This window comes from Brevibacillus sp. WF146 (assembly GCF_001673705.2).
Lineage (GTDB): Bacteria > Bacillota > Bacilli > Brevibacillales > Brevibacillaceae > Brevibacillus > Brevibacillus thermoruber.
Genome location: NZ_CP109943.1, coordinates 1,069,012 through 1,182,802, shown reverse-complemented (window position 1 = coordinate 1,182,802; position 113,791 = coordinate 1,069,012). Strand labels below are relative to the sequence as shown.

112 protein-coding genes, 1 pseudogene and 2 riboswitches (1 of these 115 cut by a window edge) are annotated in these 113,791 nt (G+C 60.5%); of the genes and pseudogenes, 31 read left to right on the top strand and 82 right to left on the bottom strand.

Features of this window, described 5'->3' with window-relative positions:
• The 3 genes from A6764_RS05760 to A6764_RS05750 form a co-directional block, all read left to right on the top strand.
• Positions 1-138 carry the 3' end of a copper amine oxidase N-terminal domain-containing protein gene (locus A6764_RS05760; protein ID WP_065067094.1) on the top strand. 1,371 nt of this gene lie to the left of the window's left edge, so only the last 138 of its 1,509 coding nucleotides appear in the window; its start codon lies off the left edge, out of view; it ends in the stop codon at positions 136-138.
• 85 nt (positions 139-223) lie between these two features.
• A complete protein-coding gene (locus A6764_RS05755; protein WP_029098549.1) occupies positions 224-1,153 on the top strand; it encodes an FTR1 family iron permease in 930 nt (309 codons plus the stop codon).
• Positions 1,154-1,273: 120 nt separating this feature from the next.
• Positions 1,274-2,857, top strand: coding sequence for a DUF2723 domain-containing protein (locus tag A6764_RS05750; protein WP_264622443.1), 1,584 nt, complete (start codon positions 1,274-1,276; stop codon positions 2,855-2,857).
• Here the strand turns inward: A6764_RS05750 and A6764_RS05745 are convergent.
• A complete protein-coding gene (locus A6764_RS05745; RefSeq protein WP_029098547.1) occupies positions 2,779-3,264 on the bottom strand; it encodes a hypothetical protein in 486 nt (161 codons plus the stop codon). The genes A6764_RS05750 and A6764_RS05745 overlap by 79 nt on opposite strands.
• 132 nt (positions 3,265-3,396) lie before the next feature.
• Between A6764_RS05745 and A6764_RS05740 the strand changes: the two genes are divergently transcribed.
• Entirely contained in the window at positions 3,397-3,621 is a 225-nt protein-coding gene (locus A6764_RS05740) for a hypothetical protein (protein ID WP_065067095.1), read from the top strand.
• A gap of 179 nt (positions 3,622-3,800) precedes the next feature.
• On the opposite strand, the gene A6764_RS05735 is transcribed toward A6764_RS05740, so the two are convergent.
• From A6764_RS05735 to A6764_RS05685, 11 genes and pseudogenes are all read right to left on the bottom strand, one after another.
• Positions 3,801-4,229 (bottom strand): VOC family protein, encoded by a 429-nt coding sequence (locus A6764_RS05735; RefSeq protein ID WP_065067096.1) that lies wholly within the window; start codon positions 4,227-4,229, stop codon positions 3,801-3,803.
• A 205-nt stretch (positions 4,230-4,434) separates the two neighbouring features.
• Positions 4,435-5,379: a 3-hydroxyacyl-CoA dehydrogenase family protein gene (locus A6764_RS05730; protein WP_065067097.1), complete on the bottom strand. Its 945-nt coding sequence runs from the start codon at positions 5,377-5,379 to the stop codon at positions 4,435-4,437.
• Positions 5,376-6,137, bottom strand: coding sequence for an SDR family NAD(P)-dependent oxidoreductase (locus A6764_RS05725; RefSeq protein WP_065067098.1), 762 nt, complete (start codon positions 6,135-6,137; stop codon positions 5,376-5,378). Before A6764_RS05725 ends, A6764_RS05730 begins: the two co-directional genes overlap by 4 nt.
• A gap of 49 nt (positions 6,138-6,186) precedes the next feature.
• The gene (locus A6764_RS05720; protein WP_065067099.1) at positions 6,187-7,362 is read right to left on the bottom strand and encodes an iron-containing alcohol dehydrogenase; all 1,176 of its coding nucleotides are present in this window, start codon (positions 7,360-7,362) and stop codon (positions 6,187-6,189) included.
• A 36-nt stretch (positions 7,363-7,398) separates the two neighbouring features.
• Entirely contained in the window at positions 7,399-8,853 is a 1,455-nt protein-coding gene (locus A6764_RS05715) for an aldehyde dehydrogenase family protein (RefSeq protein ID WP_083989803.1), read from the bottom strand.
• A gap of 217 nt (positions 8,854-9,070) precedes the next feature.
• The gene (locus A6764_RS05710) at positions 9,071-10,069 is read right to left on the bottom strand and encodes a LacI family DNA-binding transcriptional regulator (protein ID WP_065067100.1); all 999 of its coding nucleotides are present in this window, start codon (positions 10,067-10,069) and stop codon (positions 9,071-9,073) included.
• Between the two features lie 416 nt (positions 10,070-10,485).
• Complete coding sequence (locus A6764_RS05705; protein WP_065067101.1) at positions 10,486-11,796, bottom strand: nucleobase:cation symporter-2 family protein; 1,311 nt, start codon at positions 11,794-11,796, stop codon at positions 10,486-10,488.
• A gap of 42 nt (positions 11,797-11,838) precedes the next feature.
• Positions 11,839-12,429 (bottom strand): xanthine phosphoribosyltransferase, encoded by a 591-nt coding sequence (locus A6764_RS05700; protein ID WP_035299709.1) that lies wholly within the window; start codon positions 12,427-12,429, stop codon positions 11,839-11,841.
• Between the two features lie 208 nt (positions 12,430-12,637).
• Positions 12,638-12,739: riboswitch (purine riboswitch) on the bottom strand.
• A 121-nt stretch (positions 12,740-12,860) separates the two neighbouring features.
• Positions 12,861-13,931 carry a ribosome small subunit-dependent GTPase A gene (rsgA, locus tag A6764_RS05695; protein ID WP_065067102.1) on the bottom strand — a complete coding sequence of 357 codons (1,071 nt, stop codon included), beginning with the start codon at positions 13,929-13,931 and terminating at the stop codon, positions 12,861-12,863.
• Between the two features lie 298 nt (positions 13,932-14,229).
• A complete protein-coding gene (locus A6764_RS05690; protein ID WP_035299706.1) occupies positions 14,230-14,475 on the bottom strand; it encodes a hypothetical protein in 246 nt (81 codons plus the stop codon).
• Between the two features lie 72 nt (positions 14,476-14,547).
• Positions 14,548-14,667: pseudogene (locus tag A6764_RS05685) on the bottom strand (VOC family protein); the annotation flags it as partial.
• 102 nt (positions 14,668-14,769) lie between these two features.
• Here A6764_RS05685 and A6764_RS05680 point away from each other — a divergent pair.
• Complete coding sequence (locus A6764_RS05680; protein ID WP_065067103.1) at positions 14,770-15,633, top strand: metal-dependent hydrolase; 864 nt, start codon at positions 14,770-14,772, stop codon at positions 15,631-15,633.
• 123 nt (positions 15,634-15,756) lie between these two features.
• Here the strand turns inward: A6764_RS05680 and A6764_RS05675 are convergent, their stop codons facing one another.
• The 6 genes from A6764_RS05675 to A6764_RS05650 all read right to left on the bottom strand — a co-directional run bounded on the left by A6764_RS05675 (position 15,757) and on the right by A6764_RS05650 (position 21,301).
• A complete protein-coding gene (locus tag A6764_RS05675; protein ID WP_065067104.1) occupies positions 15,757-16,458 on the bottom strand; it encodes a hypothetical protein in 702 nt (233 codons plus the stop codon).
• Positions 16,459-16,548: 90 nt separating this feature from the next.
• On the bottom strand, positions 16,549-17,367 hold the full coding sequence (locus A6764_RS05670; protein WP_065067105.1) for an alpha/beta fold hydrolase: 819 nt from the start codon (positions 17,365-17,367) through the stop codon (positions 16,549-16,551).
• A 213-nt stretch (positions 17,368-17,580) separates the two neighbouring features.
• On the bottom strand, positions 17,581-18,636 hold the full coding sequence (locus tag A6764_RS05665) for an ABC transporter substrate-binding protein (protein WP_065067106.1): 1,056 nt from the start codon (positions 18,634-18,636) through the stop codon (positions 17,581-17,583).
• Positions 18,637-18,678: 42 nt separating this feature from the next.
• Entirely contained in the window at positions 18,679-19,470 is a 792-nt protein-coding gene (locus tag A6764_RS05660; RefSeq protein ID WP_065067107.1) for an ABC transporter permease, read from the bottom strand.
• The gene (locus A6764_RS05655; protein WP_255309675.1) at positions 19,467-20,276 is read right to left on the bottom strand and encodes an ABC transporter permease; all 810 of its coding nucleotides are present in this window, start codon (positions 20,274-20,276) and stop codon (positions 19,467-19,469) included. The genes A6764_RS05660 and A6764_RS05655 overlap by 4 nt, the downstream gene beginning before the upstream one ends.
• Before the next feature lie 38 nt (positions 20,277-20,314).
• Positions 20,315-21,301, bottom strand: coding sequence for an ABC transporter ATP-binding protein (locus A6764_RS05650; protein ID WP_029098530.1), 987 nt, complete (start codon positions 21,299-21,301; stop codon positions 20,315-20,317).
• A 284-nt stretch (positions 21,302-21,585) separates the two neighbouring features.
• Between A6764_RS05650 and A6764_RS05645 the strand changes: the two genes are divergently transcribed.
• Entirely contained in the window at positions 21,586-22,461 is an 876-nt protein-coding gene (locus A6764_RS05645; protein WP_065067108.1) for a LysR family transcriptional regulator, read from the top strand.
• A 7-nt stretch (positions 22,462-22,468) separates the two neighbouring features.
• Here A6764_RS05645 and A6764_RS05640 read toward each other — a convergent pair whose 3' ends face one another.
• The gene (locus A6764_RS05640) at positions 22,469-23,461 is read right to left on the bottom strand and encodes a YeiH family protein (RefSeq protein ID WP_065067109.1); all 993 of its coding nucleotides are present in this window, start codon (positions 23,459-23,461) and stop codon (positions 22,469-22,471) included.
• A 187-nt stretch (positions 23,462-23,648) separates the two neighbouring features.
• Between A6764_RS05640 and A6764_RS05635 the strand changes: the two genes are divergently transcribed.
• Complete coding sequence (locus A6764_RS05635; RefSeq protein WP_029098527.1) at positions 23,649-24,194, top strand: PadR family transcriptional regulator; 546 nt, start codon at positions 23,649-23,651, stop codon at positions 24,192-24,194.
• A 56-nt stretch (positions 24,195-24,250) separates the two neighbouring features.
• Here the strand turns inward: A6764_RS05635 and rbsB are convergent, their stop codons facing one another.
• From rbsB to A6764_RS05585, 10 genes are all read right to left on the bottom strand, one after another.
• Positions 24,251-25,204 (bottom strand): ribose ABC transporter substrate-binding protein RbsB, encoded by a 954-nt coding sequence (gene rbsB / locus A6764_RS05630; RefSeq protein ID WP_065067110.1) that lies wholly within the window; start codon positions 25,202-25,204, stop codon positions 24,251-24,253.
• Positions 25,205-25,228: 24 nt separating this feature from the next.
• Positions 25,229-26,155 (bottom strand): ABC transporter permease, encoded by a 927-nt coding sequence (locus tag A6764_RS05625; RefSeq protein ID WP_029098525.1) that lies wholly within the window; start codon positions 26,153-26,155, stop codon positions 25,229-25,231.
• Entirely contained in the window at positions 26,145-27,653 is a 1,509-nt protein-coding gene (locus A6764_RS05620; protein ID WP_065067112.1) for a sugar ABC transporter ATP-binding protein, read from the bottom strand. The genes A6764_RS05625 and A6764_RS05620 overlap by 11 nt, the downstream gene beginning before the upstream one ends.
• 27 nt (positions 27,654-27,680) lie before the next feature.
• Positions 27,681-28,076 (bottom strand): D-ribose pyranase, encoded by a 396-nt coding sequence (gene rbsD / locus A6764_RS05615; RefSeq protein ID WP_044897317.1) that lies wholly within the window; start codon positions 28,074-28,076, stop codon positions 27,681-27,683.
• A 9-nt stretch (positions 28,077-28,085) separates the two neighbouring features.
• Positions 28,086-29,003 (bottom strand): ribokinase, encoded by a 918-nt coding sequence (gene rbsK / locus A6764_RS05610; protein WP_065067113.1) that lies wholly within the window; start codon positions 29,001-29,003, stop codon positions 28,086-28,088.
• Positions 29,000-30,004: a LacI family DNA-binding transcriptional regulator gene (locus tag A6764_RS05605; RefSeq protein ID WP_029098521.1), complete on the bottom strand. Its 1,005-nt coding sequence runs from the start codon at positions 30,002-30,004 to the stop codon at positions 29,000-29,002. The genes rbsK and A6764_RS05605 overlap by 4 nt, the downstream gene beginning before the upstream one ends.
• A 134-nt stretch (positions 30,005-30,138) precedes the next feature.
• Positions 30,139-30,291, bottom strand: coding sequence for a hypothetical protein (locus tag A6764_RS05600; RefSeq protein WP_264622442.1), 153 nt, complete (start codon positions 30,289-30,291; stop codon positions 30,139-30,141).
• A gap of 13 nt (positions 30,292-30,304) precedes the next feature.
• Positions 30,305-31,066, bottom strand: a complete 762-nt coding sequence (locus A6764_RS05595) for a LutC/YkgG family protein (protein ID WP_065067114.1) — start codon at positions 31,064-31,066, stop codon at positions 30,305-30,307.
• On the bottom strand, positions 31,035-32,561 hold the full coding sequence (locus A6764_RS05590; protein ID WP_065067115.1) for a LutB/LldF family L-lactate oxidation iron-sulfur protein: 1,527 nt from the start codon (positions 32,559-32,561) through the stop codon (positions 31,035-31,037). The genes A6764_RS05595 and A6764_RS05590 overlap by 32 nt, the downstream gene beginning before the upstream one ends.
• Positions 32,558-33,292, bottom strand: a complete 735-nt coding sequence (locus A6764_RS05585; RefSeq protein ID WP_065067116.1) for a (Fe-S)-binding protein — start codon at positions 33,290-33,292, stop codon at positions 32,558-32,560. Before A6764_RS05585 ends, A6764_RS05590 begins: the two co-directional genes overlap by 4 nt.
• Before the next feature lie 138 nt (positions 33,293-33,430).
• Here A6764_RS05585 and A6764_RS05580 point away from each other — a divergent pair, with 138 nt between their 5' ends.
• Both A6764_RS05580 and A6764_RS05575 read left to right on the top strand, forming a co-directional pair.
• Positions 33,431-34,117, top strand: coding sequence for a FadR/GntR family transcriptional regulator (locus tag A6764_RS05580; protein WP_065067117.1), 687 nt, complete (start codon positions 33,431-33,433; stop codon positions 34,115-34,117).
• Between the two features lie 372 nt (positions 34,118-34,489).
• Positions 34,490-36,184, top strand: coding sequence for an L-lactate permease (locus A6764_RS05575; protein ID WP_065067118.1), 1,695 nt, complete (start codon positions 34,490-34,492; stop codon positions 36,182-36,184).
• Between the two features lie 111 nt (positions 36,185-36,295).
• Here A6764_RS05575 and A6764_RS05570 read toward each other — a convergent pair whose 3' ends face one another.
• From A6764_RS05570 to A6764_RS05495, 16 genes are all read right to left on the bottom strand, one after another.
• Positions 36,296-36,565, bottom strand: a complete 270-nt coding sequence (locus A6764_RS05570) for a DUF5316 domain-containing protein (RefSeq protein ID WP_029098519.1) — start codon at positions 36,563-36,565, stop codon at positions 36,296-36,298.
• A gap of 151 nt (positions 36,566-36,716) precedes the next feature.
• The gene (gene nagA / locus A6764_RS05565) at positions 36,717-37,886 is read right to left on the bottom strand and encodes an N-acetylglucosamine-6-phosphate deacetylase (RefSeq protein WP_029098518.1); all 1,170 of its coding nucleotides are present in this window, start codon (positions 37,884-37,886) and stop codon (positions 36,717-36,719) included.
• A gap of 108 nt (positions 37,887-37,994) precedes the next feature.
• Positions 37,995-38,408: an acetyltransferase gene (locus tag A6764_RS05560; protein WP_065067120.1), complete on the bottom strand. Its 414-nt coding sequence runs from the start codon at positions 38,406-38,408 to the stop codon at positions 37,995-37,997.
• 124 nt (positions 38,409-38,532) lie between these two features.
• On the bottom strand, positions 38,533-39,153 hold the full coding sequence (locus A6764_RS05555) for a hypothetical protein (RefSeq protein ID WP_029098516.1): 621 nt from the start codon (positions 39,151-39,153) through the stop codon (positions 38,533-38,535).
• Positions 39,154-39,275: 122 nt separating this feature from the next.
• Positions 39,276-40,355 (bottom strand): NAD(P)H-dependent flavin oxidoreductase, encoded by a 1,080-nt coding sequence (locus A6764_RS05550; protein WP_264622441.1) that lies wholly within the window; start codon positions 40,353-40,355, stop codon positions 39,276-39,278.
• A 27-nt stretch (positions 40,356-40,382) separates the two neighbouring features.
• On the bottom strand, positions 40,383-41,060 hold the full coding sequence (locus A6764_RS05545; RefSeq protein ID WP_255309676.1) for an NUDIX hydrolase: 678 nt from the start codon (positions 41,058-41,060) through the stop codon (positions 40,383-40,385).
• A gap of 145 nt (positions 41,061-41,205) precedes the next feature.
• Positions 41,206-41,592 carry a VOC family protein gene (locus A6764_RS05540; protein WP_253264281.1) on the bottom strand — a complete coding sequence of 129 codons (387 nt, stop codon included), beginning with the start codon at positions 41,590-41,592 and terminating at the stop codon, positions 41,206-41,208.
• A 144-nt stretch (positions 41,593-41,736) separates the two neighbouring features.
• The gene (locus A6764_RS05535) at positions 41,737-42,072 is read right to left on the bottom strand and encodes an antibiotic biosynthesis monooxygenase family protein (protein ID WP_065067126.1); all 336 of its coding nucleotides are present in this window, start codon (positions 42,070-42,072) and stop codon (positions 41,737-41,739) included.
• A 305-nt stretch (positions 42,073-42,377) separates the two neighbouring features.
• Positions 42,378-43,115, bottom strand: a complete 738-nt coding sequence (locus A6764_RS05530; RefSeq protein WP_065067123.1) for a PIG-L deacetylase family protein — start codon at positions 43,113-43,115, stop codon at positions 42,378-42,380.
• A 3-nt stretch (positions 43,116-43,118) separates the two neighbouring features.
• The gene (locus A6764_RS05525; protein WP_264622440.1) at positions 43,119-44,132 is read right to left on the bottom strand and encodes an N-acetylglucosamine kinase; all 1,014 of its coding nucleotides are present in this window, start codon (positions 44,130-44,132) and stop codon (positions 43,119-43,121) included.
• Positions 44,129-45,640: an argininosuccinate lyase gene (argH, locus tag A6764_RS05520; protein WP_065067127.1), complete on the bottom strand. Its 1,512-nt coding sequence runs from the start codon at positions 45,638-45,640 to the stop codon at positions 44,129-44,131. The genes A6764_RS05525 and argH overlap by 4 nt, the downstream gene beginning before the upstream one ends.
• Before the next feature lie 127 nt (positions 45,641-45,767).
• Entirely contained in the window at positions 45,768-48,299 is a 2,532-nt protein-coding gene (locus A6764_RS05515; RefSeq protein WP_065067131.1) for an NEW3 domain-containing protein, read from the bottom strand.
• 159 nt (positions 48,300-48,458) lie between these two features.
• Positions 48,459-50,186, bottom strand: coding sequence for an ABC transporter permease (locus A6764_RS05510; RefSeq protein ID WP_065067128.1), 1,728 nt, complete (start codon positions 50,184-50,186; stop codon positions 48,459-48,461).
• Positions 50,187-50,199: 13 nt separating this feature from the next.
• Positions 50,200-51,276 (bottom strand): ABC transporter ATP-binding protein, encoded by a 1,077-nt coding sequence (locus A6764_RS05505; RefSeq protein ID WP_065067129.1) that lies wholly within the window; start codon positions 51,274-51,276, stop codon positions 50,200-50,202.
• Between the two features lie 129 nt (positions 51,277-51,405).
• On the bottom strand, positions 51,406-52,515 hold the full coding sequence (locus tag A6764_RS05500) for an extracellular solute-binding protein (protein ID WP_264622439.1): 1,110 nt from the start codon (positions 52,513-52,515) through the stop codon (positions 51,406-51,408).
• 24 nt (positions 52,516-52,539) lie between these two features.
• The gene (locus tag A6764_RS05495) at positions 52,540-53,718 is read right to left on the bottom strand and encodes an ROK family transcriptional regulator (RefSeq protein ID WP_035299665.1); all 1,179 of its coding nucleotides are present in this window, start codon (positions 53,716-53,718) and stop codon (positions 52,540-52,542) included.
• Between the two features lie 316 nt (positions 53,719-54,034).
• Here A6764_RS05495 and A6764_RS05490 point away from each other — a divergent pair, with 316 nt between their 5' ends.
• Positions 54,035-54,742, top strand: coding sequence for a glycosyltransferase family 2 protein (locus A6764_RS05490; RefSeq protein WP_083989805.1), 708 nt, complete (start codon positions 54,035-54,037; stop codon positions 54,740-54,742).
• 193 nt (positions 54,743-54,935) lie between these two features.
• Here A6764_RS05490 and A6764_RS05485 read toward each other — a convergent pair whose 3' ends face one another.
• The 11 genes from A6764_RS05485 to A6764_RS05435 all read right to left on the bottom strand — a co-directional run bounded on the left by A6764_RS05485 (position 54,936) and on the right by A6764_RS05435 (position 67,995).
• Complete coding sequence (locus A6764_RS05485) at positions 54,936-56,348, bottom strand: YfcC family protein (protein ID WP_141669662.1); 1,413 nt, start codon at positions 56,346-56,348, stop codon at positions 54,936-54,938.
• 98 nt (positions 56,349-56,446) lie between these two features.
• Positions 56,447-57,247 (bottom strand): aminotransferase class I/II-fold pyridoxal phosphate-dependent enzyme, encoded by an 801-nt coding sequence (locus tag A6764_RS05480; protein ID WP_264622503.1) that lies wholly within the window; start codon positions 57,245-57,247, stop codon positions 56,447-56,449.
• 144 nt (positions 57,248-57,391) lie between these two features.
• Entirely contained in the window at positions 57,392-59,380 is a 1,989-nt protein-coding gene (locus A6764_RS05475) for a methyl-accepting chemotaxis protein (RefSeq protein ID WP_029098502.1), read from the bottom strand.
• Positions 59,381-59,485: 105 nt separating this feature from the next.
• A complete protein-coding gene (locus A6764_RS05470; RefSeq protein WP_413541972.1) occupies positions 59,486-60,478 on the bottom strand; it encodes an aromatic acid exporter family protein in 993 nt (330 codons plus the stop codon).
• Positions 60,479-60,711: 233 nt separating this feature from the next.
• Positions 60,712-62,958: an S-layer homology domain-containing protein gene (locus A6764_RS05465; protein ID WP_065067134.1), complete on the bottom strand. Its 2,247-nt coding sequence runs from the start codon at positions 62,956-62,958 to the stop codon at positions 60,712-60,714.
• 175 nt (positions 62,959-63,133) lie between these two features.
• The gene (gene hemQ / locus A6764_RS05460) at positions 63,134-63,886 is read right to left on the bottom strand and encodes a hydrogen peroxide-dependent heme synthase (protein WP_029098499.1); all 753 of its coding nucleotides are present in this window, start codon (positions 63,884-63,886) and stop codon (positions 63,134-63,136) included.
• A 116-nt stretch (positions 63,887-64,002) separates the two neighbouring features.
• Positions 64,003-64,761: a glucosamine-6-phosphate deaminase gene (gene nagB, locus A6764_RS05455; protein WP_065067135.1), complete on the bottom strand. Its 759-nt coding sequence runs from the start codon at positions 64,759-64,761 to the stop codon at positions 64,003-64,005.
• A 23-nt stretch (positions 64,762-64,784) separates the two neighbouring features.
• Entirely contained in the window at positions 64,785-65,681 is an 897-nt protein-coding gene (locus tag A6764_RS05450; RefSeq protein WP_029098497.1) for a MurR/RpiR family transcriptional regulator, read from the bottom strand.
• A 279-nt stretch (positions 65,682-65,960) separates the two neighbouring features.
• Positions 65,961-66,314, bottom strand: a complete 354-nt coding sequence (locus tag A6764_RS05445; RefSeq protein ID WP_413541971.1) for a YisL family protein — start codon at positions 66,312-66,314, stop codon at positions 65,961-65,963.
• Between the two features lie 189 nt (positions 66,315-66,503).
• Positions 66,504-67,436: a hypothetical protein gene (locus A6764_RS05440; RefSeq protein ID WP_083989807.1), complete on the bottom strand. Its 933-nt coding sequence runs from the start codon at positions 67,434-67,436 to the stop codon at positions 66,504-66,506.
• Positions 67,411-67,995: an RNA polymerase sigma factor gene (locus A6764_RS05435; protein ID WP_029098494.1), complete on the bottom strand. Its 585-nt coding sequence runs from the start codon at positions 67,993-67,995 to the stop codon at positions 67,411-67,413. The genes A6764_RS05440 and A6764_RS05435 overlap by 26 nt, the downstream gene beginning before the upstream one ends.
• 144 nt (positions 67,996-68,139) lie before the next feature.
• On the opposite strand from A6764_RS05435, the gene A6764_RS05430 reads away from it, so the two are divergent.
• The gene (locus A6764_RS05430) at positions 68,140-68,394 is read left to right on the top strand and encodes a hypothetical protein (protein ID WP_141669664.1); all 255 of its coding nucleotides are present in this window, start codon (positions 68,140-68,142) and stop codon (positions 68,392-68,394) included.
• 12 nt (positions 68,395-68,406) lie between these two features.
• Positions 68,407-70,248 (top strand): DUF2325 domain-containing protein, encoded by a 1,842-nt coding sequence (locus A6764_RS05425; protein WP_065067137.1) that lies wholly within the window; start codon positions 68,407-68,409, stop codon positions 70,246-70,248.
• A 54-nt stretch (positions 70,249-70,302) separates the two neighbouring features.
• Here A6764_RS05425 and A6764_RS05420 read toward each other — a convergent pair whose 3' ends face one another.
• Positions 70,303-71,172 (bottom strand): YitT family protein, encoded by an 870-nt coding sequence (locus A6764_RS05420; RefSeq protein WP_029098491.1) that lies wholly within the window; start codon positions 71,170-71,172, stop codon positions 70,303-70,305.
• Positions 71,173-71,714: 542 nt separating this feature from the next.
• Between A6764_RS05420 and A6764_RS05415 the strand changes: the two genes are divergently transcribed.
• From A6764_RS05415 to A6764_RS05405, 3 genes are all read left to right on the top strand, one after another.
• Positions 71,715-72,902 (top strand): CaiB/BaiF CoA transferase family protein, encoded by a 1,188-nt coding sequence (locus A6764_RS05415; RefSeq protein ID WP_065067138.1) that lies wholly within the window; start codon positions 71,715-71,717, stop codon positions 72,900-72,902.
• Positions 72,903-72,941: 39 nt separating this feature from the next.
• On the top strand, positions 72,942-74,153 hold the full coding sequence (locus A6764_RS05410; protein WP_029098488.1) for an acyl-CoA dehydrogenase family protein: 1,212 nt from the start codon (positions 72,942-72,944) through the stop codon (positions 74,151-74,153).
• A 161-nt stretch (positions 74,154-74,314) separates the two neighbouring features.
• Positions 74,315-74,647 (top strand): DUF3870 domain-containing protein, encoded by a 333-nt coding sequence (locus A6764_RS05405; protein ID WP_029098487.1) that lies wholly within the window; start codon positions 74,315-74,317, stop codon positions 74,645-74,647.
• A gap of 22 nt (positions 74,648-74,669) precedes the next feature.
• Here the strand turns inward: A6764_RS05405 and A6764_RS05400 are convergent, their stop codons facing one another.
• Together A6764_RS05400 and A6764_RS05395 are read right to left on the bottom strand one after the other, a co-directional pair.
• Complete coding sequence (locus A6764_RS05400; RefSeq protein ID WP_255309678.1) at positions 74,670-74,912, bottom strand: biotin/lipoyl-containing protein; 243 nt, start codon at positions 74,910-74,912, stop codon at positions 74,670-74,672.
• A gap of 256 nt (positions 74,913-75,168) precedes the next feature.
• Positions 75,169-76,797, bottom strand: coding sequence for a long-chain fatty acid--CoA ligase (locus tag A6764_RS05395; protein WP_029098481.1), 1,629 nt, complete (start codon positions 76,795-76,797; stop codon positions 75,169-75,171).
• 285 nt (positions 76,798-77,082) lie between these two features.
• Between A6764_RS05395 and A6764_RS05390 the strand changes: the two genes are divergently transcribed.
• Complete coding sequence (locus A6764_RS05390; RefSeq protein ID WP_065067139.1) at positions 77,083-78,399, top strand: MFS transporter; 1,317 nt, start codon at positions 77,083-77,085, stop codon at positions 78,397-78,399.
• Between the two features lie 138 nt (positions 78,400-78,537).
• On the opposite strand, the gene A6764_RS05385 is transcribed toward A6764_RS05390, so the two are convergent.
• The 7 genes from A6764_RS05385 to A6764_RS05355 form a co-directional block, all read right to left on the bottom strand.
• Positions 78,538-79,764: an ROK family transcriptional regulator gene (locus A6764_RS05385; RefSeq protein ID WP_065067140.1), complete on the bottom strand. Its 1,227-nt coding sequence runs from the start codon at positions 79,762-79,764 to the stop codon at positions 78,538-78,540.
• 110 nt (positions 79,765-79,874) lie between these two features.
• Positions 79,875-80,972: a M24 family metallopeptidase gene (locus tag A6764_RS05380; RefSeq protein WP_218059929.1), complete on the bottom strand. Its 1,098-nt coding sequence runs from the start codon at positions 80,970-80,972 to the stop codon at positions 79,875-79,877.
• Positions 80,950-82,665 (bottom strand): phospho-sugar mutase, encoded by a 1,716-nt coding sequence (locus A6764_RS05375; RefSeq protein WP_264622438.1) that lies wholly within the window; start codon positions 82,663-82,665, stop codon positions 80,950-80,952. The genes A6764_RS05380 and A6764_RS05375 overlap by 23 nt, the downstream gene beginning before the upstream one ends.
• 29 nt (positions 82,666-82,694) lie before the next feature.
• On the bottom strand, positions 82,695-83,690 hold the full coding sequence (gene galE, locus A6764_RS05370) for a UDP-glucose 4-epimerase GalE (protein ID WP_065067144.1): 996 nt from the start codon (positions 83,688-83,690) through the stop codon (positions 82,695-82,697).
• On the bottom strand, positions 83,690-84,688 hold the full coding sequence (galT, locus tag A6764_RS05365; protein WP_065067145.1) for a galactose-1-phosphate uridylyltransferase: 999 nt from the start codon (positions 84,686-84,688) through the stop codon (positions 83,690-83,692). Before galT ends, galE begins: the two co-directional genes overlap by 1 nt.
• Positions 84,689-84,739: 51 nt before the next feature.
• Positions 84,740-85,939 carry a galactokinase gene (locus tag A6764_RS05360; RefSeq protein WP_319800803.1) on the bottom strand — a complete coding sequence of 400 codons (1,200 nt, stop codon included), beginning with the start codon at positions 85,937-85,939 and terminating at the stop codon, positions 84,740-84,742.
• Between the two features lie 781 nt (positions 85,940-86,720).
• Entirely contained in the window at positions 86,721-87,431 is a 711-nt protein-coding gene (locus A6764_RS05355; protein WP_065067146.1) for a copper homeostasis protein CutC, read from the bottom strand.
• 172 nt (positions 87,432-87,603) lie between these two features.
• Positions 87,604-87,647, top strand: a riboswitch (PreQ1 riboswitch).
• An 82-nt stretch (positions 87,648-87,729) separates the two neighbouring features.
• Here A6764_RS05355 and queC point away from each other — a divergent pair.
• The 4 genes from queC to queF are packed head-to-tail and all read left to right on the top strand — an operon-like array spanning position 87,730 to position 90,152.
• The gene (gene queC, locus A6764_RS05350) at positions 87,730-88,401 is read left to right on the top strand and encodes a 7-cyano-7-deazaguanine synthase QueC (protein ID WP_255309680.1); all 672 of its coding nucleotides are present in this window, start codon (positions 87,730-87,732) and stop codon (positions 88,399-88,401) included.
• A complete protein-coding gene (gene queD / locus A6764_RS05345; RefSeq protein WP_029098471.1) occupies positions 88,401-88,889 on the top strand; it encodes a 6-carboxytetrahydropterin synthase QueD in 489 nt (162 codons plus the stop codon). The genes queC and queD overlap by 1 nt, the downstream gene beginning before the upstream one ends.
• On the top strand, positions 88,886-89,614 hold the full coding sequence (queE, locus tag A6764_RS05340) for a 7-carboxy-7-deazaguanine synthase QueE (RefSeq protein WP_264622437.1): 729 nt from the start codon (positions 88,886-88,888) through the stop codon (positions 89,612-89,614). Before queD ends, queE begins: the two co-directional genes overlap by 4 nt.
• 40 nt (positions 89,615-89,654) lie before the next feature.
• A complete protein-coding gene (gene queF / locus A6764_RS05335) occupies positions 89,655-90,152 on the top strand; it encodes a preQ(1) synthase (RefSeq protein ID WP_044897399.1) in 498 nt (165 codons plus the stop codon).
• Positions 90,153-90,344: 192 nt separating this feature from the next.
• On the opposite strand, the gene A6764_RS05330 is transcribed toward queF, so the two are convergent.
• Positions 90,345-91,286 (bottom strand): NAD(P)-dependent oxidoreductase, encoded by a 942-nt coding sequence (locus tag A6764_RS05330; protein WP_255309682.1) that lies wholly within the window; start codon positions 91,284-91,286, stop codon positions 90,345-90,347.
• 202 nt (positions 91,287-91,488) lie between these two features.
• Between A6764_RS05330 and A6764_RS05325 the strand changes: the two genes are divergently transcribed.
• Positions 91,489-91,758, top strand: coding sequence for a hypothetical protein (locus A6764_RS05325; protein WP_065067147.1), 270 nt, complete (start codon positions 91,489-91,491; stop codon positions 91,756-91,758).
• Between the two features lie 171 nt (positions 91,759-91,929).
• On the opposite strand, the gene A6764_RS05320 is transcribed toward A6764_RS05325, so the two are convergent.
• The gene (locus A6764_RS05320) at positions 91,930-93,132 is read right to left on the bottom strand and encodes a M20 metallopeptidase family protein (protein ID WP_065067148.1); all 1,203 of its coding nucleotides are present in this window, start codon (positions 93,130-93,132) and stop codon (positions 91,930-91,932) included.
• On the opposite strand from A6764_RS05320, the gene A6764_RS05315 reads away from it, so the two are divergent.
• Positions 93,131-93,352 carry a hypothetical protein gene (locus A6764_RS05315; protein ID WP_029098465.1) on the top strand — a complete coding sequence of 74 codons (222 nt, stop codon included), beginning with the start codon at positions 93,131-93,133 and terminating at the stop codon, positions 93,350-93,352. The two genes, A6764_RS05320 and A6764_RS05315, sit on opposite strands and share 2 nt — an antisense overlap.
• A 68-nt stretch (positions 93,353-93,420) precedes the next feature.
• The gene (locus A6764_RS05310) at positions 93,421-94,722 is read left to right on the top strand and encodes an amidohydrolase (protein WP_065067149.1); all 1,302 of its coding nucleotides are present in this window, start codon (positions 93,421-93,423) and stop codon (positions 94,720-94,722) included.
• Between the two features lie 323 nt (positions 94,723-95,045).
• On the opposite strand, the gene A6764_RS05305 is transcribed toward A6764_RS05310, so the two are convergent.
• Positions 95,046-95,306, bottom strand: a complete 261-nt coding sequence (locus A6764_RS05305) for a metal-sensitive transcriptional regulator (RefSeq protein WP_029098462.1) — start codon at positions 95,304-95,306, stop codon at positions 95,046-95,048.
• 97 nt (positions 95,307-95,403) lie between these two features.
• Complete coding sequence (locus A6764_RS05300; protein WP_065067151.1) at positions 95,404-97,191, bottom strand: sigma-54-dependent Fis family transcriptional regulator; 1,788 nt, start codon at positions 97,189-97,191, stop codon at positions 95,404-95,406.
• 223 nt (positions 97,192-97,414) lie between these two features.
• Between A6764_RS05300 and adh the strand changes: the two genes are divergently transcribed.
• Positions 97,415-98,935 (top strand): aldehyde dehydrogenase, encoded by a 1,521-nt coding sequence (adh, locus tag A6764_RS05295; protein ID WP_065067152.1) that lies wholly within the window; start codon positions 97,415-97,417, stop codon positions 98,933-98,935.
• 7 nt (positions 98,936-98,942) lie between these two features.
• Positions 98,943-99,317: a DUF779 domain-containing protein gene (locus A6764_RS05290; RefSeq protein ID WP_029098460.1), complete on the top strand. Its 375-nt coding sequence runs from the start codon at positions 98,943-98,945 to the stop codon at positions 99,315-99,317.
• A 112-nt stretch (positions 99,318-99,429) separates the two neighbouring features.
• On the opposite strand, the gene A6764_RS05285 is transcribed toward A6764_RS05290, so the two are convergent.
• Together A6764_RS05285 and A6764_RS05280 are read right to left on the bottom strand one after the other, a co-directional pair.
• Positions 99,430-100,632, bottom strand: a complete 1,203-nt coding sequence (locus A6764_RS05285; RefSeq protein ID WP_044897432.1) for a branched-chain amino acid ABC transporter substrate-binding protein — start codon at positions 100,630-100,632, stop codon at positions 99,430-99,432.
• 262 nt (positions 100,633-100,894) lie between these two features.
• Positions 100,895-101,380 carry a glutathione peroxidase gene (locus A6764_RS05280; RefSeq protein ID WP_065067153.1) on the bottom strand — a complete coding sequence of 162 codons (486 nt, stop codon included), beginning with the start codon at positions 101,378-101,380 and terminating at the stop codon, positions 100,895-100,897.
• Positions 101,381-101,541: 161 nt separating this feature from the next.
• On the opposite strand from A6764_RS05280, the gene A6764_RS05275 reads away from it, so the two are divergent.
• The 3 genes from A6764_RS05275 to A6764_RS05265 all read left to right on the top strand — a co-directional run bounded on the left by A6764_RS05275 (position 101,542) and on the right by A6764_RS05265 (position 103,018).
• Positions 101,542-102,141, top strand: a complete 600-nt coding sequence (locus A6764_RS05275) for a hypothetical protein (protein ID WP_065067154.1) — start codon at positions 101,542-101,544, stop codon at positions 102,139-102,141.
• A gap of 150 nt (positions 102,142-102,291) precedes the next feature.
• A complete protein-coding gene (locus A6764_RS05270; protein WP_065067159.1) occupies positions 102,292-102,648 on the top strand; it encodes a L,D-transpeptidase in 357 nt (118 codons plus the stop codon).
• 256 nt (positions 102,649-102,904) lie between these two features.
• Positions 102,905-103,018 (top strand): putative holin-like toxin, encoded by a 114-nt coding sequence (locus A6764_RS05265; protein WP_176703274.1) that lies wholly within the window; start codon positions 102,905-102,907, stop codon positions 103,016-103,018.
• 253 nt (positions 103,019-103,271) lie between these two features.
• On the opposite strand, the gene A6764_RS05260 is transcribed toward A6764_RS05265, so the two are convergent.
• Genes A6764_RS05260 through A6764_RS05245 form a run of 4 tightly spaced genes read right to left on the bottom strand, consistent with a single transcriptional unit; the run spans position 103,272 to position 107,070 of the window.
• Positions 103,272-104,045, bottom strand: a complete 774-nt coding sequence (locus A6764_RS05260; RefSeq protein WP_065067155.1) for an ATP-binding cassette domain-containing protein — start codon at positions 104,043-104,045, stop codon at positions 103,272-103,274.
• Between the two features lie 20 nt (positions 104,046-104,065).
• On the bottom strand, positions 104,066-104,848 hold the full coding sequence (ssuC, locus tag A6764_RS05255; protein ID WP_044897413.1) for an aliphatic sulfonate ABC transporter permease SsuC: 783 nt from the start codon (positions 104,846-104,848) through the stop codon (positions 104,066-104,068).
• 30 nt (positions 104,849-104,878) lie between these two features.
• The gene (gene ssuD, locus A6764_RS05250) at positions 104,879-106,030 is read right to left on the bottom strand and encodes an FMNH2-dependent alkanesulfonate monooxygenase (RefSeq protein ID WP_065067156.1); all 1,152 of its coding nucleotides are present in this window, start codon (positions 106,028-106,030) and stop codon (positions 104,879-104,881) included.
• A gap of 17 nt (positions 106,031-106,047) precedes the next feature.
• Entirely contained in the window at positions 106,048-107,070 is a 1,023-nt protein-coding gene (locus A6764_RS05245) for a sulfonate ABC transporter substrate-binding protein (RefSeq protein WP_255309681.1), read from the bottom strand.
• Positions 107,071-107,239: 169 nt separating this feature from the next.
• Here A6764_RS05245 and A6764_RS05240 point away from each other — a divergent pair, with 169 nt between their 5' ends.
• Positions 107,240-107,416 (top strand): GNAT family N-acetyltransferase, encoded by a 177-nt coding sequence (locus A6764_RS05240; RefSeq protein WP_255309684.1) that lies wholly within the window; start codon positions 107,240-107,242, stop codon positions 107,414-107,416.
• Positions 107,417-107,486: 70 nt separating this feature from the next.
• Here A6764_RS05240 and A6764_RS05235 read toward each other — a convergent pair whose 3' ends face one another.
• The 6 genes from A6764_RS05235 to A6764_RS05210 form a co-directional block, all read right to left on the bottom strand.
• Complete coding sequence (locus A6764_RS05235) at positions 107,487-108,527, bottom strand: tripartite tricarboxylate transporter substrate binding protein (protein ID WP_264622436.1); 1,041 nt, start codon at positions 108,525-108,527, stop codon at positions 107,487-107,489.
• Between the two features lie 35 nt (positions 108,528-108,562).
• Positions 108,563-110,080 (bottom strand): tripartite tricarboxylate transporter permease, encoded by a 1,518-nt coding sequence (locus A6764_RS05230; RefSeq protein ID WP_065067161.1) that lies wholly within the window; start codon positions 110,078-110,080, stop codon positions 108,563-108,565.
• Between the two features lie 15 nt (positions 110,081-110,095).
• A complete protein-coding gene (locus tag A6764_RS05225) occupies positions 110,096-110,554 on the bottom strand; it encodes a tripartite tricarboxylate transporter TctB family protein (RefSeq protein WP_065067162.1) in 459 nt (152 codons plus the stop codon).
• Positions 110,555-110,757: 203 nt separating this feature from the next.
• A complete protein-coding gene (locus A6764_RS05220) occupies positions 110,758-111,012 on the bottom strand; it encodes an HPr family phosphocarrier protein (RefSeq protein WP_065067163.1) in 255 nt (84 codons plus the stop codon).
• A 27-nt stretch (positions 111,013-111,039) separates the two neighbouring features.
• Positions 111,040-111,729: an LrgB family protein gene (locus A6764_RS05215; protein ID WP_065067164.1), complete on the bottom strand. Its 690-nt coding sequence runs from the start codon at positions 111,727-111,729 to the stop codon at positions 111,040-111,042.
• Positions 111,716-112,096, bottom strand: coding sequence for a CidA/LrgA family protein (locus A6764_RS05210; protein ID WP_065067165.1), 381 nt, complete (start codon positions 112,094-112,096; stop codon positions 111,716-111,718). Before A6764_RS05210 ends, A6764_RS05215 begins: the two co-directional genes overlap by 14 nt.
• Positions 112,097-112,380: 284 nt before the next feature.
• On the opposite strand from A6764_RS05210, the gene A6764_RS05205 reads away from it, so the two are divergent.
• Positions 112,381-113,457, top strand: a complete 1,077-nt coding sequence (locus A6764_RS05205; RefSeq protein WP_065067166.1) for a YeeE/YedE family protein — start codon at positions 112,381-112,383, stop codon at positions 113,455-113,457.
• Positions 113,458-113,481: 24 nt separating this feature from the next.
• Complete coding sequence (locus tag A6764_RS05200; RefSeq protein ID WP_029098434.1) at positions 113,482-113,715, top strand: sulfurtransferase TusA family protein; 234 nt, start codon at positions 113,482-113,484, stop codon at positions 113,713-113,715.
• Positions 113,716-113,791 lie beyond the last annotated feature (76 nt).

The window sequence follows — 113,791 nt, the reverse complement described above, 5'->3', positions numbered from 1 at the left end:
AAAACGCTGGAGTACACGTTCGATCAACCGGCGTTGATCAAGAACGGCCGGACGTTCATTCCGCTCCGCGCCGTCTCTCAGGCACTGGGACAGCATGTGTTCTACGACGCCTCCAGCCGAACGGTCATCGTGCTGTAAACAGCCAACCGTCCATATCGAAAAAACGGGAGCGACCTCTTCCGCGCGGAGAGGTCTCTCTCCGTCGTAGAAGGGGGAGGTACCCATGGACATACAGGCGTTTCTCATCACCCTGCGGGAAGCTTTCGAAGCCCTGCTGATCATCGGCATTATCGTCACCTATCTCACCCGCGTCGGCGCCCGCCAGTGGAACAAATGGGTGTGGGCCGGCGCCGGTTTGGCTCTTTTCGCCAGTTTTCTCGTCGCTCTCCTGTTTCAAATCGTGCTCACCGACTTCCGCATGATGGCGAGCGAAAACTACATGCGGATCGGCATGCTGTTCGCTTCCTCCCTGCTGTTGACGCACATGGCGGTGTGGATGTCCGGCCAGCAAAAAGACATGCGAAGCGACATGCACAGCAGGCTGGACAAGATTTTGACGGCGGGCAGCGTAGCCAACCTGATCGTCCACTCCTTTCTCGTGACGCTGAGGGAAGGCGTGGAGACCGTCTTCTTCTTTGCGGCAATCAGCGGCGGGGACATCCAAAAGGCGCTGACAAGCTGGGGAGCGCTGGCCGGATTGGGGCTGGCCTGTGTGCTGTCGTATCTCTTTTTCAACAGCAGCAAAAAATTGCCGCTGCGCACCTTTTTTACCGTCACTAAGGTGATCATCCTGATCATCGCCGCCGGCCTGTTCGCCCAGGGCGTCGGCGTCATGCAGGACCTGGGGCTGATCGGCAGCGTCTACCGCACGCCGGCCGGAGACATCGGGGAAGTGTACAACATCGTCTCCATCCTGCCGGAGCATCCAGTCGACGAACAGCACTACATCCGCGATTACGGAACCGCTCCGCTGCTGAGCGGTCAGGTAGGCATTTTCCTCAAAGCGCTGCTCGGCTATACGCACAATCCGTCGGTGGAGGAGTTCGCCGCGTACTGGCTGTACTACCTCGTCATCGTTTTCCTCATCCGCTGGCGGTCGGTCCGGCAGCAGCGGCAAAAGGAGGACGCAGCCCATCAGCCGCCGGCGGCGTGAGTGGCGGCAGCGATCCGTCGGGACAGCACCCGGCAGCATGCCGCGGATCAAAGCCGCGGCATGTGGCGTTCCGCCACTGAGCAGTACCGAGACCCCAGGCAGAAGGAGGGGGTGTCCGACATGCCGTTTTTTCGAAATGCCATCATCCTGATTTTCTTGACAGCGGCCGTCTGGGCCCTCCGCCTCCCGTTTGCCGGGGTGTACGCGGAAAGCTGGGACGCCGTCGATTTTGCCCTCGCGCTCCAGCGGTACGACATCTTCAACATGCAGCCCCACTTTCCCGGCTATCCGCTGTACATCCTCGCCGGCCATCTGTTCCTGCCGTTCGCGGAAGAGCCGGTTCGCGCGCTGACGCTCTTGTCCGTCTGGTGCGGAGCGCTCTCCCTGATTCCGTTTTACCTGTTGGCCCAAAAGCTGCTGCCCGACGCCCGATCCAGATGGACAGCAATGCTCCTGTTCGCGGCCAGTCCGCTGCTGGGGCTCACCGCCGTGCAGCCCATGTCGGACGCGTTTGGCCTGCTGGCGGTCCTGGTGCTGTTGGCCGTCATCGCCGCTACCCTGTACCTGAGCGGACGGCCGCTGTTTCTGCTCACCTGCCTTGCCGCTGTCTGGTTTGCGCTGCTGTTGGGCATTCGCCTGTCTTCTTTTCCGTTCGGCTTTTTGCTCCTTCACCCGCTGTTCCGGCTGTTTCGGGAACGCCGCAGTCTCGGGGGCTTTATCGCCCGTACGGCCGTGGTCGTGCTGCTGTTCTTGGCTGCACTGGCCGGCTGGCTGCTTCCCACCGCCGCGACCGAAGGCGGGCTTGTCCCGTTTTGGCAGTTGGGGCAGGCGTTTACCGTCGGTCACTTCACCGATTGGGGCGGCACGTCCTTTTCCTCCAGCGCCTCCTGGGGGGAGCGCCTGTACGGTTTTCTCTGGGAACGCTTAACGCTGAACGGCCTGATTGGCACATCGGAGGAGGCATTTGCTCAAGGGCTGACGGGATGGCTCAACGTCCCGGTTCTCGCCGTCTTGATCGGCGGCGCGGCGGCAGGGGCCGCCGACCTGCTGCGCCGGCGCCCCCAACCCGCCGTGGTCTGGTTCCTGGCGCTGGCCGTCGGACCTTACGCGCTGTGGGCGTTTTTCGGCCAAAACAGCGAAAAGGCCCGGCACATCCTGCCGCTGCTGCCGCTGCTCCTGCTGCTCGTCGCGCACGGTTTTTCCGTGCTGGGAAACCGGCCCCGCCGGTTTGCGGGAAAAGCGGCGGTCTGTATGTTGTTTGCGGGCGTCCTGGCCGTCCTGACCGTCCGCCAGGCAGCCGTGCTTCAGCGTCATCTGGATCCTCCGCCCGCGCTGCAGTTGGTGCGGTTCGTGGAATCCCGGTATCCCCCGGAGGGCACCCTGCTGTACACCTGGGAGGAAGAGCGTCTGTTTGACTATTACGCCCCCGCCTACGAGACGGAACGCGTCAGACGGTTCGCCTATTTCGCCCAGTCCCTTACGCTTCACGCCTCCACCGTCTCCCGGGTGCTGGTCACCAACGCGGTCCTGGACGGATTTCCGCCGGAGCTGCGGCCGGCGGCGAAGGAAGTGGCGCGCTTTTCAGCCGATCCCTTCCTCTACCCCACGTACCATACGGTGATCCTCTACGAACTGCCGACGCAGGGCGCACAGCAGCCGACAGACGGTTCGCGCCGACGGCCGCCGGCCCTGCCGAACGGATAGTCCAGCGGGTGACGTCCAAAGACAATCCAGCGGCCGTCTGCCTTCCGCCGCAGTTGGTAGACGCGGAAAAACCGGTCGTCCCTGTCAAAGGCAAACCAGACGGCGACGGTCGCGGTCCGCCCGGCTGCCGCCAGCACCCGCGCCTTGACGATCGGCGGCGCGCCGATTCCGTCTCCGACCGGGATCGCCAGACGACCGCGGATGCGCCGCAAATCCAGGCTGCCGATTACCCGTTTGGCCAGACAGGGCGTCATGGTTTTCCGCAGGAACCGTTCGATTTTCGCTTTGCTGGCAAACCGCTTCGGCAGCAGGACGCCCCGCTCGCCCGCCTGTTTCCGTGCGGAAAACACGATCGTCCAGAACGCCTGCTCGACCCGTTCGACCGTCCGAGTCAGCCGTGTTTTCATCCGGCACACCTCCCTCCTGTATGGTATGCCGGTGATCCGGCGAGGGATGGGCTGCCCTGCATACATAATTGCCGCTGCTGCGAGAGATGCTACGAGGTGTGAACCCGATCTTGACGCAGAGGAGGAAGGCACATGCCGGCACAAGTCAACACCGACCAGTTAAAAAAGGCGGAAGCGTGCACAACTCTTGCGAAGAACATGATTACGCAGGCGATCGAACAGTCCGCAGCCAACCCGCAATTGGCGGAAGAAGCGCTGAAGCAGGCGTCCCAGGAGATCGCCCAGGCGCAAACCATGATCTCGCAAGTCCAATCGGCCCTGCACATGCAGTCCCAACAGCAGCAGGGGCAGGCGTAATCGCCAAGGAAAAAGGCGGACCCCATGATTCGGGTCCGCCTTTTTGCGTGTCCATCAGCCGGCCCGGCAGCGCCGCCGGTTCCCGTCCCGCTCGACGACGGGGAAGCCGGTGAGGCAAGTGACGGCATGGACTGCGGAAAACGGCTCTGTCGCAAGCGACGCGAACAGAGCCGTTTTCGTTAATGTTGTTTACCCTCCGTGTTAATTTTGAAGGTCACGCCAAACTTGTCCGTTACAATCCCGTACGCCGGGCTGAAAAACGTCTCTTGCAGCGGCATGTTCACTTGACCGCCCTGCTTTAAGGCTTCATAGATTCGTTTCGATTTTTCCTTGTCGTTTGTTGAGATACAGATGGTGACCTGACTGCCGCTCTGATGGGGTTGGCCTGGAAACGTATCGGAAAACATGAGGTCCGATTCGCCGACCCTTACCAAGGCGTGCGACACGCGGTCCTTCGCCTCTTCCGGCAGGGGAAATTCGGGGTTTTCCGGCATCTCGCCGAACGTTTGGTAAAACAGGATTTTGGCATCCAGTGCTTTTTCGTAAAATTGAATGGCTTCCTTGGCATTTCCGTCCATGACCAGATAGGGGATCAATCGCAGTGTCATCACGAATCAGCTCCTTGGGTCCTCGTTATTTTTTCGTTTTTCCAGTCTCAAAACTCGTACGGGCCACAGTTTGACACGTATCAAAACCAACCACACTCTCCATTATGACCCATCATCCGATTAGAAAACAATTCCGGTATGTAAATAATCGTGTGGTTCCCAGGAAGGAAAAATGAAGCATGGCTTGAAAACAAGATGGATTCTGCTAGATCCCCCAATCTTTTTTCAGCCAATGAATCAGTTCCGTTTCCCGCTCGTCGTTCATCTTTTGTGAAAATTCCGGTGTCCATTGATAAAAACCGTGGCCGTTTTTCTGGCCGTATTTGCCTTCGTCCACCAAACGCCGCATCGTTTCGAGAGAGGCCTGGTCGGTACTCAGGTCGGGAAACAAATAGGCAGAGATGGCATCAAACACATCCAAGCCGCCCATGTCCGCACTCATGAACGGGCCGGTTACCGTGAGACGGCGTCCGATGCTGTAGCGAACGGCATCGTCAATCTCTTCGATGCTCGCAACCCCCTGCTCCAACAGATACTGAGCTTCGCGAAACAGGGCGTACTGCAGGCGATTGCCGATAAACCCGAGCGTTTCCTTCTGCACCAGAATCGGCTTTTTTCTCAACGTCCGCAGCAATTCCAGGGAACGGCGCACCGTGTCGTCCGACGTTTTTTCTCCTCGCACCACTTCCACCAAGGGAATCAGGTGGGCGGGATTCCAGAAATGAGTCACGACCGTCCGCTCCGGATGCGTCGTGAGCGCCGCGATCGCCGTCGGCCTCAGCCCCGAGGTGTTGCTGGCAAACACAACGTCCGGCCCGCAGAGCGTTTCCAATTTATGGAACATCTCCTGTTTCAGCGCGAGGATTTCCGGAATCGCCTCGATGATGAACGTTGCTTCCGACACACATGTCTCCAACGAACCGTCAAACGAAATCCGGGACCGAATGTCGGCTGCCCCCTGCGTGTCAATCACTTCATGGCGTTGCAGCACACGCAGCTTTTCCTCGATGCCGGTTTGTCCGCGGCGGATATCCGCTTCATCGGTTCCCCACACGTTTACCGGACATCCCGCCAACGCCGCCGCCAGCGCGATGGAATGTCCCATGGTGCCTGTTCCCAGAACAACCAATCGTTCTCTCGTTACGGTCATATCGCAGTCCAGCCTCCATCTACCCGAATGGTCTCCCCGGTGACAAATCGCGCCAAGTCAGACGCCAGGAAAAGTACCGCGCCCGTCACATCCCGTGGGGAAGCCAATCTGCCCAATGGAATGCGCCGGATGACATCCTCATAAAACTGCCGGTCCTCGAACATTTTGGACGTGAGTTCGGTTTCGATAAACGTGGGAGCGACCGCGTTCACCTTGATATTGTATTCCGCCCACTCCACCGCCAATGCCTTGGTGAGCTGGACCATTCCCCCCTTGCTGGAACAATAGGCCGCCCGTTTGTAATACCCGACGAACGCCATCTGGGAAGCGATATTGATGATTCTTCCTCCCTTCCCTTCCGCCATGTATTTCGCAGCCCGCTGCGAACAGAAAAACGCTCCTTTCAGATTGGTATCCAGCACCCGGTCCCAATCGTCTTCCGTTACATCCCATGCCGGTTTGGCAATGTTGGTTCCCGCATTGTTCACCAAAATGTCAATGCCCCCCATTTTATCCGCAGCGTCCTCCACCATGGCCAGAACCTCTTTGGTTTGCTGCATGTCCGCTTGGGCAATGAAACACTCGGGTTGATACGTTTGCAATGCCTGTAACGTCTCGCGGAGTGCCTCTTCTCCTCTTCCTGTAATCGTCACGACAGAACCGGCTTGTGCAAATGCCAGCGCGATGTCTTTCCCGATGCCTTTGCTTCCGCCCGTGACCAACACTCGTTTTCCCTTGAGATCCGCAAACTCGTTCAAACGGTCCCCCTCCTCCCCTAATGAAGCCAGTATGGCTGGATGTTCGCAATTATTCCTGAAACAGTTTGCCGCCGAACGATTCACGGTAAATGGTTTCGATGTCAGCAACCGTCAACCAGCGTGGATTATTGTTCAGCAGTCTGTCGATTTTGCTTGCTTCCTCTGCCAAGGCCGGAATGTCTTCTTCTTTCACGCCAACGTCCCTGATGCTGGCGGGAATCCCCACGTCTTGAGAGAGTTTGGCGATGGCGTGGACCGCCCGATATGCTGCATCGCGAAGCGACAACCCGTCTACGTTTTCTCCCATCGCCCTGGCCACTTCCGCAAATTTGGGAATATTCGAAACCACGTTGTACTTCATGACGTAGGGGAGCAGCAAGGAGTTTGCCACCCCGTGGGGCACTTTGAATTTGCCTCCCAGCGGATAGGCCAGCGCATGGACGGCTCCTACCCCGGCGTTGCCCAGCGAAATGCCGGCGAGCAGACTTCCCATCGCCATGTCTTCGCGCGCTTTGAGATGATGTCCCTGATACACAGCTTGGCGAAGGGAACGGGAAACCAGTTTGATCGCGTGCAGGGCAATGGCGTCCGTCAGTTCATTCGCCCGAATCGCCGTATAGGACTCCACCGCATGTACAAACGCGTCCATCCCCGTCGCAGCCGTGACGGATGGAGGCACCGTCACCGTTAGTTCCGGATCGACAATGGCCACATCCGGGAGCAGGAACGGCGAGACGATTCCCTTTTTTACCTGGTCGCGCGTGTCCGTAAAAATGGCGTTGCAGGTAACTTCCGACCCGGTTCCGGAAGTGGTCGGCACGAGGATGAAAGGCACGCCCTTGTTCGCCACCTTGTCAATGCCCACCAGGTCGCGCACATCGTCCGTGTTGGTCATCATGATGGACAAGGCCTTGGTCACATCCAGCACGCTCCCGCCACCGATCCCGACGAACACGTCATAACCCTGATCCCTGACCTGGGAGGCAAGATGCTCCAGATTTTCAAACGGTGGCTCCGGTATTACTTCATCAATCACATGGACCGGCAGGCCTGCTTGCGCCAGCGGGGTTACGACCTTGTCGACCAGACCCGTTTGATTCAACACCTTGTCGGTCACCACCAAAACCTTTGTTGCCCCCAGCTTCCTGGCCTTCTCCCCAATGTGTGCAATCGAGCCGATTCCCGTCACGAGTTCATTCGGTGTTCGAAACACGCTAATGCTCATCTTTCATTCCTCTCCCATCCCGCACGTATTTTTCGTCTACAGCAGCTTCACACCGATAAATTTCACTTCGGTCATGTCCTCAACGGCATATTTCACGCCTTCTTTTCCGATCCCGCTACGTTTTACGCCACCGTATGGATAGTTGTCCTGGCGAACGGTTGACACGTCGTTAATCCAGACCCCGCCTGTTTCCAGCTTGTCGGCCAGGCGAAACGCGCGATTGATATCCGACGTGAAAACGCCCGCCTGCAGGCCATAATCGGAAGCGTTCGCGAGTGATACCGCTTCTTCTTCCGTGTCAAACGGGATGACGACAACGAGAGGGCCAAATACTTCCTGACAAACGACTTTCATGTCCGGCTTGACATCCACAAGAACCGTGGGATGGTAAATGGCTCCTTCCCGCTTGCCGCCGGTGAGCACTTTCGCACCGTTTTCTACCGCTTCCTGCACCCATTGTTCCACGCGTACGGCCGCCTCCTCCGTAATCAGCGGACCTACATCCGTTGTTTCCTCGGCCGGATTCCCTACCCGCAGGCTCGCCACCCGCGGCACAAACCGATCGAGGAACGTCTGGTACAGCGTCTTTTGCACATAGATGCGCTGCACCGAGATGCACGCTTGACCGGCATAGGCAAAACCGCCCGTCACGATGCTGGAAATCGCTGCGTCCAGGTTGGCATCCTCGAAGATAAGATTGGGCGCATTCGAGCCCAGCTCCAGGGTTACTTTTTTGCTGCCCGCCAGTTGCTTGATTTTGTAGCCGACCGGCCCGCTTCCCGTGAAGGTCACCTTCTTTACCAGCGGGTGGGTGACAAGCGGTTCCCCCAGATCCGGACCGGTGCCCATCACGACATGCAAAGCCCCTTTCGGCAGCCCTGCCTGAAGCAGCAGCTTGGCGAGTTTCAACGCGGACAGCGGCGTTTTTTCGGCCGGCTTGACGACCACTGTGCAGCCTGCCGCAATGGCCGGGGCCACCTTGTGCAAAACGAGATTCAGCGGGAAATTGAACGGCGTTATGGCGGCGACCACCCCAACCGGATAACGGCGGGCAAATCCGATTCGGTTTTCTCCGCCGACCGCACTGTCCATTTTGATGAGTTCGCCGTCGTTGGCCTTCGCCACGTCGGCAGCGAAACGCAAAACCTGCACCGCACGTCCCACTTCTCCCCGCGCATCGCGGATCGGCTTGCCCGCTTCACGAGACAGGAGGTGAGCAAAGTCCTCCCTTTGAGCCTCGAGGGCATCGGCTGCTTTCCGCAAAATCTCGGACCGCTGGTACGCGGGCATTTTTTTCATGGTTTGCTGAAAGACCCGGTGGGCGGTTTGGATGGCATGTTCCAGATCTTCTTTCGTCGCAAAGTCCACAAGACCGACCAGTTCGCCATTGTACGGACTGCGAACCTCGTGTCGAATCCGGCCGCCCCCGGTAACCTCGTTTCCGTCGATGAGGGAGCCGACGTGCATGACGGTGATCTCACTTTGATTCATCTCCACCACTCCTCCTATGGGTTGTTACATCCCGAAAAACGCTTTTTTGACATGTGCGTTGGCAAGCAGTTCCTTCCCCGTTCCTTCCAGTGCGATTGCTCCATTCTCCAGAACTTCAAGCGCATGTAAAAACCTCTTGATCAGATGCTTATTCTTGAATGCGCTTCCAAATGAATACGTATTCAAAAACATCCAAAAGCAGGTGTCCTGGCCATGGCTACTTGCGGCGGGCAGTCGTCTTTCGAACAATCAGCTCGGGCTGCAGCACAATCTGTCGTGGCTGTTTCGGGCGGCCCCCTTGCTGAATCATCTCCATCAGGTTTTCGGCTGCAATCTCCCCCATCTTGAACTTGTGATGACCGATACTTGTCAATTGGATGGCGCGATGGGAGGAAATCTTGATGTCATCAATCCCGACCAGACTTACGTCATCCGGGATGGACAGGCCCATCGACATGATGGTATCCATGCAGGCCAACGCCATGGTGTCAGTCGCGCAGATGATCGCCGTGGGCGGTTCATCCAGGTTCATCAGCTTCCAGGTGATTTTTTCCACCTCGGCCGATGTCGTGTTTGTAACAAACACCAGGTGCGGATCGATTTCGATGCCGGCTTCTCTCATCGCTTTTTCAAACCCCGTTTTCCGTTCAAGAAAGGTGGAGATAGTGGGTTCGCCCGTAATGTAGGCAATCCGTTCATGTCCCAGGTCCAACAGATGTTTGGTAATCATTTCGCCTGCCATCGTGTTGTCCAGAACAACGTAATTCCCTCCGTTCCTCGGGCGGCGGTTGAAAAACATGTACGGGATGCCGGACTGCTCGATTTCGTGAAACAGGGGATCGTCCAGCAGGATGGATGACATCAGGATGCCGTCAACCTTGTTTCCCATTACGGTGTCAACAATGTCTTTCAGCTTTGCCTCGCCCTCAAAGTACACCATGGTTTTGTAGCCGTGTTTGGTAGCCAGGTTGATAATGGAGTCGGTGGTTTCCACGAAGAATCCGTTTTTGAGCGTACCGGAAATCAAGGCGATGGTTTTCGTGCTGTTCGTCACCAGGCTCCTGGCAATGAGATTGGGCTGATAGCGCAGGATTTCCATCGCCTGAAGCACCTTTTTTCGCGTCTCGGGCTTCACGCTTTTCGCGTTGTTCAGTACGCGGGAAACGGTGGCTTGGGACACACCCGCCAATTTTGCAACATCTTTGGAGGAGATCATGGAACGTTACCTCGAATGTATACGTATTCATTGGCAGAAATCAGTATACTGGCTGTTTTGTAATTTGTCTATATTTTTTTATATTTAAGAATTTTGGTCTTGCTTTCTCGGCCACTTCCTGCGGAAACGACGAATCATAAAAGAACGGTTATACAGTGAAGGTAAATTCGCACCTAAGGCACATCAAAACGCGATCAGCCAAAAAATTAGAGACACTCTGACGGAAAAGACTGGAGACAGGCACAGATTTTAGTCCGTACCTGTCTCTAAAATAAGGTGTCCGACAGCATTTCTGCTGTTAAAGTAAGGTTACCTCTAACCTATACCAAGGCGTTGACTAGAGTCAACGGGTTATTGCAACTACGAATACGCTGGTAAAAGGTCCATGGACAGGCGGAGGAAGATTCCTTTTTTCCCTACGCCTCTGTAACGGTGCCCGTATGGACCGGCGTAGAGCGTTTTTGTGTTTGCCTGCCGTGCACGAGCAGCATGTTCAGCACGACGGCGGTGATGGAACCGGTGACGATGCCGTTTTGCAGGATCATTTTCGCCATCGTCGGCAGTTGATCAAACATCTGCGGGACGGCAGCGGACCCAAGCCCGACGGCGATGCTGCAGGCGGCAATCAGCAGGTTCTCGTTTTGGCGCAGATCGACTTGCGACAAAATGTTGATCCCGGATGCCACCACCATGCCGAACATGGCGATCATCGCGCCTCCCAGCACCGGATTGGGGATGACGGTGGTCAGCGCGGCCAGCTTCGGGAGCAGGCCGAGCACCACGAGAATGCCACCGGCGGCAACCATTACGTCACGGGTCTTGATTTGCGTCAGGGACACCAGGCCGACGTTCTGCGAAAAGGCGGTGTAGGGGAAGGCGTTGAAAATCCCGCCAAGCATGATCGCGATCCCTTCGCCGCGCAATCCTTTGACGACGTCCTGGCTGCTGACGTCCTTGTCCGTCACTCTGCCGAGAGCAAAATAGACGCCGGTCGACTCCACCATGCTGATGATGTTCACGAGGATCATGGTGAGAATCGCGACGATGTGAAACTCGGGCACCCCGAAATAGAACGGCTGCACGATGCTGACCCAGGATGCCTCTGTCACGGCGTCAAAATGGACCATGCCCATCGCGTACGCCGCTGCCGTTCCGATCACCAGGCCGAGCAGCACCGAGATGGCGCGAATAAACCCGGTAAAAAGGCGATTGATAAGCAAAATGATGACCAATGTTCCGAATGCCAGCAGCAGGTTGCGGGGTTGGCCGAAGTCCGGGCTGCCTGCACCGCCGGCGGCGTTGTTCATGGCGACGGGAATCAGCGACAGCCCGATGATCGTAACCACGGAGCCCTGGACGACGGTCGGGAAAAAGCGCAGCAGTTTGCCGAAGAGCGGCGCGGCCAGCACGACAAACAGACCGGAGACGATGATCGCTCCGTAGGCGGTGGCCAGGTTGCTGCCGGAGGCGATGGCGATAATCGGCCCCACCGCGGTAAACGTACAGCCGAGCACGACCGGCAGTCTGATCCCGGTGTAGCGCGTGCCGATCACCTGCAGCAGGGTGGCCAGTCCGCAGGTGAACAGGTCGGCCGCGATCAGGTAGGCGATCTGAGTGGGCGCCAGTTTCAGCGCGCCGCCGATAATCAGCGGCACGATTACCGCCCCCGCGTACATGGCCAATACGTGCTGCATGCCCAGCGTCAGCAGTTTTTGTTTGGACAGCATGAGTGTTCTCCTCTCTGTGAATGGGATTCCCCGCGTACCCGACTAGACGCGAGCGGACACAGGCTCGATAAACTGGATGGCGCCCGGCTGCATCGATTGGATGCGGGCCAGCGACTCGACGCGGACACCCATCTGCTCCAACAGACCGCGCCCTTCCTGGAAGCTTTTTTCGATCACCGCGCCGACGCCGACGAGGTGCGCCCCCGCTTCCTTTACGATTGTAGCCAACCCCACCAGCGCCGCCCCGGTGGCGAGAAAGTCGTCGACGATCAGGACCCGGTCATGGGACGACAGGTACGGTTTGGCGATGCTGATTTGGTACGTCTCCTGGCGGGTGAAGGAGTGGACGGGTACCGAATACACCTCATCGCTCAAGGTGACGGCTTTTTTCTTTTTCGCGTAGACAAACGGCACGCCCAGCGCGTACGCTGTCGCCATCGCAAAGTGAATGCCGCTCGCTTCCACCGTCAGCACCCTGCTGACCCGCTCTCCGCGGAAGATCTCGGCGAACGCTTGGCCGATCTTCATCGTCAACTGCGGGTCTACCTGATGATTCAAAAACGCGTCCACCTTCAACACCGTGTCGGACAGCACCTTGCCGTCCCGGACGATTCGCTCCTTCAATTCTTTCACGTTGTTCTCCTCCTCCTATCGGCTGCACGGCCACAAAACAAGAAAACCCAGAGCGGACAGTTCACCGGCTGGCAGGCAGACCAACTCCAAGTGAAACCTGTCCCTCTGGGCTTTTTTCCCTCAGGTGTAGCACGAATGACGTGCCAGCGCCGCTCGGACCGGACTTTTGCCGGACGGCCGCAACACGGACCGGCGGGCAAAACGGAACCCTAGGCACTCTTTCACTCGTAGTCAGGCGATTTACGGTCACCTGGTAGAAACTTATGGGCCATATTCCCAAAATTATACGAGCTTGCGTCGATGTTCGGTTGATACTGACAAATCTACCACACTACCTGTCGGCGGGGCAAGCGTAATTTTGCGGCAGCCGGCTGAAAAAGCGCGAACCCTCGCACTGCGCGAGGGTTCGTCAGGCTGGGATGGCGGGCCGCCTACCGCTTGGGCTTGGCGTGGCGCATCGCCATCGAGATTTTCTTCCACTTGTTTTTTTCGGCCGCCTGCAGTCTGGCGTCATCCTTGCGGGCCAGATGGGCCAGTTCCCGCTGCAGCTTCCGATAGCTGTCAAAGCGGGCCCGCTCCAGCGAACCGTCGGCCAGCGCCGCCTGAACCGCACAGCCGGGCTCCCGTCCGTGGCGGCAGTCGCGAAAGCGGCAGGCTTCCGCCAGTGTTTCAATGTCGTCAAAGGCGTCGCGGAACCCGTCGTCCGCCTCCCACAACTGCAGTTCCCGCATGCCCGGCGTGTCGATCATCAGGCCCCCGGCGGGCAGCCGGAACAGCTCGCGGTGCGTCGTGGTGTGTCGGCCGCGGTCGTCTTTCCTGCGCACGTCGTTGACCCGTTGAAGGTCCATACCGGCCAGCCGGTTGATCAGCGTGGATTTGCCCACCCCGGAGGAGCCCAGCAGCGCGACGGTCTGCCCCTCCCGCAGGTACGAGGCCAGGCTGTCCAGCCCCTCGCCCCGTTCGGCGCTGATCACGTGGATCGGCACCCCGACGGCGACCGACTCCACTTCGGCCACCTTGCGCTCCACATCCTCGCACAAATCGGCCTTGCTCAACACGATGACCGGGTTGGCCCCGCTTTCCCACGCCAAGATTAGATAGCGCTCCATCCGGCGCAGGTTAAAATCGTTGTTCAACGCGTTGACAAGAAACACGGTATCCACGTTGGCGGCGACGATCTGCTCCTCCACCGTCTCGCCCGCCGCCCTGCGGGAAAACTTGCTCATGCGCGGGAGCACGGCGTGGATGGACGCCCGTTTCTCCTCGACGCGGGGGCTGATGACCACCCAATCCCCCACCGCCGGATAGTCCTCCCGTCCGGTGGCCGCATAGCGGAACCTGCCCGTCACTTCCCCCAAGAGCTCGCCGTGTTCCGTCACCACGCGGTACAATCGTTTGTGTTCCAGGACAATGCGCCCCACACTTACATCCTGCTCCGCAAACGGAGCGAAGTGGGCTGCGAAATGGTCGTTCCAGCCCCATGCCTGCAAATCGTTGTTCACGTACGGATTCCTCCTGCAAAAGGTTTTGTCTGGTCCAAACAAACAGGCCCACAACCCGTCACAGGGAATCCTCTGGCAAGAAGAACGGTTACCGTCCGGCTGAAAGGAGGATTCCCGTGACCCCAACAGCTTGAACAATCTCAACAATCGGCGTTTTTACCATATGGACATCTCTCCTTTCAGACCGGCGAACCGGGTCTGGTGATGTGATTACCGCTTATTGTACCACGGTTGAACGGGGAGCAACAGTACGGGATGCCCGTTTTTTGAGCCGGGCTTTCCGCCGCACGCGACGGCGTCAATCGCCGCCACCGCCGCCTCCACCGCCGTCGCCTCCACCGTCGCTTCCTCCTCCGCTGTCTCCGTCTCCCCAGATGCCGTCGGAATCGCGGTCTTTGCCGTCGCTATCGACGTAGAACGGCCCGGGCGACGCACCGTCACCGCCGGACGCGGAGGATCGTCGGATGCCCGCCTTTTTGGCGGTCGACGCGAGCACCAACAGCAGGAAAATCAACAATACGGCAACTACGATGATTGCTTCCATCTTTCTCCACTCCAGGATATGCAATTTTTGTCTGCCGTTTCATTATACCATGCATCGGCGGCCGGACGGACAGGCCTGCGGCGTCATCTGCTCCTGGCGATGCACGACGAATCCCACTTGTTCCGTCCAGAACTTCAGGGCGGCCTGCTGGTCTTCCACGTAAACGGCTACGGTTGCAATGCGAGTGATCATCGGTATGTACCTCCTTCAGGGGCTGTCCCCGCTGTTTGCCGGAATGATTCTATGGTACGCTTACCTTACCACGCTGTGCAGCAGGAGGGGGTTCTCTCATACATGGATACGGTCACACATGCACTCATCGGCGCGGTTCTCTACAGGTCCATTCGCACCGAGCACCTGTCCAAAGCGGAAAAACGGGCGCTCTTGTTTACCTCGCTGGCCGGCAGCGAGCTGCCCGACATCGACGTCGTCTCCCAATTGTGGGACACAGGCGGTCAATACCTGATGTGGCATCGCGGCATTACCCACTCCGTCTTTCTCGTGCCGGTGTGGGCGGCGCTCTTGACCGCCGCCGCCCGATTGTGGTGGCGGGTCGCAGACAAGCGCATCTTCCCGCTCGCCATGCTCGCCGTCTTTGTCCACATCACCACCGACATTTTCAACCCGTGGGGCACCGGCTACTGGGAGCCGTTTTTCCGGGAGCGCGTCGCCATCGGCACCGTCCCGATCATCGACCTGGTCATGTGGGCGATCATTCTCGCCGGCTATCTCCTCAGCCGGTTCGGCAGATGGCCGCGCCATCTCGTCTTCCGCGCCGCCGCCTGCCTGCTGGTGCTGGAAATCGCCAGCCAGACGGTGCAGGGACTGATCGTCAAGCATTCGTTCGCGGACCGGTACGATCAGGTCGTGCTGGCCGCCGACTTTTTGCCCGGTTCGTACAAGGTGATCGGCAAACAGGGAACCACCGTGGACATTCACCGCGCCTCCGTCTGGTCCCAGCCGGTGCTGCTTCAGCGCCTCACCTCCGCCGAACAGGCCGACCTGACGCCGCTGTTTGCGCAAAATCCGGCCGCCCGCACGCTCTATCAGTGGGCGCCGATGGTGGTCGTCGTCGACACGCCCGAGCGGCTGGCCGTCTACGATCCGCGCTTTTGGGACCGGGGCGGGTCGTTTTTGTACGAGTCCATCGACAAGTAGCTGGGACACGATCACGGCTATCAGCCCGCCGCGTCAGCGGAACGGCGGCCGGAATGTTGGCTGTCTGAAACAACCGAAACGTGCGGCGGGCGAAGCAGTACGCCTGATCTGCATCCCTTTCCCCTATTCCCGTCCGGTGTCGTGAAGAGGGATAAAGATCGACTTCTCTTCGTCATAGTGATAGACGTGGGTGAGCTGTTTGGTCGAACTTGTTCGAGAGAAGTCCTCGTTATATGTGTAGGCAGTCAGTTGGTGATAAAGCTTTCCTGTATGTTCCTCGGTATAAATTGTGCCGATCGTCTGATGAAACGGAGGAGGGCCGTTCGCCAACAGATCATATGCCAAGCCGCTCCACACTTCCTTGTACCCCTGCTGCGTGTATGAGAGCAGATGGAAATTGTTCTTCTGCACACCCGAACCGCCAACGCCGGATAGAAACGAAATCATTTGATCACCGGCACCGTGAACCTGTACCCCATACACAGGCTCTTGTTTGGCATACACTTCCTTGTACACACCGTTTTCTTCGGCGTACAGCACAAACCAGCCTTCCAAATGGCTCGTAGTCAGAAAGGCGGCGATTTCGGGGGACTTTCTCGTTCGATTCATGCGCAGCGTAACGAGCGTAACATCCTCTTTGTCGATAAGATCCGGTTGACTAAACTTCTGTTTAAATGAATCGAACGGCCATTCGGGGATGGCGGATGAACGCTCGGCCGCTGCATCGGATGGCTGCTGTTCCGCCTGCTGGCCGGACGTTTGTACACAGCCCACCGCCATCCCCGCGATCACGGCGATGATCAGCCATTTTCCTGCTCGCATCATTGCTTTTCGTTCCTTTCTCGCTTTGCAATGATTGGTGCACTCCATGTTGGGCGGTTTGCCTTCCCCCCGTGTCTTCGCTGCGGTTTCCCTTTACTTCCGCCCCAGGAAGTCGAGCACCAGCCGGTTGAACGCCTCCGGCTGATCCATCGGCGGAATGTGGGCCGACGCCTCCAGCACCGCTTTTTCCGCGCCGGGTATGCGTGCCGCCAGCTCGTCGGCGATCTGCAAAAAGTCCTCGTAGTCTCTGCCGCCGGCAATCACCAGCGTCGGTGCCTGGATCTCTTCCAGCCGGTCTTTCGGCAGCGGTGACAGCCACGCGGGCATTTGCGTCACCGGCGGCAGCGAGTAGGCATGCGCGGTCATCAGCCGGAAGCTCTCCCTCGCTTCCCCCGCCTCCGTGTTGACCGGCTGATCCGGCCCGTCAAACCACATCCGCGCCGTCAACTCCACCGCCTCTTCCCGGGTGCCTGATTCGAACTGCTCCGCCAAGCGGCCGGCATCCCGCTGCCGCCGTTCCGATCGCGGATGGCCGAGCAGACCGAAAGAGACGAGTACGAGCCGCTTCACCATCTCCGGCCAGGCCAGGGCAAACTCCTGGGCCACCGTCCCGCCGAATGACAGGCCGACGACATGGGCCCGTTTCACGCCCAATCCCTCCAGCACGGCGCGGGCATCCCCGTACAGCGTATAGGGGCCCTCCCCGATGGGCGTCCGGCCCATGCCGCGCAGATCAAAGCGGATGACGCGATAGGTTTGGGCAAACACCGCCGCCTGTCTCTCCCACATGCGCGTGTCCAGATTACGTCCGTGAATCAGCAGCAGCGGCTCTCCCGTTCCCTGTGCTTCGTAGTAGAAGCGGGTGCCGTTCGCTTCGATCCATCCGGATTGCGTTACGAGATCGATTTCCATTTTTTATCACCCCGCCACCACTATTACACACATCACCCGGATGTGTCCAGACAATTCACACAACACGCGCACCTCCCCGGAGATTCCGGACGTCACGAGCGGATTGCGATGTGCGCCGAAAAAAAACGGCCCGGCACACGGGAGATGTCCCCGCTGCCGGGCCGGATGCACGCGTCCCGCCGCCGCCATGCGTGCGGTGGAACGGGACTGCGCTTATTCACGGCCGCTCTTCAGTTCGGTCCAGTATCGGTCGTACTCCTGCAGCGTGTCGCCCACGTCGACGAGCCATTCGGCCCGGTCGATGTCCGCTTTGTCCAGGAAGATCATCTTGTTGGAGCGGTACGCTTCGCTGTGCAGCGGGTACGCCTTTTCGTTCGGGTTGCTGTAGCCGATGAACTCGTAGTTTTTCACGCTGACTTCCGGGTCCATCAGGTAGTTGATGAACTTCTCCGCCAGGTCCTTGTGCTTGGCTCCTTTGGGAATGGCCAGCGTGTCCGCCCAGATCGTGGCGCCCTCTTTCGGGATGACGTACGCGACGTCCTTGTTTTGGGCGTTGATAAACGACGCGTCGCCGGACCAGACGGTGCCGATCCACGCTTCTTCGGCGATCATCTTCTGCTTGATGTTGTCCGTGTCAAACGCGATCACGCTGGGCAAAAGGCCCTTCAGATCCTTGAACGCCTTTTCCAGTTCGCCCTTGTCCTTGGTGCTGTTGGAGAAGCCGTTTTTGATCAGCGCCATGCCCAGGACTTCGCGCGGGTCGTTCAGCAGGATCACGCGCCCCTTGTACGCGGGGTTCCACAGGTCCTGCCAGCTCGTGATCGGCTCTTTCACGTACTTCTTGTTGTAGGCGATCCCCGTGATGCCCCAGGTGTACACGATGGAATACTTGCTGCCCGGGTCAAACGGCGGCGTCTGGAACGTGGAGACGATGTTCTTCAGGTTGGGAATGTTCTCCTTGTTCAGCTCTTCCAGCAGGCCGAGCTGGATCATCGTTCCCACCATGTAGTCGGACGGCTGGATCAGGTCGTAGCCGGAAGCGCCCGCCTGGATCTTGGCCAGCATCTCCTCGTTGCTGCCGTACACGTCGTAGTTTACCTTGACGTTGTACTTCTGCTCAAACTCTTTGATCACATCCGGGTTAAAATTGTCGGCCCAACTGTAGATGTTCAGCACCTGCTCCTCCTGCTGCGAAGAGGAGCAGCCGACGGCGGAAAAGGCGAGGGCGGCGGACATTGCGCCGATCAACAGGGACTTCAGCACTTTCATGTGACGATTTCAACCTCCCGTAAACGGATGTTTGGGTCCTGGTTACAACGTAATGGATTTGGAGTCCTTGCGCCGAAGCAGCTCGGCGACGACCACCAGCAGCACCGTGCAGGCGATCAGCAGCGTGGAGAGCGCGTTTACCTCCGGCGACACGCCCCGTTTGACCAGGCCGTAGATGTACAGCGGCAGCGTCGTCGAGTTGGGGCCCGCAACAAAGAACGAGATGATAAAGTCGTCCAGCGAAAGCGTAAAGGACATGAGAAACCCGGCGAGAATGCTGGGCGAGATCAGCGGCAGGGTCACATGGCGCAGCGTCTCCCAGGGCGTAGCGCCCAGATCCTGCGCCGCCTCTTCCAGTTCGCTGCCCATGTCGGCCAGCCGCGCCGCGATGATCACCATCACAAACGGCATGCTGAAGGTGACATGCGCCATCACCAGCGTCGCTTTGCCCAGCTCGATGTGCAGTTGGCTGAACAGCACCAGCAGCGACAGCCCCATCATGATTTCCGGGATGACGATCGGCAGGTAGATCAGGGCATGGACGATGCTGCGCCAGCGGAGCGAGAAGTGCTTCATCGCCAGCGCCGCCGCCGTGCCCAGGAGCGTTGCCAGCACGCTGCTGATCAGCGCGATGGTCACGCTGTTGCCCAGCGCCTCCATCACCTGCCGGTTTTCAAACAAAGAGACGTACCATTTCCACGTGAACCCGCTCCAGACGGCGTTGATGCGCGACTGGTTGAACGAATACAGCATCAGGATGGCGATCGGCAGGTACAAAAAGACCAGCATCGCCCAGGAATAACCGGAAAGCGCTCGGCGCCGCCAGGTGTTCATGCCGCTCCCTCCTTCGCCCCGGCCGCGTTGGCGGCCCGGTAGTAGAGGAAGATCAAAAGCATCGACAAAAGCATCAGGACGATCGAGAGCGCCGAGCCAAACGGCCAGTCGCGGGCGGAGAGGAACTGGTTCTGGATGACGTTGCCGATCAGGGCCGATTTCGCTCCGCCCATCACGTCAGGCACGACGAACATCCCGATGGACGACACGAAGACCAGAATGGAACCGGTGACCACGCCCGACTTGGTCATCGGCAGGGTGACGTGCCAAAAGGCTTTCCACGGCGTCGCGCCCAGGTCGTACGCCGCCTCCAGCTTGCGCCGGTCCATCTGCTCCAGCGAGACGTAGATCGGCAGCACCATGAACGGCAGCAGGGTGTAGACCATCCCCAGCAGCACCGAGCCGGAGTTGTACAAGAGCGGCAGCGGTTCGTCGATCAGGCCGAGCGACTGCAGCACAGTGTTGACCACGCCCTGCGAGCGCAGGATGATCACCCAGGCGTACGAGCGAACGAGAAAATTGATCCAAAACGGAATCATGACCAAGAGCAGCCAGACCTGCTGGGCCGACCGCCGCAAGCGCGAGATGTGGTACGCCAGCGGGTAGCCGCAGACGAGCGAGATGAACGTCGTCAGCACGGAAACGGCCAGCGTGTCCAGGAAGATGTCTCCGTACAGCGGATCGATGATGCGCGCGTAGTTGTCCAGCGTCCCCTGATACACGATCTGGCCGTAAGTGCCGCGCTTCAAAAAGGAAAGGGCGGCGATCATCAGCAGCGGCAGGACGAAGAGCGCCCCCAGCCACATGAGGGCCGGCAGCGCCAAGAGCTTGAGCCGTTTGGTGGTCAGCACCGGAGCGTCACCTCGTCCTCGGGCGCCCATCCGATCGCCACTTGATCGCCCGCTCGCCAGCCGCGGCTGTCGCCGGCGTATTCGTGGGCCAGCACGGTCATGTCCTCATCGTACAGCCGAATGTACAGCTTGCGCAGGTTGCCGAGAAACACCATGTCCGTGATCTGGCCGGTCATGCGGTGCTTATCCGGCTCCACTTCAAGCGGATACAGCCTGATTTTCTCCGGCCGGACGGCAATGCTGGCGTCGCCGCTGCGGAAGATGTTGTTTTCGCCGATAAACGTGGCGACAAACAGGGTGCGCGGATGGTTGTAAATCTCAGCCGGCGAGGCGATCTGCTCGATCCGCCCCTTGTTCATGACCGCGATCCGGTCGGACATGGCCATCGCCTCTTCCTGGTCGTGCGTCACGTAGACAAAGGTAATGCCTAAATTTTTCTGCAAATTTTTCAATTCCAACTGCAGGCTTTTGCGCAGTTGATAGTCCAGCGCCCCCAACGGCTCGTCCAAAAGCAGCACCTTCGGGTTGTTGACGATCGCCCGGGCGATGGCCACCCGCTGCTGCTGCCCGCCGGACAACTGCTTCGGCGTCCGCTTGCGCAGCTCGGCGAGATGCGTGTACTGCAGGACTTCTTCCAGCCGCCGCTGCTGTTCGGCCGCAGGCACTTTCTTCATTTTCAAGCCGAACAGGATGTTCTCTTCCACCGTCATGTGCGGAAACAGGGCGTACTGCTGGAACACCATGTTCATGTCGCGCCTGTAGGGGGGAACGTTGGTCAACGGCTTCCCGTCCAGAAAGATCTCCCCGGCCGTCGGCTCCTCAAAACCGGCGATCATGCGCAGCAGTGTCGTTTTGCCGCAGCCGCTCGGCCCCAGCAGCGTCAGAAATTCCCCTTCAGCGATGGAAAGGGACAGGGGAGGAATCACCACGGAACCGGAAAAGTGCTTTTCAATTGACTCCAGGGCAATGATCGTTTTCATCTGGTCATCTTCTCACCATATGTCAAAATACTCATAACCAATCTAGGTAAATATATCGTGGATGACACGTTTTGTAAACAGGTGGAGACTCCTGTCGATCAAATTTTTCCGAGCGGGTTATGCGGGTTTCGGCGCGATGGTGGCTGGGGCCGGGCGAGGAGCTGTGCGATGCGCGTCCGGTCGCTTTTTCCGCCGCTGTCGACCAAACAGGCTTGGACAACCGTGCGGCGCTGCCTGTATGCTACAAGGAGAATACAGACCGATGATCAGGGGGGCTTTTATACATGTTGGAAGCGTTCAAGCTGTTCGTCACCGTCTACGAACAAAAAAGCTTTTCCCGCGCAGCCGCGCTGCTTCACCTCTCCCAGCCCGGGGTCAGCGTGCACGTGCGGCACATCGAAGCGGAGCTGGGCGCGAAGCTGTTTCACCGCACCCCCAAACAGGTAAAGCCCACCCAGGCGGGTGAGCTGTTTTACCGCAAGGCCAAGCAGATTCTCTCGCTCTACCAGGAGGCGCAGCAGGAGATCCAGCAGCTTCAGGGGACCGTCAGCGGCCTGTTGAAGATCGGCGCCAGCTTTACCATCGGTGAATACCTGCTGCCCAAGCTGCTGGCGGAATACGCCGCCCGCTATCCGTCGGTGGCGGCGGAAGTGACCATCGCCAACACGGAGCAGATCAACCAGGCGGTCCGCGCCAACGAACTGGACGTGGGGCTGGTGGAAGGGGACGTGCCGCCATCCGATCTGCACGTGGAGCCGTTTTACAAGGACGAACTGGTGCTGGTCGCCGCCGTCGATCACCCGCTGACCCGGCTGAGAAGCGTGTCCGTCGACCACCTGCACGATCAGGTGTGGATCTTCCGGGAGAGCGGTTCCGGGACGCGCGCCTACAGCGACAGGCTGATCCGGCAGTGGGAGCTGCGGGTCGCCCATTCGTACGTGTTCAGCAGCAGCCAGGGTGTAAAGGAGGCGGTGGCGGCCGGACTGGGGATCGCCCTGCTCTCCCGGCTGATCGTCGACAAGGAGCTGGCCAGCGACGAACTGGCCGTGATTCCCATGGCCAAACAGCGTTTTTCTCGTGACTTCTGCGTGCTGAAGCCAGCCGGCGAACCGGCCAGCAGGGCGCTGCAGGTGTTTCTCGACAGGGTAAAAACGCTGTAGCCCGATTCTACTGAATGTATGCCAACAGCCGGACCAGCCCGTAACCGAACAGGGAGAGCAGCACGGAGCCGGCCAGTCCGGCGGTCAGGGCCCTGGTCCCGTGACGGCGGAAGGCACCCGGATCCGCATTCAGTCCCAGTCCGGCCATGGCCATTGCCATCAACAGGTACGCCAGCCGCACGAGCCGATCCGCCCAGTCGGCGGGCACGATGCCCAGCGAATGGACGCCGCTTGCCGCCAGGAACCCAAAGAGAAACCAGGGCAGCGTCACCTTTTTCCACCCTTCGCCCTGTTCCTCCCACTCCTGCCGGGCGGCCCACCAGCCGATCAACAGCGCGACGGGAACGAGCAGCGCCACCCGCGTCAGCTTGGCGACCACGGCCACATCGAGCGCAGCGCTGCCCGCCGGGGCTGCCGCCGCCAGCACGTGCGCGATTTCATGCAGCGTCGCCCCGGAAAACAGCCCGTACAATTCGCTGCTCAAGCCCAAAAACGGGTAGACCAGCGTGTAGACGACCGTAAAGCCCGTTCCCAGCAGGGCGACAATCCCCGTACTGACGGCCACTTCTTCCTGCCTGGCGTTGATCTGCGAACCGACTGCCCCGACAGCGGCCGCCCCGCAGATGGCCGTGCCGCAGGCGGTCAGCATGCCGATCCGCGTCTCCACTCCCAACCAGCGGCACAAGCCGTAGACGACCAGCAGTCCGAAGACGATGTCGGCCAGCGCAATGGCCACACTGCCGGCGCCCGCCTGGACGACGTCCCCCAGGTGGAGGCGCATCCCCAAGAGCACAATCCCCGTCCGCAGCAGGATCCTGCCGGAAAAATCGATGCCCGGGACGGCGCCCGCTGTTACTCCCCGCGCCGCGCGCCACGCCATGCCCAACAGGATGGCGATCACCAGCGGGCCGACGATGGAGAGAACGGGCACGCGGGCCAGCACCTGCGCCGTCAGGGCAAGCCCCAGCGTGAGCAGCAGCCCGTGTACGTACTTCCTCATGATGATCGGTCCTCTCTCGGTATGATCTCCTTCTCTACTCTACCGTCGGATGCCGGAAAGGAAAAATACGAATGGTTGATGGCCGCGATTACGTTCGGTTATGGCGGCGGGCGACCGGGTCGAGTTGAAACCGCTTCCATCTCTACCTATAATAGTCTCAAGCTCAACGATGACAGGAGGCAACGACGTGAATACGCTTGCGTACGGACTGCTCGGGCTGGTGGCGCGCACGCCCAGCTCCGGTTATGACTTGATGCTGCAGCTTCAACCGTTTTGGCAGGCCAAGCACAGCCAGATCTACCCCCTGCTGGCCAAAATGGAGCAGGAGGGGTATGTGGAATTTACCCGCGTGCACCAGACGGACCGGCCGGACAAAAAAGTGTATTCGATTACCGAAAAGGGACGCACGGCTCTGCGGGAGTGGCTGGCGGAACCGACTTCGGAGCCGGTGTTTCGCGACGAGCTGTTTCTCAAGTCGTACTGCCTGTGGCTGACAGACGCGGAGTCGGCCCGGCACCTGTTTGCCGAGCGGGAAGCGCACTGCCGGGAGCAGCTGCAAATGTTTGAGACCTTTTTACGAGAGCTGGAGAAGGCCTGCGACGGCCTGCCGCAAGACCCCCGCACTCCCTCCTTTGGCGAATACATTTTGATCCGCCGCGGCATCAGCAGCATGCGCGAGGAAATGGAGTGGTGCCGCTGGGTGATGGACCTTTTGGACAAACCCCGGACCTAACCCACATATGCGCAAAAAACCTCCCGCCGCACAGGCAGGAGGCTCATTCTTGGGTGTTACTTTTTCGTCACCAGTTCCAGATCGACCGGGATGAAGCTGTCCACGTTTTCCCCTTTGGCCACTTTGATCGCCGTTTGCACGGCCGTCTCCCCGATGGCAGCCGGTTTTTGCGCCACGGTTGCCGCCATTTTGCCCTCGTTGACCGCTTTGACAGCATCGTCGGTAGCGTCAAAGCCGACCACCAGGATCTGTTTGCCCGCCGCTTCAATCGCCTGCAGCGCGCCCAGCGCCATCTCGTCGTTGTGGGCGAAGACGGCCTGGATGTCCTTGTTGCCCTGCAGAATGTTTTCCATGACGCTCAACCCTTTGGCGCGGTCAAAGTCAGCCGGCTGCTGGGCCACTACCTTTACGCCGTCCTTGTTGTCGACGGCTTCGTGGAACCCTTTGCCGCGGTCGCGGGCCGCGGAGGTGCCGGCGATGCCCTGCAGCTCGACGATGTTGCCCTTGCCGCCCAGCTTCTCCAGAATGAACTCGCCCGCCATTCTGCCCCCTTTTTCGTTGTCGGAGGCGATGTGGGACACGACCTGTCCGCCTTCCGCCGCGCGGTCGACGGTGATCACCGGAATGTTGGCCTTGTTGGCCGCTTCCACTGCGGTGGTGATGGCGGCGCTGTCCGTCGGGTTGATCAAGATGACGTCCACTTTTTTCTGGATCAGGTCTTCCACGCCGCTGATCTGCTTGGCGGTGTCATCCTGCGCGTCGACGACGATCAGCTTTGCGCCTGCCTCGTCTGCCGCCTTTTCCGCTCCTTCCTTGAGCGTGACAAAGAACGGGTTGTTCAGCGTGGACACGGCCAGACCGATGGTGACCTTGCCGTCTGCCGCAGCGCCGGAGCCGCCTTGGGACGACTGTTCCGGCGCCTTGTTTTCCAGACTGGACGACGTGGAGCAGCCGGCCAGCGCCGCCAGCACGAGGGACGAAGCCAACGCCATCTTCAGAAACGTTTTCATGGGTACCTTCCTCCTAAACGGTAGTTATTTATGGGATTTAGACCGGTCGAGCAATACCGCCACGAGAATGACCGCCCCTTTGACCACCGACTGGTAGAAAGAGGAGACATTGAGCAGATTGAGACCGTTGTCCAACACACCGATGATCATCGCCCCGATCAGGGTGCCGACGATCCAGCCGCGGCCGCCGGCCAGACTGGTTCCGCCCAGCACAACGGCGGCAATCGCATCCAGTTCGTACGCGGTCCCCGCCGTCGGCTGCGCCGAGTTGAGGCGGGAGGCCAGGATGATTCCGCTCAGGGCGGCAAACAGGCCGCTGATCGTGTAGACCCATACCTTCACCCGGGTCGTGCTGATGCCGGACAGCCTGGTCGCTTCCTCGTTGCTGCCGAGCGCGTAGACGTGACGCCCGAACGTCGTGTGGCGCAGGATGAAGTACAGCACGGCAAAGGAGATCAGCATCCAGATGACCGGCATCGGAATCTCCAGGAAAAAGCCTTTCCCCAGCATGGCAAAATCGGGATGCAGGCCGGTGATCGGCTTTCCTTCCGTATAGACCAGCGTCAGCCCGCGAAACACGGTCATCGTCGCCAGCGTGGCGATAAACGGGGCGACTCTTCCCTTGGCGATGATGAGGCCGTTGACGGCTCCCATCGCCATGCCGGCCAGCAGGCCGATCAGGACCGCCAGCGTCGTGTCCATCCCGCCGGCCATCAAGCCGGCCGTAATGGCGCTGGAGAGCGCCAGAATGGAGCCAACGGACAGGTCGATGCCGCCCGTCAGGATGACAAAGGTCATCCCGAACGCGATCAGGGCGTTGATGGAGATCTGCCGCAGCACGTTGAAGATGTTGCTGACGGTCAAAAAGTCGTCGCTGATCACGGACAGTACGATGACAATCAAGGCCAGCCCGAGGAGCGGGCCCATTCGCTGCAATAGGTTAAACCGCATGGGTGTTCGTCCCTCCCGTCGCCGCATGCATGATCAATTCCTGTGTCGCTTCCGCCCGCGAAAACGATCCGGTGATGCGCCCCTCGTGCATGACCAGCACCCGGTCGCTCATCCCCAGCACCTCCGGCAGTTCGGAGGAAATCATCAGGATGGCCACGCCTTCCTGAGCCAGGCGGTTCATGATGTCGTAAATCTCTTTTTTCGCCCCGATGTCGACGCCACGGGTCGGTTCGTCCAGGATCAAAATCTTCGGCTGGGTGGCCAGCCATTTGCCGATCACCACTTTTTGCTGATTGCCGCCGGAGAGCGAGCCGGCCGCCTGTTCCCCGCCGGCTGTCTTGATCAGCAGCCGCCGAATCGTCTCGTCGCTCAACGCCTGCTCCGCCCGCCGGTTCATCACGCCCAGCGACGAGAGCTTCGCCAGATTGGGCAGCGCGATGTTTTCCCGCACCGAGAGCGGCAGTACCAGCCCCTCTTCTTTGCGGTCCTCCGTCACCAGCGCGATCCCCGCCCGGATGGCGTCGATCGGCTGGCTGATGCGGACCGGCTTGCCGTCGACGAAAATTGCGCCGCCGTCGATCCGTTCCGCGCCGAACAGCGCCTTGGCCATCTCGGTGCGCCCTGCGCCCATCAAGCCGGCCACGCCGACAATCTCGCCGCTTCGCACGGAAAAGGAGATGCCGGACAGCTTGCCGCGAACGGTGAGATTCTCCACGCGGAGCCGTTCCTCGCCCGGCTTCACTTCCACCTTTGGGAAGCGATCCGTGATTTCCCGGCCGACCATCATTTTTACCAGTTCATCCAGGCTGGTCTCAGCCGTCCTCACCGTTCCCACGTACCTGCCGTCCCGCAGCACCGTGATCCGGTCGCTGATCTGGAAAATCTCCTCCATGCGGTGGGAAATGTAGATCATGCCCACACCTTTCCGTTTGAGGGCGGCAATCACGTCAAAGAGGGCGTCGATCTCCCGGTTGGTCAGCGCCGCCGTCGGTTCGTCCAGCACCAGGATGTCCGCCTGCATCGACAGCGCTTTGGCAATTTCGATCATCTGCTGCTGCCCGACGGACAGTTCGCTCACCGGCGTCGCCGGGTCCAGGTCGATCGCCAGCTGCTCCAGCCAGCGCTTCGCTTCCGTCCGCATCCGGGACCAGTTGACGAACCCGCTTTTGCCGTAGGTAAACTCGCGGCCGAGAAAGATGTTTTCCATGACGGACAGGTGCGGGATCAGGTTCAGCTCCTGGTGGATGATGGCGATGCCCCGTTTGGCGGCGATGTCGGGGGTCATGTTCTCCTGCGTCTGCCCCTTGACGACAATCGTGCCGCCGTCCCGCTGGTAGATGCCGCCGAGAATTTTCATCAGGGTGGATTTGCCCGCCCCGTTTTCGCCCATCAGCGCCAGCACTTCGCCGTGTTTCAGGTTGAGCTGAACGCCGTCCAGCACCTTTACCCCGGGGAACGACTTGCTGATCTCCTTCATCTCCAACAAGTAGTCACTCATGCGCTCTCCCTCCCTTCGCCTCGCGCTTTAGAAGATGACGCCTGCCTGCAGGATCACGTTGGCGTACGGCGTGCACTCGCCCGTACGGATCACCGCCCTGGCTTCCCTGGTCAACTGCTTGAACGCTTCGTGGCTGACGATGTCCCGTTCGGCGCCGGGCAGTTCCGCTTCCAGCCGCTGGACGGCCTGCGGGTTGACCCGCTGCCATTCCTCCGCGTAGATCACCCGCTCCACCTGCATTTCGAGCAGGACCGCCTTCAGCACGTCAAAGAACGACGGCAGTCCCGGCACCACGGCCAGATCAATGCGCGGAACGAATTCCGGGATCGGCAGGCCGGCGTCGCAGATGACGATCCGGTCCGTGTGTCCCAGCCTGCTGATCAGCGCCGATAGTTCACTGTTGAGAATCCCCTGTTTTTTCATCGCGTCCTCCTACTCTGCGGCAAATTCCCGCACCTGCGCGAGCGTCGGCATGCCTGCGTGCGCCCCCAGCCTGGTGACGGCCAACGCCCCCACCTTGACGGCAAACACCACCGCCGCGGGCACCGTCTCTCCCGCTGCCAGCGCATAGGCAAAACCGGCGTTGAACGCGTCTCCCGCTCCTGTCGTATCGACCACGTCCACCTTGTGGCCGGCAACGCGGCCGAACGTCCCGTCTTCCATCAGATACGCGGCTCCCCGGGCGCCGAGCGTGGTGACGATGGTCCGCACCCCTTTGTCCTGCAGGCGGCGCATCGCATCGGCAAGCTCGGTGCGTTCGTCCGCTTCGGCCAAGAGGTACAGCTCCGTCTCGTTCGGAATCATCACGTCCACATGCCGGAGCAGGTCGTCGGGCAGCGGCCGGGCCGGAGCCGGGTTGAGCACGACCGTCTTGCCGAGCCGTTTGGCCGTCTGCGCCGCGTACTGGACCGTCTCCAGCGGAATTTCCAACTGCAGGAGAACCGCGTCCGCCTGCCCGATCCGTTCCAGGTGCCGGTCGATGTCGGCCGGGGTGCAGTGTCCGTTTGCCCCGGCGACGACGATGATCTGGTTGTCTCCCTGGGACAGCAGGATCGAGGCGACACCGGTGTGGGAGCCGCTCACGGTTTTGACCGCGCTTGTCTCGATGCCTTCCCGCCGCAGGGATTGCAGCAGTTCCGCGCCAAACGGATCGCCGCCGACGGCCCCGATCATCGCCGTCCGCGCTCCCAGCCGGGCAGCGGCCACCGCCTGGTTGGACCCTTTGCCGCCGGGGATGAAATGCACCTGGCTGCCGGACACCGTTTCGCCCATCTGGGGCGGTCGGTCCGCTTCCACCACGATGTCGATGTTCAAACTGCCGATCACGACAATCGAAGGGGTCTTGTTCATGCTTCCGCTCTCCTTTTCGTGGATTCCCGCGCGACGAGGGTGACCTCCAGCTCGTACAGCTTTGCCTCCATCACGCCGGTCTCAATGGTTTCCATCAGGACTTTGGCCGCAAGCGATCCCATCTCGTAAATGGGCTGGGCCACCGTGGACAGCTCCGGCTGGGTCAGCTCGGTCAGGCCGATGCCGTCAAAGCCGATCAGCGCCACGTCCTCCGGCACTCGTACGCCCAGTTGGTACAGCGCTTTCAACGCGCCGACCGCCATCAGGTCGTTGCCGCAGAAAATGCCGTCCACGTCCGGATGCCGCTTCCACAGCTCCTTGACGGCGGCAAATCCGCCATCCACGCGGAAGTGGCCGGGCACCATCAGGCTGGGCGTGTACCAGGGAAAGTGCATCACCGTTTCTTCGTAGCCGAGCAGCCGTTTTTTCGCCGTGATCAGCTCCTGCGGGCCGTAGATGTGGGCGATTTTCCGGCACCCCACGTCCAGCAGGTGGCGGACCGCCAGTTTGGCCCCCTCGTAGTTTTGCGAACGGATTACGCTGCACAACTGCCGAGTGGGCGCCCGGTCGAGCACGACCAGCGGAATGTTGCTGCTCCGCATCTGCTCCACGTCTTCCTGCCCCAGGGTGTTGGAGGCGAAAATGATGCCGTCGACGTACTTTTTGCGGAGCATCTCGATGTAAGACTTTTCCTTCTGCCCCTGGTCGTCGGAGTTGCACAGAATCACCGTGTACCCCTGCGCCTGTGCCGCGTCCTCCACGCCGCGGGCCATCTCGGGAAAAAACGGGTTGGTGATGTCGGGCAGAATCAGGGCGATCGTGCCCGTCTGTTTGCCGGCCAATCCCCGCGCCACCGCATTCGGCTCGTACCTGAGCTGCTCGATGGCTTTGCGCACTTTTTGTTCCGTTTCCTTGTTCACGTAGCCGTTTTGGTTGAGCACCCGGGACACCGTCGCCACGGAGACGCCCGCCAGTCTGGCTACATCGCGAATCGTCGCCATCCATGCTTCACCGTCGTCCTTCGGTATGTAACCGGTTACACATGTTTGGAAAAAAATGAATGATCGGAATCTCCAATCATATGTAACCGGTTTCATGTATTCGCTTACACTATACGCCCGTGCATCGGCGGATGTCAATACTTTTCTGCCGCGCCCGAAACGGACTGGACGACGCGGCCGTCGTTCAAGCAGGGCGACGACGCGGGCCGCAGCTTGTCCGCTCCCTGCCGCGCGAAAAAACGGGAAGCGGGCGTCCGCCGAGACACCCGCTTCCGTTTGCTGTCCACACATACACCTTGCCTATTCGTCGTCGAGAACCAGCGCGAAGACGATCCCCGGTCCGTGCACGCCGATCGTCAAGTCGTTCTCGATGTCGGCCGAACGGCTGGGGCCCGTGATAAAGTGAATGCCCGCCGGCAGCCCGTTCCCGTTCCATGCGGCGATCTCGAGCAGGACCTCGCCCATTCTCGTCTTGATCGCGGATGCCTTCACAATGCCCATGAACGCGGTGGGCAGCAGGCTGATCGAGCGGCCCTGGGACGCCCCGGAGGCGATCACCACCGTCCCGGTATGGGCGATGGCAAAGTCAACGACGGCGATCCCCAGGTCGGTGCCGGCCGCTTTTTCCAACAGGCGCGAGTACCCGCCGCTTTCGCCGGTTTCCTTTTGCCAGACGTGAACCTCGGCCTGCTTCAGGCGGACGTCCACCCGCATCTCCTCCAACAGCGGATGATCGGATCGGATCACCTGCTTCACGTTCGTCTCGGCCGCAAACGCCTCGAGAAATTCCCCGAGGGCAGCAGCGTCCGGGAAACGCTTGGCAATCCCGCCCAGGCTCTCCCAGTTTTTCATGAACAGCGCCATGTTTTCCTCCCTGTCCAGGGCATAGCCGTTCCAAAAATCGGGCGCTCCCTTCACCGTGCGCTGCGGCGGCGCGGTGAGCCGCGGCCGTCCCAGGCGTCCTGCGATCCGCTCGAAGAACACCTGTTCCTTTTCCAGGGACTCGCGGTGCAGCCGATCGATTTCCTCCTCACGGCCGTTTGGGGAAAGGTTGCGGTTCATGGGCGTTCCTCCTTTGCTCGAGCTGATCCTGCAGCCGTTTGCGGATCTCTTCGCTCATCTCCGTCCTTTCGTCATGCAGCTCCTGTTCCAGGGCGGACCAGCGCTCGCGGAAAGACTGCTCGGCCAAACCCGGCAGCACCCGCCCCGCGTTCCATCCCTTGAACGGGCCCCACTTGGCGCGGATCACGCCGTTTCGCAGAAGCGCCGCCTGTCCGATCCGCCCCAGCTTGATCGTTCGCCGAAACGCGTGGTGACTGGAGGCTGCCAATCGAAACGCCTTCATCCCCAGCCTTTCCGCGGGGGCGGTCAGGCCGCTCTCCACATTTCTTCTCCGGATGTAGACCAGCATGTCGTGCAGGGGAATTTTGACCGGACACGCTTCATAGCAGGCGCCGCAGAGACTGGAGGCGTTCGCCACCTCTCCCCACTTTGCCCGGTCTTCGTTCAGCACAGGCGTAAGCACGGCGCCGATCGGCCCGCTGTACACCCAGCCGTAGGCGTGGCCGCCCACGTGCCGGTAGACCGGGCAGGCGTTGAGGCAGGCGCCGCAGCGGATGCAGTTGAGCACTTCCTGAAACTCCGGGTCGCCCAGTTGGCGGGACCTCCCGTTGTCGATGATGATGACGTGCAGCTCTTCCGGCCCGTCGCCGTCTTCGCTGCGCCGCGGACCGGTAATGGCGGACATGTACACGGTCAGTTTCTGTCCGGTGGCGGAGCGGGGCAAAAGCGTCGCCATCACTTCGAGATCCTCCCAGGAGGGGATGATTCGCTCCATCCCCATGAAGGTGATTTGCGTCTTGGGCACGGTGCTGACCATTCTGCCGTTCCCTTCGTTGGAAAACAGCACGATGGAACCGCTTTCAGCAATGGCGAAGTTGCAGCCGGTCATGCCGATGTCGGCCGCGAGGAACTTTTCCCTCAACTTGGCGCGGGCAAATCCGGCCAGAAACGCCGTTTCCGCCGGCAGGGAGGTTCCCGCCACCTGGGAAAAGAGCTGCGCCACCTGGCTCTTGTTCTTGTGGATCGCCGGAATGATGATGTGGGACGGCGTTTCCCCGGCAAGCTGGATGATGTACTCCCCCAGATCGGTCTCCACCGCTTCGATCCCGTTCTCCTCCAGCGCCTGGTTGATGTGCAGTTCTTCGGACACCATCGACTTGGACTTCACCACCGATTTCGCCTGTTTCGCCCTGGCGATGCGCATGGTGATGTCGACCGCTTCCCTGGCGTCCGCCGCGAAGTGAACGTACCCGCCCGCCGCCCTGAGGTTTGCGACAAATTGGCTCAGGTAGTAATCCAGATGGGCGATCGTGTGCAGCCTGATCTCCCGCCCGCGTTCGCGCCAGGCTTCCCAGTTGCCCAGTTCCTCCGCCGCCGTCTGCTTGCCTGTGCGCAGCTTCTCGGTGGTAAACTTGACGGCATTTCGCAGAAACTGGTCGCGCAGCGCGATTTTCGCCCGTTCCTTCAAGGTATCGGCCGTATGATATCCGCTCATCGTCTGCTGCTCACCCCTTCGTACAAGAGTTCCGCCAGATGCATCACCCGCACGTGTTTGCCTTCGTGCGTCAATCGTCCCCCGATGTTCATCAGGCAGCCCATGTCCGTTCCGACCAGGACCTCGGCCTCCGTCTCCAGCACGTGCTCCGCCTTTTCCGCCGCCATCGCAAGCGAAATGTCGGGGAGCTTGACCGAAAACGTCCCGCCGAATCCGCAGCAGTCTTCGGCATAGGGCAGCGGAACGAGCCGAAGCCCCACCACCTTGGACAGCAGGGAAATCGGTTCGTCCTTGACGCCGAGCAGACGGCTTCCGTGACAGGACGGATGATACGTGACCGTGTGCGGAAACGACGCCCCCAGATCGGTCACCCCCAGGACGTTGACAAAAAACTGCGAAAATTCATGTGTCTTTTCGATCAGCGCTTCCGCCTTTTGCAAATAGACCGGGTCGTCTTGAAACAGCGCGGGATAGTGATGGTGAATCATCCCCACACAGGAGCCGGACGGGGCGATCACGAAGTCGCTGTCTTCGAACGCGTCGATGATGGTCTTGGCCGCATCTCGGGCCGCGTCCCAGTACCCGCTGTTGAACGCGGGCTGGCCGCAGCAGGTCTGCACGTCGGGAAAGCGGAGCCGGATGCCGTACCTGGCGCACAGGCGGGCCACCGCTTCTCCCACGCGGGGATAGACGGCATCAGACAAACAGGTGACAAAGAGCGAGACGTTCATCCATGCTTCTCCTCCAGTTCGTCGGTTGGGTTTGCCTGACCGTTAAATACGTCAGGTTATCTGATGAATTTACACCAGACTATCATAATTCAGGAAAAAAGTGTAGAGTGGAATTATCACTGCCATGGAGGTACCCGGATGTTTCTGCATAAAAAAAACTATGAAATCATCGCCGAGGAATTGCAGCGGATCATTGAATCCGGCCTGCTCAAGCCCGGTGACAAACTGGATACGATAGAAAATCTGGCCAAGCAGTACCACGTCAGCCGCTCCACCATCCGCGAGGCGTTGAGCCACCTCAAGGCGCTGGGGCTGATCGAGTCGCGGCAGGGCGGCGGGACGTTTGTCAAAAGCCCCCCGTTCCAATCGGCGGAGACGATGCTGCACCTGAATAACCCGCAGGTGGAACTGCTGCAGATCATGCAGGTGCGCAAGATTCTGGAGATCGGGTGCGTGGAACTGGCCGCCGCCAACCGCACGGACGAGAACATCGAAGAGCTGGAGCGGATTCTCAAGCAGATGAAAGAAGCGCTGGGAAACGAAGAGATCAGCCACCTCTACGACGTCAACTTCCACCTGGCCATCGCCCGCAGCACGCAGAACCCGATCCTGCAGTCGCTGATGGAGAACTTTGCGTCTTCCCTGTTTCGCACGATGCAGGACATACGAAAGCTGTGGCTGCATACCGAGTCGGCCATGAAACTGTACGAGGAACACAAACTGCTGGTGGAAGCGATCAAAAATCGCGACGCCAAACGGGGGATGGAGCTGATGACCAAACACCTGCAGCGGTCCGAACTGCCCCTGACCAAGGAAAGCAAATGAACAGCGAGCCCTCAGCTCCGCCCCTTTTCCGGACGGGCGGGGGCTCGTGCCGCATTCTGCAGCGATCGACCAATCAAAAGATTCAAAAAATTGTCTTGAATCTTTTCTTCCAGCTTTTTATAATCGAGGTAATCCGCTGACAAAATTCATCAGATGACCTTACCATATGATGAATTTTGTCACTCGCGTTCATGTCCACCGGAAAGGAGGGCGCTGCCGGTCATTCGCCTTGACGTTATTGCAAACGCTTTCTTTGGTTCGTATGCTGTTCGCTCGTGACGGAACGGACTGCTCTACCGCCCATTCATCAGGTGACCTTATCACATGATCCGTTCCCTGCGCTGAACTCATGTTGAAACGGGGGTTTTTTCCATGACGTGGACACAAGCAGTCGCTCCCCTCGGAGGGAGTATGGCTCTCTCGGCCCTGGCGGCACTCGTCCCGATTCTGTACTTCTTTTGGGCCTTGGCGATCAAACGCATGAAAGGGCACGTGGCCGGCATCACCACGCTGTTCCTGGCCGTGCTCGTCGCTGTTTTGGCCTACGGCATGCCGGTCCGGATGGCTGTCATGTCGTCGGTTCAGGGAGCCGTTTACGGCCTCCTGCCGATCGGCTGGATCATCATTTCCGCCGTGTTTTTGTACAAGCTGACCGTGAAGACGGGCCAGTTTGATTTGATCCGCGCCTCTGTCGTGTCGATTACGGAAGACCGTCGTCTGCAGGTGCTCCTGATCGCCTTTTCGTTCGGCGCGTTTCTGGAGGGGGCGGCCGGCTTTGGCGCGCCGGTGGCCATCACGGCCGCACTGCTGGTCGGTCTGGGCTTTCATCCGCTCTACGCGGCCGGCCTCTGTCTGATTGCCAACACCGCTCCGGTCGCATTTGGCGCGATCGGCATTCCCATCCTCGCCGTGGAGGGGCCGACCGGCGTGCCCGCGATGGAGATTTCCAAGATGGTCGGGCGGCAGCTTCCGTTCCTCTCCGCCTTTGTGCCGTTTTACCTGATCGTCATCATGGCGGGGGTCAAAAAAGCGGTGGAGATCCTGCCGGCGATTCTGGTCTCCGGCGTCTCGTTTGCGCTTACCCAGTACCTCACCTCCAACTTCATGGGACCGGAGCTTCCGGACATCCTGTCCGCGCTCGTCTCCATCGTCGCGCTGGCGCTCTTTTTGAAAGTCTGGAAGCCCAAGCAGGTGTTTCGCTTTTCCGCCGAGCAGGCCTCCTTCGAGCTGGCCGCCGCTGCCGCTTCATCCGGCCATGTCGGCCCGAGGCATTCCTCTTTCCAGGTATTCAGGGCGTGGTCGCCGTTTGTCGTGCTCACCGTCTTCATCTTTCTCTGGGGGCTTCCCCCTGTCAAAAAGGCCCTGCTCGGCGCTTACGAGGGGAGCAATCCCCTGCTGAACCTGCTCAATCCGCTCGGGAAGTGGCTTACCTTTGCCCCGGAGGTCCCCGGCCTGCACAAGCTGATCATCGACACAACCGGCAAGCCGATTGCCGCCGTGTTCAAACTGGAACTGTTGGCGGCCGCCGGCACGTCGATCCTGGTCGCCGCCGTCGTGACCAAGTTCATCGTCGGGATTTCCTGGAAGGACTGGCTTTCCACCTTCGCCGAAACGCTACACGAACTGCGGTTCCCGATCGTAACCATCGCCTCGGTTGTCGCTTTTGCTTACGTGGCCAATGCGTCCGGCATGAGCACGACACTGGGAACCCTGCTGGCTTCCACCGGCGTGCTGTTCCCATTCTTCGCGCCATTCCTCGGGTGGCTCGGCGTGTTCATCACCGGTTCCGACACTTCGTCCAACCTGCTGTTCGGACATTTGCAGAAAGTGACCGCCACGCAGTTGGGAATCGATCCCGTTCTGGCGATCGCTGCCAACACCAGCGGCGGCGTCACCGGCAAGATGATCTCGCCGCAATCGATCGCGGTCGCCTGTGCCGCCGTCGGGTTGGCCGGAAAAGAGGCCGATCTCGTCCGTTTTACGCTGAAGCACAGCCTCATCCTGGTGGTGCTGGTCGGCGTGATCACTTTCCTGCAGTCCAATGTCCTGTCGTGGATGATTCCGTGAAGCGCTCCCGTCGCCGATGGGCTGGGCATTTGGCATGAAAAAAGAGCGAAGCAGACCGCGCTGCTTCGCTCTCTTGTGTTCCGCTGACCGCTCGCGAAAGGCTGACGGCCGTCATCCGTACAGGAAAATGGCCGTCACCACAAAAGGGAGGCCGATCAGAAAAAAGCGTCCCGCCCATTTCAGCCGCTGCTTGCGATCCTCCGCCGTTTCCGTCGCGTGGTTGGCGCGGATCCGGTCGCCGCTCAGCAGCGCTCCCGAACAGACCGCACCGAACAGCCACGCCGCTCCGCCGACGACGGCAAAGGCGTTCCAATAGCCGAAATACAGTCCGGCCGCCAAACAGGCCAGCCAAAGCCCGGCACATACGACCGCGTACTTCACGAGACCACCCTCCCCCTTTTTGCGTACCATTCCCTTTCTTTCGCTCGTCGGGTCTGCTGCGACGATGCAGCAGCACATGCCGCTCATGCTGCGTCAGACGGCATCTTGTCCCCCGCTGACGGTGCCATGCCCCACGGGACAGTGCCATTGATCAAGCCTGTGCCCGGTACACCCGCCTGCCCGCCACATAGGTGGCCTCCACGCCGTACGACGGGTTCAGCACCGTAATGTCCGCGTCGTACCCCGCCTCCAGGCGCCCTTTTTGTCCGCCCAGGCCTACAATCTCCGCCGGCGTCTGCGACGCCATGGCGACCGCTTCTGGCAGCGGCACGCAGCACAGGGTCACCATGTTCTGCACCGCCCGGTTAAGCGTCAAAATGCTGCCGGCCAGCGTGCCGTTCGCCAGTTTGGCCTGCGTACCGCGCACGTGCACTTCCTGGCCGCCCAGGTCGTACACGCCGTCGCCGAGCGCCGCCGCCCGCATCGAATCGCTGATCAGGGCCAGGCGGCCGGCCGATTTCAGCCGATACAAAATGCGCATCACGGCCGGGTGCACATGCTCCCCGTCGGCGATCAGCTCCGTGCTCAACTGTTCGTGCACCATCGCCGCTCCGACCACCCCCGGCTCGCGGTGGTGCAGCCCCGTCATGGCGTTGAAGCAGTGGGTAAAGTGCTGCACGCCGCACTCCACCGCATGCTGCGCCTGGGCAAACGTGGCCCCGGTATGCCCGGCGGAGACGATGACCCCCTGCTCCTTCAGCCAGCGGATCGCCTCCAGCGCTTCCGGCTGCTCCGGCGCGATCGTCACCACTTTCAGCAGTCCTCCCGCCAGCTCGTACAGCCGGCGCACCTCCGCCAGTTTGGGCGCGACGATGTGGGCCTCGTTTTGCGCCCCTTTGTAGCGCGGATTAATCCACGGCCCTTCCAGGTGAATGCCCGCGACGGCCGCTCCTTCCGTTCCGGCGCGGCTGACCTCGGCGATGTTGCGGATCGCCTTTTCCAGCTCCGCGTAGGAGGCCGTCATGGTGGTCGCCAAAAACGAAGTGACGCCGAATCGGGCCAGCGCCCGGGAGATCGTCTGCAGCGACTCCGGCGTGCCGTCCATTGTGTCGCAGCCGGCGATGCCGTGCATGTGTATGTCGACAAACCCCGGACAAATCCAGCCGTCCTTCACCATCTCCACCCGTTCCGGCAGCGGTCCGGCGTACCCGGCTGCCGCTCCCGCGTAGGCGATTGTGCCGCCGTCCACGACGACCAGGCCGTCCGCCACGCACGTCCCGCCTGTGACCACCGTTCCCCGCAGGGCAAATGCTTGATTCATCCTCGATCCCTCCATCTGCTGCCTTTCCTGTGACAAGTCTCGTGCTGCCGCCCGGTCGGACGATGGCCGTGAGGATCTGCCGGCTGTCTCGGACGGACTGCCGCGCGGCTACGGCGAAAGCCGCTTCTCCAGCTCAATCTCGTCGCGCAGCGGAATGCCGTCGCTGCCAACGGCCGGGATTTGCGGCTTGATCCGGCGCGCCTGCTCCACGGCGTTGCGGTGGAGGGCAACCAGCTCGTACCCCCGCCGTTCCACCGCCAGCATCAGGGCGGTGCCGACGCCGATGCCTTCCCGCACGCTGTCCAGCGAAACCACCTGCAGTTGGCCGTCGGCGACAGAGTAGGTCACCAGCCCGACAGGCTCCTCGCCGCAGAAGGCGACAAATCCGGGCAGCTCGTCACAGCTAAACACCTGCAGACCGTGGCCGTACACCATGTGCGGGCTGCCCCAGTGTTCGCGGAGAAAGCCGCCCAGCCACAGCCGGTCCGACTCGACCAGGGCTCTGACACGAATCTCGTTCATGCTCGTTCCTCCTCTATTGTACCGCAATCACCCCGCCAGCCGAACACATATTGCGCCGACAGGGAAACGGGCAAGGTTCCCAACGGGGTCCCGTCAGCACGCGGGCGAACGGCATCGAAATCCTCTATTCTTCATCCACGGCCGACAGCTTGACAACCAAGGCCCACTTTGCCTGTTTCAGCCGCTCGGGGGAGAAATCCATCACGTACATGACGTTTTCATCCGTCGCCTGCATGCCCCAGACGGCCGCTTCTTCCTGTTCGGAGACCTGTACGCTTTTGTGGAGCTGAATGAGCCCACTGCCCATATGTTTTTGGTCGGCGGCCAGTTCCGTCCGGTAGCTGGAGTGCCCCTTGTCGTCGACAAAAGCGGCCGTGACCACGTACTGCGAGCTGCCCGCCCGGTTCCCGTCCGGCTCCGCTACGGAGATGAGAAACTGGCCGTCGTAATACCTGCTGCGGTTGGACGCGCGGGTCAATTCGCCAAACGTTTTCCCTGTCTTCGTGTTGACGCCGTTTTCCCACACCTCGAACACGGCCCGGATCGCCTCTTTCTTCCCTTCGTAGGACACCTTGACCGCCCCCGACATGACTCCCAGGAACGGTTTGAATTTTTTGTCTTCTCCGGCGAACAAATCGACGGGTTCGATGCGCAGCATGCCCGGCTGCGTCCGCACGGAAGTGGAGCATGCCAGGAGCATGAGCGACGACAACACAAACAGGACGATGCGCAGCGGAATGCCCACGGTTCGCCATCCCTCCCTTCGCCCGAATGCGAATGATCCCGTCCGACCGTATGCTGCTCGCCGCCGCGCGGGGGGGACGCCCGGGAGACTCCGACAGCAGCGCCCCCGGCCGTGATGCCATTCTACGACCGGCCGGCAAAACGGGCCATCGCCTGTTCCGTTTCCTCAACCAGCCTGCGCATCAGCGCGGCCGCGTCCATCTGGCGGGAGAGGCCGACCCCCTGGCCCGCCCACATCGACAGGTAGTCGCGCTCACGCTGTTTCGCCGCCGCCTGCCGGATGTCGCGGGTCAAGGCGTTTTGCACCGGATAGGGCGGCACTTCGTCCCTGTACGGGGCCATCTCCCGCATGAATCGGTTGCAGACGCCCCGCGCCGGCTTGCCGGAAAAAGCGGTTGTCAGCGCCGTCTGGTCGTCGCCTGCCTCCAGGATCGCCTGCTTGTGCAGCGGATGGGCGCCGCTCTCCGTGCAGACCAGAAACGCCGTTCCCACCTGGACGGCCTCCGCTCCCAGCGCCAGCGCGGCGGCGATCCCCCGCCCGTCCATAATGCCGCCGGCGGCGATGACCGGGACGCTCAGCCTGTCCGCCAACTGCGGCACCAGGGCCATCAAGCCGACCAGGTTGTCGGGGGAATCGGGCAAAAACGAGCCGCGATGCCCGCCCGCTTCGCTGCCCTGGGCGACCACCATGTCCACACCGCTCGCCTCCAGGGCCACGCCTTCGCGTACCGTGGTGGCGGTGCCAATCACCGTGACGCCCCGCCGTTTCAGCTCTGTCATCCAGCGCTCCTCCAGGATGCCGAACGTGAAGCTGAACACAGGCACTTCCTCCTCCAGCACCGCCGCCATCTGCTCTTCAAACGGTTCGGCAAACCGGCCGACGTCCGGGTCTTCGGGGATGCCCAGCCGCCGCCGCGCTTCGTTCATCAGCCGCCGGACGTTTTCGCCCGGACGCGTGTCACCGGTGATCTCCTCCGGGATGAACAGGTTGACCGCAAACGGTTTGTCGGTCAATTGACGGATGGCGCGAACCGCGCTGCGGATCTGCTCGCCGCTCATGTACCCCGCCCCGAGCGAGCCCAGCCCGCCCGCATTCGAAACGGCGGCGACCAGCTCGGGTGTCGTCGCCCCGCCCGCCATCGGGGCCTGGAGTATCGGCCACTGCACGTGCAGTCGTTTGGTTGCCTCGTTTGTTGGCCACATGATGATACGCTCCTTTCCCAATCAGATTCAGCGTTTTTCGGATTGACCTTCGCCTTCCGGGCCCACGAGTTCCAGAAAATGTTCCAGAATCCGCGCGGTCAGTCCCCAGATCACGCGTCCCTCCACCCGGTAAAACAAGTGGTGGACGGTGCCGGTCCGCCACGGATACCGTTTGCCGCCCGGTATCAGATGATAGGGGTAATCCTCTCCCGGCTCCACCTTCATCTTCACCGGGTACACCTCGGGCCGGGTGGCGGCAAGCGTTTGCAGCGGCACGCAAAACACCTCTTCCACTTCTGCCGGATTGGGCGACATGCCCGCAAGCGAGTCGATCTGCCCGACGAACGGGTAGATGCAGGCAAACGGCGTCACCACCGTATCCAGCGTCCCGAGCCGGCGGATGCGTTCGGCGGAGAGCCCCAGTTCTTCGCTCGTCTCGCGCCGGGCCGTCTCCCACGGAGAGACGTCTCCCTCTTCGGCCCGCCCTCCCGGAAAACAGATTTCGCCAGCCTGCCGCCGCATGGTGCGCGCCCGCTTTTCAAACAGCACGGCCAACGTTCCGTCCTCCCGCTCCACCAGCGGCACCAGCACGCTGAAGCGGCCCAGGCGCTTCTCTCCCATGATGCCGGGCTGGCGCTGCCGCAGCGCGTCGGCAATTCCGGCAACGGACAGAAAATGGTTATGGATCGGTTCTTTGCTGTTCACTCGCCGCCCTCCTTTTCATGATGGCGCTTGGGAGAGATTCGCTCCCCCACTGTACCGCCAGCCGGGAACAAACGGACGCCCAGGCGTTCTCTCACTCGGCTCCGCCTGTTCCGCCGCATCGTTTCGGTCATGTCGTTCCTGATGGTCAACTCCCTATGTAGCGGGACACCTCCAGCAGATTGTGGTCGGGATCGCGGAAATAGACGGACAGGATGTTCCCTGTCGCGCCTGTCCGCTCCACCGGCCCTTCCACAATCGCAACTCCGCAGTCGTGGAGATGTCGGATCACTTCCTCCAGCGGGACGGACGCGATCAAGCAGAGGTCGGCCGAGCCGGGAACGGGGTGATGCGCCTTTGGTTCAAACTCCTGGCCCGCCTGGTGCAGGTTGATTTTTTGACGGCCGAACTGCAGCGCCTTTCTGCCCCCGCCAAAGGTGACGACTTTCATCCCCAGCACCCGTTCGTAAAAACGGCAGGTCTCCTCCACATCCCGGACGGTCAACACCAGATGATCCAGCCTGTCGATCATCATGCCTTCCTCCTCCCTACAGAGACACTCCCTTTCGGTGCAGCATGGGCATCGCTTACCAAAAAGACGCAGTCCCTTTTCATCAGGGTACCACGTCTTTTGACAGGCTGAAACTGGAATTTGATTTTCACTGGGGCCATTTTTATGTTACCGCAAGCTGTCCAGGGCATAGTCCCGCTCCACTTTGCAGATGCGGGTGACGTAGCGTTCGTACCAGACGGTTTTTCCTTTCTCTTGGGCGGCCCGATGCTCCTCATGACGCTTCCACTCGCGGATCGCCTCCAGAGTCGACCAGTAGGAGACGGTCACGCCGAAGCCGGACCCGTCACGCACGCTCTCGACGCCGAGAAAGCCCGGCTGCCCGGAAGCAAGCCGCACCATGCGCTCGGCCATTTCGCCGTAGCCGTTTTCTCCCTCCGTTCGCTGCGACGTGAAAATGACGGCGTAATAGGGCGGTTCCGGTGTCTGGGCAAATCGGTCCATCATGGGGGTGTCCTCCTGTCCGATCAACAGCCCGATCCTCCGCACAGCCAAGAAACCTGTCATTCGCGGCCCCAAAGACCTCGTCCGTCCTCATCGGACTCCGATCACATCAAAGCGTTTCGCGGTTATGTACACGCGTTTATCCAGCAAACCGATCGGTATTGCGCTTGCCTCTGAAGGAGCCAGCAGCAATCTCCCGATATCCGTTTGAAACCATATCCAGTCGTTTGGATCACGATCGGCGGAAGAGCCAACGTGCCATACCTCCTTATTGATCGGATACGTTCCCACCCTTCCCGAAAATGCTACCACTCCATCACCGGAATCCCGTTCTCCGGCGCGACCGGCTTCACGGGGCAGCCGCCGGAACGGACCAGCGTGTAATACTCGTAGCAGCCGATCACCCCGTAGTCTCCCTCCATGACGCCGGGATAGGCGCGGTTGACGGAGTAGACCTGGCTTTGGTGGGCCCGGAGCGCCTCCCCTTTGCGGTCGCGGTAGCGGGTGATGTCCACCTTGCCGGTGATCGGCACGGCGGGAGCCGGTCCTTTGTCCGGGCAATGGTCGTAGTAGTGCGGGATGGAGACGAAGTACAGATCGGGCCAATCGTCCGGCGGCAGCACCTGCTCCGCCTGCTCCACCGCCATGCCAGTCGCGCGGCAGACGGCGATGTGGTCGGGATGGCCCGTCACCCCGTCGGGGGGAAACGTGACCACCACGTGTGGCCTCCACTCCACGATGGCGGACGCCAGACGTCCGGCCAGTTCGCGGGGATCCACTTCGGCCAGCCCGCCGTCGGGATAGCGGTACAGCTCCAGCCGCGTAATGCCGAGGATGTGCGCCGCTTTGGCCAGCTCCTGTTCGCGGTGGCGGGCCAGTGATTCCCGGCTGTCGAGCGCAAACGGGCCGGAACGCCCCCTGCAGCCGGACGTGACGCAGATGAGGCAGGTCTCCTGTCCGGCCTCGCTGCATTTGGCCAGCGTCCCGCCGCAGGCAAACGATTCGTCGTCGGGATGGGGAAAGACAAACATCAGTCGTTTCATCAATTACACCTCCTCGCTCTCGCCGGCCCGTTTCTCCAGATAGGCCAACCCTTTGGCAATCACGCCGAAGATCGGATCGTTCTGCGCCTTGTCGATGGTCACCTGCGGCGTGTAGCGGCGGGCGTGCTCGATGACGATCCGGCGGACGCGCTCGTCGTTTTGCAGCACGCCTCCCTGCAGGATCATCTTGAACGGCTGCTCTTTCATCCGCAGCCGCTCGATGACGGCGCGGGCGGCGAGAAACAGCTCTTCGCCGGCGGCCTCCAGGATCGACGCGGCCACCCGATCCTGCGAGTCGGCCGCCTGGCTGACGAACGGCGACAGTTCGCCCACTTTTTCCACGGAATAGTCCGGACCGTACGTCCAGTTGAACAGTTGGTCCACCCGGTCGAGCCCCAGGTGCGGCAGCAGCAGGCTCTCCAGCAGCGTCGGCTCGCCGCGGCCGTCCGCCGCTTTCAGCACGGCCATGATCGCCTGTTTGCCGATCCAGTACCCGCTGCCCTCGTCCCCGACGCGGTGGCCCCATCCGCCCGCCCGCGCCGTCTCGCCCTCCCGGTTCACCCCGAAGGCGATCGAGCCGGTCCCGGCGATCACGAGAATGCCCGGCTCCCCGTTGGTCGCTCCCAGCAGGGCGGCAAAGCCGTCGTTCTCCACGATCAGGTGGCGAACGCGAATCCGCAGCATCTCCAGGACGTCGCGGACCATGCCCGTGATCACCTGCCGGTCGTGCTCCGTATCCAATCCGGCCAGGCCGAACACGGCGCACTCGACCTCCCACGCCGCGCCGCTTCCGCTGTCGTCGGTAGCGGCTGCCGGCAGTCGCCCCGCCGCCTCCGCCAACGCCTGGCTGATCGCGGCCGCCAGTTCCCGCGCGGCCGCTTCCCTGCCAATCCCCTGGTAGTTGCAGGAACCCGCCCGGCCCGCGCCGAGCGTCCGCTTTGACCGGTCGGTCAGGACGGCGAGGCATTTCGTGCCGCCGCCGTCCACGGCCAGCAGGGGGATGTGTACCGCCGTCATTTCCGTTCACTCCATTCGGCCATGACCTGATCCAAATGGCGCATCGCCTGGTCGCACGCCTCCCGGGCCTGCTTCAGCCAGGCCATTTCCGCCTGCAGCGACTGCCTCCGTTCGCCGATCATCCGCTTCATCTCCTCCGCGTTGGGCCCGCCGGGCAGCTTGCGAACGGCGACGAAATGAACCGGATCGAGCGCCTGACGAAGCTGCTCGGCCGTGATCGCCAGCCCCCGCCCGATGACCTCCCGGGCCGCCCGATTGACCAGATCGAGGCTGATCTCGTCCGCCCGCATCCCTTGGGCCGCCGCCTCCTTCACCACGCGGCTGACGATGTGGTGCGCCGTGCGGAAGGACAGCCGGTCGATGCGCACCAGCGTGTCGGCCAGTTCCGTCACCGTGGCGAAGCTGCCTTTGGCCCGCGCCAGCAGCCCCTCCTTGTTTACCTCCATCGTGCCGACCACGCAGGCCATCAGGCGGTACATCTGCTCCAGCACGGCCAGGCTGCGCCAGGCGTACGGCTGCATGTCGTCCTCCGTGTCGACGATGTCGCCGAACGGCGTGTTGTGCATCATCGTCAAGACGACGGCGGCGCTGCCCGCGCTGGACGAGAGCAGGGAGCGCATGTGCTCGAACGAGACGGGATTGCGCTTCTGCGGCATGATCGAGCTGATCTGTACGTACGGATCGGCCACCTTCAGCACGTCAAACTCCTGCGTGCACCACTGCAGCATGTCCTGCACCGTCCGCCCCAGGTTGATCGCCGCCACCTGCACGGCGGCCGCCGTTTCACCCAGGTAGTCCGCCCCGCCGATCGCGTCGTAGGAATTCTCCACCAATTCGTCAAAGGCGAGAAGCTGCCGCATCCGCTCACGGCTGATGGGAAAGCCCGAGGTGGTCAGCGCCGCCGCTCCCATCGGACTGCGGTTGCAGGTGCGGTAGGCGCTGATCAGGCGGCGGATGTCCCGCGACAGCGAGTCGGCTGCGGCCGTGACGTAGTGGGCCATCGTCGTCGGCTGCGCCTGCTGGGTGTGGGTGTAGCCGATCATCACCGTCTCTGTGTGTTCTTCCGCAAACAGGAGCAAATGCTCTTTCAGAGAGAGCGCCGAAGCCAGCGTGACCAGCAGCTTTTCGCGCAGCACCATGCGGTAGATGGTGACGCCCATGTCGTTGCGGCTGCGGGCCAGGTGCAGATTGCCGGCCACGTCCCCGGCCAGCTCCAGGAGACGGCTCTCTACCTGAAAGAACAAATCTTCAAACTGTCCGGTATAGGATGAGCGGCGCAGCTCGTCCAAGTCGATGGCGGCGAGGGCGCGGGCAATCGCCTTCGCCTCGTCCTCCGCGATCAGCTCCTGCTCGCGCAGCATGATCAGATGCGCCTTGTTGATCGCCATCATCGGCGTCAGCAGATGGGTTTTCGCTTCCGCAAAAGCCGGTTCCAGCACGGCCTCCGCGTACGTCTTTCCGGGGAACCGGGCTCCCTCCCGTTGAAAAATCCGCTCTCTGTAGTCCATTGTCGTATCTCCTTCCCTGCCGTTTCCTTGCTACTGCTTTTTCCGCGGTCCTCCAGCCTGCCGGGGAGCCGGGAAAAGCGGGGAAGACGGCCGGCTGCGGCCGTCTCTCCCGTCCCGTTTTCCTGCCTTATGGCTTCAAGCTGACCATGTTGACGAACATACGAATGGCTCCCGGCACCAGGGCGGGGATTTCACGGTACCAGACGAGCGAGCTGTAGGTGTACGTCCCTTTGCCGTATTTCGCGGTGAGGAACGTGCCGGTAAACTCCTTCTCGCCCGGATCGCCGTTTGCGATCAGCTCCACGTACTCCTTGCCCCACTGCGACGGGTTGTAGGCGGAACGGTCCTGAATCCAGCCGTTCCAGTCTTCCTCCGTGATCTTGTTGGGCGTGGTGAAAATGGGATGCTCCGGCGCAAGCATGGTAACCTTTGACTGTTCATCGGTGACGCGCCATTCAATCAGCGGCGTGCCGATCGTGATCGGGTACGGCGCCAGCTCCGGCTTCCACTTGTCCTCCGGCTTGTGGTACTGCACCACCAGGTTGCCGCCGTTTTCCACGTACTTCAACAGGCGGGCGTTGCTCGAAATCAGTTCGGGACGGAACCCGTACGCACGGATGCCCAGCACGATCGCATCGTACTGGCCGAGGTCGCCAGACTCGATGTCCTGGGCACTGAGGCGGGTGACGTCAACGCCGACCTGCTGCAGGTACTGGTCGATATTGTCAAAGCCGCTGGAGACGTACCCCACTTTCAATCCCTCCGGCACTTTCAGGTCAAACGCCTGAATCGCCAGCTCCGCCGGTTGGACGAAATAGGTGGTGCCGATGTGCGGATAGTGGATCACCTGGGCGCCGTGGCGGCTTTCCCTTGCCCCCGCGCGAGCCACGGCCGTCACCGTGTACGTGCCCCGTTTAACTGCGGCGGACGGCTGTACCGTAAATGCGGCCGACTTGGTCTCCCCCTTGGCGGCAAACGACAGCGAACTCGCCTTCGGTTCCACCGACCAGCCGTCCGGGACGTCCAGCGAGATGTCCGCTTCCGCCGCACCCGGATTGTAGTTCTTTACCGTCACCTTCACCGGAATCGGCTCCTGCGGCTTCAGCGTGTTGAGCACGGCTGCACCCGGGCTGAGCGACAGCGAGAACGGCGGCAGGACGGCGACGGCGTCGGTCGGGACGGCGCGGCTGACCGCGGTGGAGCCGAACGCCTTGTACGACACGTCCGCGGTGACGGACGGCGGCAGATACGGCTGGAACAGCGGCGCGTCTTTCGGCACCTCCACCTCGTACGCGGCCGTGACGGTCTGGTTGTACCCCACCTGGTCGAAGCTGGTCGCCCCCAGCGGTTTTGCCCGCCATCCGTCCGGCACGTTCAGCTTCAGCCTGACGTTTTTCAGCGGTACCTGTCCGCCGTTGTACGCCGTCACCTTCACGGTGGTGGTCTGACCGGCGACCAGTTCGCCTGTCTCCGGCCTTACTTTGGCCACCAGCGACAGCGCTTCCGCACTCGCCGTGTACAACTGCCTTTCCTTTACCTCCAGACGGTGCGTCAGGTCCGCCCTGGTCTCCTCGTCCAGTCTGGCTCCCTTCACGGCGGTCAGCGCCCTCTGCACGTCCGTCAGCATGTCGTGCACTTCCCTGGCCACGTCGGCAAAGCGCGGGTAGGCGGCGATCACTTCGTCCGCGTCCTTTTGCAGGGTCCTAAGCTCCCTGGCCAGCGTTTCCCCGTCCGGCTTGCCGGCCACTTCCCTGGCCAGGTCGTCATAAGTGTAGGCGATGCCCTCAAAAAAGTCCGTCTCCCTGGCTTTGGCCGGAACCGTCGACTGCTCCAGCTTGTAGTAGTTGAAGCTGGGCCCTTCGTCGTAGTGGCGCCCCATCCCCTGGCTCTTGTGCATGAAGCGGGATTCCTCTCCCAGCTGCAGGTAAGACGCGCCGTACACCTCGTCGTACTCGCCGACCGGCACGCGAACCGTGTAGTCCTTTTCATCCGCCGGGACGTACAGCTTTTTTGCCTGCCAGGGGCGCAGCCCGTGTTGCAGGTGCTCCGGAAACACGGACGGATCGGCGGCGTCCTTGAACGCTTTTACCGTGATTACGTTGATGGCGCGGTGATGTCCGTGCGTGGAGGGTTCGTTCAAAAACGCGGGGATGACCACGTCCGGCCGCAGTTCGCGAATCTTGCGGATCAGCCGTTCGTAGACGACCTGTTCTCCCCATTTGGCCAGTGTCTCGTCCGGGCTCTTGGAAAAGCCAAAGTCGTAGATGGGATCGTTGATCGCTTCGCTGAGGATGCCCAGCGTGACGTTGGTGACCTTGGACGCTTCCTGCAGTTCGCGCGTGCGGATGATGCCCAGCGCGTTGCCCAGCTCGCTGCCGATTTCGTTTTGGCCCCCTTCGCCGCGGTTGGCGATGATGCTGAACGTGTCCACGCCTTTGCCGAGCGACAGGTACGCGAGCATCGCGCTGTGCTCGTCATCCGGGTGAGCCCCCGTGTTCATGGCGCTGGCGATGGTAGTCAGCGGCTTGATCGCTTTCCACAAGTCGACCACGCCCCGGTCGGCATGGGCGGTCCGGGGCGCCAGCGGCCATACCAGAGTGCCGGCCAGGGCCACGGCTGATGCGACGGAAAACAGCTTGGCAAATGTCCCCTTTCTCAATGAACGCTCCTCCTTTTCCTTATTGGGATTGATGTATGCATCAATCATGGCCTCCCGGGAAGCCGGATCCTGCTGTCGCCATGGATTGACCCGCGGAAGCTGAAACGGACATGCACGGACGCTGCCGTCTTTCGGGACGGGAAAGCGCACGGCGCCTGCCTACACCGCCGTGCCCGCCTTGTCGCCGGCCAGTTTTCTGGAGATGAACAGGACGACGATGATGACCGCGATTTGCAGCACGCCGTATGCGCACGCGGTGCCGAATTCAAACGTGTACATGCGCTGGAAAATGGCGACCGACAGCGGCATTGTCCGCGGCGTGAAGATCAGGATCGAGGCGACGAACTCGCCGATGCACTGGACGAACGCCAACAGCGTGCCGGCCAAAATCCCGCCGAACGCCATCGGAAAGACGACGCGGCGGAAGCTGTACCACCACGACGCCCCCAGGTTGCGCGCCGCTTCCTCCACCGACGGGTCCATCTGCATCAGCGTGGCCGACGTGGAGCGGAACACCAGCGGCAGATGGCGGACGAAATAGGCGAGCGGGATGATCCAGAAGGTGCCGATCAGCACCTGGCCAAAGCTGAAGACGGTCGGCTCGCTGAACGCGGCGATCAGGTTGACGGCGACGACGGTGCCGGGCAGGGCCCACGGCAGCATGATCAGCACGTCGAGGAGCGTTTTGCCGCGAAAGCGCAGCCGCACCATCGCGTACGCCGCCGCCACCCCGAACAGGACGATGCCGACGGTGGCGATCGCGCTCAGTTCCAGGCTGTTGGCAATCGGCCGCCAGGTCTTGCTGTCCGTAAACAGGTCGATGTAGTGGTCCAGCGTATACTGCGGCGGAAGAATCTGCACCGTCCAGGTGCCGTCCACCGAGAACGAGATCAGCACCAGCACGAGGATCGGCAGCATCAGGATGACGATGCCGATGAAGGCCAGCACCATGCAGACGTAGCGGCCCGCTTTGCTTTTCACCTCGGTCCGGTGCACGCTGATCCCCTTGCTCAGGTTCTGGTAGCTGCGCGCTCCCTGGTACCAGCGCATCAGCAGCAAAAAGGCGATGGAGACGACGGACAGGACCGTCGACTGGGCGGCCGCCATGTCCAGGTCGCCGTTGGTCCGGGACAGGTAGATCTGCATCGTCATCGTCCGGTCGATGCCGAAGATCAGCGGCGCCGTGTAGGACGCCATGGAGATCATGAACACCAGGAGCGACGACGCCACCATGGCCGGCGTCAGCATCGGCAGGATCACCCGCCGCCAGACGATAAAGCGGTTGGCGCCCAGGCTTGCCGCCGCCTCTTCCAGCGACGGGTCCAGTCCCTTGATCGCCGCCGAAGCCGTCATGAAAAAATAAGTGTACATGGTAAAGGTGTGGACCACGACGACGCCCGGTATTCCTTTCAGCGCAAACGGCACCTGCTCCAGACCGAACAGTTCCTTGAACAATCGAGGGAATATGCCGCTTTCCCCGTACAGAAACGTAAACGACAGCACGCCGATGAGCGGCGGCAGCGCCATCGGCACCAGGGCGAGCACGGAGAGGATTTTCCGCCCCGGAAACTCGTAGCGTTCCAGCAAAAAGGCCATCGTCACGCCGACGATGCCGCAGCTGATGACGCTCAACACGGATATGTAGACGCTGGTCCAGAGCGCTTCCAGGTTGGCCGTGTGCTCCAGGCTGAAGAAGCGGGCGTAGTTTTTCCACGTAAACTGCCCGTCCACGCTGACGCTGGCGACGAACGTTTCAAACAGCGGATAGATGACGTAGGCCAGCAGGATCAAGAACAGCGGCGAAACCAGCACGTAGACAAAGGACGGTGAAGCGGTGAAGGACATCCGTTTGGACGGTGCCGCGGCTGGCTGCAGTTCTGCTTTCACTAGCTCCTCCTCCTTATCCCGCAAAGTAGATGCTCGCTTTCGGAATGTGCAGGGCAATGGTCTCTCCGCGCTGTTTCAACGGCCGTCCCTGGCTGATGGACATGCTGCGGAGCTGATGGGGGCCGACGCTGGTCACGTAGTTGACGCACGCGCCCGTAAACTCGGCAAGCACGACAGTGCCCGCCACCACGTTCTCACCGTCCGCTCCCGCGCTTTCCTGCACCGTTTCCGGCCGAATCGACAGGGACACTTTTTCGCCCGGCACGAGCCGTACCTGCGGCGACGCGTTGTGCGTATATCCGGTAAGCACGAGGTCAGGAGCCACCCGCACCCGCACTTCGCTGCCGTCGATGCCCGCCACGATCCCCTCCCACAGGTTGGTTTCGCCGATGAACGACGCGACGAAACGGTTCACCGGACGGTGGTAGATCTCGTGCGGCGTGCCCACCTGCTGCACTTCGCCGCCCTGCATCACCATCACCCGATCCGACATGGACATCGCCTCCGCCTGGTCGTGCGTGACGTAAATGGTGGTAATGCCCAGTTCCATCTGCAATCGTTTGATTTCGTACCGGGTTTCTTCGCGCAGCTTGGCGTCCAGGTTGGACAGCGGTTCATCCAGGAGCAGAATCTGCGGCTCGATGACGAGCGCGCGGGCCAGCGCCACCCGTTGCTGCTGCCCGCCGGAGAGCTGGTCGATCCGGCGTTCGCCGTATCCTTCCAGGCGGACGAGCTTCATCATCCGCTCCACCCGTTCCTTCACTTCCGCTTTCGGAATGTTGCGAACCTGCAGTCCGAAGGCGATGTTCTCAAATACGGTCATGTGCGGAAACAGGGCGTAGTTTTGGAACACCATGCCCGTGTTGCGCTTGTGGGGCGGCAGCGACGTGACGTCCCGGCTGCCGAAGCAGATCCGCCCCCTGGTGGGATAGTAAAAGCCGGCGATCATCCGCAGGGTGGTCGTCTTGCCGCAGCCGCTGGGCCCCAAAAACGTGAAGAATTCCCCTGATTCGATGTGAATGTGAACGTCTTCGACCCCTTTTGCGTTGCCAAACCGTTTGCTGACGTGATCAAGTGTTACGCTGCTCATCAGGTGTCCTCCCTCTCGAGATTGGCAGGGTGCCGCCCGGCGCACGCGACAGCCGGAGCCGGGCGGGAACCGAACACGGCCAGACGGAAAGGAGTCCCCTTCCCGCCTGGTCCGGCTGCCCTCAACCACTTACTTTTTGCTTTTTCCCTTGATGTTTTCGTCCCAGTACTGCATCCATTCCTTTTCTTTCGCCGCCATCACGTTCCAGTCGAGCTCCAGCGGTTTCAGCTCCAGGTTTTTCATGAAGTCGGGCAGTTCGTCCTTGCTGATGTCGGTGCGGGACGGGAACTGGTAGCGCTCTTTCGCCAACTGCGCGGCAATTTCCGGGCTGAACAGGAACTCGTAGAACTTTTTGGCTACGTCCATGTTCTTGGCCCCTTTGATGATCCCGACGCCGTCGACGAGGATCGGCGCGCCGCTCTTCGGGTAGACGAAGTCGTACGGATGGTTGTTCTGCTTGCTTTGAATCAGGACGTCCTGCAGGTTCCACAGGGAAATGACGCCCTCCTGGCGGTCCAGCTTCAGGTAGAGCTGGGTCGGGTCTTGGGTGTACTCCTTGGTGTTGGCGTCCAGTTTTTTCAGCCATTCATACCCTTTTTCCGGGGTGTCCGGCCCCTGGCGGTAGATCATCGCCGCGTAGATGGTCCGCATCGTGCCGGACGGCAGAACGTTACGGATCACGATTTTATCCTTGTACTTGGGATCGAGCAGGTCGTCCCAGTCCTGTGGCGCTTCTTCCTTCTTCAGCGCCTGCGAATTGAACATGATCACCTCGGGCAGCAGCATTTCGCCGTACCAGCGATCCTGCGGGTCCTTGTACAGATCGGGGATCTTGTCCGCGAACGTCGGTTTGTACGGCTCCAGGAGTCCCTCCTCCGCCGCCGTGCTCAGCGCGGACTGCGTGCCGCCCCACCAGAAATCCGCCTGCGGATTGGCCTTTTCGGCGCGCACGCGCTCCAGGATTTGCTGCGCACCCATCTCCATCGGTTCCACTTCAATATTCGGATATTTTTCTTTAAACTTGGGCAGGACGATTTCAAAAATGTTTTTGTCCCGCGCGGTGTAGACGACCAGTTTTTGCTTTTCGCCGGATGATGCCGGCTGCGCCTGTTCACCGGACTGGCTGCCGGTGCCGCTGTCCGCCTGTCCTCCGCCGGAACAGGCGGCGACGGTCAGGGCCAGCGAGCCGGCAAACACGCCGCGAAGCCATTTTTTCCATGTGCTGTTGGACGTTTTCACAACCAAATCCCCCTTTTTTTCACCCTATTTGTCCAGCAATTTCGTAGACGGAAACGCTTCCAAGACACTGTGAACGGCCCCGATCAGCCCCGCCTCTTCGCCGAGACTCGCTTTTTCCAGACGGGGCACGACGGGCACCCATTCCGTCAGCCAATCGTGAATCTGCTTCACCCCTTTTTCGTCGATATGGACCATCTCTCCGCTCAGGATCAAAAGCTCCGGGTTCAACACGCTGACGATGTTGGCCATCGCGTACGCCCAGTGGCGGTACACGTCGTCCAGCAGCCGCGCGGCCTCCCGGTTGTCCTGCCGGGCATGACCGATCAGCGCCTCTATGATACTCGACCCTTCCTGAAGGTCGGAGAGAAAGGCCTTCGCCTGCTCTTCGATACCGGGGACGGAGTAATGCGTCTCAAACACGCCGTACGCTCCGTCGCGCCGGCTGTGTACGGGGCCGATCAGCATGTAGCCGATCTCGCCGGCCGCGTCCCGGCTTCCCCGGTAAAACTGGCCGTCCAGGATGATGCCGGAGCCGATCCCCGTGCCGACGTAGATGTAGACAACGTTGGAACAGCCGACACCGACACCGCGGACGCACTCGCCCAGGGTCATCATGTTGACGTCGTTGTCGATGATGACCGGCACACCCAGCCGCTCCTCGATGGTCTGCCTGATCGGCGATCCCATCCAGCCCGTGCTGGGAGCGAAGCTGACCGTGCCGCTGCCCCGCTGGGTGACTCCGGGCAGGCCGACGCCGATGCCCAGCAGCCTGTCGCGCGGCAAACCGCTCTCGGCCAGCAGACGGTCCAGTCCCGCCGCCAGGTCCTCGATCACCCGCTCCCCGTCGGCCGGCTGGGCCAGCCGCTTGCGGTACCGGGCCAAAAACTCGCCTTTCAGGTCGGCCACCGCCATCTCCAGCGCGGAGCCTTCAAACACCGCTCCGGCAATGGCGTACGCCTGGTAGTTGTACTCCAGCAGGATCGGCTTTCGTCCGCCGCGCGAGTCGCCCATCCCCACCTCTTGGAGCAGCCCCTCCTGAATCATCTCCTCCACCAGGGCGGAGACGCAGGGGCGGCTGAGCTGCGTCTGTTTGGCGATGTCGGCGCGGGAGATCTGACCGTGCTGAATCACCTGCTGCAAGATCTCTTCCTTGTTCCACTTTTTCACCAGCTTGCTGCTGCCCGTTTTTCTGGAAGAACGCACGCCTTTTCACTCACCACCAAACAGTTAGTTAACCTTACTAACAAAGTTATCCAAATTATACCGCTCAATCGCAGAATAGTCAAACTATTTTGATGCATATGACTTGCGGCAAAAAAAGATAAACAGGATATTCTTTCCTGCCAACTGCCGGTGTGTACCATCATCCTTTTGGAACCGCGTCCCCCTCATTTTTTCTTGCCGAACTCCGCACCCGCTCAGCGTTCTTCGCTCCGCCGCTGAATACACATGAAGTACGTCTCGGACGTTTTCCCTTCTTGTATCACACCTATCCCATCGGCGAAGGAAGTGAATCATCGTGAAGCGAACCGGGAAATCCGGCATCTCCATCATCACCTGCACCAAGCGCCCCGGCATGATGCGCAACCTGTTTCACAATTATCTGCGGCAGCGCGGGGTCAACAAGGAATTGATCGTGGTGCTGAACAACGATGTGATGAGCGAAGCGCTCTACAAAAAATACGCCCGTTCGTTTCCCAACGTGTCCGTCTACAAACTGCCCGGACGGATGTCACTCGGCGCCTGCCTGAACTTTGCCGCAAACAGGGCCCGCTTTCCCTACCTCGCCAAATTTGACGACGACGACTACTACTCCCCCCGCTACGCGGCTGACACGCTGCGCGCGTTTGCCCGATCGAAGGCGGCAGTCGTCGGAAAACGATCTTTTTTTATGTACTTTCAGGGATTGCGGCTGCTGATTCTGCGCTTTCCGGGGAACGAACACCGGCGGACGCGGCTGCTCGCGGGCGGGACCCTCGCGTTTCGACGGAGCGTGTGGAACCGGGTCCGTTTTGCCAACCGCTCTCTGGGAGAGGATGTCACGTTCCTGCGGAGCTGCCGCCGACGGGGCTTTCGCATCTACTCCGGCAGCCGTTTTCACTACTGTGCGATTCGCCGGAAAAACGTCCGCAGCCACACCTGGAAAGCGGGCTACCGTTACCTGCTCTCCCAGCCGCACAAGCGGATTGCCCGCACGGCCAACTTTCGCAAGTTCGTCGGCGGATAAGGGCTGCCTTGACGTATATCCGAGGCCAGGGGCTCCGGGCTCATTGCCGCTGATTGCCGCGCAGGAATCCATCCCTGACACCGTCTTCGCCCGCGCCGGCCCCGACCGTTTTGCTGGAACCGGTGGCGAAGCAAAAAAAGAGAAGCCTCCTAGCGAGGAGGCTTCTCTCTCATGGCGAACGGGCGCGCAGCGTTCAAAAGGGCCCGTATCCGATCAACTGCGCAACGACGACGGCGACCACGGCAATGGCGTATTGGGCGACAATCAGGGGAAGGATCCACTTCATCCAGCGCGACCAGGGAATGCCGGCCAAGGCCAGTCCGGCCATAAAGTACCCGGAGGTGGGAATGAAGATGTTGGATATCCCGTCGCCAAACTGGAACGCCAGCACGGCCGTCTGCCTGGTGACGCCGACGAGGTCCGCCAGCGGCGTCATGATCGGCATGGTCAGCGCCGCTTCACCGCTGCCGGAGGGGACGATGAAGCTCATCACCGTCTGCAGCACGAGCATGCCCACGGCGGTGAAAGCGGGCGGAATCGCCTGGATCGCGGCGGAGGCGTAGTACAGGATCGTGTCGAGGACGTGCCCCTCGTTGAGCACGACGACGACCGCGCGCGCCACGCCAATCACCAGCGCTCCGGCGATCAGCCCGGCCGCCCCCTTCATGAAGGAGTCGACGATCGTGTTGGCGGAGAGCCTGCCGATCAGTCCGATGACAATGCCCAAGAGCAGGAACAGGCCGGCAATCTCCGTGATGTACCAGCCGTATCGGATCACGCCGAACGCCAGCACGAGGAAATTGATCAGAAAGCAGATCAAAATCCACTTGTGCCGCGTGGTCAGCACGACGTCCGAACGCAGCAGCTCGTCCGCGTTTGTTCCCTCGAAGCCGCCGAAGAAGCCGAGCGAACGGTCTCGTTTTACCTTCATCGCATAGCGGTAGACAAACCCGACGGAGACCAGGTACATGACGGCAAACACCCCGATGCGGAAGCCCGCGCCGGAAAACGTGGGCAGCTCGGCAATGCCCTGGGCCACTCCGACCGTAAAGGGATTCATGATCGCCGACGTGAAGCCGACCGAAGCGCCCACCAGCACGATCGCCGCTCCCGTGATCACGTCAAAGCCCAAGGCGACCGCCAGCGGAATCATGACCGCGATGTAGGGAATCGTCTCCTCCGCCATCCCCATCAGCGATCCTCCCATGGCAAAGAAAAACATCATGATCGGGATCAGCCACTTCTCCTGGTTTTTCAGCTTGCGGGAAAGGGTGACGATCAGCGCTTCGATCGCTCCCGTGGTCGTCAAGATGCCTAACGTCCCTCCAATGATGAGGACAAAAAAGATAATGCCGGCCGCTTCCTCCATCCCGGTATGAATGCTGTTGACAAGTCCCAACGGCTTCACCGGCGAGGAGTCGACAAACTGAAAGGACTGCGGATCGACGACGCTTCTGCCGTTTACCTCCACTCGCGAATATTCACCCGCCGGCAGCACGTAGGTCAGCGCGACGGCGATCGCCAGCACGGCAAACAGCAAGACGAATACGTTGATTTCCTTCCCTTTGGAAACAGCGGGAGTGGAAACCGGTTGTGGTTGACTCATAAGCATCCCCCCTTTGTTTTCCTAGTTTTCATCGTAGCATCATTATATTTATGCAATCAACTGTATTTTTATAAAATTTTACCGGTAACCGCCTCCGCTCAGCCGCGGGACCGCAAAAACTCCGACACCTTGGCCAGTCCGGCGCGCAGCACTTCGGTATCGCAGGCGTACCCGATCCGCACATGCCCTTCCAGATCAAAACAGCTCCCGGGAGTCAGGAAGACGCCTGTCGCCTGAAACAGGTCGAGGCAGAAGGTCTCGGAGGGAACGGGCAGGTCGTATTGGAGCAATGCCGTGGTCCCCGCCTGCGGCTTCACGTACGAGACAAGCGGCTCGCGCTGCACCCACTCATCCAGGATGTGCAGGTTGCGCCGGACGATTTTCCCGTTCCGCTCCATGATCTTGTCGCAGTTTTTCAGCGCGTGGACGGCCAGCGCATCGTCCAGCAGGCCGCAGCTTATCGTGGTGTAATCCCGATGCTTGAGGCACTCCCGAATCACTTCCAGCGGAGCGGCGATCCAGCCCAGGCGCAGCCCGGCCAGCGAAAACGCCTTGGACATGCTGCCCGTGCTGATGCCTTTCTCGTACAGGTCGACGATGGACGGAACCTGGGCGTCCGGGTCCTGGTACAGGCCGCGATACACTTCGTCGCACAGGACGAAGGCGTTCACGGAGCGGGCGATGCCCACGATGTCCGCAAGCTCCGCTTCGCCCATCAGCGCTCCGGACGGGTTGTTCGGGTTGTTGATGACGATCAGTTTGGTCTGGCTGCTGACGAGGGAACGGAGCTCGTCCGGGTCGGGACGAAACCCGTTTTCCGGCCGCAGCCGCAGCAGTTTCACCTCCGCGCCGAATGATTCCGGCACCGAGTAGAGCTGCTGGTAGGTGGGATGGACCACGATCACAATGAAAAAATAAAAATGCGCACGGATGACAATGGCACAACCGCAGGGGCGCAAACAAAACGGCTGCCCGGGAGGGGGGTGATCCTTCCCCCTCCCGGGCAGCCTGAATACGCACGGACCGTGCCTGCACCCGCACGGTTACACGTTGAACCTGCCCACCATCTCCTGCAGGTCTTCTGCCATCTTCGCCAGCGCCGCGGCCGACGCGTTGATCTCTTCCATGGAAGCCAACTGCTGCTGAGCTGCGGCCGAAACGTTCTGCGTGCCCAATGCCGCTTCCTCCGCCACTTCCCGGATCGTGTACGTCGTCTCCACCACGCGCTTCGTGCCTTCGGTCAACTGCTGCACCGCGCCGGACACCTCCCGGATCCGGCCGGCCAGCTCTTCCACTGCCGAGCGAATCTCTTCGAAGGAAGCGCCTGCCGCATGCACCACGTCAATTCCTTCCGCCACCTCATGGGTAACGGTGTGCATGGAGCGAACCGCGTCGTTCGTCTCCTGGCGGATCATCGCGATCAGTTCGGCAATCTTTTGCGTGGATTGCGTCGTCTGCTCCGCCAGCTTCCGCACTTCGTCCGCCACCACGGCAAATCCCCGCCCGTGCTCACCGGCCCGCGCTGCTTCGATGGCGGCGTTGAGCGCCAGCAGGTTGGTTTGATCGGCAATCTCGGAGATGACGTCGACGATGCTGCCGATCTCCTGCGAGCGCTTGCCCAGTCCGTCCACGGTATGCGCCAATTCCTTGACGGTGGCGTTCATTTCCGTCATCTGGTTGATCGCCGTTTGCACGGTCTGGCTGCCGGAAGCCGCTTTGCCCGCTGCTTCGGAAGCCAGCCCGGCCACCTGCTGCGTGCTGCCGTTGATCTGTTCCGCGGCGCTTGCCATCATGTTGACCACCTGGTACGCCTCTTCCACGCTGGCTACCTGCTTGTCCGCCCCGACGGCCACTTCCTGAATCGCGGAAGAGATTTGTTCGCTCGCCTTGCTGCTCTGGTCCGCGCTCGCCATCAGCTCCTCCGCCGACGCCGCCACCTGGACGGCTCCCTGGTTCACCTCGGCCAGGACAGACTGCAGCGACAGGCGCATGCCCTCGAAGCTCTCCGCCAACCGGCCGATCTCGTCCCTGGCGTTTACCTTGACCGGTTCGGACAGGTCGCCCTCGCTGATTTTGGCGGCGGCAGCCATCAACACGCCGAGCGGACGCGTGATCGAGCGGACGATCCACAGCACAATCGCGGCGCCGCCTATCACAGAGCCGGCCACAATCGTCAGAATGGCGGGCAGCACGCGTGCGGCATCCGCATCCGCTTCGCTGACGTAATAGGTGCCCGCCAGCTTCCAGCCGGTCAGCCCGTTGGTGACATATGCCATTTTCTTGCTCAGTCCGTCCTGGTTGACGTACTCAAACGTGCCCGCTTCTGTCGTATAGAGGTGGTCTATGTAATCCGCCTTCTCCGCTTCCGTCCCCGGTTTCTGCTCGGGATGGACGATGAACTTCCGGTGTTGGTCCATCAGTACGACGTAACCTGATTTGCCGATTTTGACCCGGCTGGTGATCTTGGCCAGTTCCTCCAGGTTGAGGTCGAGCCCGACCACCCCGTGCCCGTCCTTGGTAGTCCGGGCAATGGTGATGACGACGCGGCCCGTGGACGCGGCGACGTACGGGTCGGTGATGACCGTTTTTCCCTTGTTCTCCATGGCCAGTTGGTACCAAGGTCTGGTACGCGGGTCATACCCGGCCTTGTTGACCGGCACCGTACTGACGAACGCGCCCGTCTCCGTTCCGATGAACAGATTTTCCCACTCCTTGTGGAGGGTGTAGGTTTCCTGCAAATACGCATGCGCTCCAGGGTCGTTTTTCTTGAGCCCCTGTCCCGCCAGATGGGAAGCGATCCGCTCCGCCTCCTTCACCTGCAGGCCCAGGTAGGAATCAATCGTTCCGTCCAGGGTCTTCACCTGCTCGTCAGCCCGCTGCAGCAGTTGGTTCTCAATTTCCTTCTTGGCGCTGTAGAAAGAGACCCAACCGATCAGCAGACTCGGCAATAGCAGAATCACGGCAAAGGTCAGCAGCAGTTTTCCTTTCATCTGCAGCGAAAGGATTCGTTTTCGCGCGGTACGCCCATTCATGTCGATTCCTCCTGTTGTTGATCGAGCTGAAAGAAAAATAAAAAAAACAGGCCATTCCGAAAAAAATGAACAGCCGTCCATCATTATACAAATGTTTCCCGAAAATTACAAGGCATGCATATCCTTTTCCTCCATATTTTTACTCGGACTATTTTTCCCCAGCTCATGCTTGATGAACAGATAGCGCTCGATCTCCCGCAGCAGGTAAAACAGGGCCGCGCGGGTTTCAAACTCCTCCCGCGTCTTGGGCAGGGCCGTCTGCTGGATCTCTTCCCGCATCACCCGCAGCTTGTCCAAAAAGCGGTACGCCGTGTTGCCGGGGTGGATGGCGCGGCTCAGCCGCTCGAGAAAATCGGCGATCTGATGCCCCTGCGGCACCTGCACGTCAAGCGTCGAGACGATCGGCAGCATCCGCTCCAGCAGTTCAAACTGCTTTTCCCGCATGACGAAATACTGGTAGTAGGTGTCGTCCCGGCGGCCGATGCGGTTTTCCACTTCGCGCCAGGCCAGCTCTTTCGCCTGCTGCAGCAGCCTCTCCGTCTCGATCATCTCCCGGCCGTCCCAGTCGCTCTGGCCGTGGCGCAGATAGTAGCAGAACTCCTGCAAAATGACGGCAAAGTTGTTCTCCACCGCCGCCTGCATCGCTTTCAGCTCTTTTTCCATGCTGGGCATGTACAGGTTGGCGAGCAGCGCCACCCCCACCCCGATGGTGAGCAGGGCGAGCTCGTTTGCAATCGTGGCCGCGTCCATCCGCTCGGCGGAGTAGAGATGCAGCAGCACGACCATGCTGCTCACGAATCCTTCCTGAATGCCGAAGCGGACAGCCAGCGGCAAAAAGACCAGAATCAATAGCGTCAGCGCGGCGGGATGATAGCCGAACAGCGCGAACACGCCGATCCCGACCACCAACGCCAACAGGCAGGCGAGGATGCGGTTGACGGCCGCGCGTATCGACTGTCTTCGCGTCACCTGGATGCAGAGGATGGTAATGATGCCCGCCGATGCGTAAAACGCCAGACCCAACTGCTGCGCGATAAAAATAGCCAGGCCTGCGCCGATCGCGGTTTTGATCGTTCGGTATCCAATCTTCATGGCCATAACGTCCCCATCCTTCTCTTCCGGGGTTGTCTCGGGCCGTTTCGGGCCGTGCCGGCGAACAGCCGGCTTCGCCGAAGCGAAACGGCGGAGGCTCCTTTTACGATAGCAAAAACCGGCGGCAAAACAAAGAGAGCCTCTACGATCTCCTGCGCGAGAGCGAAAACAAAAAAGCGGAGGACGTCCTCCGCTCTGATCGCAGCAGCCCGCTGCCGGAAGCGGCGCGGAACCGCACGTCACTTCAGTTCTCTCGCATCCAGCAGCGTTTTCATCAGTTTCGCCGCCTCCGCCCGGGTCAGCGTCTTGTCCGGTTGGAACGCGTCGGCTGATGGGGAAGGAAGCAGTCCGTAGGCATGGGCCAGAGCGACGGCGGGCACCAGCCGTTTCTCCACATCCCGATACGGCGACACGAACAGGTCCGGTTTTTCCAGCAGTTCGCCATATCCCAGCAAACGGGCGGCCATTTCCGCCGCTTCCCCGCGGGTCACCGGGCGATCCGGTTCAAACCGCGTCCCCTCCTCGGGGATCAGTCCGTATTGAATGGCTTTTTGGATGACGCCGTACAGCGGATGTTTCTCGTCGACGTCGGCAAACCGGTACGCCTTGCGGGCTTCGTCGTCTTCGAACGAGGTGATCCGCCGATGAAACCCGATGCGGTTGACCATGCGCGACAGCATCTGCACCATGTCTCCGCGCGTCACCGCCTTGTCCGGTTCCACCTTGCCGTCGGTGACAGCCAGCAAGCCCTCCCGGATGGCGAACTGCAGCGCTTCCTTCTCCGGATGACCGTCAATGTCCTGCGGGATTTCTTTTTGGCGCAAGTCGGCAAAACTGAGCCACTCCCCGGTCACGGCGTCCACGACCCCCTGATCGCCGACGTAGCGGTAGACGAGCAGCGGCTTGAAAGTGCCGGCCGGCATCCCGTTACGCGGCAGCTCCGGCAGGAAATAGGTGAGCATCAGCTTCTTCCGCTCCCGCTCCGCTTTTGCCGCCGCCTTTCGGTCGATCTTGGCCGCCGTCTCCTCCGCTCTGACAGGTCCTTCTTCGAACAGGAGCAGCTCTTCCGCTTCCCCGGTTTCGGGATTGACCGTCACGCGGAACTCCCTGTCCTCGATCGGGACGCCGTCCTTCAGCCAGCCGAACGTAATCGCGAAATTCCGCCCCCGCTCCAGCACCTGCTCCACGTTCGCGCGGGATGGCTCGCGGTCAATGAGATAGATGTCCCCCAGCCGGTCGGACAGCAGCGTTTTTACCAGCTTGACCGCGCTCTCCTGCGCCGCTTTCCACGACACCGCCTTCTCGATTTTCCGTCCTCGTTCGTCGGGATATCCCGGTTCCCCGACGCGGTATTCGACCAATTCCCCGCGGTCGCTGACGCTGATCTCGACCGGCTCCACGTTTTTGCCCTGGACGTGCAGCGGGGTAAATTCAAAACGCCAGTGTCTCGTTTCCACGCCGTCCGGTCCCGAGCTGGAACCGCCGCCCCTGCTGCCCTCGGAACGATAGCTGCCGGGGAGCCGCTTGACCAGTTCTTCCGCGATCTTCTGCGCCTCTTCCTTGCCGATCAGCCTGTCCGCTTCGCGGCTGTTGACCGTGCTCCCCAACGGCTTGATCCCGCCTTCCTCGGCCGGCTCGCCGAGTGCGTTCAGCACCGTTCCGGTCGCCGCGTCCACAAATTGCGGATCGGACTGCCCGTAGCGGTAGACCAGGCGGTACCGGTTCCGGTCCGCCTGGTAACGTCCCGTCAGTTCGTTCGCCCGCGTGTAGACCAGCGACGGCGCTGCTTTTTCCGCCAGCAGCCGCTCCGCCTCGTCGCCCCCGATCGCCGCTTTGGCGTCAGGCAGTTCTCCCTGGTACCACATCCGTAAAAACGAGACCACTTCGCCGTTTCGGCCGACGATCACCTGAAAGCCGTTTTCCAAAAAAGGCGTGTCGCCTTCCATGCGCGTAAAGGAAAAGAGGCGCTCTCCCCACGGATCAAGCGAAATAGGGAGCAGGCCGGGGTATTCGTTGGGCTTGGACAGCTTCTCCCGCTCCGCTTTGGGGACGGCCCGCTCGAGAAACTGCTCCACCGCCCGCAGCGCCTGTTCCTCGCTGACGGCCGGCGACGAATCGCTTTCCCGCTTTTCGCTGTAGTGTGAATACTGCATCAATTGTCCCGTCACCGCGTCGACGGCGGCAGACACATATCCCTCCCTGTCTTTTACCCAGGACAGGCTCCACAGCGGCCGGTCGTATGGCGAATTCCGGCTTTCATCGAGGTACGACGTCCGTTCCATTTTGTAATCCGCCGGTATGTTCAGAAGCTGCCGCACCTGTTGAACCGCTTGCTCCTGCGTCAAGCCGCCCGCCTGCTGCTCGGCGGCGTAGGCTTTCGGCAGGCTGTTCCCCCACACGCCGGCAAACGGGACGGGAACGCCGGTCAGCAGCACGGCTGCCGAAAGTCCCGCCGCCACCTGCAGCGTCTTTTTTTTGGTTGACACGCAAACACCTCTCCCCTCTTCGCTTTGGATATCGATACCATTTTACCATTTGGTATGTACAAGAAACAAATTATTCCATTAAAGGAATGTAAACGAAATCAGCAAGCTCTTTTCATGATTTTCATGCAAAAAAAATCTACCCCGGCTGCACCGCGGGTAGATTGTGGTTGTTGGGTTACACCTGCAGCATCTGCGTGAGCGACTCGGGCGTAACGATGTTGCCCACCAGGAAGTTGCCGAACTCCCCGTAGCGTGCGCTCACTTCGTCAAAACGCATTTCGTAAACGATGTGCTTGAACTCGAGCGGGTCGTTGGCAAACAGGGTCACGCCCCACTCCCAATCGTCGAAGCCGACGGAGCCGCCGATGATCTGCTTCACTTTGCCGGCGTACTTGCGGCCGATCATCCCGTGCGAGCGCATCATCTCGGCACGCTGCTCCATCGTCAGCATGTACCAGTTGTCCTGCAGGTTGCGTTTTTTGTTCATCGGGTAGAAGCAGATGTGCTCCCACTTCGGCAGAATCGGGTAGAGACGCTCCCGGATGTGCGGATTGGACTTCGGGTCTTCGCCGGGATTATGTACGTAGTTGCTCAGCTCCACCACGGAGATGTAGGAGTACGGCGCTTGGGTGTAAGCGGCGAAGCGGGTCTTGTTGAACGCCGTCTTGATCGCGTCCAGCTCCTGCATTGTCGGGCGCAGGAACAGGAAGACCAGATCCGCCTTGTGCCCCAGGATGCTGTAGATGGCGGTGCTGCCTTCCTTCTCCTGTTCGTTTGCCTCCCACTCGCGGATCAGGCCGAGCAGCTCGTCCAGCGCGGCCTGGCGCTCTTCGGCCGAAGCGGCTTTCCACTTCTCCCAATTGATCGTGCGGAAATTATGATAGGTATACCAGCCTTCCAGCGTAAGCAACGCCTCGTTCGTGCTCATCAGGATCAACTCCTTACGGTAATCTGGTGCATTCTCCTTGGACACTCCCAGTATAGCATAACGAACGAGGCGTTATTCGAAACGAATTGGTGAACAAGCGCAGCAAAACGGACCGCTCACACCAGGCGGCCTCTGCCTCTCGTTTCGGCTGCCAGCAGCGCGGCCGCGTCCTTGTCCACGATGACGGTCACGTTCGGATGAAGCTGCAAAAGCGACGCGGGCACGTCGGGCGTCCTCTCCCCTTCCAGCATGCGGCGCACCGCTTCCGCCTTGGCCTCGCCGCTCGCGAGCAGGAGGATCCGCTTCGCCGCCAGAATCGTTTTGATCCCCATCGATACGGCTTTCGTCGGCACCTCGTCGATCGAGTCGAAAAAGCGCGCGTTCGCCTTTATCGTACTTTGCGCCAGCTTCACGACCCGCGTGGTCGTCTCCGCGTCGGACCCCGGCTCATTGAAGCCGATGTGGCCGTTTCTGCCGATGCCCAGCACCTGTATGTCGATGCCTCCCGCCGCCGCGATCGCCTCTTCATACCGCCGGCACTCCGCCTGCAGGTCGGGTGCATCCCCGCGCGGGATGTTGGTCTGCTCCAGCGGGATGTTCACGTGGCGGAAAAAGTGCTCCTGCATGAACGTGCGGTAGCTTTGCGGATGATGCAGCGGCAGTCCGACGTATTCATCCAGGTTGAACGTCGTCACCCGGGAGAAGTCAACCCCCTCCTCGCGGTACAGCCGCGCCAGTTCCCGGTACATGCCGATCGGCGTGCTGCCCGTAGCCAGTCCCAAAACGGCCGTAGGCTTGGCTGCCACCACCTGCGCCACGACGCGCGCCGCCTCTTTGCTCAACGCCTCGTAATTCTCCGCAATCAACAGCTTCATGCTCTCTCCCCCATCCAGCCGTTTCAGTATTTTTTGTCCAGCACCGCTTTTGCCGTTTTTTCCTTGTAGGTCAGCGCTTTCTCCTTGATGCGCATGGCGAGTGCCGTGCACAGGATGTCGATGACGTGAAGCTGGGCGATTTTGGCCGCGAGCGACCCGCCCTGCAGCGGTCCTTCCTTGGCTGCCGTCAGAAGCGTGATGTCAGCCACGTTCGTGATCGGCGAGCGGCGGTAGTGGGTGATGCACAGCACCGTCGCCCCCGCTTCCTTCGCCACTTTCAGCGAGTCAATCGTATCCTTGGTGCTGCCCGACACGGAGATGCCCACGGCCACGTCACCGGGGCCCAGCGTGGCGGCGGCCATGGCCTGCAGGTGCGCCTCGTAAAAGGCGTCCACTTTCAGGCCGAGGCGCAGGCACGTGTATTTGGCATCCTGGGCGGTCACCCCGGATGTCCCCACGCCGTAAAAGTGGATCGTGTTGGCGGCTTGCAGCAGGTCGACACACCGTTCCAGCTCGATCGGGTCGATGAGCGAGCTGGTGTCGCCGACCGCCTGCACGTTGGTGGCCGTCACCTTTTGCGCGATGGTCGCGAGCGAATCCTCCTCCGTTACCTCGCCGTGCAGGTTTTTGACCGGATGGACCAGCTCCTGGGCCAGCGCCAGCTTGAACTCCTGGTAGCTGCGAAAGCCGATCTTGCGGCAGAACCGCAGCACGGTGGTTTCGCCCACGTCCGCTTTTTCCGCCAGGTCGATGACGGAGGAGTAAATCACGCTCTCCGTCTGGCTCAATACGATCTCCGCCACTTTTTGCTCAGATTTGGTAAACGACGGCCGCAAACTCTGAATGCCCAGCAGGGTGGTATTGGTTTTGGCCGCGCCGCCGGACGCTCCGGCCGTCCGCTCTTCCTGATATGCCGTCATCGGTTTCCTCCCCCGTCCATCGCCAAAAGAAAACGGCTGTATTCCTACAGCCATTATACGCAAAAGTGGAGCATTCCGCCATATTTGAAGACAAAAGTGGAGAAGTTCTCCGATTCATACCCGACCGTCCGGATCGTTGGGCAATCCCGTTTCCGCGATCATCCGCCGGTCTTGGGGGCACTTGTCCGGCCGCAAAAAAGGTTCCCGCAAAAAAAGGCCTCCGCCCGGATCCTTTCGATCCGAACGAAAGCCTTCCGACTTGAACCCCGCGCCTGCCGCCTACACGATGACGCGGTACCCGATCAGGATGACGACCACCATCAGCGCGAGGGCACCGACGAAAAATCCGGTGCTGGCTTCCTGCCGGCGCGCCCGTCCCAGCGCCATCTCCATCAGCCCGAAGACGAACAGCCCCAGCACTCCCTTCACGTAGTACAGGACATCTCCCGTGTGGAACTTAAACAACATCCAAGCGCCCGTCACGACGACGATCACCATCATCACGCGCAGAAACATGTGAACGATGTTGCCCACTTTTTCCTTGCCGATACGGAAAAGGATGTACCCGACGATCAGCAGGATGAATGCCACTTCCCAACTGCCCACGTGGGCTTCAAGAAACGCATTGCTCACCATTTGTTCACTCCTTGCCCAGTGCAATCTCCATACCTGTCTCATTATAACAGATCGACAAGGGAAAAGCAGGGCACGCAATGCTTGGCGGTTTTGTGACAGCGAGTGACACTTCCGCGGACAAACAGTACTCCTTGTTTCACCACCCTGCGGTAGAAAAGGGCTGATCGAGCCGTTACGAAGATTGGCTCAGTCGAAAGGCTGGGATTCCTCCAGCTTTTCCGCGATGGCCAACAAGTCCTGCTTGGTAATTTCCGGCGACGACGTCCATACATGATAAAGCAATTTCGCTTCGTCTTTGAAATATTCGATGGACTGTTCCATCGATTCTGTTTTTCCATCCGCTCCCTTTATTTTCCTCAGATGATACAGCGCCTCTCTTTTGCCCACCTTTACTTTTTCCACAGTGTCGTCCGGACCTGCTTCGGTGCTCACATACTTTACTTTCTCAAAATTCTCGATGCGTATCCGTACTTCACCCTTGTGATTCGCGTAGGTGGCGCCCAATTGCTCAATCGTCGGTTCTACTTTCAGCTCCTTCACGATCACGTCTTTCTTTGTCTCTTCCGCTTGCTTATAAAAATCTTCCTTCTTGTAATCGTGGATGATCATATGCTGGACAAACCCTTCTTTAAACGTGTACCCGCCAGTCAGTTCGGCCGGGAAGGCAAACATGTTTCCCGCTTCCGCCTGAATCACCCTACGGTCTGTAGACGTAATCGGCTTTTGGAAGAAAGCAACGATTTTCTGAGGATTATCCGGCACAATGTACACAGCGACAGCGGTGCCCGGTTTGACCGATTCGCGAACCTCCTTCAACATCTGGCCATACGTTTTGTGTTGGCTCGTAACCGGATCCTTGGCTGTCTGGTTGATCTGTACCACTACTTCTCCTTTTTCATTCTTCAGCTCATACACTTTCATGGCCGCGTATGCAGACGTTACCCCAAAGACCAGACACGCCGCTACAATCAATCCGATTTTCTTTTTCACTCGAACCGCCTCCCTTTGATTTTTCCGCTCCCGCAGTTTCTCGAGCACCCGATCCTTGACGTCAATTTTCGGAACGGGTGTATCCATGATCAGATGCTCCACATCACCGAATGGCTTTGTAGGCTTCATTCACTTCCCCTCCTTTCTGCAATTGCAAATAGTGTTTACATTTTCGTAAAGCCCGCTCATATTGTTTTCGCAGGGTTGCTGGTTTTTTGTTTAGCAGTACAGAGAGTTCTTCGTACCCTTTTTCTTCAATCACGCGCAGGATGATCAAATTTCGATCCTCCGCAGACAGACGGGACATCGCCTGATGGAGCGGATAGCTTACCTGCTCGTGATCCACCCGGATCTCTCCTTCGTTTTGACTGACGGCCGCCATTCCTCTTTTCAAGAAAGGGACCATTCGGTATAGCTTTCTCCGATTGATGAGATTCAAGCAGTGATGATAGGCAATCTTGTACACCCACGCTGAAAAGGAAACGGACTTTGTGTACTTGTCGATATGTTCGTATGCTTTGATAAAAACCTCTTGCACGGCATCCTCTGCTTCCTGCCTGTGTCCGAGCATATGATAGCAGTAGGTAAAAATCGGCTGCTGCAAAGCTTCGATGATGTCTCCAAACATCTCCAATGAACCGGAAGACTTGATCTCCTCAATCACCCGCTCGATTTGATCTTTGTCCAAACCGTTCACCTCCTTTGCCAGATATAACAAATCATCCTCCCGTTTTGTGACATTTCGAGAAAAATATTTGCAGAAAAAAAGCGTTCGAGTACCGACGAGCAACAACGCTCCATTCATCGTGTTGTTCCTGGAGAATCGATTCCCATGACCGACTCACGTTTCGGGAAGACTTTACCTGAACGAGACAATCACAATACTTTGTTTAAAAAACAACCTAAATTTTCTAAACTCGATCAGATCTGGCAGGGAACATCACTGGCATGGAAAGAGCCAAAGTTGGGGACTGCCAAACGGAAGAAGGGGGAAAACACCGCACCTATTCGTCGCGAACGCGGCGCTTTGCTCCCGGAAGGACTGCGCGGCGCAAAGGATTTTCTCGATTCGTCCCGAACATATTAGGAAACGACGAACGTGAATCGAGTGATGCCGATGCCCAAGGAAGACCTGTCAACCGAACACTTCGAGCAGTGGCGCTCGTGGTACTTCACCCATGTGGGGCCGCGGGAGCTGCCGCAGGTATGCGCTCGCTACGACCTCTGCCCCCCGGGCTTTCGCAGCGTCAAACATGTTCCCTATCCCACGCTGAACGCGTTCTTTCGCAAACACCTGTTTTGCGGCGGAGAACCCGTGCTGCCGCGCTACCATGCCGCCGCACGCCTGTATGAAACGTACCCTGACCTGGAGAAAAAGATCGCCTCGCTGCCCATCCCCTGTACCCTGGCGGACGCGCTGGCGCTTGAAGCCAGAATCGATCTCGGCGATGTGGTCCTGGGCCTGATCCTCTCGGGCCGCGACGACCTGACGCAGTTGGCGCTGTCCTGCATGAACGAGATGCGTCCATTTGAACCGGCCACGGCCCGCCGCGCGCTGCCGTCCGCCGGCGAGACGCTAGAAAAGGAGAACCGCCGTTTGAAGCGGCTGCTCGAAGACGTGAAAAAAACGACCGCCCGAAAACAGAAGAAATGGGACCGCGAAACGGCTGCACTGCGTGACGAAATCGCCGCGCTGCGGAAAGCGGCCAAGGAAATCGACAGGCTGCGGATGGAACAGGACGCCCGCCTGCAGGCTCAGCTTCAGGAAGAGCGGACGATGCGCCAGGCAGCGGAACGGCACTTGGCCCTCATGGAGCGAAACTGGCAGCGGGCGCTGGAGCAGAATCGAAAGCTGCAAGCGGAGGTCGCAGCATTGACGCAGCGGCTGGAGGAGCAGCGGGAGACGGTCTGCCGGCTGCAGGCGGAGTCAGCGCGCCTGCACGCATTGCCGGCTCCTCCACCCGCGCCGTCCAAACTCCTACCCGACGCGAGCCCCGAACCGGAAGCACTGACCGCTATTGAGCCAGCCGTTTCCCCAAACAGTGACGAGGCCGGCGGCGACGATCCCGGCACCGCACAAGCGGCCCCTAATCCGCAGTTCGATGCTCCCTCCTATCCGCCGGTGGTCCGGGGGATTCTGCGCATTCCCGTACGCGCTTCGTTCGGTCTCTTGTCCACGGAAGACGGCACGGATGTGTACGTCTCGGAAAAGATCCTCCTCGCCATCAAGGCAGAAGACGGCGACGAACTGGAAGGGATGCTGGTCGGAGAGTATTCGCCCGGATTTCCGCAGTACCGGTACCGCGTGCTGCGAAAAGGGGCTGAGCCCTCCCATCACCGTGAACTGCTGGGGATTGTAGACGAGCGCGCCGGCTGGATCGGCGTCCGCGACCTGTACGATGACGATCTGTTTATCCCCCTTCACGCCTACGAACTGGAGAAGGTAGCCCCCGGCGATGTCGTCACGCTGTTGTTTGACGCGGCCCATCCGCACAACAACCGCATCCTGACCGTCCACGAGCATCTGCCGCCGGACGAATCCGGACCGGAGCGCCTCTCCCGCCGCAAAGGGGGACGGACCGAGCATTCCCAAGACGGCGAAGCGGCGGAAGCGGAAGCGACTCCGGCGCTCCAGGATGTTCACGTCTTGATCTGCGGGGCCCAGTCCAACATGGTCGCACAATACGAGGAAGCGATACGGGCCAGGGGAGGCTCCGTCATCGTTCTGGAAAGCCAGCCGCAGACGCTGCAGCCCTATGTGGCCAAAGCGGATCTCGTCATCTGCAACACGCATCAGATCAAGCATTCGTTCTACTGGGCGGTAAAAGAAGAAGCCTCGCGCCAGCAGAAGCCCGTCCGCTACCCGCTCTCGGGCGGCGTTTCCTCCATGCTGCGCGAGGTCACCATGTTTGTGGCGGAAAGTGCGTTTCGCTCCGCGTAGTCGAAAGGCGGCCCCCAACGGGAGCCGCCTCCTTTTTGCCCGTCCTGGTCCGATTTACGCAGGACGGAAGCCTTCGCCCAGCACCTCCTGGGCGGGGCAGAGAATGATAAACGCGTCCGGATCGACGGAGCGCACGAGCATTTTCAGCTTGCTCACTTCGCTTTGGCTGACCACGGCCATCAGCACCTTGCGTTCGTCCCCGGTGTAACCGCCGGCGCCGTCCAGCAGCGTCAAGCCCCGGTCCAGATCAAACAGGATCGCTTCGCGCAGCCGTTCCGTCTGCTCAGAGATGATGTAGGCCACCTTGGAGGTGTTCCAGCCCATCTGCACGATGTCGATTGTTTTGCTGGTGACAAACAGCGCGAGCAGGGCGTACAGCGCCTTTTCCGGATGGAAGACGACGCCCGCCAGCAGGATGACCAGCCCGTCAAAGACGGCGACCGACGCGCCCAGGCTGATCCCCGTGTACTTGTGCAGGATTTGCGACGCGATGGAAAACCCGCCGGTCGACCCTCGGCCGCGAAAGACAATCCCGATGCCAAGCCCGACGCCCATGCCGCCGTAAATGGCAGCCAACAGCGGATTGTCGGTCAGCGGCGGCAGATGGCTGGTCAGCGCCACAAACAGCGGCAGAATGAGGGAACCGACCGCCGCCTTTACACTGTACTGCCGGTCCAACAGCCACAGGCCGAGCAGAAACAGCGGGATGTTAAACGCCCACTGCACGACAGAGGGGGGAAAGCCAAACAGATGGTAACAGATCGTAGACAGGCCGGAAACGCCGCCCGACGCGAGCTGGTTGGGGTTGAGAAACAGGTTGAAGCTGGCGGCCAGCACCAGCGATCCCAGCGCCAGCATGCCGTATTCAACCGCTTTCCGCTGCGGGCTGTTCAAACTTACGGCCGCCCGTCGTTTTCGTGCCACAGCTCTCACTCCTGCCATGTTTTCACGGATACGAAACTGTTCCATACAGTACCATGTTTTTTTCCAAAAAGAAACCCCCGCCAGCTTGGCCGTATCACGCCAGCTTGCCGCGTCACCAGCGGAACCAACCGCCGCGCAATACCGCTCAATACGCAACAACCGGCCCAAAGGCATACGCCCGGCATCCGCCAGACGGAAAGCCAACAGGAGGCACGTTTTGGACAACTGTTATAATATAGAATATTCAGAAAAAATATTGACAACTGCCGCCATCCAATGACATAATAGAAACGGTTCACGGGCAGAGAGCCGACTTTTCGCCCCTCCCTGCCGCTCTGAACCGGTTTCCTTCCCTACCCCGTTTGAATCGGTTCACCATTGGGATTCGCGATCACAGCTTGATATGAAATTTCTGCCTTCATTCGTCCGATCTTCCTCGCCGGAAGACACACGCGAACGACAGCCAGGAAAATGGCAACGGAATCACCTGTTGCGGTTTGCCTGGCTGTTTTTATTTTCATGACGAAAAAGGAGGGATTTCCTTGGACGGCGCACTGCGGGGCATCACGGTTCTCGATTTGACGCGCGTGCTGGCGGGGCCGTTTTGCACGATGATTCTCGGCGATCTGGGCGCCGACGTGATCAAGGTGGAGGCAGTCGGATCGAAAGACGACACCCGCGCCTGGGGCCCCCCGTTTGCTGGCGGGGAAAGCGCCTACTACCTCTGCGCCAACCGCAACAAACGGGCCATCACCCTCAACCTGAAGTCGGCCAAGGGGCAGGACGCGTTCAAAAAGCTGGCCGCCGGGGCGGACGTGGTCGTACAAAATTTCAAAACCGGCACGCTGGAGCGGCTGGGGCTGGGGTACGACACCCTCAAGCGTATCAACCCGCAGATCATCCTCGCCTCGATCACCGGCTTTGGACAGACCGGCCCATACAAAAACGAACCGGGGTACGACTACATCATCCAGGCGATGGCCGGTCTGATGAGCATCACCGGTGACGAACGCTCCGGACCGCTGAAAGTGGGTGTCGCCATCGCCGATGTGCTTACCGGCTTGTACGCAGCGATCGGAATTCTCGCGGCGCTGCACGAGCGCAGCTATTCGGGCGAGGGGCAGCAGCTCGACGTCTCCCTGTTTGACGCGCAGCTCTCGGCACTGGTCAACGTCGCCAGCAGCTACCTGACCACCGGCGCCGTGCCCCGCCGGCTGGGCAATCAGCATCCCCACATTGTCCCCTATCAGGTCTTTCCCACACGGGACGGCGAAATGGTGGTCGCGGTCGGAAACGACGCCCAATTCCGCAAACTGGCGGAGGCCCTGGGCATGCCGGAACTGGCGGCCGACGAACGCTACCGGACCAACGCCGACCGGCTCCGGCACAGAGACGGGCTGGTCGCGGTCATCTCTGCGGTGATGAAAGCCAAACCCACCACTCACTGGAGAGCGCGGCTACAGGCGGCGGGCATCCCCCACGGACCAATCAACGACCTGCAGGCCGTCTTCGCCGATCCCCAGGTGCAGGCTCGAAACATGGTGGTGGAGATGGCGCATCCGACGGCGGGCAGCGTGAAGCTGGTGGGCAGCCCGCTGAAGCTGTCGCGCACCCCGGTGGAGATGAAACGGCACCCGCCGCTGTACGGCGAACACACCACGCAGGTGCTGTCCCGCCTCGGCTATTCGCCGGACGAGCTGGACGAGATGAGACGAAATGGCGACATTTAGGAGACATCTAACCCCAAAAAAAGGAGGCACCCGACGATGATGAACTTTGCCTTGACAGAAGAGCAGGAAGCGGTGCGCAGGATGGTGCGCAGTTTTGTGGACAAGGAAATTATCCCGCACATTCGCGAGTGGGACGCCAACGGCCATTTTGAACCGTCCATCATGAAGCGGCTGGCCGAACTGGAGCTGATGGGCGTCTGCATCCCCGAGCGCTACGGCGGCGCCGGTATGGACTACAACACGCTGGCCATCGTTTGCGAGGAATTGGAGCGGGGCGATACGGCGTTCCGCACCGCCGTCTCCGTGCACACCGGGCTGAACAGCATGACCCTGCTGCAGTGGGGCGACGACTTTCACAAGGAGCGCTACCTGATTCCCCAGGCGCGCGGGCAAAAAATCGGCGCCTTTGGCCTGACCGAGCCCAACGCCGGATCAGACGTGGCCGCCATGGTGACCACGGCGCGGCGCGACGGCGACGACTACATCCTGAACGGGGCGAAAACCTGGATCTCCCTCTGCGACATCGCCGACCACTTCCTGATCTTCGCCAAAACGGACAAGGATAAGGGGCACCACGGCATAAGCTGCTTCATCGTCGAACGCACCTTCCCCGGCGTCACCACCCGGGCGATCAAGGGCAAGCTGGGCATCCGCGCCGGCAACACCGGCGAAGTGATTCTGGACGAGGTGCGCGTGCCCAAGGAAAACCGGCTGGGCGAAGAAGGGGAAGGCTTCAAGATCGCCATGTCCGCCCTGGACAACGGCCGCTTCACCGTCGCCGCCGGGGCCTGCGGCCTGATCAACGCCAGCCTGGAAGCCAGCCTCGCTTACTGCCGCGAGCGGAAGACCTTCGGCAAGGAGATCGGCAGACACCAGTTGGTCCAGCAGATGATCGCCAGGATGGCGGCCAACCTGGAGATTTCCCGGCTGCTGGTCTACCGCGCCGGCTGGCTGAAAAACCTGGGCAAGCGCAATACTCGGGAAACCTCGCTCGCCAAGTGGTTCGCCTGCGACGCGGCGTTTGAGGCGGCCAACGACGCCGTGCAGATCCACGGCGCCTACGGCTACTCCAACGAATATCCGGTGGAGCGCTACCTCCGCAACGCCAAGGCGCCGGTCATCTACGAAGGGACGCGGGAAATCCACACGATCATGCAGGCCGAATACGCGCTGGGCTACCGGCGGGACAAACCGCTGCGCCGCATGCTGCCGGCCTGGCCGTTTGCCCAAGAGGGAGAGGCCGAGAGGTGAAGGAGACCTTTCTGGCCGTTTGAACGGAAAATGATTCGACAAAAAGAAAGAATCGACGCGGCAAAAAAGACCGTATCCCCGGGCAGGGATATGGTCTTTGCGCTGCGAACCAGTCATCAAAACGTAAAGTGGTTGATCATTAGCAGAAAGGTGGCGCAGTCATGCCGTTGCCCAACACGTACTTTATTGCCGGCCACGCCAGGCTCCCGCAGGGGATGGCGGCCAAAAGCGTGTTTGACTCCCTGACGATTACCGCCGAGGTGGACAAGCGATACGGCGTGATCGTGGAGGCTTCCTGCACACTGGCGACCGAGCACGGCCGCGATTTTGTCGGCCGGCTGCTCAGGGGGTTCAGCCTGAAAGACGGGGTGGACGAACCGATTCAGCACCTCCTGACCCACTACCGGGGAAAGGCGGCCAACGCCCTGGTGGCGGCGCTGAAGGACCTGCACGCGCAATACGAACTGCTGCACGCCGCCAAGGGAAAAGACTAGAGGGGAGCGTCTGCCCTTCCCTCTAGTCTCCCGTCTGTCGGATGGTCGCCAAAATCATGCCGGCGATCACCCGGTCCCCCCGCTCCACTTCCAGCGAATCGGCATACCCCGTCACCGGCGACAAGATGTCAAACGACAAGCCGTCTTGGACCAGTGAGAAGAAGACCTCTCCTTCTTCCACCTTGTCGCCCTTACGGAACCGGATGCGTTCCACCGTGCCGGCAAAGGGGGAAATTACGTCATATGTTACGCCCAATCTGCTCACCCCGACTCATCTTCTCTTGGATTTCCTGAAACTTTCGGCTGATGGTGGATTGGCTCACTCCCAGCACCTTGGCCGAAAAAGGTCCCTTCATGCTCCAGCTCCATCAGGTTGAGCCCGATCAACTGCTCCTTACTTTTTCGTCTTCTCTCATTCTAGTCATCATAATCTGGTACAAGATACAGTTCCGGGATTGGCAATGAATGAGCAATAAAACCAGCGGGCGGCCGTGCTCCCGCTGGTTTTGCATATGCGCCGGTTACCGGGTATCCGTTTGCGCCGTGAAATGATGCCGGAATTGTTCCCGCAAGGCCCGTTTCAGGAACTTTCCCACGGTTGTCTTGGGAATCTCGCTCATGAAGACGATGTCATCCGGCAGCCACCATTTGGGAAACTGGGGAGCCAGGTACGCGAGCAGCTCTTCTTTGGTCACCTTGTCCTTGCTGGCCTCCTTTGGCACCACGCAGGCCACGGGCCGCTCGTCCCACTGCGGATGGGGAACCCCGATGCAGGCCGCTTCCAGCACGGCCTCGTGTGCCATGAGAGCGTTTTCAAGATCGACGGAAGAAATCCATTCGCCGCCGCTCTTGATCAAATCCTTCGTCCGGTCGACCAGCTTGATGGTCCCTTCTTCGTCAATCGTCGCCACGTCCCCTGTATGCAGCCAACCATCCTGAAACGCCTCTCGGGTTCGTTCATCCCGGTAATATTCGTCGGCAATCCACGGTCCGCGGACGAGCAGTTCCCCCATTTCCTTTCCATCCCATTTCACTTCGCCATGGGGTCCGACCACCTTGACTTCCAGCCCGGGTACCACCATGCCCTGTTTGGCGTACAGATCCAGTTTGGTTTCGAACGGCAGCTCCTGCTGGTAGCTTTTCAAGCGGGAAACGGTAACAAGGGGGCTGGTTTCGGTCATGCCATACGCATGCAGAACGGGGATATTGAACTGCTCCGCAAACGCCTTGATCAACCCTCTAGGCGCAGCGGAACCGCCGCAGACGATGCCGCGCAGGCTGCTGGTGTTGTAGCGCCCCTTTTCAAGCTGCTGGTACAGCCCCAGCCAGATCGTCGGAACGCCTGCGGCAACGGTTACCCTTTCGGACTCGATCAATTCGGCCAGGATCTGCGGGGTGAATCTCGGGCCGGGCAACACTTGTGTCGTCCCAAACCACGCAGCGGCAAACGGAAGTCCCCAGGCGTTTACATGAAACATGGGAACGACCGGCATGCAGACATCGGACTCGGACAGCGCAAGGGAATCTGCCAGCCCAATTCCCATGCAGTGCAGGACAATGCCGCGGTGCGTGTACACAACTCCTTTCGGCTTCCCCGTTGTGGCTGACGTGTAGCACATACCAGCAGGATCGTTCTCCTGAATATCGGTGGGGTATTGATAGTGGGGATCGCCCTCCTGCAGCAACGCTTCATACGAATAAAGAGGCTCGAGGCTGGAGGCGGGCAGTTCGTCGTGATCCGTCATGAGGATGTAAGCCTTCACCGTATGGAGGTGATCCTTGCAGCGCTCGATGAGCGGCAGCAGGTCATCGTCGATCAGAAGCACCTGATCTTCTGCATGGTTGATGATGTACGTGATGTGTTCGGGGGAAAGACGAATGTTGATCGTATGCAGCACAGCTCCCATCCCCGGGATGGCGAAATACGCCTCGAGATGTCGATGGTGATTCCACGCCAGTGTCCCCACGCGATCGCCGCGTTTGACGCCCAGTTTTTCCAGGGCACTCGCCAGCCGGCGCGTTCGTTTGCCGATCTCTTCATACGTAAACCGATACATCCCGGTCGCCGTTCGGGAGATCACCTGTTTCCTGGAAAAGTATTGTTCCGCCCTCTCCATCAACGGCGCGATGGTCAACTGGACATTCATCATGCGCCAACACCCCCTGCACAAATATTTGTTTGTATGTTTTGAATATATATACTATTCTATACTCTTTCCCCAACCATAATCCTTCTGGAAACGGCGGAAATGGACAATCGAAAAAAAATAGTGGAGATCATCATATGATCGGACGGAATAGTTTAACTAAAATGAAATTTTATCTACTTTTGTGAAATGATAAATGGTATAATTTGAATAGACGAAATGTTTCGAGTGTTGACGAGGCCCATACAGGAGCGTCCAACACCGGCACTTTACGAGGAGGATGCAGCAATGTCTCAACCCATTGATCACGCACAGAGACGACGTATCACAAGCAACATCTTCAAGGGGTCGGTCGGAAACCTGATCGAATGGTACGACTGGTACGTCTATTCCGCTTTCGCCGTGTATTTCTCGGCGGAGTTCTTCCCCAAGGGAGACCCGACCATCCAACTGCTCAACACGGCGGCCATCTTCGCCGTCGGCTTCCTGATGCGCCCGATCGGAAGCCTGCTGATGGGCCGCTACGCTGACCGCCATGGCCGCCGTGCCGCGCTGACGCTTTCCATTACCATCATGGCCAGCGGTTCGCTGATTATTGCCTGTACCCCCGGCTACAGCACCATTGGCGTGCTGGCTCCCATCATTCTGATTTTTGCACGTCTGCTCCAGGGATTGTCACTGGGCGGCGAGTACGGAACTTCGGCGACGTACCTGTCCGAGATGGCCAGCAGCGGCCGCCGCGGCTTCTACTCGAGCTTCCAGTACGTCACGCTTGTTGCCGGACAGTTGGTGGCACTGGGGGTTCAGATCATCCTCCAGCAGGTGCTCAGCGAACCCGATATGAAGTCCTGGGGCTGGCGCATTCCCTTCGTGATCGGCGCTATCGGAGCATTGGCCGTATTGTGGCTGCGCCGCACGATGGACGAATCGGAGCAGTTCTCCAAAATGGGTTCCGAAAGCCGGGCGAGCGCCGGAACCATTCGGGCTCTGATGAAACACCCCAAGGCGGTACTGACCGTGGTCGGACTGACGCTCGGCGGAACCGTCGCCTTCTACACCTACACGACGTATTTGCAGAAATTCATGGTGAATACGGTGGGCCTCGACAAAGAGGTCGTCAGTTGGATCAACTTTTTTGCCCTGCTGGTATTCGTCGTGCTTCAACCGATCGCCGGCCTGCTGTCTGACAAGATCGGACGTCGCCCGCTGCTGATTGGTTTCGGCATCCTGGGAACGCTGCTGACGGTGCCGCTGTTCCTGCTCATGGAGCAGACGACGAACCCGGTCGCCGCTTTCCTGCTGATGATGACAGGTCTCATCATTGTAACCGGTTACACGTCCATCAATGCGATCGTGAAAGCCGAGCTCTTCCCGACAGAAGTCCGTGCTCTTGGCGTGGGCTTCCCCTACGGCGTCACCGTAGCGGTGTTCGGCGGGACGGCGGAGTTCCTCGCGTTGTGGCTGAAGAGCATCGGAACAGAGTCGCTCTTCTACTTCTACGTCTCCGCCTGCATCGCCGTGAGCTTTATCGTCTACTGGCGCATGGACGAGTCTTCGAAAATCTCCCGCATCGAAGCCGAACTGAATCATAACCGGAAAAAATAGCGGACAGGGAACCATCGGTACACGGCAGTTCACGCTGCTCCATCACGTCGTGCAATCAGCGTAGTGAGCCCTCGGTTTTGCCGGCAGGCAAGGCCGAGGGCTCACCTTCGTTTGGGGCGTGCGCGCCCGTCTCCCCTGTCACATCGGCGTTGCATAATCAGGTGCGAACAGTTTTTTCAGCACCAGCGTGACGGCGCCGATGGCCGTGGCGTGATCGCCCAGCCCGGAGAGCGTGATGGACGCGGCTTCCGCGGGCGTCTGCAGCGCCCGGGTGCGCACCGTCTCGTTGACCGCCTCCAGCAGAAAATCTCCCGCTTTGGCCACTCCTCCGCCGATGATCACCCGCGCCGGATTGAGGAAGTTGATCACGGCGGCGATCCCGATGCCCAGGTAACGGCCCGCAGCCTGCAGCACCTCAATGGCCAGCGCGTCCCCCTGCAGCGCGGCCGCATGGACGGTTTCGCCCGTGATCGCATCCGCGTCTCCGCCCGCCAGTTCGGCGATGATGCTTGTTCGGCCCCGCTGCATCTCCGCCTTGGCCCGGCTGGCGATCGCCGGACCGGAGACGAGGGCTTGCAGGCAGCCGTAGTTGCCGCAGCTGCACTTCGGTCCTTCGGGATCGACGGTGATGTGCCCCAGCTCGCCGGCCGTGTGGGTGGTTCCGTCAAACAGCTTTCGGTCGATAATAATCCCGGCCCCGACACCGCGCCCCACATTGACGCAGACGAAGTGATCGATTCCCCGGCCGCTGCCGAACCAGCTTTCGCCCAGCGCCATGGCCCGCACGTCATTTTCCACTTCGACGGGCAGCGCAAACGCTGTCTGCAGCCAATCGCGAATCGGAATGTTCCGCAGGTTCAGGTTGGGGGCGTAGATCGACACCCCTTCGGCCGGGTTGACCAACCCGTGCATCCCCACGCCAATGCCGATCACGGACGCTTTGTTCAGCCGATTCCGGTCCATGATGCCGCGGACGGCCTCTGCCAACAGCGCAAGCAGCCGTTCGTTGGACAGGTCGGCGGGCATGCTGACCCGGAGCGAGTCGAGAATCTCCGCGTCCAAATTGGTCAGCACCAGCTTGATGTCGCGCGCTCCCACGTCGATGCCGATGACCTGAAACGCCTGGGAATGGATGCGCAGCAAAATGGGTTTGCGGCCGCCGCTTGAGGCGCCCAGATCGCTTTCGATCACCAGGCCGGATTCCAGCAGTTCGCCGACAATGTTCGTGACCGTCGGAGCGGTCAACTGCGTCCGTTTCGCAATGTCGGCGCGGGAAATGGGGCCTTCGGTGCGGATGACGTTCAAGATCAGCGACTTGTTCAGCGATTTCATCAATTGAAAGCTTCCTGCCATGCCTCGGACCATGCGTTTCCCTCCTTTCCGTCAGCGTGCCCGATGTGCGCAACCCACACACCAGTGATACCACATGCCGCTGTCCGGCGCCAGTCCGGTCGTTTGTTCCGCCGCTTCCCGGCCTAGCGGATCAGGATGTCCGGCCGCAGGTAGGTCCGGCCCTCGCTTGCCGCCTCCATGTACACCCATTCGCCCGTGTGCGTGATGAATTCAATGTCCGCTTCGTGAACGAGGAAGGTATCTTCCATCTTGATGCCGCGGATGGCCGGATTCCAGGCGAAGGCCTGCTGCGCCTGGACAACGCCTTCTCCTCCCGGCACCACGAGCAATTCACGGGAAGCGTAGCCGCTCGGCCCTCCCTGGTGCAGCAGCCGCCAGTCGTCCGGGTACCCTACCCGTTCGTACGCTTCGATCCCCCGCTGCAGGATGTCGGCCATCTTCGCTCCCGGCCTTGTCGCCGCAATCATCGCGATCTCGATCTCCGCCAGCTTCCGCTTGTTTTCTTCCAAGGCGGGCGGCAGGTCACCGAAATGGACAAAACGGGTGGCGTTCGCCACCAGTCCCCCCTTTTCCGCGCACAACACGAGCATGGCGTAGCGGTCCAGCCTCTTGTCCGTAGGAATCGGGTGCCGATAGCGGTAAATCCGCTCGTCCGTGGCGACCAACAGCACCTGCGGGTTGATTCCTTCTCTCATCACCTTGGCCGCGAGATGGGCGGCGATTTCGTGCTCCGTCCACCCCCGCTGCAGCTCCCGGCAGGCGGCCTCGAGCGCTTTTGCCGCCGTTCGCCCCAGCCGGCGGTAGCGCTCCATCTCCTCCTCCGTCAGCGTGTACCGGACCTGCGCCAGTTCGTTCGCCACATTGGGCAGGTGGTGGAACCACACGTCGGCACCCACCGCTTTTCCCGCGCACAACTGCAGGATGGCGGCATCGTTCCCCTCGTACCATTCAGGCGTGACGAACTCGCAGCCGAAATCGGCCATCTCCTCGTCACGGATGCGGGCGGCTTCCATCCGCGATGTAATGCAGTAAATGCGGTCGGACAGGATCAGCAGGTCCGCCACGCCCAACGCCGTCGTGCTGACAATGTGGTTGTCTCCTCCCCCGGTCGCCCAGGCGAAATTGGCCCGTGTGCGGAGCAGCACCCCATCCAGCTTTCGCGCTTTCAGAAACGCCCGTATTTTCGCTACCGCCGCGTCAGAGGGCATGGCATCGGTCACTTCCTTCCGCCTTTTGGATGAACTGCAGGACGTCCGTTTTCAAGCGGTTGAGCCGTTCGCTCGCGTCTGCCGGGTCCGTTCCCTTTACGCCGAAGTAAAACTTGATCTTCGGCTCCGTGCCGGAAGGACGGGCCGCAAACCACGAACCGTCCGCGAGCAGGATTTTGATCACGTCGGCCGGAGGAAGCCCCTCGATTCCGGGCAGGTAATCCTTGCGTACGGCTACCGGAACATCGCCCACCCGTTCCGGAGGCTGCTTGCGCAGATGCTCCATCAGCCGATGGATTCGTTCCGCCCCCTCCCTGCCGTTCCACGTGAACGAAACCAGATCTTCCTGATAGAACCCTACCTGTTCATACAGCTCCAGCAGCACCTGATGCAGGCTCCGCCCCTGTTTGGCGTAGTAGGCCGCCATCTCCGCCGTCAGCATGCACGCCTGGACCGCGTCCTTGTCGCGGCAGAAGTCGCCGATCAGATAGCCGCAGCTCTCCTCGTAGCCAAAGAGGAACGTCTTTTCCCCCGTCTCTTCCCACCTCCTGACGGCTTCCGCGATATGCTTGAAGCCGGTCAGCGTCTCCACCGTTTCCACGCCGTACCGGGCGGCAATCGCGGTCCCCATCTCCGACGTGACGATCGTTTTCACGATCACGCTGCTGCCGGGCAGCGCATGTCGTTCCGCCCGCTGGGACAGGATGTAGGCGAGCAGCAGCGCTCCCAACTGGTTGCCGGTCAGGCAGACGAATGAGCCGCTGCCGTCCCGAACCGCGACGCCAACGCGGTCAGCATCGGGGTCGGTAGCCATGACCAGGTCGGCTCCCGCCTTTTCGGCCGTCTCGATCGCCAAGGCGAACACCGCCGGGTCTTCCGGATTGGGAGAGGCCACCGTCGGAAAATCAGCATCCGGCCCTTCCTGCTGCGGTACGACGGTCACATGCCGGAAGCCGATGTCACACAGGGCCCTCCGCACCGGCACGCTGCCCGTTCCGTGCAGCGGCGTGTAGACGACGCGGTAGTCCGCGTTGTTCTCCCGGGATTGGAACGCCAACGTGCGCAGCCGGGCGGCATACGCCTCGTCCACCGCCGCGCCGACCTCTTCCAGCAGCCCCTGTAACACCGCCGCCTCCGCGTCCGCCAGCGGTACCGCCAGTTCGTCCACGTCCGCCATTTCGTCCGAGATGGCCTCCGCCACGCCGGCGGTGATCTGGGCACCGTCGGCTCCGTACAGCTTGCAGCCGTTGTATTCGGGGGGATTGTGGCTCGCCGTGATCATGATCCCGGCGGCCGCCCCCAGATGGCGGACGGCAAAGGACAGTTCGGGCGTGGGGCGCACTCCCTCAAACAGGTACGCCTTTACCCGGTTGGCCGCCAGGACCAGCGCCGCCTCCCGGGCAAATGCGGCAGACTGCCGGCGGGAGTCGTACGCGATGACCACTCCCCGCCGCATCGCGGTTTCCCCCTGCCGGGCGAGGAAGCGGGCCAGGGCCTGGGTCACCTTGCGGACCGTGTAGCGGTTCATCCGGTTGGTGCCGGCCCCCAGAACGCCGCGCAGCCCGCCGGTGCCGAATGTCAGCGACCGGTAAAACCGATCTTCGATTTCACGCTCGTTTCCTTCGATCAGGAGCAGTTCCCGTCTCAAGTCCGGATCCAGCTCTTCATGCCGAAGCCAGCGTCCGTATTCTGCCTTCGCGTTCATTTCACATCTGCCCCTCCTCTCCCCCCGATTTACCGGTCCACACCGGCGTAGCCGCGCGGATAGCGGCGGTGCCAGTTCCATGCGCTCTCGATGATCGTCTCCAGCTCGGGGCAGCGCGGATGCCAGTTCAGCAGCCGTTTCGCCTTGTCGGCGGAAGCGACCAATACGGCCGGGTCTCCCGCCCGCCGGGGGCTCACTTTGGCGGGGATCGGATGGCCGGTCACTTTCCGCGCGGTGTCGATCACCTGTTTCACGGAAAAGCCCGTGCCGTTCCCCAGGTTGAACACATCGCTCCGGTTGTGCGTGCGGAGATAGTCCAGCGCGAGCCGGTGGGCGTTCGCCAGGTCCATGACGTGCACGTAATCGCGAATGCACGTCCCGTCTTCGGTCAGGTAGTCGTCGCCAAACATCTCGATCTGCTCCCGCTGTCCCAGCGCCACCTGCAGGACGAGCGGAATCAGGTGGCTCTCCGGCTCGTGGTCTTCCCCGATGATCGCGTCCGGGTGGGCGCCGGCCGCGTTGAAGTAGCGCAGCGAGATCGACTTCAGTCCGTACGCCTGGTCGCACCAGCGGAACATCTTTTCCATGGCCAGTTTGGTTTCGCCGTACGGATTGGCGGGAACGGTCGGGTCTTCTTCCCGGATCGGGATGCGCTCGGGTTCGCCGTAGACGGCCGCCGTCGACGAAAAGACCGCCTTCCGGACGCCGTGCTCCACCATCGCCGACACCAGGGTATGGGTTCCGATCACGTTGTTGTCGTAATAGGCGAGCGGATCGCGGACGCTCTCCCCGACGAGCGATTTGGCCGCGAAGTGGATCACCGCTTCGATCTCATGGGCGCGGAACACTTCGTCCAGAAACTGCCGGTCCCGAATGTCTCCGCGGTACAACGTGCCGCCGAGCACGGCCCGCTCGTGTCCCGTGCGGAGGTTGTCCACCACGATCACCTCTTCGCCGTGGGCGAGAAGCTCCGCCACGGTGTGACTGCCGATGTACCCCGTTCCGCCCGTCACCAGAATCGCCATCACGCGCCGCCTCCCTCTGGCAGGCGCCCTTCTTTTTGCAAAAACCGCCGGTACGCTTCCCGCAGTCGGGGAGCCGTCTCTTCCACGGACTGGGGATTGGTCGCCGCCCACGCCCCCATCTCCGAGGACGCGTAGTACTTGATTTTGTCCTTCTCCCTCAGCGGTGTGTAAAACTCGATGTGGAAATGGTAGTAGTCCTCCACGTTTTCGCCGTTGACGGGGCGTTGGTGCATGACCATCATGTACGGGAACAGCTTCTCGAACAGTTGATCCATCGCCCCGGTGGTGTCGCGGAGGATCGCGGCCAGGCTTCGTTTCTCGTCCGCGGTGAAATCCGTAATCGCCGTCTTGTGCTGTTTGCTGACGACAAACACGCCGTACGGGTAATCCGTGAAAAAGGGCAGATAGGCGAGAAAGTGGTCGTTCTCGACGATGACCCGCTGTTCGAAGTTTTTCTCCTCGTCATTCATCTGGCAGAGCAGGCACTTGCCTGTCTCTTGATGGTGAAGCCTGCAGCTTTCCAGCTCCTGCTTGATTTTCAGCGGCATTTTCGAGTAGGCGTAAATCTGTCCGTGCGGATGGGGCATGGTGACCCCGCATTCTTCGCCCCGGTTTTCAAAAATCAACACGTACTGGTGGAGAGGGTCTTTTTCCAGTTCGGCAAAACGCTCCGCCCACAGGTCGACCAGCTTGACGATATGATCGACGGAAAGTTCCGGCAATGTTTTCGTGTGGTCGGGCGAGTACAGAATCACCTCGCACTTTCCGTACGACTTCGCCGTTCGGTACAGGGAGGTCTGCACCGGGTCCGGTTCCGGCGGATCGGGCGTCAACACGGGAAAATCGTTGTCGTACTTGTACACGTCGTAGTGGTCCGGCACCCTGCCCGAGCCCGGGCAAAACGGGCAGGTATCCTTGGGCATGTGCGGACGGTGCTGCCTGTTGGACGCCACCATCGTCCAGTCGCGCAAAAGGGGATTGTAGCGCAGTTCAGCCATTGACCAGATTCCTCCTTGCTCTCGTTTCTCTTCCGGCATGATGTGCTGACGTTACACGGAGGAGGGCAAAACGACTTCGCCCACTCCGTCTCCGAGCTCGCACACGTAAAAGTCGGGCACCAGCCCGGTCGCTCGCGTATAATGTTCGGCTGCCTGACGCTTGAACGCGTCTACGGCGTCCGCCTTCACCAGACTGACCGTGCAGCCGCCGAACCCCGCCCCCGTCATGCGGGTGCCGATGCAGCCGTCGGCCTGTGCCGCCGCTTCGAACAGTGCATCCAGTTCGAACCCGGTCACTTCGTACAGGTCGCGCAGCGATTCATGCGAGGCTTTCATCAGGCGGCCGAACGCGTGCAAATCGCCGGCCGCCAGGCATTGCGCCGCCTGGATGACCCGTTCGTTTTCAGCGACAACATGCTCCACCCGCCTGCGAATCACGCCGTTGGGGAGTGCCGTGCAAACCTGCCGCCACTCGTCGCCGGAAAGATCGCCCAGCGAGCGGAGATGCGGCAGACGCTTCTGCAGTTCGCGCAGTCCTTCCTCGCACTCCCGGCGGCGTTCGTTGTACGTGGAATCGGTCAAGGCCCGCCGCTTGTTGGAGTTGGCGATCACCAGCTTGTATCCGTCGATGCGAAAAGGCACGTATTCGTAAGCCAGCGTGTCGCATTTCAGCATGATGGCATGGTCCTTTTTCCCCATCCCGACCGCGAATTGATCCATGATCCCGCAGCGCACCCCGACGAAGCGGTTTTCCGCCCGCTGCGCCAGTTTGACCAGCTCCACCATCGGCACGTCGATCCCGGCCAGGGCGGTCACGGCCGCAGCGGACGCCAATTCGACGGAGGCCGAAGACGACAGTCCCGCGCCGTTGGGAATGTTCCCGAAAAACAGCAGATCCGCCCCCTTTAGCAGCGGGGAGCATTCCGGCAGCGCCGCCAGTTCATGCAGAACGCCCTTCGGATAATTGGCCCATCCGTCTTCCGCCCTGTAGACGATGCGGGCCGCTTCGCACGAGGTTTTCCCGGGAAAATTGACGGAGGCAAACCGGTACACGCCGTCCTGCCGGGGAGCGGCCAGCGCCCAGGTACCGTACGTGAGGGCGGCGGGAAACACATAGCCCCCGTTGTAATCGGTATGCTCCCCGATCAAATTGACCCGCCCCGGCGCAAAGAAGATGCGGACGTCTTCCCGTACGCCAAACTCCTCGCGAAATCTCGCCTGCAGCCGCTCGTAGATCTCCACGAACACCACCCTTTCCTTTCCCCTCTCGCCGGCAATATGCCGGCGGCAGCCCTTGCGTTTCCAGATGCTTGCCAACGTCAACCCTTGCTTTTCCGACTGCCAACCGGCAGGGCCATGGAGAGTGGGAAACATACTTTATTAAATTAATTAAATAATAATACGCTCAAAGCTGATTCTCAATCATTGATTTTTCGGAATTTTTTTGTTAGTGACATGCCGTGAATCGGTCTTCAATCACGTTCAGATAACTGTCCTTTTCTAGGGGGCTTTCACACCTGAGGAATCACTCGTTTTCGGCGAGGGGGTTCATGCGCCTATCTCAGTACCTTTTGTCTTTTGTGTAGATAAGCTGCGGACTCATGAAAGACGTAATCATTACTTTTGATTTGTCATTCTTCACTTCATAAATCCGTTCGCCATGTTGTGTCTGCCCAATCAGTTTTCCAAACGTAAAGGCGGCTGGATCAGCGGATATCCGAGTAGTAAACATCACCATTGATCGTTACCTTACTGATGGAATATTCAGTGCCATGTAAAACTACCACTTTTACGTCGTGTTCTAACGAATACGTGGGGACGTTGACCACCTTGTAAACATAAAGGCTTACGTACAATAGGATGATGAACACTCCACAAAGGATAAAGACTCTTTTCTTCATATATCCTCATCAGCTCCTTGGCTGCCATAAACGTTTTGCCTGCGGGCAACTCCGGCTGATGGAGTCGCACCGCTTTCTTTTCGTGATCAATCATTACGCTTCTGCCGCTGCTGTCGTCATTCGCTCCCGGCTCAATGGCCGGGCCGTTCCATCACCAGCGTTTTCAGCGCCGCTTTCACCGCCGCCACCTTCGCCTCGTCCACAGGCTTCAGCGCCTGGCCGTCTTCGCGCACGCCGGTGCCGAAATGGACCTCGGCCACGCCGGTGGAGCGGATCACATCGGCCATCGTCGTCAGCGTCAGGCCGCTGCCCGCCATGATGGACAGATGCGTTCCCGCGGTCATCCGCACCAGTTCGGCAATCCGCTCCGCCCCGTCCAGCGCGCTTTGCTGCCCCCCGGATGTGAGAATCCGCCGCACCTGCGGATAGTGAAGCAGCACGCGGGCCGCTTCCAGTTGGTCGGCCGCCTCGTCAAAGGCGCGGTGGAACGTGACGTCCAGCCCTTCCGCTTCGGCCAGCAGCTCCTCCAGCGCTGCCGTATCCACCCTTCCCTGCGGCGTCAGGATGCCGAGGACGATGCCCGCCGCGCCGCTCTCGCGGATGGCGCGGATGTCTTCGCGCATCACCCGCAGATCGTCGGCCGTGTAGCAAAACGACTGGCTGTGCGGTCTCACCATGACGTTGACCGGAATGGAGACGGCCTTGACCACCGCGTCGATCAGACCGTAGCTGGGCGTCACGCCCCCTTCCAGGATGCCGCTGATCAGCTCGATCCGATCCGCTCCTCCCCGCTCCGCCCGTTTGGCGTCCTCCACCGTTGTCGCAATAACTTCCAACACCATCGCGCTTCCTCCGTTCTCTCGTGTTCTCCATGGTAAACCGGCCGCAGCTTGTCGGACTGATGTGGGCCAGCCAAATAACGGCAGTCCGCGCTGGCGGCAAAAATAGTGTATAATCAGAATAGCCATGCCCATACCGCCTGACAACTGCATACCGGAAAATCCATGCGCACGCATGGGAGAGGTTCGCGAACTCCCTCTATAAAAAACTAAGGTGAAAAACAGTACCCTTGGTATTGTTTTGTTTTTTTTGCAGGATTCGGTTCAAGAACTCTCTTTCTTCCACCACAACGCAAAGGAGATGGAGAGCATGAAACAGGAAAAAGCCGTCGTCGTCTTCAGCGGCGGCCAGGACAGCACGACCTGCCTGTTCTGGGCGCGCAAGCAGTTTGGCGACGTGGCCGCCATCACGTTTGACTATCAGCAACGGCACAAACTGGAGATCGAATGCGCCCGGCAGATTGCCGGGGAATTGGGTGTAGAACACACGGTATTGGACATGAGCCTGCTCAATCAACTGGCGCCCAACGCGCTGACCCGAACCGACATTCCGATCGCCCAGGAAGACGGCCAGCTTCCCTCCACATTCGTGGACGGCCGCAATCTGCTGTTCTTGTCGTTTGCCGCCGTCTTCGCGAAACAGCGGGGAGCCCGCCACCTGGTCACCGGCGTGTGCGAAACGGACTTCAGCGGGTATCCCGACTGCCGCGACGCGTTTATCAAGTCGCTGAACGTCACGCTCAACCTGGCGATGGATTATCCCTTCGTCATCCACACGCCGCTCATGTGGCTGAACAAGGCGGAGACCTGGAAACTGGCCGACGAATTGGGCGCGTTTGACTTTATCCGCGAAAAAACGCTCACCTGCTACAACGGCATCAAGGGAGACGGCTGCGGCGAATGCCCCGCCTGCACCTTGCGGAAAGCCGGCCTGGAGGCCTACCTGCGGGAACGCGGGGAGGTGAAGGCCTGATGAGCGGTTTTTTTGACTTCCGCATTGTCGACCGCCTGCAAACGCTGGGCAAAGAGATTCAGAAAGAACAGCTTCGCTACCATCGCAAGCGGGTGCTGGTCAGCAAGGAGTTCACCTTTGACGCCGCTCACCACCTGCACGCCTACGAAGGAAAGTGCAAAAACCTGCACGGCCACACCTACAAGGTGGTCTTCGGCATCAGCGGCTATCCGAATGAGATCGGCATCGTCATTGATTTCGGCGACATCAAGGAGATCTGGAAGCGGCACATCGAAGTGTACCTGGACCACCGCTACCTGAACGAGATGCTTCCCCCGATGAACACCACGGCGGAAAACATGGTGGTCTGGCTGTTCGAGCAGATGGAGGCGCAGCTTTGCTCGGAAGCGTACCGCGACCGGTACGACGGCGCCCGCGTGGAGTTTGTCCGCCTGTACGAGACGCCGACCAGCTACGCCGAGGCGAGACGGGAGTGGATGTACGAGTGAACACCATTCCGGTGCTGGAAATCTTCGGCCCCACCATTCAGGGAGAAGGCATGGTGATCGGCCAGAAAACGATGTTTGTGCGCACCGCCGGCTGCGACTACCGCTGCCGCTGGTGCGACTCCGCCTTTACCTGGGACGGCTCGGCCGCAGGCGAAATCCGGCAGATGACGCCGGAGGAAATCTGGCAGGAACTGCGCCGGATCGGGCAGGACCGCTTTTCCCACGTCACCATCTCGGGCGGCAATCCGGCGCTGATCGCCAACGTCGGGCAGCTCGTCCGGCTGCTGCGGGAGCAAAACATCCGGACGGCCGTCGAGACGCAGGGCAGCCGGTGGCAGGATTGGCTGCTGCTGGTCGACGACGTGACGATTTCGCCCAAACCGCCCAGTTCCGGGATGACCACCGACTTCGCCGCGCTGGATGCGATGGTGCACGCGCTGTCCGGCCGAACCGGCGATGTGCGCACCAGTCTGAAGGTCGTCGTGTTTGACGAAGCCGATTTTGACTACGCCCGCCAGGTGCATCAGCGGTATCCGCGCGTTCCCTTTTTTCTGCAGGCGGGGAACGACGACGTGGCGCAGGCCGATCTCGCCGGTCTGCGGGACCGCCTGCTGGCGGCCTACGAATGGCTGATCGAGCGGACGATGGCCGCAGCCGACATGAACGACGTCAAAGTGCTGCCCCAGCTTCACGCGCTGGTGTGGGGCAACAAGCGGGGCGTCTGACTGAATGGCACGTTTTTCAAACGAAACGGGGGAATATTGCATGGATAACCGTCAGGAACGAGATCTTTCTTCGCTCACGCTGCTGGGCAACCAGCAGACGAAATACAGCTACACCTACGATCCCGATGTGCTGGAGACGTTTGACAACAAGCATCCGTACCGCGACTACTTTGTCAAATTCAACTGTCCGGAGTTCACCAGCCTGTGTCCGATTACCGGACAGCCCGACTTTGCCACCATCTACATCAGCTACATCCCGGACAAAAAAATGGTGGAGAGCAAGTCGCTGAAGCTGTACCTGTTCAGCTTCCGCAACCACGGCGACTTCCACGAGGACTGCGTCAACATCATCATGAACGACCTGATCAAGCTGATGGACCCGAAATACATCGAGGTGTGGGGCAAGTTCACCCCGCGCGGCGGAATCTCCATCGATCCGTACTGCAACTACGGCAGACCGGGCACCAAGTACGAGAAGATGGCGGAGTACCGCCTGATGAATCACGACATGTATCCGGAAAAGGTGGACAACCGCTGACGAGCGGACAGGCGAAGCCAAGACGCATTCACGACGCCACCGGCACACCTCGTCCCGCCAAAAAAAGATGCCAGACGAGCCGATCGTCTGGCATTTTGTTTGTCGAAACGCGACCGTGCCCGCCGGGGACTGCTCCCGGGACGGGCCGGTCCTGCTTCCATGTGCCGATACGCCGCGTCTGCCCTCGCTTCGTCACACGGACGCCGCGAACTCCTTGTCAAACCATTTGATCAGCGCCTGGGTGCCGCTGTTCTCCTCGCCCTGCGCGGCCAGTTCCTCGTACAGCGATTTGGAAAGCTCCAAACCGGGGGTCATCAGCCCCATCTCCTTGGCCGCTTCCAGCGCGATGGTCATGTCTTTGATGAAGTGCTTCACGTAAAAGCCGGGGGCGAAATTGCCGGCGATCATCCGCGGCGCCAGGTTGCTGAGCGACCAGCTTCCCGCCGCTCCCGCCTCGATGCTCTGCAGCACGCGGGACGGGTCCAGTCCCGCTTTTTTCGCGTACGCGATCGCTTCGCAGACGCCGATCATGTTGGTGGCGATGGCGATCTGGTTGCACATTTTGGTGTGCTGGCCGGCGCCGGGTCCGCCCTGCCGGATCACGTTGGTGCCCATCACCCGCAAGATCGGCTCCACTGCTGCGTAGGCGTCCTCGTCGCCGCCCACCATGATGGTCAGACGCGCTTCCCGCGCCCCCACGTCACCGCCGGAGACCGGCGCGTCCAAGGCAAAGAGCGAGCGCTTTTTCGCCTCTTCGTAAATCGTCCGGGCGAGGGACGGCTTGGACGTGGTCATGTCGATCAGGTAGGCGCCGGGCTTGGCATGGTGAACGATGCCGTCCGTCCCCAGATAGATCTCTTCCACGTCTTTCGGATAGCCGACCATGGTGATGATCACCCGCGCCGCCGCAGCCAGATCGGACACCCGGTCCATCCACGTCGCCCCCTGCGCGATCAGCTCCTCCGCCTTTGCTTTGGTCCGGTTGTACACGAGCACGCGGTAACCCGCCTTCATCAAATGGGACGCCATGCTTTTCCCCATGACGCCGGTGCCGACAAACCCGATCACCACGTCTTCCTTCTGCACTGTCATCGTTTCCGCTCCCTTCCACTGATGGCTGCTTGTTTCACACAGAGGGAACTTCTCCTGCCGCCGCCCAAAATCCTGCACGCCGTTGATTCAAAACCGAAGCCCGGTGCGGGTTTCCCTACAACGCAAAGGGTCCCGCGAGCTGCCGGAGAGTGATCACGGCAGGAGGCCAATCCGTTAAAAACGGGGCAGACTGGAAAGCCTAACGGGTATGGCAAGGTTGACCATGACAGGAGGAATCCATCCAATGAACCAGTTCATCGCCGGTTCCATGATTTCGGGCGAAGCGGACCCGGACGCTCACGAGTTTACCGTCACCGAAATAAAAAGCATCCCAACGCATTCCGTATGGGACACCCGGCAGGTGGAAGACGTGTACGAGCTGCTGACAAGGGTGATCAACAGCGGCCAGGATTCGCTGGTCATCTCCACAGGCATGCTGCCGCTCCTGTTGAACCGCACGGAGATGGAAAAGCTGCAGGAGGAGCTGTCTTCCATCCTGGCGTTCATCCGGTAAAAACAGCGTTCCTTCCGGCGAAAGGACGCTGTTTTTTCGCTATTCGCTCCTGCTTTCATCGTACGGCTTCCGCAGAGGTGTTGTGGTGGTCGTGGATGTCAAAGCCGGTCATGTGGCACGCACCTTATTGTGCAGCGGGTCACAGCCGGGCAGCCGATCATTGGCACCCGGTCAGCGCCCGAGGTAGTTCAGCGCCAGCGCCGACAGCATGGCAATGCCGACCGGCAGCGCGTCCTCGTCAATGTCAAACAGCGGGTGGTGCAGCGGATACGGCGTCAGTTTCTCCGGATTGCCCACGCCGAGGCGGAAAAAGACGCCGGGCACGTGATGCGTGTAATACGAAAAGTCCTCTCCGCCCATCGACGGTTTCACCAGCCGGCACCGGCCCGGACCGAGTACCTGCTCCGCCGTCTCCAGCACCAGATCCACCATCCTGTCGTCGTTGATGATGGAGGGATAGCCGAACTCGTAGTCAAACGCGTACGCGGCTCCCATCGCCGAGGTCACGCCGCTCACCACCTGTTCGATTCGCGCCGGCATCTGTTCCCGCAAAGCGGGATTCAGGGTGCGCACCGTCCCCAGGAGTTCCACCTGGGGCGCAATCACGTTGCTGGCAGTGCCCCCCTGGATTTTGCCGATGGTGATGACGATCGGATCGAGCGGGTCCACCTGCCGGCTGGCGATCTGCTGCAGGGCGGAGATCACCTCCGCCGCGACTGCCACCGAGTCGACGGCCAGATGGGGATGGGCGGCGTGTCCGCCCCGGCCGATGATCGTGATGCGGATGGTGTCGGCAGCGGCACAGCCCACCCCGCGCACCGCCGTCACCTCCCCGACGGACACGCCGGGAAAGACGTGCAGCCCGGCCATCGCCTCGATACCGTAGTCGCGCAGCAGCCCGTCCTCGATCATCACGTTGGCCCCACCGCCATCTTCTTCGGCCGGCTGGAAGACAAAAACGACCGTACCTCTCGGCGGCCGCTCCACCTGGGAAAGAAACTGGGCCGCCCCCATCAGCATGCTGGTGTGGGCATCGTGTCCGCAGGCGTGCATCTTGCCCGGCACCGTCGATCGATACGCCGCTTCCTTTTGGTCCTGGATCGGCAGGGCATCCATGTCGGCGCGCAGTCCGATGACCGGCCCGGGCTGTTCGACCCTGAGCACGCCCACCACGCCGGTGCGCCCCACTCCGCGCCTCACCTCCAATCCCAACTGCTGCAGGTGGCGGGCGACGATCTCCGACGTGCGCACTTCCTCGAAGCTCAGCTCCGGATGCCGATGGAAGTCGCGCCGCCAGGCAGCCGCCTGCTCTCTCAGCGCGCCGGCTTTGGCGAGAATGTCCGAACGTTGATACAAGACGGGAATCTGTTCCATGAAGTGGACGCCTCCTTTGTTACGCCTCGTGGGCGAATGCCTCCAGTATGGCGGCAATGTGCTTGATCCCCTGGACGTAGTCGTCGAGGATGATGTTTTCATTCGGCGCGTGGTTGTTGGACGCTACCCCAAGACTATAGAATATTATGAATATCGTGTCAATTTGGAAATGATTGATGATGGAGAAGGAACTGGCCGAAAAAAAGCGAACAGCAAATAATTATTGGCATAATTCTTACATTATTCCCAAAAGAAACGGATCATGACCCGGATTGAAGGAGAAGAATCATGGAGAAACGTGTGCACTCGATTGTGGAAGAACTGTCCCCCACGCTGCTGAAGTGGCGCCGCGATTTTCACCGCTACGCCGAATCGGGGTGGGTGGAGTTTCGCACCGCCAGCATCGTCGCCAGCACCCTGCAGGAATGGGGATTCGAGGTGAAGGCGGGACGCGAGGTCATCAAGCCGGAAGCGCGCATGGGCGTGCCTTCGGAGGCGTTTTTGCGGCAGCAGGAACAGCGGGCGCTGTCGCAAGGGGCCGTCGCCGAGTGGCTTCCCCGTTTGTCCGGGGGATTTACGGGCGTTGTCGGGATTCTCGATTCGGGCCGTCCCGGTCCCACCGTCGCGTTTCGCGTGGACATGGACGCGCTCGACCTGCAGGAGTCAGCCGATCCCGACCACCTGCCCGCGGCGGAAGGGTTTGCCTCCGTCAACGCAAACATGATGCACGCCTGCGGCCATGACGCCCACACGGCGATCGGGCTTGGCCTGGCCTATGTGCTGAGCCGGATGAAAGACGACCTGCGCGGCCGGGTGAAGCTGATCTTTCAACCCTCGGAGGAAGGCGTGCGCGGAGCCAGGTCCATGGTGGAAGCGGGCGTCGTCGATGACGTCGATCTCTTCTTCGCCTGCCACGTCGGCACCGGCGTTCCGCTGGGGGAAGTGGTCTGCGGCGCTGACGGCTACCTCGCCACGACCAAGATCGACGTCACCTACAGAGGCGTCGCCTCCCATGCGGGCGGGCATCCCGAAGACGGCAAAAACGCGCTGTTGGCCGCCGCTTCCGCCGTGCTTAATCTCCATGCCATCTCCCGCCACAGCGGCGGCAACTCGCGGATCAACGTCGGTGTGCTGCATGCCGGCAGCGGGCGAAACATCATTCCCAACCACGCCGCGTTCAAACTGGAGACGCGCGGCGACACGAGCGAAGTAAACGAGTACATCCTGTCCAGGGCCATGGACGTGATTCACGGCGCCGCCGCGATGTACGGCGTACAGGCGGAGATCGACATCGTCGGAAAAGCGGACAGCAGTTCCCCCAGTCCGGAGCTGCTCCCCTACATCCGCGCCCAGGCTTCCAAGGTGGCCGGCGTCACCAGCATCGTCGACACCCGGAACGCGTCCGGCTCCGAGGACGCCACGTACATGATGGAGCGGGTCAAACAGCGCGGCGGTCTCGCTTCCTACCTGGTTTTCGGCACGACGCTGGCGGCCGGCCACCACAACGAAAAGTTCGACATCGACGAACGGGTGCTGGGCATCGGCGTACAAACGCTTGCCCTCTGCGCCCTGTGCGCCGGGGATCGGTGATTACGCGGAAGGGAGTGGTTGGGTCCGTATGACTCCGTCCGGATCATCTGCGACGTGGGCCTGGAGTTTCAGGACCGCATGACCATCCGGAACATGCTGCAACTGGCCTGCCGCAAAGAAGAAGCGCTCCATTTCAATAGGCGCAGATTGCAGGTGATCGAAGTGGAGGGGCAGGCCCCCGTTTGCCCCAAAAAGCAAAAAACGGACGTCCCCCACCCCCAAGGAAGGGTTCGGCCAAGCGACAACCGCTGCCGAACCCTTTCTTTCAGGGGAGGGGAAGCCCGCCTTTTCACCGTTCTCTTTCCTGTCTGCCGTCAAGGGGCTTACCTGCTCTTCACCAGCAGCCGGACGGCCTCCTCCACGATCTGGTCCGTTTCCCTGCCCTCGGCCAGCTCGTGTTTGATGCATTCCGCCAGATTTTCCGCGACGATGACGGCGATCGCCTTGTCCACGGCGGAGCGGATGGCGGTGAGCTGCCCCACCACTTCCTTGCAGTCCTTGTCCGCTTCGATCATGCCGAGGACGCCCCTGACCTGACCCTCGACGCGCTTCAAGCGGTTTTTCACGTGATCTCCGTACTTCATGGCCATGCCTCCTCTTCCTCTGCCGATCGGCGGACGGACGGATCACCCCGTTCACGTACCCCGATGGGTATATAGTAGACAGGAAGGAAGGAGGCTGTCAAATCCGCGAGCGCCCTTTGTCCGCTTCCGTGCCCAGCCGGATGCCGTAGCCTTTGATCTTCCGGTACAGCGTGTTGCGGCCGATGTGCAGCAGCCGGGCCGCTTGGGAGATGTTGCCGCGGGTCGCCAGCAGTGCCTCCTCGATCGCTTTCCGCTCGTGCCGCCGCAGCGAAGACGGCGTGTCCTCCCTCTCGCCGGGATCGTCAAGCATCACGTGCTCCGGCCTGATGACGGCGCCCTCCGCCAGAAACGACGCCTGCTGCAGCACGGCCAACAGTTCCCGGATATTGCCGGGCCAGGTATGCCTGCACAGCTTGTCCAGCGCTTCCGGGGAGAGCTCCGCCGGAGTGTCCGCATGCTTGCGCAGAAGGTGGCCGGCCAGTTGTCGGAGATCGCTGCGCTCTCGCAGGGCGGGCAGATGCAGGGTAATGCCCTTTAGCCGGTAGTACAGATCTGCCCGAAAACGGCCGGCCTGCACCTCAGCCGGCAGGTTCCGGTGCGTGGCGGCGATGACGCGGACGTCCACCTGTTTGGCGACGGCACTGCCCACGGGCGTGACCGTTTTTTCCTGCAGCACCCGGAGCAGCGCCGCCTGTGCGCGGAGGGACATGTCCCCGATCTCGTCGAGAAAGATCGTTCCCCCGTTGGCCGCAAGAAACTTGCCCGGACTCCCTTCTTTCTGCGCCCCGGTAAACGCCCCTTTCTCGTATCCGAACAGTTCGCTCTCGATCAGGGTGTCGGGGATGGCGCTGCAGTTGACCGCCACAAACGGCCCCCGTCCGCTGGCCGCGTGGATCGCCTGGGCGAACAGCTCCTTGCCGGTCCCGCTCTCTCCGGTGATCAGGACGGCCAGCGGGCTCCCCGCCGCCTTTCGGGCAAGGTCCTTGGCCCGGAGGATGGCCGGACACTCCCCGTAGATGTCGGCAAAGGTATACAGGCCCTGCTCCTGCCGGACGGTCTTTTCCCTGGCCGGGCTTGTCCCGATCGCGACGGAGCGGTAGACCCGCTGTGTCTCGTCCTTGATCGGAATCACCTGGAAGTGGGGCGGGGGCGAAAACGCTTGGCCGAGGCAATCTTCTCCCAGGAGGCGGAGAGCCGCCCGGTTGGCTCCGGTCACGCGCCGGTCGGCGTCCAGCGTGAGCAGCGGCAGCGGATGGCGGTCAGAGACCGCCTCCAGATGCCGCAGCGTGATCAACTGCTCCTTTTCCATCTCCTCGATCATGAAGCGGTTTTGCAGCAGTTCGGCGGCAAGCGGCGCAAAGGTCGCAAACACCGGTTGAAACCGGTCGTGCAGACCGCTGATGTTGATGACGCCGAGAAAGTCCCCACTCTTGCCGTACAAGGGGGCCGAAGCGCAGGTGAGAAAGCGGTTTTCCACAAAATAATGCTCGCTTCCCCGGACGAGCGCCGGCCTCTTCTCCTCGATGGCCACCCCGATGGCGTTCGTTCCTTTTCTCGATTCGTGCCAGTTGGCGCCCACCTGAAGCTGCACTTGGGCGGCGCGGCTGGCAAAATCGGCATCGCCGCTGGCATACAGGATCGTCCCTTCCCGGTCGGTCAAAAAGACGACGCAGCCGAACTGCCGGATGACCGGATACAGCCTGGAAAAGACCGTTTCGGCATGGTTGACCAGGGAGCGGTGCCGGTCGATCAATTCCTTGATCAGCGTGCCGGTAATGATTTGGTCATCCGCTTTGTCATCCGGTTTGAGACCGCGTTCATGAGAGCGCTTCCACGAAAGGGAAACATCAGGCGGACAGTCTGACAGAGAAACCTGAAAGGACATGAAGAGGCCTCCTTTCCGATCGTTTCGTACCTCTATCGTACCACAACCGTCCGAATCTTATAAATGTTCCGTTTTGGAGCACCGCTGTTCCATCCCGGCACAGGCGGACGAAGCATGGTTCCGCATTTCGCCCGAAAACGACGCCGGTTATGGGGTTGGCATCTTCCTTGCACATGGAAAGAGGCAGCAGCCATTAAAAAAAATCAATAAGGAGGCGTTTTCCATGATCTATGCGCAACCCGGACAGGACGGCGCGAAGGTGACGTTCAAGAAACGCTACGGAAACTACATTGGCGGCCAATGGGTCCCGCCTGTAAAAGGGGAGTACTTTGACAACGTTTCCCCCGTCAACGGCCAGGTCTTTTGCGAAGTGCCCCGCTCCACCGCCGAGGACATCGAACTGGCGCTGGATGCCGCCCATGCCGCCAAGGAGGCGTGGGGCCGGACGTCTGCAGCGGAGCGCGCCCGCGTGCTCAACCGGATCGCCGACCGGATGGAGGCCAACCTGGAGATGCTGGCGGTGGCGGAGACCTGGGACAACGGCAAGCCCATCCGCGAAACCCTGGCCGCCGACATACCGCTGGCGATCGACCATTTCCGCTACTTCGCCGGCTGCATCCGCGCGCAGGAGGGAACGCTGTCGGAGATCGACGCCCACACCGTCGCCTACCATTTCCACGAACCGCTCGGCGTCGTCGGCCAGATCATTCCGTGGAACTTCCCGCTGCTGATGGCCGCCTGGAAGCTGGCGCCGGCGCTGGCCGCGGGCAACTGCGTCGTGCTGAAGCCGGCCGAACAGACGCCCGCTTCCATCCTGGTCCTCCTGGAGCTGATCGGCGATCTCCTGCCCCCGGGCGTGCTGAACGTCGTCAACGGCTTCGGGCTGGAAGCCGGGAAGCCGCTCGCCTCCAACAGCCGGATCGCCAAGATCGCCTTTACCGGGGAGACGACGACAGGCCGCCTGATCATGCAGTACGCGTCCCAGAACATCATCCCCGTCACGCTGGAGCTGGGCGGCAAGTCGCCCAACATCTTCTTCCCCGACGTCTTTGCCAGGGACGACGCGTTTTTGAACAAGGCGATCGAAGGGTTCGTGCTGTTTGCGCTCAACCAGGGGGAAGTGTGCACGTGCCCGTCCCGCGCCCTGATCCACGAATCGATCTACGAGCCGTTCATGGAAAAAGCGCTGGCCCGCGTCAAGGCGATCAAACAGGGAAATCCGCTGGACACGGAGACGATGATCGGCGCGCAGGCCTCTACCGAACAGGTGGAGAAAATCCTCTCCTACATCGAAATCGGCAAGCAGGAAGGCGCGGAACTCCTGATCGGCGGAGAGCGGCAGGCACTCGGCGGCGGCCTGGAAAACGGCTACTACATCCAGCCGACCGTCTTCAAGGGGAACAACAAGATGCGCATTTTCCAGGAGGAAATCTTCGGCCCGGTGGTGGCCGTGACCACGTTTGCCAGCGAAGAAGAGGCGCTGTCCATCGCCAATGACACGCTGTACGGGCTCGGCGCCGGCGTCTGGTCGCGGGACATCAACACGGCTTTCCGCATGGGCCGGGGCATTCAGGCCGGGCGCGTCTGGACCAACTGCTACCACACCTACCCCGCCCACGCCGCGTTCGGCGGGTACAAGCTGTCCGGCATCGGCCGGGAAACGCACAAGATGATGCTGGATCACTACCAGCAGACGAAAAACCTGCTCGTCAGCTACAGTCCCGACGCGCTGGGCTTCTTTTGAAAAGGCAATGGCCGACGTGCAGAAGGTGCTGGCTACCGACGCCGCGCTGGCGCTGATCGAACGGCTTAAAGCCAAGTACGGCCCGCTGATGTTTCACCAATCGGGCGGCTGCTGCGACGGCAGTTCGCCGATGTGCTATCCGGCGGGGGAATTTCTGATTGGAGACAGCGACGTCCTGTTGGGCGAAATCGGCGGATGTCCGTTCTACATGAGCCGGGCCCAGTACGAATACTGGAAGCACACACGGCTCGTCATCGACGTCGTGGAAGGGCGCGGCGGCATGTTTTCGCTGGAAGGGCCGGAAGGGGTGCGCTTTCTCACCCGCTCCAGCCTGTTTACCCCCGAGGAGTATCAGCAGCTTCAAGACGAATGGAACCGCTGAGCACGCAGCCCGGATCACCGCGATCCGGGCTGATCGTCTTCCTCCGGGAGCAGGGAGCCGCCCCGGGCAGGAAAAAGGCCGATGTTCCGCTGAACATCGGCCGCTCTCCTTGTTACTCGATCTTGCCCAGGAAGGTCGTCTTGTCTTTCTCGTACTTGTAAATGAACACGTCGGCGTATTGGTTGTCCCCTTTGGCGTCAAATGAGACTTTGACGAACTGCCCTTGAAAATCCTTCGTCTTGTGGACCGCCTCCAGCACCTGCTCGCGGGTCGGCTTTTGCCCGCCGTTGGCCTTGATCGCCTGCTTGATGCCGTTGAGGATCACGTTCATGGAGTCAAAGGCGTAGACGGAGTAGGTTTCCGGCTTTTTCCCCATCGTCTTTTCGTACTCCTCCGCCCATTTCCGTCCCTCTTCCGTCTGCTTCACGTCCCCTGCCAGCGAGGTGAACACCACGCCCTCTGCCGCCTCGGGTCCGGCGATCTTGATCAAGTCGGGGGAGTCGATGCCGTCGCCGCCCATGAATACCCCCTTGAAGCCTTTTTCCCGCGCCTGCTTGACGAGAATCCCGGCCTCCGGGTAGATTCCGCCGAAATAGATCAGGTCAGGGTTTTTCGCCACCACCTGGTTGATCACGAAGTTGTAGTCCTTCTCCCCCTGATTGACGCCTTCATAGCCCAACACCTGCACGCCGTCCTTTTCGAACTGGGCTTTCACCTGGTCGACGAGCCCCTGCCCGTACGCTGTTTTGTCGTGAAGCAGGAAGACGGATTTGACCCCGAGCGTTTCCTTGGCGTACTTGGCTCCTTTGGGCCCCTGCGCGTCGTCGCGGGCACAGATCCGGTGCACGGTCTTTTTGCCTTCCTCCGTCAACTGCACGCCGCTGTTGGCCGGCGAGACCATCACCAGGCTGCCTGTCTCGTACTTCACGGAGGCGGGAATGGCCACGCCGGTGTTGAAATGGCCGACCACGCCGAGGACATCCGGGTTGGAGACCAGCATCTCCGCGTTGGTCACGCCGATTTTCGGATCGGCCTGGTCGTCCTGCGGAAACAACTGCAGGTCAAATCCCATCTGTTTGAACTCGTCCTGCTGCAATCGCAAGGCGTACTCCGCCCCTGTCTTGATCGAGTCGCCGATCGCCGACTGGGAGCCGGACAGGGGGCTTTGGGTCGCAATCAAAATCTTGGCGGTGGCCGACGAACCGCTCCCCGCGCTGGCGGCCTCCCCGGCTTGTCCGGCTTGTCCTGTTTGTCCGGACGATGAGCCTTGCGAGTTACAGCCGGCGATGGAGACGGCAGCGAGAAGCAGCGGCATGAGGATGGACGCGCGTTTTTTGAGTCTCACGATTCTTGCCCCCTTGTTTTATATGTCGAATAATTCTATGAATTTAAATATATGAGAAAATATAAGGTTCATGTTCTGACAACATGTCCAATCATTTATGCGAAAAATCTGACAAAGTATCTCTTGAAATGAAAAAACGGCGTTGGGTAGACGCCGAAGGTTCCTGTTTATCTACGTGACGAGCACACGTGTCAGCAGCGCCGCACATGGCGGTTCTACCCGAGCAGCCCGATCACGCCTCCTCTTGGAGCAGCCGCTTGATATCCGCCGCGATGCGTTCCGGCCTGGTCACGGGGGCGTAGCGCCTGACCACGCTGCCGTTTCGGTCGATCAAAAACTTGGTGAAGTTCCATTTGATTCCGTCCGTCAGCAATCCCGGAGCCTGCTTCGTCAGGTAGACGAACAGCGGATGGGCGTTCGGCCCCTTTACGTCCACTTTTGCAAACAGCGGAAACGTCACCCCGTAGTTCACCTGGCAAAAGTCCCGGATCTCTTCGTCCGAGCCGGGCTCCTGATTGTGAAACTGATTGCAGGGAAACGCCAGCACTTCAAACCCCGATGCGTGAAACTCATCATACAGCTTCTGCAGCCCCTGGTACTGCGGGGTAAACCCGCACCGGCTGGCCGTGTTGACGATCAACAGCACCTTTCCCCTGTAATCGGCCAGCGGCTTCAGCTCGCCGCGGTTTGTTTTGGCCGAAAAATCGTAAACGCTCATGACGCCCACTCCCCATCGGTATCTAAAATGTGATTGCCTACCATTACATGTACCGCTGTCGATGATGAATTGCAAATTAAAAGGCGCCGCGCGTCATTGAAACCGCCGTGACGCGGCGGCGTATAAACAGTGGAACTCGAACCAAAAGGTGGGAAAAGACAGTGGCCTGGACGAAACGATCGCTTCAAATTGGCCTGCCGCTCTCCCTGTTGGGCATCTTGCTGCTCCCCGTGTTCATGGCGGTGTTGAAATGGCTGTTCGTCTACCCGGAACAGACGTGGCTGATGTCCCACATGTCGCTGCTGCTCGCCTGGCTGGCGGGCCTCTTCATTCTGCCCGCCTTTGTCGTAAAAAAGGGTGTCAAACTGATCCTGGGCGGGGTGACGATCCTCTTTCTCTGGCTGACCATGAACACCTATGCGTATGTGGATCGCGAGGGTGTCCATCTGAACCCGTTCTTCGGCAGGGAAACGCTCTACGCCTGGAACCAGGTCCAAAAGACCGAAATCGGGGTCGGCCTCACGGGAAAAAAAGCGGATACGGCAGAAGTGTATATGCGGTTTACGTTCAAGGATGGCACACAAAAGCAGATCGGCTGCTGGTTCGTCTCCGATGCGGTGTTTGCCAAGGAAATGATGGAACAGCACGGCCTGCCGGTCACTCTGCTGCCGATCAGCGAGCAGGCGTACGAGCGCATCGGACAGTGGCCTGTTGCCGATCAGCTTGAGCTGCAGCAACTCTACACGGGAACCTCTACCTGACACGACAAAACGCATCAGGCGGACAGCGCGACAGCCGTCCTGCCGGATGCGTTTTCTCGCAAAACCTTGTTTCCCCTCCCAAAGGACGGGAACGGTGCGGCTGCATAGGATGAAAACAACGCAGCACCACCGGCCGAGGAGGTGAAGATCATCCCGTACCACATCCGCATTTCCATCTCCAGGCTGCGGCTGGATCTGTACGACGGTCAGCGCCTGGTCCGCTCGTTTCCCGTCGGGTTGGGCAAAATCGCCACATCCACGCCGCGCGGCGACTTTACCATCATCAACAAAGTCCCGTACCCGAACTCCTACCCGGGCGGCCCGCTCAGCGTGTTCGGCACCTACTGGCTGGGGCTGAGCAGGCCTCATTACGGCATACACGGCACCAACAATCCGGCCTCGATCGGCAAGTACGTCTCTCACGGCTGCATCCGCATGCACAACCGGGACGTGGAGTACCTGGCCAAACGGGTGCCCATCGGAACGCCGGTGAGGATTCGCCCGTAGCAGCACGCAGGACAGACAAAAGGCACAGCGTTCCAGCAGCGGAACACCGTGCCTCTCTGTTTTCCACCGGATGTCACCTGATGGCTTGTGTTTTCGCATTTTTTGGCAAGCAAATGCAAGGAAGTCATCCTCTTTCCTGATTGGCGTATCGATTCCCTAAACCAGTATGTTATAATTTCCCATGTACAATAGAATCGGCTCCTCAAGGGTGGTCGCGGCTCATCTCCCATGTCGGAAACAGGGGGAGGTGAGATCCATGGCAATAACGTACGAAGCACTATCCCTCATGATTCAGTTTGGCGGCTTCATCGTCGGCCTGCTGGGTCTTGTCGTGACGATCGTCGTTGCCTTGACTCAAAAAAAGAAGTAGATCACCCTTGAGCCTGGCAGCTTGGTGATCTACTCTCTTCTGCAGTAGAGCCGCCCCCTTGTGGGGAACGTCTATTGTGCAGGGCCGGAGCGCGGCAACGCTCTTGGCCCTTTAGTAGTTTACGCAAATGAATGTACCCTACATACACATTTATGGTATCACAAATGAGTCAAAATTGAAATGAAAAAACCGGCCTTCCTGGCGAAAGCCGGCTTTTCGCATCCGGTTCCGGCCATGCGTACAGGATCCATGATCAGATCGAGTAGGAATGCGCTTGTTTTTTGGCGATAAACGGCTCCTCTTCCCGCGTGCCCAGGATTCTGTCCAGAATCACCCGCTCATAGTGGGCAAAACCGTTGTCCTTCACCCGGGGCCGGGCCAGGTTGATCTTGATGTCCATCGCCACTTTTCCCTCTTCCAGGAGAACCACGCGGTCGGCCAGGGCGACCGCTTCGCTCACGTCGTGCGTCACCAAAATGGCGGAGAATCCCTGTTCCAGCCACAGCTTTTCGATCAGCCGCTGCATCTCGATCCGGGTCAGCGCATCCAGTGCCCCCAACGGCTCATCCAGCAGGAGCAGCCGGGGCTCTCCCGCCAAGGCGCGGGCCAGCGCGACACGCTGCCGCTGTCCGCCCGACAGGACGCGGGGCCACTCACCGGCGCGTTCGGACAGACCGACGAGCCGCAGCGCTTCCTCCGCCGTCCGCCTCGCTCCCGCTCTGATCCCGACCGCCACGTTGTCGATGACCTTCTTCCAGGGGAGCAGCCTCGCGTCCTGAAACATGATGCGAACCTCTGCGTGAATGCCGTGGAGGGGCTGGCGATCCACGTAAATCTGCCCTTCCGTCGGCTGATCCAGACCGGCAATCATCCGCAGCAGCGTGCTTTTTCCGCATCCGCTCCGCCCGACGACGGCGACAAATTCGCCGGGCTGCATCGCCAGCCGCACCTGCTGCAGCACCCGGGTGGCGCCAAAGGCTTTGCCCACCTCCTGCACATCGAGAGACATGCCATAGCCCGCATTCATACCATCACCCCCACGCCGGATCACCGCTTGCTGTAGCTCGGATGCCACTGCAGCCACCTTCTTTCGATCGCCTTTGCGATGCCGTCGGACAATTTGCCCAACAGCGCGTACAAGAGTATGCTCAGCACGACGACGTCCATCTGCATGAACTCACGGGCATTGGTGGCCATATAGCCGATGCCGGAATCGGAAGCGATCGTCTCCGCCACGATGAGCGACATCCACATGACCCCGAGCGCGTAGCGGACCCCTACCAGAATGGAGGGAAGCGCCCCCGGAAGAATGATGTTCCAGAACAGCGCGAATCCTCTCAGCCCGTATACCCTGCCCATTTCGATCAGACCGTGATCCACCGTCCGGATACCGTGAAAGGTGTTGACGTAAATGGGAAACAAGACACCCAGCGCGACGAGAAACAGTTTCGCTTCCTCTCCGATCCCGAACCACAGGATGACCAGCGGGATCAAGGCCAAATGAGGAATCGTGCGAACCATCTGCACCGATGTGTCCAGCAGCTTTTCGGCAGGGGGAAACACCCCGTTGATCAGCCCCAGGAAAAAGCCGAGGCTGCCGCCGATCAAAAAGCCGATCAAGGCCCGCTTGGCACTGGCCGCCGTATAGTCAAACAGTTCCCCGTCCTGAACCAGCTGCACCGCCGCCTCCAGCACATGGACGGGTGTCGGCAGAACGCGCGTGGAGATGATCCCCCAGTCGCCGAGCACCTGCCACACGAGAATGACCAGAATCGGAATGCTCCAGGGAATGGCGTGCGCCAGGCCGCGGCTTTTCAACGGAAATCGCATGGCGAATCTCCTCCCGATCCAAAGACGATGTCAGCCATTGCCTATCCCGCTCTCGGACAAGGCTTTTTTCGCGGGAAAGCGGTAATTGCCGATGACTTCACCGGCGGGGGCGTTCGGCGCCTCCGTTCGGTTCGCCAGGGGCAGACGCGGGAATAGCAGTTCGGCCACCCGATATGCCTCTTCCAGGTGGGGATAGCCGGAAAAGATAAACGTCTCGATGCCGAGTTCGGCGTACTCCAGCATGCGGGCGGCGACGGTTTGCGGGTCGCCCACGAGCGCGGTCCCCGCCCCGCCTCTGACCAGACCGATGCCGGCCCACAGGTTGGGGCTGATCTCCAGATCGCTGCGGTTGCCGTTGTGGAGCCGAATCATCCGCTTTTGGCCTTCGGAGTCGTAGTTGGCGAGCGCTAGCTGCGCCGTGCGGATCGTCTCCTCATCCAGGTGCTTGATCAACTGCTCGGCGGCGTCCCACGCTTCCCGTTCCGTTTCCCGGACGATCACGTGCAGGCGGATGCCAAATCGGACGGTACGCCCGTGCGCTTCCGCCAGCGCGCGCACCTTCCTGATTTTTTCCGCCACCTGCTGCGGCGGCTCTCCCCATGTGAGATACACATCCACATGTTCGGCCGCCACTTTGATCGCCGCATCGGACGAACCACCAAAGTAAAGCGGCGGATACGGTTTTTGGAACGGGGGAAACAGCAGTCGCCCCTCTTTCACATGCAGGTACTGGCCTTGAAAATTGACCTGTTCCCCTCTTACCAGCGAGCGCCAAATGGTGAGAAATTCATGCGTCAATGCGTAGCGGTCATCATGGGGCAGGTGGAGACCGTCCCCGGCCAGCTCGACCGGGTCGCCGCCCGTCACGACGTTGATTAACAGACGGCCGTTGGAAAAGCGGTCAAAGGTGGCCGCCATGCGGGCTGCCGCCGCAGGAGAAACAATCCCGGGCCGAACCGCCACGAGAAACTTCATCTGCCGGGTGGCCGCGAGCAGGGAAGAAGCCACCACCCACGCGTCCTCGCATGACCGTCCCGTGGGCAGCAAGGCACCGCTGAACCCCAGTTCATCCACCGCCTGGGCGATTTGACGCAAATAGTTGTACGTGATGGGACGTCCTCCGACGGATGTTCCCAGATAACGGCCATCCCCGTGTGTCGGCAAAAACCACAAGACTTCCATAGTCCTCTCCCTTTCTCTTACCGTGATGGTCGATAGATCGCCTCTTGGACGGAAATGTTTTGCGGAATCAGCTTCAGGGCGTAAAACGTATCGGCGATTTCCTGCTGCCCTTTCACGATGGCGTCATCGATCGGCTGCAGCCCGTACTCTCTTCGTTCCGCCGCCTTCTCCAGCGCGGCCACGTCGATTTTCAAAAGCGGCGCAAGCAGTTGGGCCACTTCCTTGGGATGTTCGTTTGCCCACGCGCTCGCGTGCTCCACTTCTTCGAGCAGGACTTGGACAATGTCGTGATGCTCCTCGGCAAAGCGTTGGGAGGCGAGGTAGAAATCGCGGTCCTCCGCCAGACCTTCGCCGTTGACCAGCACCCGGACCCCGCCGGCGTTCTCGATGTCGGCGTAATAGGGGTCCCACACCACCCACGCGTCGATCTTCCCCTGCTCAAACGCGATGCGGGCATCGGCCGGGGACAAGAACGACAGGGTCACGTCGTCGTACTGCAGGTTTGCTTTTTCCAACGCCTTCACCAGCAGGTAATGAGCGCTGGAGCCCTTCGCCAGGCCGATGTTCTTCCCTTTCAAGTCGGCCAGCGTGCGTATGCTGGAGTCGTTTTTGACGAGGATCGCCGAGCCGGCGGACTTTGCCTTGCCCGCAGCCACGTACACCAGGGAAGAGCCTGCCGCCTGGGCAAACACGGGAGGGGAATCGCCTGTTCGGCCCACGTCAAGATTTCCCGAGCTCAGCGCTTCCAGCAGCGGAGGACCGGCCGGAAACACGTTCCAGGTCACGTCGTATCCCAGTTCCTTCAATCGTTTTTCCAGGGTTCCGCGCTCTTTTACGATGTTCAGCGGATCTCCCTTCTGGTAGCCAATGCGCAGGACCTTCACCGTTTCTTCCTTTTTGGCGGCCTGCCCCACGCTTCCGCCGCTGTCCCCGGAGCAGCCTGTCAAAAAGGCGGCCACCAGGAACAGGCCTGCGAGAAAAACGGCGGCAGCACGGGTTCCTGCCCGCAGGTTTTCCCGTGAATCTGTGTGTGTCAGCACGGTTTTCCTCCTCTCGCCGATGCGGGTATCAAAAAAAAGCCCCCACATGCTTGCATCAGAGCAAACAGGCAGGAGCCTTCAGTTGACTGATCGGCGATTTATTTGGTTTCACTCGGGTGGGGGATGTATGATAAAGATTAATCCAACAATTCATACCTGTCAAGTATGAATTGATTTCCGGGGGAAGGGACTGGGCAAATGGCTGATGCAGTATCTGCTCGAACACCCGGCCGTCCGCCATACCAACATGGCGCTGGGTACCCGGGATGCCCACGGCCTCTACGAGCGGTACGGTTTTGAACGAAGAGAACTGATGCGCAGGCCGGCCCGACAGCAAGGGGATTGAATCACCATGTCACGCATCTTCACAGGCAAAGCCGCCGTTTCCTAGGAAACGGCAGCTTTTTCCTCCATCGTCATTTTCGCATGCTGCGCTTTTCGGCCAGCTCGACGTAATACCCGGTTTCCTTCTGCACATCCTGCGTAAACGTGGCCGAGTCGGCATAGTCCGGCTCCACCTGCATGTCGTGCAGCTTTTTCACAAATGCGGGGTCTTTCACCATTTTCGCCACGGCTTCTTCCCACTTGTTGATCACGTAGACGGGCGTCCCTTTCGGAAAGGAGACGCCGGTCCACCAGAAAACGGTCAGCCCCTTTACTCCCTGCTCTTCCGCGGTGGGTACGTCGGGCAGAAACGGGCTTCGCTCCTTGCCGGACACCGCGAGGATTTTCACTTTCTTCGCCTGGAGCATGGGATTGATCTCTCCGACGGTGTGGACGGCGAGGATCGCGTGTCCTCCCGCCACCTTCGGCAGCGAGTCGGACGCGCCCTTCGTCACGATCATCCGGGTCTTGGAAAAATCGGCCCCGATGGCGTCCATCCATTCCGCCACGCCGAATGCGGAAAAGCCGGCAGGTCCGACGGAGGTCCAGGTCAACTGTTCCGGGTGCTGTTTCACCCATTGCGAGAACTCGGCGAAGTCCTTCCACGGCGCATCCGCCTTGACGGCGAACGCCAGCGTTCCTTTTCCGATCCGGGCGGCGTAAATCTGGTCCGCGTTGGTGATCAGGGGCTGTTTCATCCCCGCCGACAGCATGGACGTGTTGGAAACGTTGACGGCGAGCGCCGTGTAGCCGTCGTTTCTCGCCTGTTTCAAGGCGTACTGCGCCCCGACCGTGCCGCCGCCCCCCGGTTTGTTGACGACGACGACCGGCTGCCCCCACTCTTTGCTCAAATAATCCGCCGCGGCCCGGGCCACCAGATCCACCCCGCCCCCGGCGGAATAGGGAACCACGTACTCGATCTGTCTGTCGGGATAGGCCGGAGCCGCCTGGCTGGCGGAGGCCTGCGTCTCAGAGCCCGCAGCCGGTTGGGCGACGCCCACTCCGCAGGCCGTCACCGCCGCGGCCGCCAGGCAGGAGACGATCCCGCCGATCCATTTCACATACGCTTTCAAAAACACTCCTCCTGTACATGCTGATCTCCATGATGCTAGGCCACGTCCGCGCCGCGCTGCCGCTCTTCCCGCACCCGCTTTTGCGTCCGCCTGTTGAGCGCGAGGGACACCAGCATCAGGGCGGCCGCCGCCAGCAGGATGACCAGTGAGATGGGGCGCTGCAGCACGATCGCCACATCGCCGGAAGACATGACCATCGTCTGGATGAACGACTCCTCCAGCAGCGGTCCGAGAATAAAACACAGAACCAGCGGCACGACCGGCCAGCGGTAGGTGTGAAACAGGTAGCCCAGCCCGCCGAACGCGAAGGCCACCGCCACGTCAAACAGGCTGTTTCGCACGCTGTAAGCCCCGATGGTGCAAAACATCAGGATGACGGGCGCCATGATGCCGTACGGGACCTTCGTCAGTTTGACCCACACCCAGACCAGCGGCAGATTGAGCACCAGCAGCATCGCATTGCCGACGAACATGGACGCGATGACCGTCCAGACAAATGCCGGGTGCTGCTCAAACAGCACGGGACCGGGCGTCAAGCCGTAGATCATGAACCCGGCCAGCAGGATGGCCAGCGGCGGGGAAGAGGGAATGCCCAGGGAAAACAGGGGAATGAATCCGGCGCTGCTGGTGGCGTTGTTGGCCGCTTCCGGCGCGGCCACGCCCTCGATCGCTCCCTTGCCGAACTGCTCCGGATGCTTCGACACCTTTTTCTCCAGATCGTAGGCGAGAAACGAGGTGATCGCGGCGGAACAGCCCGGCAGCAGCCCGAGAAAAAACCCGACCAGCCCCCCTCTGATCGTGGGCGCGGCGCTCTTTTTCCAATCGCTTTTCGACGGGTAGACGTTTCCCGGTGCGCCGATGACGGTGGCGAGCCGCTTTTCCCCGATCCCCTTCAGCACTTCGGCAATGGCAAACAGGCCGATGATGATGCTGATCATGTCAAACCCGCCGTCCAGCAGGGGGATGCCGTAATCAAACCGGGGCATCCCGGAAGACGGCCCCAGTCCCACCAGCGACAGCGTATACCCGAAGGCCCCCATCAAAAACGCCTTGATCAGGGAACCGCCCGACAAGCTGACCATCAGCGTCAGCGCCAGGATCATCAGGGCAAAGTATTCGGGAGGACCAAACTTCAGCGCCTGGTCCGCCAAGATGGGCGCAAAACAGACCAATCCGACAACGCCCAGGATGCCGGCCGCAAAGGAGGCGATGGCCGATATGCCGAGGGCCGGCCCCCCTTTTCCTTTCTTCGCCAGCGGATAGCCGTCCAAACACGTGGGGACCGACGAAATCTCCCCGGGGATGTTCAGGAGGATCGCCGTGGTCGATCCGCCGTACATGGCGCCGTAGTAGATGCCGGCCAGCATGATGATCCCCTGCGTCGGTTCCAGCACGGCGGTGACGGGAAGCAGGATGGAGATGGCCGACGTGGGCCCCAACCCGGGGAGCACCCCCACAAAGGTGCCGACCAGTGCGCCGAGTGCAGCCATCAGCAGGTTTTCCGGCGTGATGGCCTGTGCGAAGCCTGCCAACAGAAGGTGTAAGGTGTCCATGATACCGCGTCCCTTTCACAGAAAGAATCCGGTTGGAAACGAAATCTGCAGCCACATGATGAAAACCACGTACAGACATCCTGTCAGGACGGCGGCCAACACGATGGCCGTCCCCCATCCGTACCTTCCGACGACGCGGAAAAGAAACGCCGACACGATCAGCGTCGCCGTCAGGTAGCCGACGATGTCAATCAAGAGGCAGTACGCCCCCAATAGAGCCAGGCAGAGGAGCAGGCTCGTTCGGTGCGGCGACGGCGGTGCCTTGGCCCGCTCCTCGTCCCGGAACGAATGAACCAGCAGGGCCGCCCCCAACAGCACAAACACAAGCCCCAGAATGGCTGGCAGCGTATGATCGCCTACATATCGGGACAGGGAATACGCCCGCAGCCGATACGCCTCCAGACTGACCAAAACGCCCGCCGCGATGGACAAAACGGCCCCCAGGAAGTCAGGTACGTTGTGCGGAAGTCTCACGTCATCACCTCGCCATGCGGAAGCCCTTCTTGCCGCGCGTCACTGCACCGCGTGTCAGCGACGCCCGCAAGTCATACCACAGCCTATGGCACAGGTGCCCATTGTGTGCCGGAGCACAACAAAATCCGAGGCGGCCGTCCCCCCCCCCCCCGGATTTCTTGCCATCCCGATTCGTTTCCACCAGCGGCATCACGCTGACACGCTCATTCGGCAGCCAGAAACGAGCGCAAATCTTCCAACGCCTCTTCGGCATCCGCTCCCGCCGCACTGATCACGATGGTCTCCCCTTGTTTCGCCCCAAAAAAACCAAACGTGCTCAACCGGCTTTTCGCATTGATCTGCACATTTTGATGCTCAATCAAGATGTAACTGTCGAACTGATTGGCTTTCGCCACGATGTTTCTCATGCGCTCAGGCTCCAGAGCCCGCCGCAAGGTAATCGATAATCGCTTTTTCATACACATCCCCCACTCTCCCCCAAACAGTCAGTCCAACACCCACAACAGCTCCGGCGCCAGGACAGCCATGAACACCGCGGAAAGCGTCATCCCCAACACGCCCATGGCTCCCTCCGGCTCTCCCCACTGGGCGGCCCGGGCTGCTCCCACCATCGAGGCGGCGGTTCCCATCGCCAACCCTTTCACCAGGTTGTTGGTAATGCCCGCCCAGCGAAGGATCACAGGGCCGATCAGTATCCCCGACAGCCCGGTCATGGTGACAAACAAGGCGGTCAGCTCCGGCAATCCGCCCAGCAGATGAGAAACGGAAACCGCCATCGGGGTGGTAATGGATTTGGGCGCCAGGGAAACGATGGTCGGGTGGCTGAGCTGAAAGAGATAGGCGATCCCGATGACAGAGGCCACGCCGGCACAGGAGCCGACAGAGACGCCGGTCAGGATCGGGCGGAGATGGCGGAGGAACACGTCGGCATGTTTGTAGAGCGGGATGACCATGGCCATCTGGGCCGGCCCCAGCAAAAAGGTGAGGAGATGCGTAGACGTTTGGTACGCGGCATAGTCCGTGCGGGTAGCCGCCAAGACCGCGATGATCAGCAGCGGACTCATCAAAATGGGGCTGCTCCACACGCGGCCGACCTTCTGATTCACCCGACACCCGATGACATACGCGCCCACCGTCAGAATCAACAACCACACCATTCCGCTATCCGCCGTCATTTTGCTTCCCTCCCTGTTTGCACAGCATGGCGACCCATGCCGTCGTGATCAGAACGAAAATCGTACTGACGACAATGATCAAAAACAACGCCCACCCCTGCTGTCTCAAGATGCCCCAGTACTTCATGACGCCGACGATCGACGGAACCAGAAACAGCGCCATGTGGCGATAAAACAAGCCGCTGGAATGTTCGAAGTGCGCCGGTTTCAGGACGCCGGTCACAAGCAGGAGAAAAAACAGCACCATTCCCGTCAGCACCGGAGGCACGGGAAGAGCGAAGAAATCGGTGACGAGGACGCCAATCCCGTACAGCATGCAGAGGACCAGGACTTCAAGCAGCAGTTTCAGACTCCATCCCCCCATCATTCCGGTGTTGTATCTCACTATAAAGAAAACAGCCGGAGAAACTCAACAACAATGTCAGTTTATCTAACACAAACTAAGCGGTTACATCTCGATTTTGCACGCATTCTCTCCGTTTATCCCCAAATATCTCCAGACACTCACGATCATACATTCTTTTCTGTTATCTTTTATTACATGAATGTGACAAAACATTCATCCGGACCTTTTAATGGTAAGTTGACACATCGGATTTATCGGTCTTATAATGTAAAAAAATTTATCTTGCACCTTTGGAGAGGATGGACATGTTTGCAAAAATAGGCTTGGGGCTGCTCTGCGGAATCGTTCTCGGATTTGTCCTGCAGCGGGGACGATTTTGTGTGGTCAGCGCCTATCGCGATGTCATTCTGGTGAAAGACAACCGCATGTTCATCGCCGTCTTGATCGCCATTGCCGTGCAAAGCATCGGCGTTTACGCCCTTGCCGGTCTCGGGCTGATTCAACTGGCCGACGTCCCGTTCACCTGGCTCGGCGCCATTGTCGGCGGATTTGTTTTCGGCTGGGGGATCGTGCTCGCCGGCGGGTGCGCGACAGGCACCTGGTACCGCGCGGGCGAAGGGCTGCTGGGTAGCTGGATCGCGCTGTTCGCGTACATGCTGGGAACCGTGGCGACGAAATCGGGCGTCCTGAAACCGGCCCACGATGCCCTGACCCGGCACAAGGGCGGCGATGCCTTCATCCATACGACCCTGGGGATCTCCCCCTGGGTGCTGATTCTCCTGTTTGCCGCTCTGGTCTCCCTGATCGTGTGGCGGCATTTGCGCCAGCCTGCGCTGGTCGTACCGACGCTGAAGCCGCGAAAATCGGGGCTTGCCCACCTGTTGTTTGAAAAGCGCTGGCACCCGTTTGTCACCGCGCTGCTCGTCGGGGTCATCGCGATCGCGGCTTGGCCCATGAGCGAGGCGACCGGACGGATGTTTGGCCTGGGCATCACGACGCCCAGCGGCAATCTGCTGCGCTACATCACGACCGGGGACGCCACCTACCTGGACTGGGCGGTCTTTCTCGTACTCGGCATCGCGCTGGGTTCTTACATCGCGGCCAAAGGGAGCGGCGAATTCCGCTGGCGCCTGCCTGATGTCAAGACGATTCGCCACAATTTCGTCGGCGGTCTGCTGATGGGATTCGGCGCCAGCATCGCCGGCGGCTGCACGATCGGCAACGGCCTGGTCAACACCTCGCTGTTCACCTGGCAGGGGTGGGTCGCCACCTTGTTCATCATCGCGGGCACCTGGTCCGCGACCTACGTCGTCATAATGCGGGGACGACGAAAAGAAACCGCGGGGGCTGCCCCCGGCCAAACCGCACCCCTGTCCATGTAACCAACGCTGAAAGGAAGAATCCGGATGAAAAAACACCTGCAGGTCATCGGCATGGTTTGTCCCTTCCCGCTGGTGGAAGCGGAACAAGCGATGCGGGAGTTGTCGCCGGGACAAGAGCTGGTTATTGATTTCGACTGCACGCAGGCGACGGAAAGCCTGCCCCGGTGGGCAGTCAAGCATGGGCATCAGGTGGTTTCCTTTGAACAGACGGGCGATGCCCAATGGCAAATTACCATTCGCAAAGGGGCGGCAGGGTGAACCTGCCGCCCCTCTTCTTTCCTCCCTCGATTCTCGGACCGCCCCGCCAACGCATACTTTTTCCACCGATTACCAA

What these genes read in the sequence shown, in the direction of transcription:
- A6764_RS05755 (WP_029098549.1), top strand. Translation starts at nt 224, where the DNA reads ATGGACATACAGGCGTTTCTCATCACCCTGCGGGAAGCTTTCGAAGCC.
- A6764_RS05750 (WP_264622443.1), top strand. Translation starts at nt 1,274, where the DNA reads ATGCCGTTTTTTCGAAATGCCATCATCCTGATTTTCTTGACAGCGGCC.
- A6764_RS05745 (WP_029098547.1), bottom strand. Translation starts at nt 3,264, where the DNA reads ATGAAAACACGGCTGACTCGGACGGTCGAACGGGTCGAGCAGGCGTTC.
- A6764_RS05740 (WP_065067095.1), top strand. Translation starts at nt 3,397, where the DNA reads ATGCCGGCACAAGTCAACACCGACCAGTTAAAAAAGGCGGAAGCGTGC.
- A6764_RS05735 (WP_065067096.1), bottom strand. Translation starts at nt 4,229, where the DNA reads ATGACACTGCGATTGATCCCCTATCTGGTCATGGACGGAAATGCCAAG.
- A6764_RS05730 (WP_065067097.1), bottom strand. Translation starts at nt 5,379, where the DNA reads ATGACCGTAACGAGAGAACGATTGGTTGTTCTGGGAACAGGCACCATG.
- A6764_RS05720 (WP_065067099.1), bottom strand. Translation starts at nt 7,362, where the DNA reads ATGAGCATTAGCGTGTTTCGAACACCGAATGAACTCGTGACGGGAATC.
- A6764_RS05715 (WP_083989803.1), bottom strand. Translation starts at nt 8,853, where the DNA reads ATGAATCAAAGTGAGATCACCGTCATGCACGTCGGCTCCCTCATCGAC.
- A6764_RS05710 (WP_065067100.1), bottom strand. Translation starts at nt 10,069, where the DNA reads ATGATCTCCTCCAAAGATGTTGCAAAATTGGCGGGTGTGTCCCAAGCC.
- A6764_RS05705 (WP_065067101.1), bottom strand. Translation starts at nt 11,796, where the DNA reads ATGCTGTCCAAACAAAAACTGCTGACGCTGGGCATGCAGCACGTATTG.
- A6764_RS05690 (WP_035299706.1), bottom strand. Translation starts at nt 14,475, where the DNA reads ATGGAAGCAATCATCGTAGTTGCCGTATTGTTGATTTTCCTGCTGTTG.
- A6764_RS05680 (WP_065067103.1), top strand. Translation starts at nt 14,770, where the DNA reads ATGGATACGGTCACACATGCACTCATCGGCGCGGTTCTCTACAGGTCC.
- A6764_RS05675 (WP_065067104.1), bottom strand. Translation starts at nt 16,458, where the DNA reads ATGATGCGAGCAGGAAAATGGCTGATCATCGCCGTGATCGCGGGGATG.
- A6764_RS05670 (WP_065067105.1), bottom strand. Translation starts at nt 17,367, where the DNA reads ATGGAAATCGATCTCGTAACGCAATCCGGATGGATCGAAGCGAACGGC.
- A6764_RS05665 (WP_065067106.1), bottom strand. Translation starts at nt 18,636, where the DNA reads ATGAAAGTGCTGAAGTCCCTGTTGATCGGCGCAATGTCCGCCGCCCTC.
- A6764_RS05660 (WP_065067107.1), bottom strand. Translation starts at nt 19,470, where the DNA reads ATGAACACCTGGCGGCGCCGAGCGCTTTCCGGTTATTCCTGGGCGATG.
- A6764_RS05655 (WP_255309675.1), bottom strand. Translation starts at nt 20,276, where the DNA reads ATGTGGCTGGGGGCGCTCTTCGTCCTGCCGCTGCTGATGATCGCCGCC.
- A6764_RS05650 (WP_029098530.1), bottom strand. Translation starts at nt 21,301, where the DNA reads ATGAAAACGATCATTGCCCTGGAGTCAATTGAAAAGCACTTTTCCGGT.
- A6764_RS05645 (WP_065067108.1), top strand. Translation starts at nt 21,586, where the DNA reads ATGTTGGAAGCGTTCAAGCTGTTCGTCACCGTCTACGAACAAAAAAGC.
- A6764_RS05640 (WP_065067109.1), bottom strand. Translation starts at nt 23,461, where the DNA reads ATGAGGAAGTACGTACACGGGCTGCTGCTCACGCTGGGGCTTGCCCTG.
- rbsB (WP_065067110.1), bottom strand. Translation starts at nt 25,204, where the DNA reads ATGAAAACGTTTCTGAAGATGGCGTTGGCTTCGTCCCTCGTGCTGGCG.
- A6764_RS05625 (WP_029098525.1), bottom strand. Translation starts at nt 26,155, where the DNA reads ATGCGGTTTAACCTATTGCAGCGAATGGGCCCGCTCCTCGGGCTGGCC.
- A6764_RS05620 (WP_065067112.1), bottom strand. Translation starts at nt 27,653, where the DNA reads ATGAGTGACTACTTGTTGGAGATGAAGGAGATCAGCAAGTCGTTCCCC.
- rbsD (WP_044897317.1), bottom strand. Translation starts at nt 28,076, where the DNA reads ATGAAAAAACAGGGGATTCTCAACAGTGAACTATCGGCGCTGATCAGC.
- rbsK (WP_065067113.1), bottom strand. Translation starts at nt 29,003, where the DNA reads ATGAACAAGACCCCTTCGATTGTCGTGATCGGCAGTTTGAACATCGAC.
- A6764_RS05605 (WP_029098521.1), bottom strand. Translation starts at nt 30,004, where the DNA reads ATGGCGACGATTCGCGATGTAGCCAGACTGGCGGGCGTCTCCGTGGCG.
- A6764_RS05595 (WP_065067114.1), bottom strand. Translation starts at nt 31,066, where the DNA reads ATGAACCGCAACCTTTCCCCAAACGGCCGTGAGGAGGAAATCGATCGG.
- A6764_RS05590 (WP_065067115.1), bottom strand. Translation starts at nt 32,561, where the DNA reads ATGAGCGGATATCATACGGCCGATACCTTGAAGGAACGGGCGAAAATC.
- A6764_RS05585 (WP_065067116.1), bottom strand. Translation starts at nt 33,292, where the DNA reads ATGAACGTCTCGCTCTTTGTCACCTGTTTGTCTGATGCCGTCTATCCC.
- A6764_RS05580 (WP_065067117.1), top strand. Translation starts at nt 33,431, where the DNA reads ATGTTTCTGCATAAAAAAAACTATGAAATCATCGCCGAGGAATTGCAG.
- A6764_RS05575 (WP_065067118.1), top strand. Translation starts at nt 34,490, where the DNA reads ATGACGTGGACACAAGCAGTCGCTCCCCTCGGAGGGAGTATGGCTCTC.
- nagA (WP_029098518.1), bottom strand. Translation starts at nt 37,886, where the DNA reads ATGAATCAAGCATTTGCCCTGCGGGGAACGGTGGTCACAGGCGGGACG.
- A6764_RS05560 (WP_065067120.1), bottom strand. Translation starts at nt 38,408, where the DNA reads ATGAACGAGATTCGTGTCAGAGCCCTGGTCGAGTCGGACCGGCTGTGG.
- A6764_RS05550 (WP_264622441.1), bottom strand. Translation starts at nt 40,355, where the DNA reads ATGTGGCCAACAAACGAGGCAACCAAACGACTGCACGTGCAGTGGCCG.
- A6764_RS05540 (WP_253264281.1), bottom strand. Translation starts at nt 41,592, where the DNA reads ATGATGATCGACAGGCTGGATCATCTGGTGTTGACCGTCCGGGATGTG.
- A6764_RS05535 (WP_065067126.1), bottom strand. Translation starts at nt 42,072, where the DNA reads ATGGACCGATTTGCCCAGACACCGGAACCGCCCTATTACGCCGTCATT.
- A6764_RS05530 (WP_065067123.1), bottom strand. Translation starts at nt 43,115, where the DNA reads ATGAAACGACTGATGTTTGTCTTTCCCCATCCCGACGACGAATCGTTT.
- A6764_RS05525 (WP_264622440.1), bottom strand. Translation starts at nt 44,132, where the DNA reads ATGACGGCGGTACACATCCCCCTGCTGGCCGTGGACGGCGGCGGCACG.
- argH (WP_065067127.1), bottom strand. Translation starts at nt 45,640, where the DNA reads ATGGACTACAGAGAGCGGATTTTTCAACGGGAGGGAGCCCGGTTCCCC.
- A6764_RS05505 (WP_065067129.1), bottom strand. Translation starts at nt 51,276, where the DNA reads ATGAGCAGCGTAACACTTGATCACGTCAGCAAACGGTTTGGCAACGCA.
- A6764_RS05485 (WP_141669662.1), bottom strand. Translation starts at nt 56,348, where the DNA reads ATGAGTCAACCACAACCGGTTTCCACTCCCGCTGTTTCCAAAGGGAAG.
- A6764_RS05475 (WP_029098502.1), bottom strand. Translation starts at nt 59,380, where the DNA reads ATGAATGGGCGTACCGCGCGAAAACGAATCCTTTCGCTGCAGATGAAA.
- A6764_RS05470 (WP_413541972.1), bottom strand. Translation starts at nt 60,478, where the DNA reads ATGGCCATGAAGATTGGATACCGAACGATCAAAACCGCGATCGGCGCA.
- hemQ (WP_029098499.1), bottom strand. Translation starts at nt 63,886, where the DNA reads ATGAGCACGAACGAGGCGTTGCTTACGCTGGAAGGCTGGTATACCTAT.
- nagB (WP_065067135.1), bottom strand. Translation starts at nt 64,761, where the DNA reads ATGAAGCTGTTGATTGCGGAGAATTACGAGGCGTTGAGCAAAGAGGCG.
- A6764_RS05450 (WP_029098497.1), bottom strand. Translation starts at nt 65,681, where the DNA reads ATGACGGCATATCAGGAAGAGCGGACGGCCGGAGCGTCCGGCGGCGCG.
- A6764_RS05440 (WP_083989807.1), bottom strand. Translation starts at nt 67,436, where the DNA reads ATGAAGCCTACAAAGCCATTCGGTGATGTGGAGCATCTGATCATGGAT.
- A6764_RS05430 (WP_141669664.1), top strand. Translation starts at nt 68,140, where the DNA reads ATGACCGACTCACGTTTCGGGAAGACTTTACCTGAACGAGACAATCAC.
- A6764_RS05410 (WP_029098488.1), top strand. Translation starts at nt 72,942, where the DNA reads ATGAACTTTGCCTTGACAGAAGAGCAGGAAGCGGTGCGCAGGATGGTG.
- A6764_RS05405 (WP_029098487.1), top strand. Translation starts at nt 74,315, where the DNA reads ATGCCGTTGCCCAACACGTACTTTATTGCCGGCCACGCCAGGCTCCCG.
- A6764_RS05395 (WP_029098481.1), bottom strand. Translation starts at nt 76,797, where the DNA reads ATGATGAATGTCCAGTTGACCATCGCGCCGTTGATGGAGAGGGCGGAA.
- A6764_RS05390 (WP_065067139.1), top strand. Translation starts at nt 77,083, where the DNA reads ATGTCTCAACCCATTGATCACGCACAGAGACGACGTATCACAAGCAAC.
- A6764_RS05385 (WP_065067140.1), bottom strand. Translation starts at nt 79,764, where the DNA reads ATGGTCCGAGGCATGGCAGGAAGCTTTCAATTGATGAAATCGCTGAAC.
- A6764_RS05375 (WP_264622438.1), bottom strand. Translation starts at nt 82,665, where the DNA reads ATGAACGCGAAGGCAGAATACGGACGCTGGCTTCGGCATGAAGAGCTG.
- galE (WP_065067144.1), bottom strand. Translation starts at nt 83,690, where the DNA reads ATGGCGATTCTGGTGACGGGCGGAACGGGGTACATCGGCAGTCACACC.
- galT (WP_065067145.1), bottom strand. Translation starts at nt 84,688, where the DNA reads ATGGCTGAACTGCGCTACAATCCCCTTTTGCGCGACTGGACGATGGTG.
- A6764_RS05355 (WP_065067146.1), bottom strand. Translation starts at nt 87,431, where the DNA reads ATGGTGTTGGAAGTTATTGCGACAACGGTGGAGGACGCCAAACGGGCG.
- queC (WP_255309680.1), top strand. Translation starts at nt 87,730, where the DNA reads ATGGAGAGCATGAAACAGGAAAAAGCCGTCGTCGTCTTCAGCGGCGGC.
- queD (WP_029098471.1), top strand. Translation starts at nt 88,401, where the DNA reads ATGAGCGGTTTTTTTGACTTCCGCATTGTCGACCGCCTGCAAACGCTG.
- queF (WP_044897399.1), top strand. Translation starts at nt 89,655, where the DNA reads ATGGATAACCGTCAGGAACGAGATCTTTCTTCGCTCACGCTGCTGGGC.
- A6764_RS05325 (WP_065067147.1), top strand. Translation starts at nt 91,489, where the DNA reads ATGAACCAGTTCATCGCCGGTTCCATGATTTCGGGCGAAGCGGACCCG.
- A6764_RS05315 (WP_029098465.1), top strand. Translation starts at nt 93,131, where the DNA reads ATGAAGTGGACGCCTCCTTTGTTACGCCTCGTGGGCGAATGCCTCCAG.
- A6764_RS05320 (WP_065067148.1), bottom strand. Translation starts at nt 93,132, where the DNA reads ATGGAACAGATTCCCGTCTTGTATCAACGTTCGGACATTCTCGCCAAA.
- A6764_RS05310 (WP_065067149.1), top strand. Translation starts at nt 93,421, where the DNA reads ATGGAGAAACGTGTGCACTCGATTGTGGAAGAACTGTCCCCCACGCTG.
- A6764_RS05305 (WP_029098462.1), bottom strand. Translation starts at nt 95,306, where the DNA reads ATGAAGTACGGAGATCACGTGAAAAACCGCTTGAAGCGCGTCGAGGGT.
- A6764_RS05300 (WP_065067151.1), bottom strand. Translation starts at nt 97,191, where the DNA reads ATGTCCTTTCAGGTTTCTCTGTCAGACTGTCCGCCTGATGTTTCCCTT.
- adh (WP_065067152.1), top strand. Translation starts at nt 97,415, where the DNA reads ATGATCTATGCGCAACCCGGACAGGACGGCGCGAAGGTGACGTTCAAG.
- A6764_RS05290 (WP_029098460.1), top strand. Translation starts at nt 98,943, where the DNA reads ATGGCCGACGTGCAGAAGGTGCTGGCTACCGACGCCGCGCTGGCGCTG.
- A6764_RS05285 (WP_044897432.1), bottom strand. Translation starts at nt 100,632, where the DNA reads ATGCCGCTGCTTCTCGCTGCCGTCTCCATCGCCGGCTGTAACTCGCAA.
- A6764_RS05280 (WP_065067153.1), bottom strand. Translation starts at nt 101,380, where the DNA reads ATGAGCGTTTACGATTTTTCGGCCAAAACAAACCGCGGCGAGCTGAAG.
- A6764_RS05265 (WP_176703274.1), top strand. Translation starts at nt 102,905, where the DNA reads ATGGCAATAACGTACGAAGCACTATCCCTCATGATTCAGTTTGGCGGC.
- A6764_RS05260 (WP_065067155.1), bottom strand. Translation starts at nt 104,045, where the DNA reads ATGAATGCGGGCTATGGCATGTCTCTCGATGTGCAGGAGGTGGGCAAA.
- ssuC (WP_044897413.1), bottom strand. Translation starts at nt 104,848, where the DNA reads ATGCGATTTCCGTTGAAAAGCCGCGGCCTGGCGCACGCCATTCCCTGG.
- ssuD (WP_065067156.1), bottom strand. Translation starts at nt 106,030, where the DNA reads ATGGAAGTCTTGTGGTTTTTGCCGACACACGGGGATGGCCGTTATCTG.
- A6764_RS05230 (WP_065067161.1), bottom strand. Translation starts at nt 110,080, where the DNA reads ATGGACACCTTACACCTTCTGTTGGCAGGCTTCGCACAGGCCATCACG.
- A6764_RS05220 (WP_065067163.1), bottom strand. Translation starts at nt 111,012, where the DNA reads ATGAAAAAGCGATTATCGATTACCTTGCGGCGGGCTCTGGAGCCTGAG.
- A6764_RS05215 (WP_065067164.1), bottom strand. Translation starts at nt 111,729, where the DNA reads ATGACGGCGGATAGCGGAATGGTGTGGTTGTTGATTCTGACGGTGGGC.
- A6764_RS05210 (WP_065067165.1), bottom strand. Translation starts at nt 112,096, where the DNA reads ATGATGGGGGGATGGAGTCTGAAACTGCTGCTTGAAGTCCTGGTCCTC.
- A6764_RS05205 (WP_065067166.1), top strand. Translation starts at nt 112,381, where the DNA reads ATGTTTGCAAAAATAGGCTTGGGGCTGCTCTGCGGAATCGTTCTCGGA.
- A6764_RS05200 (WP_029098434.1), top strand. Translation starts at nt 113,482, where the DNA reads ATGAAAAAACACCTGCAGGTCATCGGCATGGTTTGTCCCTTCCCGCTG.